106 protein-coding genes and 4 pseudogenes (2 of these 110 running past the window's edge) are annotated in these 113,278 nt (G+C 63.5%); 58 read left to right on the top strand and 52 right to left on the bottom strand.

The window, feature by feature from the left end; all coding sequences use genetic code 11:
* The 4 genes from ACH79_RS03300 to ACH79_RS03315 all read left to right on the top strand — a co-directional run.
* Nucleotides 1–361 carry the 3' end of an aspartate aminotransferase family protein gene (locus ACH79_RS03300; protein ID WP_161849744.1) on the top strand. It extends 986 nt beyond the left edge of the window, so the window shows 361 of its 1,347 coding nt (coding positions 987–1,347); the start codon falls outside the window, past its left edge; the stop codon is at nt 359–361.
* Nucleotides 362–463: 102 nt separating this feature from the next.
* The gene (locus ACH79_RS03305; protein WP_161849745.1) at nt 464–1,045 is read left to right on the top strand and encodes a phage holin family protein; all 582 of its coding nucleotides are present in this window, start codon (nt 464–466) and stop codon (nt 1,043–1,045) included.
* A gap of 188 nt (nt 1,046–1,233) precedes the next feature.
* Nucleotides 1,234–2,697 carry an EAL domain-containing protein gene (locus tag ACH79_RS03310; RefSeq protein ID WP_161849746.1) on the top strand — a complete coding sequence of 488 codons (1,464 nt, stop codon included), beginning with the start codon at nt 1,234–1,236 and terminating at the stop codon, nt 2,695–2,697.
* 15 nt (nt 2,698–2,712) lie between these two features.
* On the top strand, nt 2,713–3,567 hold the full coding sequence (locus tag ACH79_RS03315; protein ID WP_161849747.1) for a TIGR01459 family HAD-type hydrolase: 855 nt from the start codon (nt 2,713–2,715) through the stop codon (nt 3,565–3,567).
* Nucleotides 3,568–3,653: 86 nt separating this feature from the next.
* On the opposite strand, the gene ACH79_RS03320 is transcribed toward ACH79_RS03315, so the two are convergent.
* The gene (locus ACH79_RS03320) at nt 3,654–4,049 is read right to left on the bottom strand and encodes a response regulator (protein ID WP_057835874.1); all 396 of its coding nucleotides are present in this window, start codon (nt 4,047–4,049) and stop codon (nt 3,654–3,656) included.
* A 219-nt stretch (nt 4,050–4,268) separates the two neighbouring features.
* On the opposite strand from ACH79_RS03320, the gene ACH79_RS03325 reads away from it, so the two are divergent.
* Both ACH79_RS03325 and ACH79_RS03330 read left to right on the top strand, forming a co-directional pair.
* Complete coding sequence (locus tag ACH79_RS03325; RefSeq protein ID WP_161849748.1) at nt 4,269–5,237, top strand: bifunctional riboflavin kinase/FAD synthetase; 969 nt, start codon at nt 4,269–4,271, stop codon at nt 5,235–5,237.
* Nucleotides 5,234–5,788 carry a sugar O-acetyltransferase gene (locus tag ACH79_RS03330; RefSeq protein WP_161849749.1) on the top strand — a complete coding sequence of 185 codons (555 nt, stop codon included), beginning with the start codon at nt 5,234–5,236 and terminating at the stop codon, nt 5,786–5,788. The genes ACH79_RS03325 and ACH79_RS03330 overlap by 4 nt, the downstream gene beginning before the upstream one ends.
* A gap of 37 nt (nt 5,789–5,825) precedes the next feature.
* On the opposite strand, the gene ACH79_RS03335 is transcribed toward ACH79_RS03330, so the two are convergent.
* From ACH79_RS03335 to ACH79_RS43670, 3 genes and pseudogenes are all read right to left on the bottom strand, one after another.
* Nucleotides 5,826–6,278 carry an RES family NAD+ phosphorylase gene (locus tag ACH79_RS03335; RefSeq protein ID WP_161849750.1) on the bottom strand — a complete coding sequence of 151 codons (453 nt, stop codon included), beginning with the start codon at nt 6,276–6,278 and terminating at the stop codon, nt 5,826–5,828.
* Nucleotides 6,279–6,287: 9 nt separating this feature from the next.
* Entirely contained in the window at nt 6,288–6,479 is a 192-nt protein-coding gene (locus ACH79_RS03340) for an MbcA/ParS/Xre antitoxin family protein (RefSeq protein WP_246738631.1), read from the bottom strand.
* A 15-nt stretch (nt 6,480–6,494) separates the two neighbouring features.
* Nucleotides 6,495–6,704: pseudogene (locus ACH79_RS43670) on the bottom strand (DNA-binding protein); the annotation flags it as partial.
* Nucleotides 6,705–7,142: 438 nt separating this feature from the next.
* Between ACH79_RS43670 and ileS the strand changes: the two are divergent.
* The 6 genes and pseudogenes from ileS to arfB all read left to right on the top strand — a co-directional run.
* Nucleotides 7,143–10,139: pseudogene (gene ileS, locus ACH79_RS03345) on the top strand (isoleucine--tRNA ligase); the annotation flags it as partial.
* A gap of 525 nt (nt 10,140–10,664) precedes the next feature.
* Complete coding sequence (gene lspA, locus ACH79_RS03350; protein ID WP_161849751.1) at nt 10,665–11,183, top strand: signal peptidase II; 519 nt, start codon at nt 10,665–10,667, stop codon at nt 11,181–11,183.
* Between the two features lie 91 nt (nt 11,184–11,274).
* Nucleotides 11,275–11,988 (top strand): hypothetical protein, encoded by a 714-nt coding sequence (locus ACH79_RS03355; RefSeq protein ID WP_161849752.1) that lies wholly within the window; start codon nt 11,275–11,277, stop codon nt 11,986–11,988.
* 181 nt (nt 11,989–12,169) lie between these two features.
* Nucleotides 12,170–13,561, top strand: coding sequence for a M16 family metallopeptidase (locus ACH79_RS03360; RefSeq protein WP_371419357.1), 1,392 nt, complete (start codon nt 12,170–12,172; stop codon nt 13,559–13,561).
* Nucleotides 13,558–14,925, top strand: coding sequence for a M16 family metallopeptidase (locus ACH79_RS03365; protein ID WP_371419358.1), 1,368 nt, complete (start codon nt 13,558–13,560; stop codon nt 14,923–14,925). The genes ACH79_RS03360 and ACH79_RS03365 overlap by 4 nt, the downstream gene beginning before the upstream one ends.
* A gap of 195 nt (nt 14,926–15,120) precedes the next feature.
* Nucleotides 15,121–15,540 (top strand): alternative ribosome rescue aminoacyl-tRNA hydrolase ArfB, encoded by a 420-nt coding sequence (gene arfB, locus ACH79_RS03370; protein ID WP_161849755.1) that lies wholly within the window; start codon nt 15,121–15,123, stop codon nt 15,538–15,540.
* Between the two features lie 81 nt (nt 15,541–15,621).
* On the opposite strand, the pseudogene ACH79_RS44985 reads toward arfB, so the two are convergent.
* The 3 genes and pseudogenes from ACH79_RS44985 to ACH79_RS03385 all read right to left on the bottom strand — a co-directional run.
* Nucleotides 15,622–16,041, bottom strand: a pseudogene (locus ACH79_RS44985) (RNA polymerase sigma factor); the annotation flags it as partial.
* Nucleotides 16,038–16,244 (bottom strand): DUF2892 domain-containing protein, encoded by a 207-nt coding sequence (locus ACH79_RS03380; protein WP_161849756.1) that lies wholly within the window; start codon nt 16,242–16,244, stop codon nt 16,038–16,040. The pseudogene ACH79_RS44985 and the gene ACH79_RS03380, both read right to left, overlap by 4 nt.
* A gap of 172 nt (nt 16,245–16,416) precedes the next feature.
* Nucleotides 16,417–16,707, bottom strand: a complete 291-nt coding sequence (locus ACH79_RS03385; RefSeq protein ID WP_161849757.1) for a hypothetical protein — start codon at nt 16,705–16,707, stop codon at nt 16,417–16,419.
* Nucleotides 16,708–17,012: 305 nt separating this feature from the next.
* Between ACH79_RS03385 and mutL the strand changes: the two genes are divergently transcribed.
* A complete protein-coding gene (mutL, locus tag ACH79_RS03390; protein ID WP_161849758.1) occupies nt 17,013–18,824 on the top strand; it encodes a DNA mismatch repair endonuclease MutL in 1,812 nt (603 codons plus the stop codon).
* 302 nt (nt 18,825–19,126) lie between these two features.
* The gene (locus tag ACH79_RS03395) at nt 19,127–19,897 is read left to right on the top strand and encodes an IS110 family transposase (protein WP_161849759.1); all 771 of its coding nucleotides are present in this window, start codon (nt 19,127–19,129) and stop codon (nt 19,895–19,897) included.
* Nucleotides 19,898–20,325: 428 nt separating this feature from the next.
* Here the strand turns inward: ACH79_RS03395 and rsmD are convergent, their stop codons facing one another.
* Complete coding sequence (rsmD, locus tag ACH79_RS03400; protein ID WP_161849760.1) at nt 20,326–20,880, bottom strand: 16S rRNA (guanine(966)-N(2))-methyltransferase RsmD; 555 nt, start codon at nt 20,878–20,880, stop codon at nt 20,326–20,328.
* Between the two features lie 7 nt (nt 20,881–20,887).
* On the bottom strand, nt 20,888–22,948 hold the full coding sequence (locus tag ACH79_RS03405; RefSeq protein WP_161849761.1) for a pseudouridine synthase: 2,061 nt from the start codon (nt 22,946–22,948) through the stop codon (nt 20,888–20,890).
* Between the two features lie 153 nt (nt 22,949–23,101).
* Between ACH79_RS03405 and ACH79_RS03410 the strand changes: the two genes are divergently transcribed.
* Nucleotides 23,102–23,560, top strand: coding sequence for a nucleoside deaminase (locus tag ACH79_RS03410; RefSeq protein ID WP_161849762.1), 459 nt, complete (start codon nt 23,102–23,104; stop codon nt 23,558–23,560).
* 105 nt (nt 23,561–23,665) lie between these two features.
* On the opposite strand, the gene ACH79_RS03415 is transcribed toward ACH79_RS03410, so the two are convergent.
* A complete protein-coding gene (locus ACH79_RS03415; RefSeq protein WP_161849763.1) occupies nt 23,666–24,571 on the bottom strand; it encodes an alpha/beta fold hydrolase in 906 nt (301 codons plus the stop codon).
* A gap of 123 nt (nt 24,572–24,694) precedes the next feature.
* Here ACH79_RS03415 and ACH79_RS03420 point away from each other — a divergent pair, with 123 nt between their 5' ends.
* The gene (locus ACH79_RS03420; protein WP_161849764.1) at nt 24,695–25,927 is read left to right on the top strand and encodes an acyl-CoA dehydrogenase family protein; all 1,233 of its coding nucleotides are present in this window, start codon (nt 24,695–24,697) and stop codon (nt 25,925–25,927) included.
* A gap of 123 nt (nt 25,928–26,050) precedes the next feature.
* Here ACH79_RS03420 and purD read toward each other — a convergent pair whose 3' ends face one another.
* On the bottom strand, nt 26,051–27,331 hold the full coding sequence (purD, locus tag ACH79_RS03425; RefSeq protein WP_161849765.1) for a phosphoribosylamine--glycine ligase: 1,281 nt from the start codon (nt 27,329–27,331) through the stop codon (nt 26,051–26,053).
* Nucleotides 27,332–27,495: 164 nt separating this feature from the next.
* Here purD and xseA point away from each other — a divergent pair, with 164 nt between their 5' ends.
* Complete coding sequence (xseA, locus tag ACH79_RS03430) at nt 27,496–29,115, top strand: exodeoxyribonuclease VII large subunit (RefSeq protein WP_161849766.1); 1,620 nt, start codon at nt 27,496–27,498, stop codon at nt 29,113–29,115.
* A 61-nt stretch (nt 29,116–29,176) separates the two neighbouring features.
* Here xseA and ACH79_RS03435 read toward each other — a convergent pair whose 3' ends face one another.
* Nucleotides 29,177–30,013, bottom strand: a complete 837-nt coding sequence (locus ACH79_RS03435) for a dienelactone hydrolase family protein (protein ID WP_161849767.1) — start codon at nt 30,011–30,013, stop codon at nt 29,177–29,179.
* 189 nt (nt 30,014–30,202) lie between these two features.
* Here ACH79_RS03435 and ACH79_RS03440 point away from each other — a divergent pair, with 189 nt between their 5' ends.
* The gene (locus tag ACH79_RS03440) at nt 30,203–30,430 is read left to right on the top strand and encodes a DUF2093 domain-containing protein (RefSeq protein ID WP_057861041.1); all 228 of its coding nucleotides are present in this window, start codon (nt 30,203–30,205) and stop codon (nt 30,428–30,430) included.
* Between the two features lie 350 nt (nt 30,431–30,780).
* On the opposite strand, the gene ACH79_RS03445 is transcribed toward ACH79_RS03440, so the two are convergent.
* The 7 genes from ACH79_RS03445 to ACH79_RS03475 all read right to left on the bottom strand — a co-directional run bounded on the left by ACH79_RS03445 (nt 30,781) and on the right by ACH79_RS03475 (nt 37,528).
* Entirely contained in the window at nt 30,781–31,809 is a 1,029-nt protein-coding gene (locus tag ACH79_RS03445) for an IS110 family transposase (protein ID WP_161849768.1), read from the bottom strand.
* 170 nt (nt 31,810–31,979) lie between these two features.
* Nucleotides 31,980–32,993, bottom strand: a complete 1,014-nt coding sequence (gene lpxK, locus ACH79_RS03450) for a tetraacyldisaccharide 4'-kinase (protein WP_161849769.1) — start codon at nt 32,991–32,993, stop codon at nt 31,980–31,982.
* Nucleotides 32,986–34,272 carry a 3-deoxy-D-manno-octulosonic acid transferase gene (locus ACH79_RS03455; RefSeq protein ID WP_161856192.1) on the bottom strand — a complete coding sequence of 429 codons (1,287 nt, stop codon included), beginning with the start codon at nt 34,270–34,272 and terminating at the stop codon, nt 32,986–32,988. Before ACH79_RS03455 ends, lpxK begins: the two co-directional genes overlap by 8 nt.
* A 10-nt stretch (nt 34,273–34,282) precedes the next feature.
* Entirely contained in the window at nt 34,283–34,996 is a 714-nt protein-coding gene (locus ACH79_RS03460; RefSeq protein WP_161849770.1) for a lysophospholipid acyltransferase family protein, read from the bottom strand.
* A gap of 5 nt (nt 34,997–35,001) precedes the next feature.
* Nucleotides 35,002–35,241 (bottom strand): DUF4170 domain-containing protein, encoded by a 240-nt coding sequence (locus ACH79_RS03465; protein WP_161849771.1) that lies wholly within the window; start codon nt 35,239–35,241, stop codon nt 35,002–35,004.
* A gap of 90 nt (nt 35,242–35,331) precedes the next feature.
* Complete coding sequence (locus ACH79_RS03470; protein WP_161849772.1) at nt 35,332–36,141, bottom strand: 3'(2'),5'-bisphosphate nucleotidase CysQ; 810 nt, start codon at nt 36,139–36,141, stop codon at nt 35,332–35,334.
* Nucleotides 36,128–37,528 carry a TldD/PmbA family protein gene (locus ACH79_RS03475; RefSeq protein ID WP_161849773.1) on the bottom strand — a complete coding sequence of 467 codons (1,401 nt, stop codon included), beginning with the start codon at nt 37,526–37,528 and terminating at the stop codon, nt 36,128–36,130. The genes ACH79_RS03470 and ACH79_RS03475 overlap by 14 nt, the downstream gene beginning before the upstream one ends.
* A gap of 286 nt (nt 37,529–37,814) precedes the next feature.
* Between ACH79_RS03475 and ACH79_RS03480 the strand changes: the two genes are divergently transcribed.
* The gene (locus tag ACH79_RS03480) at nt 37,815–38,342 is read left to right on the top strand and encodes a DUF6101 family protein (RefSeq protein ID WP_161849774.1); all 528 of its coding nucleotides are present in this window, start codon (nt 37,815–37,817) and stop codon (nt 38,340–38,342) included.
* Between the two features lie 752 nt (nt 38,343–39,094).
* On the opposite strand, the gene ubiA is transcribed toward ACH79_RS03480, so the two are convergent.
* Together ubiA and ACH79_RS03490 are read right to left on the bottom strand one after the other, a co-directional pair.
* Nucleotides 39,095–40,024 carry a 4-hydroxybenzoate octaprenyltransferase gene (gene ubiA, locus ACH79_RS03485; protein ID WP_161849775.1) on the bottom strand — a complete coding sequence of 310 codons (930 nt, stop codon included), beginning with the start codon at nt 40,022–40,024 and terminating at the stop codon, nt 39,095–39,097.
* Between the two features lie 10 nt (nt 40,025–40,034).
* Nucleotides 40,035–40,685 carry a hypothetical protein gene (locus ACH79_RS03490; RefSeq protein WP_161849776.1) on the bottom strand — a complete coding sequence of 217 codons (651 nt, stop codon included), beginning with the start codon at nt 40,683–40,685 and terminating at the stop codon, nt 40,035–40,037.
* A gap of 208 nt (nt 40,686–40,893) precedes the next feature.
* Between ACH79_RS03490 and ACH79_RS03495 the strand changes: the two genes are divergently transcribed.
* From ACH79_RS03495 to ACH79_RS03520, 6 genes are all read left to right on the top strand, one after another.
* Nucleotides 40,894–41,652 carry a 16S rRNA (uracil(1498)-N(3))-methyltransferase gene (locus ACH79_RS03495; protein WP_161849777.1) on the top strand — a complete coding sequence of 253 codons (759 nt, stop codon included), beginning with the start codon at nt 40,894–40,896 and terminating at the stop codon, nt 41,650–41,652.
* A gap of 160 nt (nt 41,653–41,812) precedes the next feature.
* A complete protein-coding gene (locus tag ACH79_RS03500) occupies nt 41,813–42,979 on the top strand; it encodes an ATP phosphoribosyltransferase regulatory subunit (RefSeq protein ID WP_161849778.1) in 1,167 nt (388 codons plus the stop codon).
* On the top strand, nt 42,976–43,953 hold the full coding sequence (hisG, locus tag ACH79_RS03505) for an ATP phosphoribosyltransferase (protein ID WP_161849779.1): 978 nt from the start codon (nt 42,976–42,978) through the stop codon (nt 43,951–43,953). Before ACH79_RS03500 ends, hisG begins: the two co-directional genes overlap by 4 nt.
* Before the next feature lie 80 nt (nt 43,954–44,033).
* The gene (locus tag ACH79_RS03510) at nt 44,034–45,080 is read left to right on the top strand and encodes a glycosyltransferase family 2 protein (RefSeq protein WP_161849780.1); all 1,047 of its coding nucleotides are present in this window, start codon (nt 44,034–44,036) and stop codon (nt 45,078–45,080) included.
* On the top strand, nt 45,077–45,922 hold the full coding sequence (locus ACH79_RS03515; protein ID WP_161849781.1) for a ChbG/HpnK family deacetylase: 846 nt from the start codon (nt 45,077–45,079) through the stop codon (nt 45,920–45,922). The genes ACH79_RS03510 and ACH79_RS03515 overlap by 4 nt, the downstream gene beginning before the upstream one ends.
* 133 nt (nt 45,923–46,055) lie before the next feature.
* Nucleotides 46,056–46,895: a DUF2076 domain-containing protein gene (locus tag ACH79_RS03520; protein WP_161849782.1), complete on the top strand. Its 840-nt coding sequence runs from the start codon at nt 46,056–46,058 to the stop codon at nt 46,893–46,895.
* Nucleotides 46,896–47,043: 148 nt separating this feature from the next.
* On the opposite strand, the gene ACH79_RS03525 is transcribed toward ACH79_RS03520, so the two are convergent.
* Nucleotides 47,044–47,820 carry a L,D-transpeptidase gene (locus ACH79_RS03525; protein WP_161849783.1) on the bottom strand — a complete coding sequence of 259 codons (777 nt, stop codon included), beginning with the start codon at nt 47,818–47,820 and terminating at the stop codon, nt 47,044–47,046.
* A 309-nt stretch (nt 47,821–48,129) separates the two neighbouring features.
* Here ACH79_RS03525 and ACH79_RS03530 point away from each other — a divergent pair, with 309 nt between their 5' ends.
* Nucleotides 48,130–48,903, top strand: coding sequence for a protein phosphatase CheZ (locus tag ACH79_RS03530; protein WP_161849784.1), 774 nt, complete (start codon nt 48,130–48,132; stop codon nt 48,901–48,903).
* Nucleotides 48,904–49,106: 203 nt separating this feature from the next.
* Here ACH79_RS03530 and ACH79_RS03535 read toward each other — a convergent pair whose 3' ends face one another.
* Nucleotides 49,107–49,622 (bottom strand): hypothetical protein, encoded by a 516-nt coding sequence (locus tag ACH79_RS03535; RefSeq protein WP_161849785.1) that lies wholly within the window; start codon nt 49,620–49,622, stop codon nt 49,107–49,109.
* Nucleotides 49,623–49,959: 337 nt separating this feature from the next.
* Here ACH79_RS03535 and groES point away from each other — a divergent pair, with 337 nt between their 5' ends.
* The 4 genes from groES to ACH79_RS03555 all read left to right on the top strand — a co-directional run bounded on the left by groES (nt 49,960) and on the right by ACH79_RS03555 (nt 54,364).
* Nucleotides 49,960–50,256, top strand: coding sequence for a co-chaperone GroES (gene groES, locus ACH79_RS03540; RefSeq protein ID WP_161849786.1), 297 nt, complete (start codon nt 49,960–49,962; stop codon nt 50,254–50,256).
* A gap of 171 nt (nt 50,257–50,427) precedes the next feature.
* Nucleotides 50,428–52,074, top strand: a complete 1,647-nt coding sequence (gene groL, locus ACH79_RS03545) for a chaperonin GroEL (RefSeq protein ID WP_161849787.1) — start codon at nt 50,428–50,430, stop codon at nt 52,072–52,074.
* Between the two features lie 225 nt (nt 52,075–52,299).
* Entirely contained in the window at nt 52,300–53,499 is a 1,200-nt protein-coding gene (locus ACH79_RS03550; RefSeq protein ID WP_161849788.1) for a hypothetical protein, read from the top strand.
* Between the two features lie 238 nt (nt 53,500–53,737).
* The gene (locus tag ACH79_RS03555; RefSeq protein ID WP_161849789.1) at nt 53,738–54,364 is read left to right on the top strand and encodes a hypothetical protein; all 627 of its coding nucleotides are present in this window, start codon (nt 53,738–53,740) and stop codon (nt 54,362–54,364) included.
* Between the two features lie 451 nt (nt 54,365–54,815).
* Here ACH79_RS03555 and ACH79_RS03560 read toward each other — a convergent pair whose 3' ends face one another.
* Complete coding sequence (locus tag ACH79_RS03560; protein WP_371419359.1) at nt 54,816–55,232, bottom strand: META domain-containing protein; 417 nt, start codon at nt 55,230–55,232, stop codon at nt 54,816–54,818.
* Nucleotides 55,233–55,455: 223 nt separating this feature from the next.
* On the opposite strand from ACH79_RS03560, the pseudogene ACH79_RS03565 reads away from it, so the two are divergent.
* Nucleotides 55,456–55,773: pseudogene (locus ACH79_RS03565) on the top strand (hypothetical protein); the annotation flags it as partial.
* Between the two features lie 236 nt (nt 55,774–56,009).
* Nucleotides 56,010–57,464: an acetamidase/formamidase family protein gene (locus ACH79_RS03570; protein ID WP_161849790.1), complete on the top strand. Its 1,455-nt coding sequence runs from the start codon at nt 56,010–56,012 to the stop codon at nt 57,462–57,464.
* 171 nt (nt 57,465–57,635) lie between these two features.
* Here the strand turns inward: ACH79_RS03570 and ACH79_RS03575 are convergent, their stop codons facing one another.
* A complete protein-coding gene (locus ACH79_RS03575) occupies nt 57,636–59,300 on the bottom strand; it encodes an L-lactate permease (protein ID WP_161849791.1) in 1,665 nt (554 codons plus the stop codon).
* Between the two features lie 340 nt (nt 59,301–59,640).
* Here ACH79_RS03575 and ACH79_RS03580 point away from each other — a divergent pair, with 340 nt between their 5' ends.
* Nucleotides 59,641–61,383 (top strand): ABC transporter ATP-binding protein/permease, encoded by a 1,743-nt coding sequence (locus ACH79_RS03580; RefSeq protein WP_161849792.1) that lies wholly within the window; start codon nt 59,641–59,643, stop codon nt 61,381–61,383.
* A 12-nt stretch (nt 61,384–61,395) separates the two neighbouring features.
* Here the strand turns inward: ACH79_RS03580 and ACH79_RS03585 are convergent, their stop codons facing one another.
* From ACH79_RS03585 to ACH79_RS03615, 7 genes are all read right to left on the bottom strand, one after another.
* Entirely contained in the window at nt 61,396–61,884 is a 489-nt protein-coding gene (locus ACH79_RS03585) for an HPP family protein (protein ID WP_246738410.1), read from the bottom strand.
* Nucleotides 61,885–61,974: 90 nt separating this feature from the next.
* The gene (locus tag ACH79_RS03590) at nt 61,975–62,991 is read right to left on the bottom strand and encodes a TorF family putative porin (RefSeq protein WP_161849794.1); all 1,017 of its coding nucleotides are present in this window, start codon (nt 62,989–62,991) and stop codon (nt 61,975–61,977) included.
* 399 nt (nt 62,992–63,390) lie between these two features.
* On the bottom strand, nt 63,391–63,741 hold the full coding sequence (locus ACH79_RS03595; RefSeq protein WP_161849795.1) for a histone: 351 nt from the start codon (nt 63,739–63,741) through the stop codon (nt 63,391–63,393).
* 221 nt (nt 63,742–63,962) lie between these two features.
* Nucleotides 63,963–65,288, bottom strand: a complete 1,326-nt coding sequence (gene glcF / locus ACH79_RS03600) for a glycolate oxidase subunit GlcF (RefSeq protein ID WP_161849796.1) — start codon at nt 65,286–65,288, stop codon at nt 63,963–63,965.
* The gene (locus tag ACH79_RS03605; RefSeq protein WP_161849797.1) at nt 65,285–66,523 is read right to left on the bottom strand and encodes an FAD-binding protein; all 1,239 of its coding nucleotides are present in this window, start codon (nt 66,521–66,523) and stop codon (nt 65,285–65,287) included. The genes glcF and ACH79_RS03605 overlap by 4 nt, the downstream gene beginning before the upstream one ends.
* Nucleotides 66,524–66,682: 159 nt before the next feature.
* Nucleotides 66,683–67,849, bottom strand: a complete 1,167-nt coding sequence (locus ACH79_RS03610; protein WP_161849798.1) for a hypothetical protein — start codon at nt 67,847–67,849, stop codon at nt 66,683–66,685.
* 17 nt (nt 67,850–67,866) lie between these two features.
* A complete protein-coding gene (locus ACH79_RS03615; RefSeq protein WP_161849799.1) occupies nt 67,867–69,360 on the bottom strand; it encodes an FAD-linked oxidase C-terminal domain-containing protein in 1,494 nt (497 codons plus the stop codon).
* A gap of 225 nt (nt 69,361–69,585) precedes the next feature.
* On the opposite strand from ACH79_RS03615, the gene cycA reads away from it, so the two are divergent.
* Complete coding sequence (gene cycA, locus ACH79_RS03620) at nt 69,586–69,978, top strand: cytochrome c-550 CycA (RefSeq protein ID WP_161849800.1); 393 nt, start codon at nt 69,586–69,588, stop codon at nt 69,976–69,978.
* A gap of 194 nt (nt 69,979–70,172) precedes the next feature.
* On the opposite strand, the gene ACH79_RS03625 is transcribed toward cycA, so the two are convergent.
* Nucleotides 70,173–70,466 carry an antibiotic biosynthesis monooxygenase gene (locus ACH79_RS03625; protein ID WP_065753517.1) on the bottom strand — a complete coding sequence of 98 codons (294 nt, stop codon included), beginning with the start codon at nt 70,464–70,466 and terminating at the stop codon, nt 70,173–70,175.
* A 166-nt stretch (nt 70,467–70,632) separates the two neighbouring features.
* Nucleotides 70,633–71,595: an alpha/beta fold hydrolase gene (locus tag ACH79_RS03630; protein WP_161849801.1), complete on the bottom strand. Its 963-nt coding sequence runs from the start codon at nt 71,593–71,595 to the stop codon at nt 70,633–70,635.
* 255 nt (nt 71,596–71,850) lie between these two features.
* On the opposite strand from ACH79_RS03630, the gene ACH79_RS03635 reads away from it, so the two are divergent.
* Nucleotides 71,851–72,030 carry a hypothetical protein gene (locus ACH79_RS03635; protein WP_028351545.1) on the top strand — a complete coding sequence of 60 codons (180 nt, stop codon included), beginning with the start codon at nt 71,851–71,853 and terminating at the stop codon, nt 72,028–72,030.
* 45 nt (nt 72,031–72,075) lie between these two features.
* Here ACH79_RS03635 and ACH79_RS03640 read toward each other — a convergent pair whose 3' ends face one another.
* The 5 genes from ACH79_RS03640 to ACH79_RS03660 all read right to left on the bottom strand — a co-directional run bounded on the left by ACH79_RS03640 (nt 72,076) and on the right by ACH79_RS03660 (nt 74,515).
* Nucleotides 72,076–72,357, bottom strand: a complete 282-nt coding sequence (locus ACH79_RS03640) for a hypothetical protein (protein WP_161849802.1) — start codon at nt 72,355–72,357, stop codon at nt 72,076–72,078.
* A gap of 98 nt (nt 72,358–72,455) precedes the next feature.
* Complete coding sequence (locus tag ACH79_RS03645; RefSeq protein WP_246738411.1) at nt 72,456–73,055, bottom strand: tetratricopeptide repeat protein; 600 nt, start codon at nt 73,053–73,055, stop codon at nt 72,456–72,458.
* Nucleotides 73,056–73,225: 170 nt separating this feature from the next.
* Entirely contained in the window at nt 73,226–73,351 is a 126-nt protein-coding gene (ykgO, locus tag ACH79_RS03650; RefSeq protein WP_002718645.1) for a type B 50S ribosomal protein L36, read from the bottom strand.
* Between the two features lie 224 nt (nt 73,352–73,575).
* The gene (locus ACH79_RS03655; RefSeq protein WP_161849804.1) at nt 73,576–74,025 is read right to left on the bottom strand and encodes a MaoC family dehydratase; all 450 of its coding nucleotides are present in this window, start codon (nt 74,023–74,025) and stop codon (nt 73,576–73,578) included.
* A 13-nt stretch (nt 74,026–74,038) separates the two neighbouring features.
* Complete coding sequence (locus ACH79_RS03660; protein WP_161849805.1) at nt 74,039–74,515, bottom strand: MaoC family dehydratase N-terminal domain-containing protein; 477 nt, start codon at nt 74,513–74,515, stop codon at nt 74,039–74,041.
* 115 nt (nt 74,516–74,630) lie between these two features.
* On the opposite strand from ACH79_RS03660, the gene ACH79_RS03665 reads away from it, so the two are divergent.
* From ACH79_RS03665 to ACH79_RS03680, 4 genes are read left to right on the top strand one after another with little or no spacing between them, the layout of a single operon-like run.
* Nucleotides 74,631–75,515 (top strand): amidohydrolase family protein, encoded by an 885-nt coding sequence (locus ACH79_RS03665; RefSeq protein ID WP_057838072.1) that lies wholly within the window; start codon nt 74,631–74,633, stop codon nt 75,513–75,515.
* Between the two features lie 36 nt (nt 75,516–75,551).
* Nucleotides 75,552–76,394: a dienelactone hydrolase family protein gene (locus ACH79_RS03670; RefSeq protein WP_161849806.1), complete on the top strand. Its 843-nt coding sequence runs from the start codon at nt 75,552–75,554 to the stop codon at nt 76,392–76,394.
* Nucleotides 76,391–77,137, top strand: coding sequence for a haloacid dehalogenase type II (locus ACH79_RS03675; RefSeq protein ID WP_161849807.1), 747 nt, complete (start codon nt 76,391–76,393; stop codon nt 77,135–77,137). The genes ACH79_RS03670 and ACH79_RS03675 overlap by 4 nt, the downstream gene beginning before the upstream one ends.
* Nucleotide 77,138: 1 nt before the next feature.
* Nucleotides 77,139–77,627: a YbaK/EbsC family protein gene (locus ACH79_RS03680; protein ID WP_161849808.1), complete on the top strand. Its 489-nt coding sequence runs from the start codon at nt 77,139–77,141 to the stop codon at nt 77,625–77,627.
* 53 nt (nt 77,628–77,680) lie between these two features.
* On the opposite strand, the gene ACH79_RS03685 is transcribed toward ACH79_RS03680, so the two are convergent.
* From ACH79_RS03685 to ACH79_RS03695, 3 genes are all read right to left on the bottom strand, one after another.
* Nucleotides 77,681–78,034: a hypothetical protein gene (locus ACH79_RS03685; RefSeq protein ID WP_161849809.1), complete on the bottom strand. Its 354-nt coding sequence runs from the start codon at nt 78,032–78,034 to the stop codon at nt 77,681–77,683.
* 123 nt (nt 78,035–78,157) lie between these two features.
* Nucleotides 78,158–79,147, bottom strand: a complete 990-nt coding sequence (locus ACH79_RS03690; RefSeq protein ID WP_161849810.1) for a tripartite tricarboxylate transporter substrate binding protein — start codon at nt 79,145–79,147, stop codon at nt 78,158–78,160.
* Nucleotides 79,148–79,264: 117 nt separating this feature from the next.
* Nucleotides 79,265–80,182: a LysR family transcriptional regulator gene (locus tag ACH79_RS03695; RefSeq protein WP_161849811.1), complete on the bottom strand. Its 918-nt coding sequence runs from the start codon at nt 80,180–80,182 to the stop codon at nt 79,265–79,267.
* 117 nt (nt 80,183–80,299) lie between these two features.
* On the opposite strand from ACH79_RS03695, the gene ACH79_RS03700 reads away from it, so the two are divergent.
* The 4 genes from ACH79_RS03700 (at nt 80,300) to ACH79_RS03715 (ending at nt 83,879) form a co-directional block, all read left to right on the top strand.
* On the top strand, nt 80,300–81,052 hold the full coding sequence (locus tag ACH79_RS03700) for an SDR family NAD(P)-dependent oxidoreductase (RefSeq protein WP_161849812.1): 753 nt from the start codon (nt 80,300–80,302) through the stop codon (nt 81,050–81,052).
* A 73-nt stretch (nt 81,053–81,125) separates the two neighbouring features.
* Nucleotides 81,126–81,824 (top strand): pirin family protein, encoded by a 699-nt coding sequence (locus tag ACH79_RS03705; protein WP_161849813.1) that lies wholly within the window; start codon nt 81,126–81,128, stop codon nt 81,822–81,824.
* A 128-nt stretch (nt 81,825–81,952) separates the two neighbouring features.
* Nucleotides 81,953–82,552, top strand: a complete 600-nt coding sequence (gene wrbA / locus ACH79_RS03710; RefSeq protein ID WP_161849814.1) for an NAD(P)H:quinone oxidoreductase — start codon at nt 81,953–81,955, stop codon at nt 82,550–82,552.
* 379 nt (nt 82,553–82,931) lie between these two features.
* Nucleotides 82,932–83,879, top strand: coding sequence for a DUF5996 family protein (locus ACH79_RS03715; protein WP_161849815.1), 948 nt, complete (start codon nt 82,932–82,934; stop codon nt 83,877–83,879).
* A 107-nt stretch (nt 83,880–83,986) separates the two neighbouring features.
* Here ACH79_RS03715 and ACH79_RS03720 read toward each other — a convergent pair whose 3' ends face one another.
* The 3 genes from ACH79_RS03720 to ACH79_RS03730 all read right to left on the bottom strand — a co-directional run bounded on the left by ACH79_RS03720 (nt 83,987) and on the right by ACH79_RS03730 (nt 86,491).
* A complete protein-coding gene (locus ACH79_RS03720) occupies nt 83,987–84,181 on the bottom strand; it encodes a hypothetical protein (protein WP_161849816.1) in 195 nt (64 codons plus the stop codon).
* Nucleotides 84,182–84,359: 178 nt separating this feature from the next.
* Nucleotides 84,360–85,547, bottom strand: a complete 1,188-nt coding sequence (locus ACH79_RS03725; protein WP_161849817.1) for a GNAT family N-acetyltransferase — start codon at nt 85,545–85,547, stop codon at nt 84,360–84,362.
* A gap of 11 nt (nt 85,548–85,558) precedes the next feature.
* A complete protein-coding gene (locus ACH79_RS03730; protein ID WP_161849818.1) occupies nt 85,559–86,491 on the bottom strand; it encodes a cupin-like domain-containing protein in 933 nt (310 codons plus the stop codon).
* A gap of 235 nt (nt 86,492–86,726) precedes the next feature.
* On the opposite strand from ACH79_RS03730, the gene ACH79_RS03735 reads away from it, so the two are divergent.
* Nucleotides 86,727–87,878 carry a glycosyltransferase family 4 protein gene (locus ACH79_RS03735; protein WP_161849819.1) on the top strand — a complete coding sequence of 384 codons (1,152 nt, stop codon included), beginning with the start codon at nt 86,727–86,729 and terminating at the stop codon, nt 87,876–87,878.
* Here ACH79_RS03735 and ACH79_RS03740 read toward each other — a convergent pair.
* The 3 genes from ACH79_RS03740 to ACH79_RS03750 form a co-directional block, all read right to left on the bottom strand.
* Nucleotides 87,817–89,130 (bottom strand): O-antigen ligase, encoded by a 1,314-nt coding sequence (locus ACH79_RS03740; RefSeq protein WP_161849820.1) that lies wholly within the window; start codon nt 89,128–89,130, stop codon nt 87,817–87,819. The two genes, ACH79_RS03735 and ACH79_RS03740, sit on opposite strands and share 62 nt — an antisense overlap.
* Nucleotides 89,127–90,158, bottom strand: coding sequence for a glycosyltransferase family 2 protein (locus ACH79_RS03745; RefSeq protein ID WP_161856194.1), 1,032 nt, complete (start codon nt 90,156–90,158; stop codon nt 89,127–89,129). The genes ACH79_RS03740 and ACH79_RS03745 overlap by 4 nt, the downstream gene beginning before the upstream one ends.
* Before the next feature lie 231 nt (nt 90,159–90,389).
* Nucleotides 90,390–91,376, bottom strand: coding sequence for a glycoside hydrolase family 26 protein (locus ACH79_RS03750; RefSeq protein ID WP_161849821.1), 987 nt, complete (start codon nt 91,374–91,376; stop codon nt 90,390–90,392).
* A 126-nt stretch (nt 91,377–91,502) separates the two neighbouring features.
* Here ACH79_RS03750 and ACH79_RS03755 point away from each other — a divergent pair, with 126 nt between their 5' ends.
* The 7 genes from ACH79_RS03755 to galE all read left to right on the top strand — a co-directional run bounded on the left by ACH79_RS03755 (nt 91,503) and on the right by galE (nt 99,970).
* On the top strand, nt 91,503–91,889 hold the full coding sequence (locus ACH79_RS03755) for a hypothetical protein (protein WP_161849822.1): 387 nt from the start codon (nt 91,503–91,505) through the stop codon (nt 91,887–91,889).
* Nucleotides 91,890–91,925: 36 nt separating this feature from the next.
* The gene (locus tag ACH79_RS03760) at nt 91,926–93,443 is read left to right on the top strand and encodes a polysaccharide biosynthesis C-terminal domain-containing protein (protein ID WP_161849823.1); all 1,518 of its coding nucleotides are present in this window, start codon (nt 91,926–91,928) and stop codon (nt 93,441–93,443) included.
* A complete protein-coding gene (locus tag ACH79_RS03765) occupies nt 93,443–94,651 on the top strand; it encodes a hypothetical protein (protein ID WP_161849824.1) in 1,209 nt (402 codons plus the stop codon). Before ACH79_RS03760 ends, ACH79_RS03765 begins: the two co-directional genes overlap by 1 nt.
* A gap of 1 nt (nt 94,652) precedes the next feature.
* Nucleotides 94,653–95,489 (top strand): bifunctional 2-polyprenyl-6-hydroxyphenol methylase/3-demethylubiquinol 3-O-methyltransferase UbiG, encoded by an 837-nt coding sequence (locus ACH79_RS03770; RefSeq protein ID WP_246738412.1) that lies wholly within the window; start codon nt 94,653–94,655, stop codon nt 95,487–95,489.
* Between the two features lie 374 nt (nt 95,490–95,863).
* Entirely contained in the window at nt 95,864–98,146 is a 2,283-nt protein-coding gene (locus ACH79_RS03775; RefSeq protein ID WP_161849825.1) for an exopolysaccharide transport family protein, read from the top strand.
* The gene (locus ACH79_RS03780) at nt 98,139–98,963 is read left to right on the top strand and encodes a WecB/TagA/CpsF family glycosyltransferase (protein WP_161849826.1); all 825 of its coding nucleotides are present in this window, start codon (nt 98,139–98,141) and stop codon (nt 98,961–98,963) included. Before ACH79_RS03775 ends, ACH79_RS03780 begins: the two co-directional genes overlap by 8 nt.
* The gene (gene galE / locus ACH79_RS03785) at nt 98,960–99,970 is read left to right on the top strand and encodes a UDP-glucose 4-epimerase GalE (protein ID WP_161849827.1); all 1,011 of its coding nucleotides are present in this window, start codon (nt 98,960–98,962) and stop codon (nt 99,968–99,970) included. The genes ACH79_RS03780 and galE overlap by 4 nt, the downstream gene beginning before the upstream one ends.
* Nucleotides 99,971–100,185: 215 nt before the next feature.
* On the opposite strand, the gene ACH79_RS03790 is transcribed toward galE, so the two are convergent.
* Nucleotides 100,186–100,788: a DUF1080 domain-containing protein gene (locus tag ACH79_RS03790; RefSeq protein WP_161849828.1), complete on the bottom strand. Its 603-nt coding sequence runs from the start codon at nt 100,786–100,788 to the stop codon at nt 100,186–100,188.
* A gap of 209 nt (nt 100,789–100,997) precedes the next feature.
* Between ACH79_RS03790 and ACH79_RS03795 the strand changes: the two genes are divergently transcribed.
* From ACH79_RS03795 to ACH79_RS03805, 3 genes are all read left to right on the top strand, one after another.
* On the top strand, nt 100,998–101,465 hold the full coding sequence (locus tag ACH79_RS03795) for a cupin domain-containing protein (RefSeq protein ID WP_246738413.1): 468 nt from the start codon (nt 100,998–101,000) through the stop codon (nt 101,463–101,465).
* A 62-nt stretch (nt 101,466–101,527) separates the two neighbouring features.
* A complete protein-coding gene (locus ACH79_RS03800; protein ID WP_057838047.1) occupies nt 101,528–101,767 on the top strand; it encodes a DUF2171 domain-containing protein in 240 nt (79 codons plus the stop codon).
* A gap of 61 nt (nt 101,768–101,828) precedes the next feature.
* Nucleotides 101,829–102,170: a hypothetical protein gene (locus tag ACH79_RS03805; RefSeq protein ID WP_161849829.1), complete on the top strand. Its 342-nt coding sequence runs from the start codon at nt 101,829–101,831 to the stop codon at nt 102,168–102,170.
* On the opposite strand, the gene ACH79_RS03810 is transcribed toward ACH79_RS03805, so the two are convergent.
* Complete coding sequence (locus tag ACH79_RS03810; RefSeq protein ID WP_161849830.1) at nt 102,144–106,232, bottom strand: GAF domain-containing protein; 4,089 nt, start codon at nt 106,230–106,232, stop codon at nt 102,144–102,146. The genes ACH79_RS03805 and ACH79_RS03810 overlap by 27 nt on opposite strands.
* 351 nt (nt 106,233–106,583) lie before the next feature.
* Between ACH79_RS03810 and ACH79_RS03815 the strand changes: the two genes are divergently transcribed.
* The 4 genes from ACH79_RS03815 (at nt 106,584) to iaaH (ending at nt 111,608) form a co-directional block, all read left to right on the top strand.
* On the top strand, nt 106,584–107,621 hold the full coding sequence (locus tag ACH79_RS03815) for an Ldh family oxidoreductase (protein ID WP_161849831.1): 1,038 nt from the start codon (nt 106,584–106,586) through the stop codon (nt 107,619–107,621).
* A 46-nt stretch (nt 107,622–107,667) separates the two neighbouring features.
* The gene (locus ACH79_RS03820; protein ID WP_161849832.1) at nt 107,668–109,035 is read left to right on the top strand and encodes an LLM class flavin-dependent oxidoreductase; all 1,368 of its coding nucleotides are present in this window, start codon (nt 107,668–107,670) and stop codon (nt 109,033–109,035) included.
* A gap of 14 nt (nt 109,036–109,049) precedes the next feature.
* Nucleotides 109,050–109,835 (top strand): fumarylacetoacetate hydrolase family protein, encoded by a 786-nt coding sequence (locus ACH79_RS03825; RefSeq protein WP_161849833.1) that lies wholly within the window; start codon nt 109,050–109,052, stop codon nt 109,833–109,835.
* A gap of 345 nt (nt 109,836–110,180) precedes the next feature.
* Nucleotides 110,181–111,608, top strand: coding sequence for an indoleacetamide hydrolase (gene iaaH, locus ACH79_RS03830; RefSeq protein ID WP_161856197.1), 1,428 nt, complete (start codon nt 110,181–110,183; stop codon nt 111,606–111,608).
* Nucleotides 111,609–111,681: 73 nt separating this feature from the next.
* On the opposite strand, the gene ACH79_RS03835 is transcribed toward iaaH, so the two are convergent.
* Together ACH79_RS03835 and ACH79_RS03840 are read right to left on the bottom strand one after the other, a co-directional pair.
* Nucleotides 111,682–112,416, bottom strand: coding sequence for a LuxR C-terminal-related transcriptional regulator (locus ACH79_RS03835; RefSeq protein ID WP_161849834.1), 735 nt, complete (start codon nt 112,414–112,416; stop codon nt 111,682–111,684).
* Between the two features lie 52 nt (nt 112,417–112,468).
* Nucleotides 112,469–113,278, bottom strand: the 3' portion of a protein-coding gene (locus tag ACH79_RS03840; RefSeq protein WP_246738414.1) for a tripartite tricarboxylate transporter substrate binding protein. It continues 180 nt past the right edge of the window; only the last 810 of its 990 coding nucleotides appear in the window; its start codon lies off the right edge, out of view; its stop codon occupies nt 112,469–112,471.

Here is a 113,278-nt window from a genome sequence, read left to right on the forward strand (position 1 = left end):
GCATCCACTGGCCTGCGCCGCGGGCCTTGCCACCCTCGACATCTATCGTGACGAGAAGCTGTTTGAGCGTGCTCATGGGCTGGAGCCGAAATTCGCCGACGCCGTGATGTCGCTGCGCAGCGAGCCCGGCGTCGTGGATATCCGCACCATCGGCCTGACCGCTGGCATCGACCTCGCGCCGATGGCCGATGCGCCGGGCAAGCGCGGCTTTGCCGGGCTCAATAGCGCCTTCCACGACAACGATTTGATGGTGCGGGTGGCCGGCGATACCCTGGTGCTGACCCCGCCCCTGATCATCACCGAAGATCAGATCGGCGAGATCATCGACAAGGTCGCCAAGGTGATCCGCGCGACGGCGTAGCGGCTGCATCGGCTCCGACCGGGCAGGAACATTCGAAACTAGCCCGCGTTGATTCCGCCGGCGGGAAAGCGGTCATGCCTCCGCCGGTTGAGGGATGCGGACATGCTCGCGCCTTCGAGCAGCTTGCTGCGTGCCGGGATGGAACTGAAGCTGAACCAGGTCAAGCTGGCGACGCGATCCTATCTGCGAGACCGCACCGATCAGGCGACCTCGACTATCACTTCTTATGCCATCGCCGCCGGTCTGTTCGCCGCGGCCGGCATTTTCATGGTCGCCGCCTGGTTCGTCGGCATCACCGCGCTGTTTCGCTGGATCGAGATCCATTACGGGCAGTTTTGGGCTTTCGGCGCGGTCGGCGCCTTGCTGGCGATGATCGCCGCAATTTGCGCGGGGCTCGCTACCGTTAAACTTAGGCAAAAGATGCCGCACTTCCCCTCGCTCGCCAGCCGCCTGCGCGTGGCGGTCAAGGCCAGTCCGCTCAAACCAGACCAGATCGGAGCCGCGAAGGACACCGCCAGGTCGATTTTACAGACGCCTCCGGCACCGCCAGCGAGCAACCGCGGCAGGCGCCGGTCCCCCTCAAGGGACAACAGGCATTTGCAGGCCGGCCTTATCCTGATCGCGACCTTGCTGGGCTTGGCGGCAACGCGACGGCGACGGCAGGCGCGACGGATGGAGATCTGACAGCGCACAAGGCGCCTCCGACGCGGCGCTCGGTTTCCAGTTCCGGCCGTGTCCAAAGAACACTAGCTCTGCGAATCAACATTGGTGCTAAGGTTGCGGCGCCGGGGACAGCGCAAGTTGGATGACATCTGAAACTTCCGTGTTTTCCCGGGTAAGACCAGTTCGGACCTGAGGGCGCAGCGCGCGACATGATTCGCATTTCGACGATTTTCATCGCCATCTGCATGGTGCTGGTTGCAGCCTCCCTCGGCCTCGTCCTGCATGCGGTGGCGGGTTTCAGCGGCACCGAATCCGCGATCGTCGCGCTTACCGCGTTGACCTTTCTGATCCTCTACAACGCCGTGTCGATGCGGCTGCGCGACCGCTCCGATGTTGGCGGCCAGATCGCCGATTTGTCCCGCGGCACCGCCGACCTTGCCCGCCAAGTCGCCGAATTCGGCCGCCGCCTCGCCGCCGTCGAGGGCCGACTGGTGTCGGCGAACTCCGCAAGCTCCGATCGCATCCAGGCCGTGGTCGGCGAGATCAGCGAACTCGGCGTGCTGGTCAAGCAACTGGCCGTCTCGGTGGCGAGCCATGAAGATCTATTGGCCTCGGGTGCGGCGGCCGCAGCCTCCGCCCCGGCGGCCCGGCCGGATCCCGAACCCCAGCACGAACCGGCGGTCGCCGCCGAGCAACCGGCGCCGCTCGCCAGATCCGCGCCGACCACAGCCGCAAAGCCGGCTGCGGTGGCTGCGGAAGCCGCTTCGCCCTCGCGCAACCAGCCGCAACTGCTTGCCGCGGTGAAGAACGCCATCGAGGAGAGCCGGCTCGACATCTACCTGCAGCCGATGGTGACGCTGCCGCAGCGCAAGGTGCGCTTCTATGAGGCGGTGACGCGGCTGCGCGACGACAAGGACCAGGTCCTCGCCGCCGATGATTTCATCCCCACCGCCGAAGCCGGCGGGCTCATCGGCAAGATCGATCACATGGTGATGCTGCGCTGTGTCCAGGTGTTGCGCCGCCTGATGGTGCGCAACAAGGACGTCGGCGTGTTCTGCAACGTCTCGGCGGCGACGCTCGGCAATCCCGCCAATTTCGCGCAATGCCTCGACTTCCTCGAGGCCAATCGGGCGCTGGCGTCGTCCTTCGTGCTCGAATTCAAGCAGGCGACGTTCCGCCATCTCCGTCCGACCGAAATCGAGAATCTCGCCGCGCTGTCGCAGCGTGGCTACCGCTTCTCGATCGACCATGTCACCGACTTGCGGATCGAGCCGCGCGACCTTGCCGATCGCGGCGTCCGCTTCATCAAGGTACCGGCGGCATTGCTGCTCGATCCCAAGCAGAGCTCGACCTCGGACATCCACCCTTCCGACCTTTCCGACCTGCTCGGCCGTTTCGGCATCGACCTGATCGCCGAGAAGATCGAGGGCGAGCGCGCGGTGGTGGACCTGCTCGACTATGACGTACGGTTTGGACAGGGTTTCCTGTTTGCGCCGCCGCGGCCGTTGCGGCCCGAGGGGGCATCTGCTACCGGCGGGGCGGCAGCAAACAAGGAATCCACCAATCCCAATGGCCCCAGCAACACGGTCCCCATGGCCAGCCCGGCCACAGAGCCCCCGATGCGGGCGACCGGCAATGCCGCACTGGCGCGCCGTGCCGCAGGACCGGCCTAACAGGCTTCCGACATCATGACTTCATTGCGCTTCGTCGAGCGGTTGAGCGACCTCGTGAACGGCGTGGAGGTCATCCTCTCCGACATCTGGGGCGTGGTGCATAACGGGCTAGAATCCTTTCCCGAAGCCTGCGAGGCGCTGCATACCTATCGCCAGCGCGGCGGCACCGTCATCCTGATCACCAACGCGCCGCGGCCGGCCGATTCCGTGCAGCGGCAATTGCGCAAGCTCGGCGTCGCTGACGAAACCTACGACGCCATCGTCTCTTCCGGCGACCTGACCCGAAGCTTCGTCGCCGACCATCCCGGCAAGAAAATATTCTGGATCGGACCGGAGCGCGATTCGTCGATCCACCGCGGGCTCGACGCCGTGATGGCGCCGCTGGAGCAGGCCGACTACATCATCTGCACCGGCCTGTTCGACGACGAAACCGAGTCGGCAGAAGACTATCGCGCGATGCTGCTGCAGGCGCGCGAGCACAAGCTGCCGCTGGTTTGCGCCAACCCCGACATCGTCGTCGAACGCGGCGACCGCCTGATCTATTGCGCGGGCGCCGTCGCCGAACTCTATCGCGAGCTTGGCGGCGAGGCGATCTTCTACGGCAAGCCGCACCGGCCGATCTATGAACGCGCTATGGCGCTCGCCGCCGAACGCCGCGGCCAGCCGACCTCGCTCGACCGTGTGCTGGCGATCGGAGATTCGGTGCGGACCGACCTCACCGGCGCGCTAGGCTTCGGAATCGATTGTCTTTTCCTGACCCGCGGCATCCATTCCGAGGAATTCGAGGGCATCGACCAGCTCGATCCGGCCTCGGTGAAGGAGCTGTTCGGTCATCCGCCCCGCGCGCTGATGCGGGAATTGCGCTGGTAGCATCGCGCGTACATGCCGTCCCAAAAACGCGAATGCCCGGGGACAAGCCCGGGCATGACGAAAAAATCTATGATGTGGTTCAGCGCTTACGCCGTCGCCATATCCGGAAAGACCGCCTCGATCTTGGTCTTCAGCGTCGCCGCGTTGAACGGCTTGACGATGTAATTGTTCACGCCGGCCTTCTTGGCCGCGATCACGTTCTCGGTCTTGGATTCCGCAGTGATCATGATGAAGGGCGTGGTAGCCAGGTTGGGGTCGGCGCGGACTTCCTTGAGCAGGTCGTAGCCGGTCATCGGCTCCATGTTCCAGTCGGAAATCACCAGCCCGTATTTCTTGCCGCGCATCTTGTTGAGGGCAGCCGAGCCATCGCTGGCATCGTCGATATTGTCGAAGCCGAGCTGCTTCAGAAGATTTCGGATGATGCGGATCATGGTGCTGTAGTCATCAACCACCAGAACCGGCATAGACAAATCAACCGCCATCTTTTCCCCCACTCAACGCTTACGCCACAATTATTCGACAGGCCTGCGCGACCCGCAGTCCTCTCCCCACCTCTAGCATCCAGCCCTTAAACAGCCCGTAAACGGCCGGAGCCGGATTGCATCCGTTTTGGTCCAACCCTCCCCGCTTGACTTCAGCAGGCCCCCCGCGTCACGGTCCGGCCGCGTTCACCGAGCCGAAATTTCTGAAGAATCCCTGAAATGACTGGTTTTACCGTTATCCGAGACACCACCCCTGCCGCCGACATCCCCCGCGGGGCGGTGGTCGCCATGGGCAATTTTGACGGCGTCCATCTGGGCCACCGGGCCGTGATCGACGCCGCCCTGCGGATGGGCAGCGCCCACGGCAAGCCGGCCTTTGCCCTTACCTTCGAGCCGCATCCGCGCACCTTTTTCAGCCCGAACAGCCCGCAATTCCGTCTCTCCGACGAGGCCAGCAAGCTGCGGCTGCTGGCCGGAACGGGACTAGACGGCGCGGTCGTGATGACCTTCGACAAGACCCGCGCCGGAACCTCGGCGCAAGATTTCATTCACCATGACCTGATTGAGCGCCTCGGCGTCAGCGGCATTGCAGTCGGCTACGACTTTCATTTCGGCAAGGGCCGTGCCGGTTCGCCGAGCCTGCTGGTCAGCGAGGGGCCGCGGCTCGGCATCGAGGTCGACGTCCAGGCCCATGTCGATATCGAGGAGCGGCCGGTGTCCTCCAGCGCGATCCGCATGGCGTTGGCGGAAGGCCAGATTGACGAAGCCACCGCCATGCTGGGCGGGCCGTGGTTCGTCAGCGGCGAGGTGATCCATGGCGAGAAGCGTGGCCGCGACCTCGGCTACCCCACCGCCAATATCCGCCTCGACAAGAATTGCAGCCTGAAGCACGGCATCTATGCGGTGCGGATCGGCCGCGGTGCAGAGCGGTTCGATGCGGTCGCCAGCTTCGGCCGCCGCCCGACCTTCGACAATGGTGCGCCGCTTCTGGAAGTGTTCCTGTTCGACTTCAAGGGCGACCTCTATGGCACGGTGCTCGACGTCGCCTTCATCGGATTCATCCGCGACGAACTGAAATTCGACAACATCGAAGCGTTGATACGTCAGATGGATGATGACAGCGCCAGGGCGCGCGCGGCCCTTGCTGCAGCGCCGGACGCATTTCCCAGGCTCGGAACGATCGGTTGAACAAGACAGAAAAACAAAAAATGCTGGCCGGCGAGCTCTATCGCCCCGGCGATCCCGAGCTGCAGGCGGATGCCGTCGCCAACAAGGCCTGGCTCGCGCGCTACAATGCGGCGCTTGCAGCGCCTGTGGCTGAGCGGCATGCGCTGCTCTCAGCACATTTCGGCCATGTCGGAACCAGTGCCGTAATCCGTCCGCCGTTCTTTTGCGACTATGGCTACAACATCCGGCTCGGCGACGAGGTGTTTCTCAACTTCAACTGCGTCATCCTCGACGTGGTCGAAGTCGTGATCGGCGACCGCACCCAGATCGGACCGGCGACTCAAATCTATGCTGCCGACCACCCGCGCGACGCCGAAACGCGACGAACGGGGCTCGAATTGGGGCGCCCGGTGCGGATCGGCAGCGATGTCTGGATCGGCGGCGGCGCCATCATCCTGCCCGGTGTCACGATCGGCGACGGCGCTGTCATCGGCGCCGGCAGCGTGGTCACGCGCGATGTCGCCGCAGGCGTGACCGTCGCCGGAAACCCGGCCCGGCCACGCTCGAGCTGAAACCTCCGCCGAGCCTTCGGGCCTTTTCGATTGGCTGCTATGGCGAGCCGGCAACGAGGCGGGAATCGAGGGGCGCGTCCACGACCTCCTCAATATCAACCTTTGCAGCACCCCGATGGCCGGGATTGAGGAGAAAATTCCAACCACGGGGAACGATGACCGATGGCACCTGCAACAATGCCGTTGCGGCGCGATCGAGCCACTCGTCACCGATCCGTCGCGTCACGTCAGGCCGCTCGCGCCAATCGGCGGCCAGCCGATCGACATCGACCTTTTGAATCTCGATCGCCTCGGAAACGCGTATTCGCAGCAATCGGTGTGTTGAGGGGATCAGATCGCGATCCATATGAACCAGTAGCTCGAGCAGCGCGCTTGCCGGATGGTCCGCCAGATAGACGATCCGCTTGCCGCGCGTATGCCACCGGCCGGCTGCCCGCAGCCCGCCCTCGCCGGACAGATCTGCGTAATTCGATATCCGCCAAAGCTCCATCGAACTAGCTCAGGCGAAAATTCCCTGATCGATTTGTTCAAGCGCTTCGCGAACTACCGCAGCGCCGAGTTCGTCCTTCATCAACTCGAGCGGTATTTGGCCCGACATCGAGGCATTCGGACGGCGCAGCCAGGCCTTCGCCTTCTTCCCGTCACCAAAAACACGGTCTGCCAGCGCTTCGATCTCCAGGACGCGGAACAATTCGTGCCGTTGGCTTGATGCCGAGACAGGACGCCGCTGAACGCGATGCCGCACCGGCTTGGCCTCGAACATCATTTCTCCACCGGCAGAGGGATTAATACGCTTGCCGGATTTCGCCGCGGGATTCTTGACCACGACGAATTTCGCAAAACCGGGGACGAGGAATACGCCGTTTTTCTTCAGCTCTTTCTGAGCGGCGGCCGGCAGCTTCTCCAGCGCAGCTTTCCCAACCTGCTGCAGCTCGCCGCGACGGCGCAGATCCTTCAAGTCCTCGTAAACTTGCGCGCGGGTCTTCGGACTCATGAATTTCTCTTCAATAATCAATAGATTAGTATCTCTGGAAGATTCTGCAACCAGCCGTTCCCCAATCCAAAGTGGCCGCATCGAAGTATCCGGCGCCACGGCCCGATGACCGCGGTGACGACCGATGCCGGTCCATGGAGGGAATGTCGACTGACCGCCCACGAAGAATAAGGCTTGAGGCGTCGCCCTTTGCGATTTTCCCGGCCCCCTGCTATGGAAAGCCCCATGTTTGCGCGGCGCACCATCAGCATTAGCGGCCCGGCTTCCGCCTGAGCTTTGGCTCGGCGCAAGACCGGGATTTTCCTGTTCACCCCGCAATATCCGCTTTTCAGCGCCGCCTTCGAGCCAACCAGAGCATTCATGTCCCAACAGCCGCAAAAGTCCGACGTCACAGACTATTCGAAAACCCTGTTCCTGCCGCAGACGGAATTCCCGATGCGCGCCGGCCTGCCGCAGCGCGAGCCGGAGATCCTCAAATATTGGAACGAGATCGACCTCTACGGAAAGCTGCGCGAGAGTGCCGAGGGCCGCGCCAAGTTCGTGCTGCATGACGGGCCGCCCTACGCCAACGGCAACATCCATATCGGCCACGCGCTGAACAAGATCCTCAAGGACGTTGTCACCAAGAGCCAGCAGATGCTCGGCTTCGATTCCAACTACGTGCCCGGCTGGGACTGTCATGGGCTGCCGATCGAGTGGAAGATCGAGGAAGAGAACTACCGCTCCAAGGGCAAGCCGAAGCCGGACTTCCGCGACTCCACGGCGATGGTGGCGTTCCGGAAAGAGTGCCGCGCCTATGCGACGCACTGGCTCAACGTGCAGCGCGAGGAGTTCAAGCGGCTCGGCATCATCGGCGACTGGGACCATCCCTACGCCACCATGAGCTATCCGGCCGAAGCGCAGATCGCGCGCGAATTGATGAAGTTCGCCGCCAACGGCACGCTCTATCGCGGCTCCAAGCCGGTGATGTGGAGCGTGGTGGAGAAGACGGCGCTGGCGGAGGCCGAGGTCGAATACGAGGATTACACCTCCGACATGGTGTGGGTGAAATTTCCGGTCACCTCGCCCGCGCATGGCGTGCTGGCGGAAGCGTCCGTGGTGATCTGGACCACCACGCCGTGGACGCTGCCGGGCAACCGCGCCATCTCGTTCTCGCCGAAGATCGCTTATGGCCTTTACAAGGTCACCGATGCACCCGCTGACAATTGGGCAAAGACCGGCGATCTCCTGATCCTTGCCGACGCGCTTGCTGGAGAAGTATTCAAGCAGGCGCGCGTCACCGCCTACGAGAAGCTGCGCGACCTGCCCGGCGACACGCTCGACGCGGTGGAATGTGCCCATCCGTTGCGAGGCTTCAGCGGCGGATATGAGTTCACCGTGCCGCTGTTGTCCGGTGACCACGTCACCGATGACACCGGCACCGGCTTCGTCCATACCGCACCGGGCCACGGCCGCGAGGACTTCGACGCCTGGATCGCGAACGTGCGCGAGCTGGAGGCCCGAGGCATCCACCCCGTGATCCCCTACACTGTCGACGAGAACGGCGCTTACACCGATCATGCACCGGGCTTCACCGGCAAGCGCGTCATCAACGACAAGGGCGAGAAGGGCGACGCCAACGAGGCCGTCATCAAGGCGCTGGTCGAAGCCGGCAAGCTGCTCGCGCGCGGCCGGCTCAAGCATCAATATCCGCATTCCTGGCGCTCGAAGAAGCCAGTGATCTTCCGCAACACGCCGCAATGGTTCATCGCGATGGACAAGGACATTGCGGTGGATGGCAAGACCAGGCCCGGCGACACGCTGCGCGCCCGCGCGCTGCACGCGATCTCGGTGACGCAGTGGGTGCCGCCCGCCGGCCAGAACCGCATCAACGGCATGATCGCCGGCCGCCCCGACTGGGTGATCTCGCGCCAGCGCGCCTGGGGCGTGCCGATCGCCGTGTTCGTGCGCGAGAGGGGCGACGGCTCGGCTGAAATCCTGCAGGACGAAATCGTCAACCAGCGTATCTGCGAAGCCTTCGCGGAAGAAGGCGCCGATGCGTGGTACATGGAAGGCGCCCGCGAGCGCTTCCTCGGGGACCGCGCGGCTGAGGACTGGAAGAAGGTCGACGACATCTGCGACGTCTGGTTCGATTCCGGCTCGACCCACGCCTTCGTGCTGGAAGACCGACAGAATTTTCCCAGCCTCGGCAACATCGTCCGCAAGGTCGATGGCGGCGAAGATACCGTGATGTATCTCGAAGGCAGCGACCAGCATCGCGGCTGGTTTCATTCCTCGCTGCTGGAAAGCGCCGGCACGCGTGGCCGCGCGCCCTATGATGTCGTGCTCACCCATGGCTTCACGCTGGACGAGAACGGCCGCAAGATGTCGAAATCGCTCGGCAACACCGTCGAGCCGCAGAAGGTGATGAAGGATTCGGGCGCGGATATCCTGCGTCTCTGGGTCTGCGCCACCGACTATGCCGACGACCAGCGCATCGGCCCCGAGATCCTGAAGAACACCATCGAGACCTACCGCAAGCTGCGGAACTCGATCCGCTGGATGCTCGGCACGCTGCGTCATTTCGACCCCAGTGATGCGGTCGCCCATGGCGACATGCCCGAGCTGGAGCGGCTGATGTTGCACGAACTCGCCAAACGCGCGGCAACCGTGCGCCAGGCCTATGCCGAGTTCGACTACAAGACAGTGGTCGCGACACTTGCGGCGTTCATGAACACCGAATTGTCGGCGTTCTATTTCGACATCCGCAAGGACACGCTCTATTGCGATCCGCCGTCATCGGTCGCGCGCAAGGCGGCGCTGACCGCGATCGACATCATCTGTGACGCGATCCTGCGCTGGCTGGCGCCGGTGCTCAGCTTCACGACCGAAGAAGCGTGGCGGATGTACAAGCCGGAGGCGGAAGCCTCGGTGCATCTGACGCTGTTTCCGGAAGGGTTTGACCAGTTCCGCGACGAAGCACTCGCCGCGAAATGGGAGACCATCCGCGATGTCCGCCGCGTCGTCACTGGTGCACTTGAACTGGAACGCGCCGCCAAGAACATCGGCTCCTCGCTGGAGGCGTCGCCCTTGGTCTACGTGTCGGACAAGAACATCTTCAACACGCTGATCGACATCGACCTGGCGGAAGTCTGCATCACCTCGAACGCGATGGTGACCAATGACGACGCGCCGGCAAGCGCATTCACCCTCGCCGACGTGCCTGGCGTTGCCGTCGTGGTCGAAAAGGCCATGGGCACCAAATGCGCGCGCTCCTGGAAGATCCTGCCAACCGTCGGCGAAGACGCCGAATATCCCGACGTCTCCCCGCGCGATGCGCAGGCCTTGCGGGAATGGAAGGCGCTAGCCGAGGGCGTGAAGCCGGTTGCTGCGGTTGAAGCACGCGCCAAGCCCGTCGCGTTGGTCGAGAAGCAAGTTGTCGAACCAGTGCAGCCAACGGAGGAAGTGCCGGAGCAGGCTGATTCAGCAGAGGTGACCGCGGATCAGACCAGCAAGAAGGTCAGAGCCAAGAAGCCTGCGAAAGCCACGGCTGCGGAAACGACCGACAAGGCCACGGCAGCCAACAAGGCTGCCGAAGCCAAGCCTGAAAGCGGTACCGCGGAAGTCAAGAAGGCCCCGGCCAAGAAAGCCAAGACCAAGAAAACTACGGCCAACAAAACGACGATCAAGCCAGCTAGCGCCAAGAAGACCAAGGCAAAGAAAACCAAGGCCAAGAAAGCGAAAGCCAAGAAGTCCGCCAAATCCAAAGCTCCTTCGGCAACGAAGGCGGCCAAGAAGGCGACAAAGAAGGCCGTAAAGCAAGCCAGCAAGAAGACCGCCAAGAAGGCAGGGAAAAAGCCGCCGGCGGCCAAGGCAAAGAAGAAGAAAAAGAAGGCCAGATAAGTGTCTGGCCTCGAACACGCACGCACCCCTCACCTGCGCGCCGGGGTCATTGCCGCGGTTGCGACGCTGGTGCTGGACCAGGCCTCGAAACTCTGGCTGCTCTATGTGTTCGACCTCGCCAATCGCGGCGCGGTCCGCGTCACGCCGTTCTTCGACCTGGTGCTGGCCTGGAATGTCGGGATCAGCTTTGGCTGGTTCCAGACGGACAACCAGCTCGCCCAGATCGCGCTGATGGCGATCAAGGCGGTTGCGGTGATCGTGCTGGGGATCTGGATGGCGCGCTCCAGCACGCTGCTGGCGACGCTGGCGCTGGGTCTGATCATCGGCGGAGCAGTCGGCAACGGCATCGACCGCTTTCTGCACGGCGCGGTGGTCGATTTTGCCCTGTTCCACATCGAGATCGGGGGAAAAACCTTCAATTGGTACGTGTTTAACCTCGCGGATGTGGCCATTGTTGCCGGGGTAGCGGGCCTATTGTATGACTCGTTCCTGGGGGTACCCGCCGCAAAAGCGCCCTGATCCCGGCCGAAAGGACCCTTAGGGTATGAAGCTGGTACGGCCCTCAGGCCGGGCCCCCTATGTTGCAGAAATTGTGAATGGGAACAGCGCGATGCGCGAGACCGAAGCCCGCTTCTGGATGATGCAGATCCCCTCGTTGAGCCGGACGCTGCGCTTGGCCGCTATTTCCCTCGGCATCGGCCTTGTGATGGCCGCCGGCCCGGTGCGCGCGGCCGATGACGAGGACGAGGACGACAAGACCTTCGAGGAAAAGATCATCGAAGGCATCATGCGCGGCATCGGCGGCACCAACATGGAAAACCGCGGCATCGAATACCGCGAGCGCTCGCCGCTGGTGGTTCCGCCCAAGCTCGATCTGCCGCCCCCATCGACCACCGCGGCTGAAGCGAAGGCGCCGAACTGGCCCAAGGATCCCGACGAGCAGCGCCGCAAGGCCGCGATCGCGGCACGCAAGAAAGAGAACAAGGACCCGCGTGAAGCGGCCCGCATCCTCACCCCGGCTGAACTCGCGGTAGGCAAGACCGCGGCGCCCTCGCGCAAGGACAACGATCCGGTGCAGCCCGGCACCTCGAACAACAATCCGATCCTGAGCCCGTCGCAGCTCGGCTATACCGGCGGCTTCAGCGGCCTGTTCGGCGGCAACAAGTCCGAGACGGCCACCTTCAAGAGCGAACCGACGCGCGACTCGCTGACCCAGCCGCCGCCCGGCTACCAGACGCCATCGCCGAACTATGCCTACGGCACCGGGCCGAAGGAATCGCTGAACAAGGAATACAACCCGGCCAAGGGCAAGTATGGCGAATAGTTAAGCATGGCGAAGAGTTAAGCTCATCTCTCGCCTTCGTGACGATTGCCGGCGCCGGCGCGGTGTACGATGCCGCGGCTTCGTTCCGAACCATCTTGTTCGGGTTTCGCTTCAAACATTTGCGCGAATTCCAGTCGCAGGACCGGTAACGCCTTTTGCGGAATTACGCGCCAGATAGGTCATGATGTCATCGCACCGTTTTGCCGCCTCGCTCGTTGCAGCCTTCATCTCGACGTTTGCTTTCTCCGCCGGCAGCGCGACTGCCCAGACCACGGTCACGTCGGAACGTCCCGCCAGCTTCACCCTCGACAACGGCCTGCAAGTGGTGGTGATCCCCGATCACCGCACCCCCGTCGTCACGCAGATGATCTGGTACAAGGTCGGCTCCGCCGACGAGACGCCGGGCAAATCGGGACTGGCGCACTTCCTCGAGCATTTGATGTTCAAGGGCACCGCCAAACATCCCGCCGGTGAATTCTCGCAGACCGTGCTGCGGATCGGCGGCAACGAGAACGCCTTCACCTCGCTCGACTACACTGGCTATTTCCAGCGCGTGCCGCGCGAGCAACTGGCGAAGATGATGGAGTTCGAGGCCGACCGCATGACCGGCCTGATCCTCAAGGATGAGAACGTATTGCCCGAGCGCGACGTCGTGCTCGAAGAGTTCAACATGCGGGTCGCCAACAATCCGGACGCGCGGCTGACCGAGCAGATCATGGCGGCGCTGTATCTCAACCACCCCTATGGCCGCCCGGTGATCGGCTGGCGCCAGGAGATCGAGAAACTCGACCGCGAGGATGCGCTGGCGTTCTACAAGCGCTTCTATGCGCCGAACAACGCGATCCTGGTGATCGCAGGCGATGTCGACGCCAAGGAAATCCGCGCGATGGTGGAGAAGGCCTACGGCGGCATTCCCGCCCAGCCGGCGATATCAGCGCATCGCGTCCGTCCGCAGGAGCCGGTCCCGGCGGCGCCGCGCACGGTGACGCTGTCCGATCCGCGCGTCGAGCAGACCAGCCTGCGGCGCTATTACCTGGTCCCCTCCTCTGCCACAGCGGCGGCTGGCGAAGGCCCGGCGCTCGACGTGCTCGCGCAACTGATGGGCGGCGGCTCCAATTCCTATCTCTATCGGGCGCTGGTGATCGACCGCCAGCTCGCGATCAGCGCCGGTGCCGGTTATCAGGGCACCTCACTGGACCCCACGCAATTCTCGATCTCGGCTTCGCCAAAGCCCGGCGTTGAGTTTTCGCAAGTAGAGCAGGTGATCGACGGCGTGATCGCGGAGGTCATCCAGAATCCCGCCCGCGCCGAAGATCTCGAGCGGGTCAAGACCCAGTTGATTGCGGAAGCGATCTACGCCCAGGACAATCAGGCCACGCTGGCGCGCTGGTATGGCGGCGCGCTGACCACGGGGCTGTCGATCGACGACATCAGGAGCTGGCCGGAACGGATTCGCGCCGTCACCGCCGAACAGGTTCGGGACGCGGCCCAGAAATGGCTCGACAAGAAACGCTCGGTGACCGGCTATCTGATCAAGGATGCTGCGCCGAAACGCGAGGAGAAGCGCTCGTGATCCGTTTTTCGATTGGCGCGCAGCGCCTCGCTTCCACCCTGATCGCCGGCGCCGTGCTGCTGGTGCTGGCGGCGAACCCGTCGCATGCCGCGGCCAAGATTCAGCGGCTGGTCTCGCCCGGCGGCATCGAGGCCTGGTTCGTGCAGGATGCCACCGTGCCCCTGATCGCGATGGAATACGCCTTCGGCGGCGGCGCCGCCCAGGATCCTGCCGGCAAGTCCGGCGTCGGCAACATGGTCGCCGCCCTGCTTGATGAGGGCTCCGGCGAGCTCGATTCCAAGACCTTCCATGAGCGCCTCGAGCGCCGCGCCATCGAGCTGAGCTTCTCGTCGACCCGGGATTATTTCCGCGGCTCGCTCCGCATGCTCAAGGACAACAAGGACGAGGCTTTCGGCCTTCTGCATCTGGCGCTGACCTCGCCGCGTTTCGACACCAGCGACGTCGAGCGCATTCGCGCACAGATCCTCTCGGGGCTGCGCCGTGACACCACCAACCCGACCTCGCTGGCGAGCCGCAAATTCCTCGAAGTCGCCTTCGGCGATCATCCCTATGGCAGGCAGAGCAACGGTACGCTCGACAGCGTGCCGAAGATCGATGTCGCCGACATGAAGGATTACGTCCGCCGCGTGATCGCCAAGGATACGTTGCGGATCGCCGTGGTCGGCGATGTCGATGCCGACACGCTCGGCAAGCTGCTGGACCAGACGTTCGGCGGATTGCCGGCCAAGGCCAGCCTGACGCCGGTGGCCGAGGTCGAGGCCACCAAACCGCCGCAGCGCGCGTTTGTGCCACTCGACGTGCCGCAGACCGTAGTGACGTTCGGCGGCCCCGGTATTCGACGCCACGATCCGAATTTCATGGCCGCCTATGTCGTGAACCACATCCTGGGCGGCGGCTCGTCGTCGCGGCTCTACAAGGAGGTGCGCGAAAAGCGCGGCCTTGCCTATTCGGTCTACGAATCCCTGCTCTGGATGGATCGCTCCGCGCTGTTCATCGGCAATACCGGCACCCGCGCCGACCGCGCCGGCGAGACGGTCGATGCGATCGAGCAGGAAATCCGCCGCATCGCCGAGGAAGGCCCGACCCAGAAGGAACTGGACGAGGCCACGTCCTATCTCAAGGGCTCGCAGATGCTGGCGCTCGATACCTCCTCGAAGCTCGCGCAGGCGCTGCTGCAATACCAGCTCGACAAGCTGCCGATCGACTACATCGAGAAGCGCAACGCCCTCGTCGACGCCGTGACGCTCGATGATGCCAAAAAGACCGCCCAGAAGCTGTGGGGCCAGGGCCTCCTCACCGTCATCGTCGGCCGCGCCCCGCAGGCCGCCGCTCAACCGGTCGCCGCGCCGCCAAAGGCGAATTGAGGCGTTCACCCTTCCACCCTTTGCCGTCATGGCCGGGCATAGCCGTTCGACGGACGGCGTCGCTTCTGCTCGCCTGTCCCCGGCCATCCACGTGTTTTTCTCTTTAGACACTGGTAAGAGGTGGATGCCCGGAACATCTGGCGCGAAGACGCGCTTCGCGGTTTTGCCCGGGCATGACGATTTCCGGTGAACGCCATGCTGCGGGTTTCCCGCGACCTCACGATCGACGAAAACGACATCGAGATTGGGTTTGTCCGCGCCTCCGGCCCCGGCGGACAGAACGTCAACAAGCTTTCGACCGCAGCCCAGCTTCGCTTCGACACGCGCAAGATCACGCTGCCGGAGGATGCCGCGCTGCGGCTGCACCGGATTGCCGGCCAGCGCATGACCAAGGAGGGCGTGATCGTGATCCACGCCCAGCGCTTCCGCACCCAGGAGCGCAACCGGGCCGACGCCATCGACCGCCTGCTCGAAATGCTGCGCGAAGCCTTGATCCGCCCGGTACCGCGCCGCGCGACCAAGCCGACCTTCGGCTCCAAGCAGCGACGGCTGGAAGGCAAGAAGCGGCGCAGCGACATCAAGGCGCGGCGCGGTCCATCGCGCTTCGACGATTGAGGTCGCGCCGCCGCTTCGATGCCTCGCGCGCGGTTTCGAACAGACCGATGCCGCGGCGATCTCGTCGATCGAGAACTCCTCGATATCGCGAAGCAGGATGACTTCACGGTAGTGCCCGGGCAGCGACTGGATCGCACGCGAAAGGTCCATGCGAATGTCTTCGGGTGCGAGACGCGCCCATCGTTCGTCTGCCGTATCGACGGGCACGTCGGGCATTCCGACCGACATTCGCAGCAAGCGATGGCAGGCCCGCCGGGCGACAGCGAACAGCCACGCCGAGAACGAGGTCACCACTCGCAAGGTGCCGATGCGCCGATACAGCAGCAACAGCGTTTCCTGCACCGCATCGTCGATGTCAGACATTCGGCAATTGCGCGCGGCATAGCGCCGGACGTCGGGCTGCGCCGCAGATATCAGCAACGCCAGGGCCCTCTCGTCCCCGCCACGCGCGGCCTCGATCAACGAGGGATCGCAGCGGCTTGCTCTGGCCAATGCCGTCATTGCGACGGCAACCTGCGACCGGCCAGGGCGCACATCGGACAAAATCCGATAAATCCGGTCATAATCGCCACTGCTCCCGTTCCGGCGATCAAATAGCCGATCGGCAATCCCCGCAGGCCGAGAAGCCCGCAAGCTATCATGGCTGCGCCCGCGACCACCCTTGTCGTTCGCTCCCAACCCGGCAAATTCTTGCGATAGAACATAGCAGCTCCCATTGATTGTGCGCGAGAACCTCAAACCGTTCTCTCCCCCTAGAGCCGCCGGGCCGCCTTTTCGGTTCGCGGGAGGCACAAAAAAACTCCGGCCGCCCATGGCGACCGGAGTTCTGTTTGGAGAGCAACCCGACGGAGGAGGCGGGTTTCCTCCAGATGACTGCTACCGGCTGGCCGCAGGAGGGGTAGCCGCCCCGCCCGTGGTCTTCGGCGCTGCGTGAGGCGAGCCGCTGCCGGCTCCGACGGTGCCCTTGCCCGTCTTCGCGCCGGCCCTCTGGCTGGGGGCGCCCGCCGTATCCTCGTCGATGCTGCCTGACGCGCCGCCCTGCATCTGGGTCGTGCCCTTTGCGCCGCCGCGGATCTGCGTGTCGGATGAGGCGCCTTGCGCCAGTACGGGGCCGGCAAGCAGGGCCGAGATTGCAACCGCGATCGCCGAGGTTTTCACTAGCTTCATCCATTTCTCCCAGGTTTGGTTGGCGGCAAACAGTTCGGCTACTTCAATGCGCCGTTCGCGGCCGAACATGCTCGTCGCCGGATCAGTCGCGTGGCGAACGACGCGGGCGCCATGCAAGCCGCGCGATGTGGTGATCGTGCAGGGATTTCAGGGTCATTTTGCGAATCCTTGGCCATCGACTGACCGCATATGCGACGCCCCTGCAGCACCCGAAAAGTTCCGTAAAAATATTTTGATGCATGCATTTGATGCGCTAGCCGCCTAAAATCGCTCACCCGACCTTCGAATCGAGTCCTCGAAAATTCATGCCCGTCCGCCAGCTCCCCGAACAGGTCGTCAACCGCATCGCCGCCGGCGAAGTGGTCGAGCGTCCGGCGAGCGTGGTCAAGGAGGTGGTCGAGAACGCCATCGACGCCGGCGCCAGCCGCGTCGACGTCTTCACCGACGGTGGCGGCAGGCGCCGCATCGGCATCACCGACGACGGCAGCGGCATGACCTCTGCCGATCTCGCGCTCGCGGTCGATCGCCACGCCACTTCCAAGCTCGACGACGAGGATCTCCTGCGCATTCGCACGCTGGGCTTTCGCGGTGAGGCGCTGCCCTCGATCGGCGCGGTGGCAAAGCTCGGCATCACCACGCGCCACGCCAGCGAGCCGCATGCCTGGTCGCTGTCGGTCGAAGGCGGCGCGAAATCGGAGATCATGCCGGCCGCGCTGTCGCAAGGCACTCGAGTCGAGGTCAGCGATCTCTTTTATGCGACACCGGCGCGGCTAAAATTCCTCAAGACCGACCGCACCGAGGCCGAGGCGATCCGCGAAGTGGTCCGGCGGCTCGCGATGGCACGACCCGATATCGCCTTCACGCTGGCCGGCGAGGAGCGCGCGCCGGTGACATGGGCCGCAGCGCTGCCCGGCGCTGCAGGCCGGCTGACGCGGCTCGGTGACATCCTGGGCAGCGACTTTCGCTCTTGCGCCATCGAAGTGCGCGCCGAGCGCGAAGGCGTCGTGGTCGAGGGTTTCGCCGCAGCCCCCTCGCTGACGCGCGCGAATGCGCTCGGGCAGTATCTGTTCGTCAACGGCCGCCCGGTGCGCGACAAGCTCATTCTCGGCGCGGTGCGCGCGGCCTATTCGGATTACCTGCCGCGCGACCGCCATCCCGTCGTGGCGCTGTTCGTGACGCTCGCACCGCAGGAGGTCGACGCCAATGTGCATCCGGCCAAGACCGAGGTTCGGTTTCGCAACGCCGGCCTCGTCCGCGCGCTGATCGTGCATGCGCTGAAAGACGGGCTTGCCCGCGAGGGCCGGCGCACCGCGGCGAATACCGATGGCGCCGCGCTGTCGGCGTTCCGTCCGTCTTTTGCGCCCCGCCCGACCAACTGGGATTGGCGGAGTTCACCGGCCTATCCGGTGCGGCCCGCGACCTCGTTCGAAGGCGCTGCTGCAACGGCCCTCGCCGAAGCGGGACAGGCCGCCTTCGATGTCGGCACGCCAACCGCCGACGTGCGCTTCGAGGCGCAGCCCGCAGCCGACCTGCTCGACCGCCCGCTCGGTGCGGCGCGCACCCAGATTCACGAGACCTACATCGTCTCGCAGACCCGCGACGGCCTGATCGTCGTGGACCAGCACGCCGCGCACGAGCGTATCGTCTACGAGAAGCTGAAGGCTTCGCTGGCGAAGAATGGCGTACAGCGGCAGATTTTGCTGATCCCGGAGATTGTCGAGCTTGATGAGGCCACCGTCGAAAAACTGCTCGATCGCGCCGAAGAGCTGGCATCGTTTGGCCTGGCGATCGAATCCTTTGGCCCCGGCGCGGTCGCGGTGCGCGAGACGCCGTCGCTGCTCGGCAAGGCGAATGCCGCCGGACTATTGCGCGATCTTGCCGAGCACATGGCCGAATGGGACGAGGCGCTGCCGCTGGAGCGCCGCCTGATGCATGTCTCCGCCACCATGGCCTGCCACGGCTCGGTCCGCGCCGGAAGACGCCTCAAGCCCGAAGAGATGAACGCGCTGCTTCGCGAGATGGAAGACACACCGAATTCCGGCCAGTGCAACCACGGCCGCCCGACCTATGTGGAATTGAAGCTGAGCGATATCGAGAAGCTGTTCGGGCGGCGGTAAGGCCTCAATGACAATCATCGAACCCAACGGGCGACCGTACGTGGCGTGCGCAAAGTGCAGACAGAATGTTGTTTGGCCACAATCTCTATCGTTACAAGATAAAGCGGCGCTTGCTGACGAACGTCGATCCAGCGGCCTGAAATGTGCAAAGCTTGCCGTTTCAAGATTTGGTTTTTATCTCCGTGAGGCCAAGGCCCTGTCGTTTCATATCACTCGCGAGCGCGGCAAGTGTCATCGTTGTGACGCAAACGTAGTTGGCGAAATCTCCGTCTGCTCCAACTGTCGCTCCGCAAATCTCGCTGATGGCGTATCTGCGCGGTGAGCCACGGGTGGTGCGGATCGTGCGGGTGCCGGCGCCGGAGCAAGAGGACGCCCGCCGCGCCAGCCGCGAACGCGGCCGGCTGGTCAAGGAACAGACCGCTCACACCAGCCGGATCAAGGCGCTGCTGCGGCTGTTGGGCATGGCGGTCGGGAATCCGCGCCGGCGCGACTGGCTGAGCTGGCTGGCGGTGCAGCGGGATTGGCAGGGCCAGGCGGTGCCGCCACGGATGCTGAGCGAGATCAGGCACGAACACGCGCGACTGATGCTGGTGCGCGAACGGCTTGAGGCACTCGCGCAGCAGGCCTCAGCGGATCCAACCCCTGGGGCGGCGCAGATGACCGAGCGTAGCGAGCTGTTGCTCCGGCTCAAATGCCTCGGCCCTGCGTTCGCGACGACGCTGACCAACGAGGTGTTCTACAAGGACTTCCGTAACCGGCGTGAGGTTGGGAGCTATTTCGGGTTGACGCCCAGTCCGTGGCAGAGCGGCGGGGTCGACCGCGACCAGGGGATCAGCAAGGCGGGCAATCCACGCGCCCGCTGTGCCGCGATCGAACTGGCCTGGCTGTGGCTGCGGCATCAGCCGGACAGCAAACTCACCCAAGAGTACCGGCGACGCACGCTCAATGCCGGCAAGCGCATCAAGCGCGTCGCCATCGTGGCCCTGGCGCGCAAGCTGGTGGTGGCGCTCTGGCGCTATCTCACGACCGGGCTTGTGCCGGATGGCGCAAGACTCAAGACCGCAAAGGCGTAACCGCTTCAACCAACGCCAAGGCGTCGCGGCATCGGCCGCGGTCCGCGCGGAATGGATGATGACCGTGCCACCCTCGGGCCAAATCAACAGGCCGTTTCGTAGATGGGTCTCATCCTCGTGGCTTCCTCGCCGCATGCATGCGGAATGTGGGTACCGGGCTGTACGCCCGACCGGATATGAGGTGATGCAGTGAGACGCTGCATAAATCGTCGGAAGCCAGTTCCTGAGCGCACCGACCGCGGCGGCACGCTGCGCTACGCATGGCTCCGCGCGCCGCCACTCCACCGAATACAAAATTCACATCCAAGCCACCAGTCGGCACGCTTGACTCGAAAGCCCTCATATGAGGGTGGGCAAAGCGAAGCGTGCCCACCATTACGAGCACGTTGCCTGATGGTGGACACGGCGCGAGTGCGCCTTTGCCCACCCTACGGACCTCGCAAAAATACGAACTCCGTATCATCATACGCCCGCCGTTCCAGCTCCTCGAATCCCTCAGGCGCGACGAACGCCGCAGCCTTCGCCTCCTCCACCACCAATAGCGCACCCGGCGTCAGCCAGCCGCCGTCGCGCAGCGAGGCCAGTGCCTTCTCCGCAAGTCCCTTGCCGTAGGGCGGATCGAGAAAGGCCAGCGAGAACGGCTCGACCGGATGCGCCGGTCCCAGATTGGTCGCGTCGCGGCGATAGACTTTTGTGACGCCGCCCAAGCCCAGCGCCTCGACATTGTTGCGCAGCAGCGCGCGTGCCTCGGCGCCATTGTCGACGAACAGCGTGAAGCTTGCCCCCCGCGAGACTGCCTCGATGCCAAGCGCGCCGGTGCCGGCGAACAGGTCGAGCACGCGCGCGCCTTCGATCGGGTCGTCATAGGCGTGGATCAGGATGTTGAACACGGACTCGCGCAGGCGATCCGCCGTCGGACGGATCGCCTGCGAAGAAGGAGAGGCCAGGTTACGGCCCTTCAATCGTCCACCGACGACGCGCATAGCCCAGCTACTCGTCCCGCGGCTTCAGATCGCGCTTGCCGTGATAGCCGCGCTTGGGGCGCCGCGGCGGGCCGTAGCCATTGGCCTCGCCCTCGTTGCGCGCGCGGGCTTCCTCGCTGCCAGTGCGCTGCACCAGCACGCGGCGGCCCTTGCGGTCGGCGATCAGCGCGCTTTTGCCGGCCGGCTTGAACGGTTTCTTGCCGCGCGGCGCGTCAATCTCTTCGTCGTCGGACTTTTCGCCCGGCATCGGCCGGTTGAAATCGGCGCCGGCGAGCGTTGCGATCTTCTCGCCGAGCTGTTCGCGCAGCACGCGGGTCTTGACCTCCTCGACCTGCCCCTCGTCAAGCTCACCAAGCTGGAACGGTCCGTAGGAAACGCGGATCAGCCGGTTCACCTCAAGACCGAGATGCGCCATGACGTTGCGTACCTCGCGGTTCTTGCCCTCGCGGATCGCGAACACCAGCCAGACATTGGCGCCCTGGTCACGCTCAAGCGTTGCGTCGATCGGCCCGTATTTGACGCCATCGACCTCGATGCCTTTCTTGAGTTCATCGAGCTGCGCCTGCGTCACCTCGCCATGGGCGCGCACGCGGTAACGCCTGAGCCAGCCCGTGTCCGGCAATTCGAGCGCGCGCGCGAGCCCGCCGTCGTTGGTCAGCAGCAAGAGCCCCTCGGTGTTGAAATCGAGCCGGCCGATCGAGATCAGCCGCGGCAAGCCTTCCGGCAGGTTGTCGAACACGGTCGGCCGCCCCTCGGGGTCGGCATGCGTGGTCATCAGCCCGCGTGGCTTGTGATACATGAACAGCCGCGTGCGCTCACGCGGCGGCAGTACCTTGCCGTCGAGCGCAATCACGTCATGGGCGGTGACGTCGAGCGCCGGCGAATTGATGACGCGGCCGTTGACGGTGACGCGGCCCTGCGTGACCATTTCCTCGGCATCGCGGCGCGAAGCAAGGCCGGCGCGCGCCAGCACCTTGGCGATGCGTTCACCGGCCTTTTTCGGCTTCGGCTCCGCGCGGGGGGCGCGCTTGTCGAAATCCGGCGTGCGCTCGCGATAGGCGCCGCGGCCGCCAAACGCCGGGCGCTTTGCAAAAACCCTGCTGTCGTCCTCATTGTCGCGGCGCGGCCGGTCGCTGAACCGCCCCTCGCTGCGCGGATGCTCCTGCCACTCGGTGCGGCCTGCAGGCCGCTCACGGTCACCGTCACGCCGCTCACGCGGACGATCGAATTTCGGTCGATCCTCGCGCGAGCGCGCAAACCGCGGACGCTCGTCGCCGCCGCGATCGTCGCGCGATCTATCGAAACGCGGCTTGTCGAAGTTGCGCGCACCCTCGCGCGGGGGACGGGAATCGCGTCCGCCGCGTTCGTCGCGCTTTTGCCACGGCTTGTCTTCACCACGCTCGGGGCGGTCACCAAAATCCTTGCGCGGCCCGCGCGAAAATCGCTTCTCGCCATCGCGGGAAGGCCGATCGCCATACGAGCGATCGCCGCGCGGACGGTCGCCATCCTTCCGGAACCCTTCCCCACGCGGCGTATAAGGCCGCTTGTCGCCGAATTTTTTGTCCTGGGAACGCCCGGCCGGACGCGCGTCGTCGCGGCTACGGCGCGACGGGCGATCGTCGCGATCATAGTTCGGTCGCTCGCCGCGCGGCTTGAACGAGCGCTTCTCGCCGTCGCGATCCTCGCGTGGACGAAAGTCCTTACGCGGACCACGCTCTGGTCGATCGCCGCGTGGCCGGTCGTCCCGGTCAAATCGCGCCCGTGGCCGATCGCCAATATCCCGGCGCGGCGGACGGTCATCGTCGCGGCGGAACGAACCACCTTCCCGTTTGCCGGCGTAGGGCTTCTTGCCGAACGATTTTGCGCCGTCCGACTTCCCGGCATACGGCCGCCGATCGCCGTCCCGCTTGTCACCATCGTCCCTGGCGCCAAACCCGCGCTTGGCGAACTTCTTCTCAGGCCCCCTCGCCGCCCCGGAGCGGCCCTTGCCTCCGCCGGTGCGGTCCTTGCCGCCGGGTCGATCACGCCGGCCGCGGGAATCGTTGTTTTTATCGCTATCGCGGGGCATGAATGGTCTCTCGAATACAGATGAAATGGCTATCAGGCTTATGCGGATGGGCTGTCAAAGCGGTAACGCGCGCGCGCTTCGCTCAAGGCGCATTCTCACGCAAAACCGGCATCCACGTTTGCTGAAGGCGCAGCTAGTAGCAGGTTTCTTCGGATGATACGAGGCATGACTGCCCCTTCTTTCATGGATCTGGCGCTAAAAACGGCCGAAAACGCCGGAAAAGCCGGTGAAGTTCCGATCGGCTGCGTCATCGTCAGGGATTACGAGGTCATCGCCACCGCCGGAAACCGGACCCTGACCGACCGCGATCCGACCGCGCACGCCGAAATCCTGGCGATCCGGCAGGCGGCGGAGGTCATCGGCACCGAGCGACTGGTCGATTGCGACCTCTACGTTACGCTGGAGCCCTGCACCATGTGCGCCGGCGCGATCTCATTTGCCCGGATCCGGCGGCTCTATTACGGCGCGGCGGACCCGAAGGGTGGCGCAGTGGATTCCGGCGTGCGGTTCTTCGCCCAGCCGACCTGCCACCACGTGCCGGAGGTTTATTCGGCGGTGGGCGAGAACCGGGCCGCGACACTGCTGCGGGAATTTTTCAGGGAGCGACGGTAGCACTCAGCCGTCATTGCGAGCGCAGCGAAGCAATCCATTCCTCAACGCGGGGATAGATGGATTGCTTCGCTGCGCTCGCAATGACGTGGAGAGTTCAGCGGCAACTCATGCCGCCGTAAAAAACTCCCGCAACAATTTCGCCGTCGCTTCCGGATTCTCCTCCGTCAGAAAATGTCCGGAATCCACCGGCGCACCCTCCACCTTCGTCGCCCACTTCTTCCACGTGTCGAGCGGCGTCGTTGCAGCGCTCGCGATGCCGGCATCGCCCCACAGCGCCAGCATTGGGATCGTGATCTTCTTGCCGGCGTCGAAATCGGCCTTGTCGATCTCGTAGTCGGCATAGGCACCGGCGCGGTAGTCCTCGCACATCGCATGCACGCGGGCGGGATCGCGAAATGGCGCGAGGTAATGTTCCAGCGCGCGCGGATCGATGGCATCGAGCGTCTTCGATTTTGTCTGGCTCGCCATCTTGTACTTCAGGAAAAATTCTCCGTTGCTTGAGACCAGCGTCTCCGGCAGCGGATAGGGTTGCGCCAAAAACGCCCAATGGTAAATCTTCAGCGCCGAGAGCCGGTTCATCCTCTCCCAATAATCATAGGTCGGCGCGATATCGAGCACCGCGAGTTTCGAAAGCCGGCCCGGATGATCGAGCGCCAGCCGGTACGATACGCGACCACCGCGGTCGTGCCCGGCGAGCGCGAAATGCACATGGCCGAGCTGCTCCATCGCCTCGACCATCGCGTTCGCCATCGCGCGCTTGGTGTAGGGCGTATGGCTCTCGTCGCTGCGGGGCATGTCCGACCAACCGTAGCCTGGTAGGTCCGCGATGATCAGCGTGAACTGGTCCGCAAGCTGCGGCGCGACGGGGTGCCACATCACATGTGTCGATGAAAACCCGTGCAGCAGCAGCAATGGCGGCCCCTTGCCGCCGACGCGGGCAAAGATGCGGCCCGACGAGGTGTTGATCCATTCGGACGCGTAGCCAGGAAACAGATCGGCAAGATCGGGCATGGCCTCTCCTCCATGAGCTGCGGCTCTTGCTTCAAACTTTGTTTGCCGTTGCCGCTTTCAGACCGCAGGTTTATGCCATCCCTCAGGTACGACCAAGAGCAACAAGACCCGAGGAAACCAGCGATGTCGATCGATTTCGAAATTCCGGCCGAAGCCAAGGCGATCCGCGAGAAGGTCCGCAAATGGGTCCATGAGGAATGCATCCCGGCGGAGAAGGAACTCGACACCAAGCCGCTCGCCGAAGTGCTCGGCCCGCTCCGCGCCAAGGCCCGCGCGCGAGGCCTGTGGTGCCCGTGGGTGCCCAAGGAATATGGCGGCATGGGCCTCGGTCCGCTGGCGAATGCGCTGGTGCAGATGGAGCTCGGCGAGAGCATGCTGGGCGCGCTGTCGATGAACACGCAAGGCCCCGATGACGCCTCGATGATGACGATCCTGGCCCACGGAACGGAATATCAGAAGGAAAAGTTCCTTAAACCCCTGCTCAACGGCGACAAGCGCATCTGCTTCTCGATGACGGAAAAAGCCGCCGGCGCCGACGCCACCGGCATGCAGACCACCGCCGTGAAGGACGGCAACGAGAATTACGTCCTGAACGGAGAGAAGTGGTTTTCCTCCTCCGCCAGTGTCGCCGACATGGCGCTCGTCATGGCCAAGACCGATCCGAACGCGCCGCGGCACAAGCAGTATTCCACCTTTCTCGTCGAGCTGCCGAACCCCGGCTACAAGATCAAGCGTAACGTCGCCAACATGGCGATCGAGGGACCGCATGACGACGCCCTGCACGGCGGCCACTCGGAGATCGAGATCAAGGATCTCGTGGTGCCGGCCGACAATCTCGTCGGCGGCGAAGGCAACGGCTTTGCCATGGGCCAGCACCGCCTCGCCTATGGCCGCCTGCGCCACGGCATGCACAACGTCGCCAAGGCGCAGCGCGCGCTCGACATGGCCGTCGCCCATGTCACCAAGCGCTCGACCTTCGGCCAATTGCTCGCGGACCGCCAGGCGGTGCAGTTCATGCTCGCCGACTGCGCCAGCGAGCTTTATATCGGACGCCTGATGCTGCTGCACATCGCCTACAAGGCGGAGAAGGGCCTCGATATCAGGCAGGAAAACTCGATCGCGAAAATCTTTCATGCGCATATGGTGCACAAGGTGATCGACACCGCGATCCAGCTCCACGGCGCGCTCGGCTTCAGCCAGGATACGCCGCTCGCAAAGTGGTACACGCAGGTGCGCTCGCAGCGGCTGGTCGACGGTCCCGACGAAGTGCACAAGTGGAAGATCGGCAAAAACGTCATCAAGGCGTTCCGCGAGCACGGCACCACGGCAAGCGCGGCGGGCGGGGATTTGTTGTAAGGCTTGTTTCGTCATTCCGGGGCGATGCGCCAGCATCGAACCCGGAATCTCGAGATGAGTCGCGCAAGGCAACCTCGAGATTCCGGATCGACGCGCATGCGCGTCGTCCGGAATGACCGGAAACTAGCCGCTCCTCTCCTGCTCCACCGCCTGCGAGGCGATGTCGCGGCGGCAGAAGCCATCCGGCCATTGGATACGATCGACAGCCTGATAGGCACGCTGCTGCGCTTCCAACACCGTCTTCCCCATCGCGCAGACGTTCAGCACGCGCCCGCCATTGGCGAGGATGGCGCCGTCCTTCGCCACCGTACCGGCATGGAAGATTTCCACGCCCTCGATCCTGGCGGCATCATCGAGCCCCTCGATACGCGTGCCCTTCCTGTAATCGCCTGGATAGCCCTTCGCTGCCATCACCACCGTCAGCGCGGGATCCGGAAACCAGCGCAGATCAAAGTGCTTCAACTCCCCGTCGCACGACGCCAGGAACGCCGGCACGATATCCGACATCATCCGCAGCATCAGCACCTGACACTCGGGATCGCCGAAGCGGACATTGTATTCGAACAGTTTTGGCCCCCGCTCCGTCAGCATCACGCCGGCATACAGCACGCCGCGAAACGGCGTACCGCGCTTCTTCATGCCGGCGACCGTCGGCAAAATGATCCGCGCCATGATCTGATCGTGGATTTCCGGAGTCACGAACGGCGTCGGCGAGTACGCGCCCATGCCACCGGTGTTCGGGCCCTCGTCATGATCGAACACGCGCTTATGGTCCTGCGCCGTGGCGAGCGGGATCGCGGTCTCGCCGTCGCACAGCGCGAAGAAGCTGATCTCGCGGCCGGCGAGGAATTCCTCGATCACGACTTCCGTTCCCGCCGCACCGAACGCGCCCTCGAACATCATCGCGATGGCGGCCTCGGCCTCATCAAGGGTTTTCGCGACGACGACGCCCTTGCCGGCGGCCAACCCATCGGCCTTCACGACAATCGGCGCGCCTTGCTTGCGCACATAGGCCAGCGCGTCGTCAGCCGTGGTGAAGCGGCCATAGGCACCGGTCGGAATATTGAACTCGGTGCAGAGCGCCTTGGTAAAACCTTTGGAGCCCTCGAGCTGGGCAGCCTGCTTGCTCGGACCGAACGCCTTAATGCCGGCCGCGGCGAGATCGTCGACGATGCCGGCCGCCAGCGGCGTTTCCGGGCCGACCACGACAAGGTCGACAGCGTTGTCTTTGCAGAACTCGATCACGGCGGGATGATTCGCAACGTCAAGCGCCACGCACTCGGCTTCCCGCGCCATCCCGGCATTACCGGGTGCGCACCACAGCTTGGTGAGCAGCGGGGAAGCGGCAATCTTCCACGCCAGAGCGTGTTCGCGGCCGCCGGAACCGAGCAGGAGAATGTTCATGGGGAGTGCAGCCAAATGGAGGGTTGCCGGCAATTGCGCGACGGTTTAGCACGACAGCGGCCGGCCGCAACAACGGGTCTATTCCTGTGTGGATATGTGCCGTGACGCCCCCGTGATGGCCTCCGTACCTTGCGGAAGCGCTGGAAAAGGCCGATTCTAGGCATATGCCTGCTGAGAACCTCATCAACGCGCCTGAATTCACCGTCTCGGAACTCTCCTCCGCGCTGAAGCGGACGGTGGAGGACCGGTTTGGCCATGTCCGCGTGCGCGGCGAAATCTCCGGCTTCCGGGGTCCGCACTCCTCGGGCCATTGCTATTTCGCGCTGAAGGACGAGAGCGCCAAGATCGAGGCGGTGATCTGGAAGTTCGCCCACGCCCGGATGCGGTTCAAGCCGCAGGAGGGGCTGGAGGTCATTGCGACCGGCAAGCTCACGACCTACCCCAACTCCTCGAAATACCAGATCGTCATCGAGTCCCTCGAGCCCGCCGGGATCGGCGCGCTGATGGCGCTGATGGAGGAGCGCAAGCGGAAGCTCGCCGCCGAGGGCCTGTTCGACGAGGCGCGCAAGCAATTGCTGCCCTGGTTGCCGGAAGTGATCGGCGTCGTCACCTCGCCGACCGGCGCCGTCATCAGGGACATCCTGCACCGGCTGCAGGACCGTTTTCCCCGCCGCGTACTGGTGTGGCCGGTCAAGGTGCAGGGCGAAGGCTCCGCCGAGCAAGTCGCGGCGGCGATCCGCGGCTTCAATGCGCTGCCGGAAGGCGGACGAATTCCGCGCCCCGATCTCCTGATTGTCGCGCGCGGCGGCGGCTCGCTGGAGGACCTGTGGTCGTTCAACGAGGAGATCGTGGTCCGCGCCGCCGCCGACAGCGTGATCCCGCTGATCTCGGCCGTCGGCCACGAGACCGACATCACGCTGATCGATTTCGCCGCCGACAAGCGCGCTCCGACGCCGACCGCGGCGGCCGAAATGGCGGTCCCGGTGCGCAGCGAATTGTTCGCCGAGGTCGAAAGCCTGGCGCGCCGCACCATGGTGTGCTGGCAGCGCGGCCAGGAGAGCCGCCGCAATGAATTGCGCGCCGCCGCCCGCGCCCTGCCCAGCTTGAGCGAACTGCTCGCGATCCCCCGGCAGCGGCTGGATCATCTCGGCGCCGCCCTGCCCCGTGGCTTGAAGGCCAATACGCACGCCCATCACCGCCGCTTTTCGCATCTCAGCGCCGGGCTGACGCTGAAGGTTTTGCGCGGACAGGTCGCGCAGGCCAACCATCGCCTCACGGTGTCTGGCGAGCGCATTCGCCTGTCCGCGCGCGCCCTGCTGCGCAGCCGGCGCGATCGCTTCGCCGGGCTGGAGGTCAGGCTGAAGGCCTCAAAGCTCTCCAACGCCCAGGCCCAGCGCAATACCATCGCGCGCGACCGCGAACGCACGCACCGGCTGGCCGAGCGCGCACGCCGTGCGCTGCTAACCGCCCTGCAGCGTCTCGATGCGCGCGTTGCCCATAGCGGGCAATTGCTGTCGGCGCTATCCTATCGCGGCGTGCTCGCCCGTGGCTTCGCCCTCGTGCGCGACGAGCACGGCCACGCGGTCCGTGCCGCCGCCGCAGTCGGGCCAAGCGCACGCCTCTCCATCGAATTTGCCGACGGCCGCGTCGGCGCCACCGCGGATGCGGACCGGCCTCAGGCGACGGCGCCGAATTCAACCGCGCCGAAGGTGGCACCGCGTGAGCCCAAGCCGGCGGCGCCGAAGCGCGTGGTCAAGCCGGTCGATCAGGGAAGCCTGTTCTAAGCTTACCCATTCTCCATCATGCCCGGGCTTGTCCCGGCCATGACGAACAACACAATCTCAATTAGCGCGCCAGCCACTCCGTGACCTGCTGCTGCGAATCCTTTCGTGCTTCCGCATCGGTGCCGATATGCCCGCGTTCGGGCAACGCGGCGTCGGCCCCCGTGATCGCGCGCAGCGGAAGGTTGGCGCGGTCGAAATCGTGAGCCGCCCCCGGATAGACCACGATCCGCGCCAACGCGCTGCGGCCGCGAGCGCCCTCCACCACCTGGCGGCAGGCCGACGGCGAACTGACGTCGTCCTTGGCGCCGATCAACAGCAGCGTCGGCACGCGCGTGCTCCAGCCGAGGCCGGAGGAGATCCGGCAGTCCGGATAGAAGGCGATGGCCGAACGGAAATCCGGCTCGGCACTGCGCGACAATGATTGCGGGCGCACCGCCCACAGCACCGCGCTGGCGCCGTTCGCCCATCCGATCAGGCTGATCCGGTCACGCGCGGCCCAGGGTTGCTGCAACAGCCATTGCCGCGTCGCATTGATATCGGCGACCCGCTCGCGGCGGGCCAGCACCCGGCGCTCCTTGACTTGGCACTGTGGGCCGAGTTCGCGCGAACCATAGCTGTCCGGCAGCAGCACCGCGTGGCCGGTCTTCAGCAATTGCTCCGCCCAGTCGCGGTAGCGCGCCAGCACCGGCTCCGATTGCCCACCCAATCCGCCGCAGCCGTGCAGCGCAATCACGGTGGGAAAGGGCCCTTCCCCGGCGGGCTTGTAGAGCTGCGCGTGCAGCATCAGGCTGGCCGCCGCCGGGATATCGACCTGCTGCGGCGCCGGCAACGGCGCAGCATTTGCCGTGCAAGCCGTAGCAAGGAGCGTCAGGAATAGCGTTGCTGACAACAGGCGCATCGGTCTCTGTCGTATCGGGATAACGCTGCGGGCCCGGTAAAATTTCACGCTATCATGCACCCGGACACAAAATCATCACAAGTCGGTGGGTTTCGGGGGCGGACAGTACGACCTATCTGTGATAGATCGAATCTTGGAAATTACACTTAAGGCCAGTCCTTCCGGATCGGCCCATCGGAGAGTTTGACGGTGCTTAATAAATTCGGTCCCTCGGGCCACGGCGAAGCGCAGGTGCAGTATCTCGATGGCGATTTCCGCGTCATCTCACCCGGAACCTATGTGCGCTGCGCCATCACCGACGTACGGATTCCGCTCGATGAATTGAAATACTGGAGCGTCGATCTGCAGGAGGCCTATTCGGTGCCGAGTGCGGTGCTGCAGCGGCATTTTCCCGGCGCGCTGAAGTCGCAGGGGTGAGCCGTCGTTCGTAGGGTGGGCAAAGGCGCATCGCGCCGTGCCCACCATGTCTTGCACAGTCATCGTTAATGGTGGGCACGCTTCGCTTTGCCCACCCTTCTGTAACGGGCCTCGATTAGTCAATCCCTTTGCGTTGTCCGCCCGCCGGGGTCTCGCTTCTGTACGGGGTCGGCGCAGGGCCGCCACCTGATGGGGTTGGAAGAGGATAGGTCGACCAATCTACGTTGTGCGTGCTCACGAGGGCGACCTGGTGGGCAACGGCCTGACCTGATCCATCGTCCCGGCGAAGGGACTTCGCTTCGAGAAGGCCTGGTGTTGTGACCCGCCCGAAAACTGTTGTGTCTCTCCTGTTAGGCTGCGGCAGCAGCGGCGTTAAAGGGTGTTCCGTCGGCGAGCATGCGATGCATGATCACCGCGAGCCGGCGCGCCAGCGCCACTTTGGCTTTGTTCGTGCCGGCGCGCCGTTTGATCCGCATGGCCCAGCTCTTCAATTGCGAACAGCCTTTGACCGGCTTGGTCAGCATGACGTTGGCGGCTTCGTAAAGCACCGTGCGCACCGAAGCATCACCGATCTTGCTGATCCGGCCGGTGTAGTCGGTCTCGCCGGATTGATGCTTCTTCGGGGTCAACCCGAAATGGGCTCCTGCCTGCTTCGACGATTTGAACCGGGCTGGATCGTCGATCGCGCTGGCATAGGTTAGCGCCACGATTGGGCCGACCGCCGGGACTGACGTCAGCAGCCGTGCTTGCATGTCGGATCGCACCATCCTGCGGATCTGCTTCTCGAAGGCTGCGAACTCGGCCCGCAGCACTGTTCGCACCGCTAGCAGCGCCTTGGCGATCGTTTGCAGGTGCGGGTGGCCCGCCACGAGCTCCTCGATCCGTCCCGCGAACGTCTGCCCGGTCGTCTTGCCAACCTTCAGGCCAAAACCGCGCAGGATCCCGCGCAGACTGTTCTCCACGTCGTGAAGCTTCGATTGCACCAGCTTGCGCGCCGTCAGCAGCGATCGGGTCTCTTGCGCACTCATCGATTTGCAATGCACTGGCCGGAACCAGCCCAGCCGCATCAGTTGCGCGATGCCGCGGGCATCGTTGCGATCCGACTTGACCGGCATCGCCTCGAACGCCTTCCGCACGTGCCGCGTCTCCAGCAGTTCCACGGCAAGGCCGGCTATCTTCATGGCCGCAAACAGCCATTGCGACAATGGTCCGGCCTCCAGCCCGATCCGCTCCAGGCCGAAGCCCAGCGAACCGAACCAGGCGATTAGGGCTTGCGGCTCGCTCGCCACCTTGGCCTCGCGCACGATCTTGCCATTGGCGTCGACAACGCACACGCTCGAGCATTCCAATGACACGTCGATTCCGGCATAATGCTCCATGGTCGTCTCTCCTTGATGCTTGGAGCGAGGCTCATCCCTCTGACTCCGTAACACCATCAATGTGAGGGACGACCGCCCGCCTTCCAGGCAGGTCGCGCGAAGCGCGCCACCCAACACCGCCGTAGCAAGCGCGGCTTGCCTGGAGGGTGGACCGGGGCCCGTTACCCCATCTACGGTTTCTCTCGGGCTTTGAATAACCGGTCGGCGACGAATTTCCGCAACAGCGCCGCGTCGTCGAATTCGAGCGTCACCGCGAACGGCACGATCTGTTTCGCCCAGTCCGGCAGACCGTCACCGCGTCGCAGCCGGGCCAGATCCTTTTCCGTCGTCACCAGCGTCAGCCCATCGCGTTTGGCCTCGACAATCAAGCCTTCGGTCTCGCCCTGCGAATACGGATGATGATCGGCGAAGGCACGCTGCTGGACGACATCGACGCCGCTGGTCCGCAGCGTATTGAAGAATCGCGCGGGATCCCCGATGCCGGCGAACGCCAGCACGCGCTCGCCGCGAAGCTTTGCCACCGCCGCCGCATCGGGCTTCAGATGCGCTGACAGCACCGGCTTGCCCTGGGCTGCAATCGCTGCCGCCACCGACGCCGCGGCAGTGCCGTCGCCGACGACAATGAGCGCGTCGGTGCGCGCCAGTTGCGGCCGCAGCGGGGCGCGCAGCGGACCGGCAGGAAACACCTGCCCGTTGCCGATGCCGCGGCCGCTGTCGATCACGATCAGCGACGCGTCCTTGACGATCGCCGGGCTCTGGAAGCCGTCGTCCATCACGATCACGGTCGCGCCTTGCGACCGCGCCAACGGCACGCCGTCCGCGCGGTTGCGCGACACCACGATTGGCAAATGGCCCGCCAGCATCAGCGGTTCGTCGCCCACATCGGCCGCTGCATGCCGCTCCGGATCGACCCTGACCGGTCCGCGCAATGCCCCGCCATAGCCGCGGCTGAGCACGACCGGCGTCTCGCCGAGCTCACCCAGCAGCTTCGCCAGCGCCAGCACGGTCGGCGTCTTGCCGGCGCCGCCAACGTGATAATTGCCGACGCAGAGCACCGGAATGCCGGCATTCAATCCCTTGCGCTGAAGGCGCTGGACGGCGATGGCGCCATAGAGCGCGCCGAGCGGTTTCAATAGATGCGAGTTGAGCGAAGCCGGGCCGTGCCAGAAGCCCGGCTCACGCATTGGCGGCTCCCATCTCGATCCGCAATTGCAAGAGATACGGCTCGAGCGCGGAGAGTGTTCGCTCCAGCGCGCCGCCGAGTTGCCCGACCACGCGCTCGGACGCGGTCAGCACGGCCTCGCGCGCCTTGTGATCGGCCAACATCTGCCCGAACTGCTTCACCAGCGCTTCCTGCGTATCGGCACGCCGCGCGCCGCCGGCGGAATCGAGGGCCTCATAGACGTCGGTGAAATTGAAGACGTGGGGGCCATGGACGACGGAGGCACCGAGCTTGATCGCCTCGATCGGATTCTGCCCGCCATGCTCGACCAGCGATCCGCCCATGAACACGATCGGCGCCAGCCGGTAGAACAGCCCCAGTTCGCCCATGGTATCGGCGACATAGATGTCGGTGGTGGCGGTCGGCAAGTCCTCGTGCGAGCGCAGGGTCGGATTGAGACCGGACGCAGCAATCATGCGGGCGATGGCTTCGCCGCGATCGGGATGGCGCGGCACGATCACGGTCAACAGCTTTGGAAAATAGCCGGCGAGCGTCCGGTGGGTTTCGGTCAGGATCTCTTCCTCGCCGGGATGGGTGGAAGCAGCGACCACGACCGGCCGGCCGCGCGTCATCGACATCAGCATGTCCAGCTTGTTGCCGTCGGCCGGCGGCGCGGGAACGTCGAGCTTGAGATTTCCCGTGACGATGACGTTGTGGCTTCCGAGCGCGGTGAATCGATCCGCATCGGTCTGCGACTGCGCCAGGCAGATGTCGAATTTATCGAGCAGCGCCGAGATGGTCCCCTGGACTCGGCGCCAGCGCGGGAACGAGCGCTGCGACATCCGCCCATTGATCAGCACCATCGGCAGCCGCCGCGCGGCGCTCGACAGGATCAGGTTCGGCCACAGGTCGGATTCGATGAACAACGCCAGCGACGGCCGCCAGTGATCGAGAAACCGCGCCACGTAGCGCGGTGAGTCGTAGGGAACATATTGGTGAATGACATCGGGCGGGAACCGCTTGGCGACGATCGCAGCCGACGTCACCGTGCCCGAGGTCAGGAGAATGCGCAGGTTCAAGGCCCGCAGCCGCTCGATCAGCGCCGCTGCTGCCAGCACTTCGCCGACGCTGGCGCCGTGAATCCAGACCAGCGGCCCTGCGGGGCGGACATCGGCGGTCATGCCGCGGCGCTCGCCAACCCGCGCAGGGTCTTCCTTGCCAAGCCTCAACCGCCGGCTGATCAACGCAGGCGACAACGGTACCATGGCGGACGAAAGACTCCGGTAGACGCGCAACGTCATCGGCAGCGAATTAGCCAAGAGCGGCCTCCGGACGCCCGACCGCCTTGTAGGCGCGACGGGTCGCTTCGTTCAGATATTCTTCTACCTGAAGGCGCAGCTTTTCCATAGTCTCGGCATCGGCATCCGGCGGTACATGAACAGCTTCGATGCCGACCACCGCACCGCGCCCGAATGGCAGATTGATGGTGGAAGAATCCCAGTTCTTCAACCGGATGAAGCGGCTCGTCACCATCGCAAAGGGCATGATCGGCCGCCCCGACTCACGCGCCAGCATGATGATGCCGAGCCCCACCACCCGCGCGCGCTTCGGCACGTCGGCGGTGGTGGCGACGTTCCACTTGTCCTCCAGCGCCTGCAGCATCTCCCTGAAGGCGCCGACGCCGCCCTTGCGGTGAAAGGCGCCGCCATGATCGCCGGAACCCCGGATGGTTCCGATGCCGAGCCGCTCGGCGGCGATGGCGTTGAATTCGCCGTCGCGGTGCCGCGAGATCAGCACCTTGGCGCGGTGGCTCTCCTTGGTCTTGATGAACGGCGTCATGAAGTGCTGGCCGTGCCAGAACGCGAAGATCGCCGGCATCTCCGGCTCGACCCGCGCATAGACGTCGGTCGGCTCATAAGTGAAGCGATTGGTCAGCCAGACCAGCCGGAGATATTCGGCCGCAAGCACACCCAGCGCGCGCTGAACGAAGGTGCTGCGCAGCAAGTCGCGAATGAACCGTTTCAACTGGATTACTTCGTGTCTTGACCTGGATCGAGCAGCCGGTGGAGGTGAACCACGAAATAGCGCATGTGGGCGTTGTCCACGGTCTGCTGCGCCTTCGCCTTCCAGGCGGCGTGTGCGGATGCGTAATTGGGATACACGCCGACGATGTCGACCTGGTCGAGGTCCTTGAACGTGACGTGTTCGAGATCGGTCAATTCGCCGCCGATGACGAGATGCAGCAATTGCTGCGGGGCACTATCTGGCATGATGGACTTTCCTAACGAGGTGCCCGGCAAAGGAGCGATACTCTGAATCGCGGTATGAATGGAATGATTTGTGGCACGGATTCGACCGATTCAGGGCAGCCGACGATCCCGGAAATGCTCGACAATGCGCGCATGCCGATCGTTTCCCGCCGCCACCAGCACCCCGTGCACCACTTCCCGGCGATTATACTCAATCGCATCCCCCGAGAGCGCGGTCATTCTACCATTCGCTTCGTGCACGATCAAATTCGCCGCAGCAAGATCCCAGTCGCGGCTCTGGCCACCGGCAAAGGCGGCATCCAGATTGCCGTCGGCGACCCGGCACAGGCGCAGTGCCAGCGACCCGATCCGCGGATGCAGCGTGATCTCATCCGGTGACCCGCTTAGCCGCTGCACCAGCGGCTTCGGGCCGGCCATGCGGGAAAAATCCAGCTCCGTTCCCGCGGTCGCACGCACCGACCTGTCGTTGCAGGTGGTGCCCTGGCCGCGGATTGCGAAGAAGAATTCGTCGCTGACTGGCGCGAACACCGCCGCCAGCACCGGCTCAGCTCCCGCCACCAACGCCACGCTGACGCACCAGTCCTCGCGGCCGGCGAGATAGGCGCGGGTGCCGTCGATCGGATCGACGATCCAGACCAGTTCCTTGCCGAGACGCGCGTCGTCGTCGACGCTCTCCTCCGACAGCCAGCCATAATCCGGCGTCGCCGCGCGCAGCCGCCGCTCGACGAGATCGTTGACGGCGATGTCGGCCTCCGAGACCGGCGAGGAGGCGCCCTTGGTCCAGTTCTTCAATTCGGTGCGGAACAGCGATAGCGCCAGCGCGCCGGCTTCGCGCACGGTGTCCCGCAACAGCGCGGCATCGCGCGCCCAGATTCGGTCGGCGGTATCAGCGTCCGCCAAGCGTCAGGCCCTCGATGCGCAGCGTCGGCGCGTTCACGCCGTAACGGAATTCCAGGTCGTTGGCGGGAACCAGCGACTTGAACATCGCCAGCAGATGACCTGCGATCGTCACCTCACTGACGGGATAGGTGATCTCGCCGTTCTCGATCCAGAATCCGGAGGCGCCGCGGCTGTAATCGCCGGTCACACCGTTGACGCCGGAGCCGATCAGGTCGGTGACGTAAAAGCCCTGCTTGATGTCGGAGATCAGCTCCTTCGGCGTCATCGCGCCGGCCTCGAGATGCAGATTATACGATCCCGGCGATGGTGACGACGAGACGCCGCGATGGGCATGTCCGGTCGTGACCAGCCCGAGTTCGCGCGCGGTGGCGCAGTCGAGCAGCCACGTGGTCAGCACGCCCTCGTCGATCAGCGCGTGCTTTTTCACCGTTACGCCCTCGGCGTCGAAGGTTTGCGAGCGCAGGCCGCGCACGCGCAAGGGATCATCGATGATGCGGATGTTCTTGGCGAATAGTTGCTCGCCCATCCGGTCTTTCAGGAAACTGGTCTTGCGCGCGATCGAGGCGCCGTTGATAGCGCCAACCAGATGGCCGACCAGCGATCCCGACACCCGTGGATCGTACACGACCGGCACCTTGCAGGTCTCGACCTTGCGCGGATTGGCGCGCGCCACGGTGCGCTCGCCTGCCCTGCGGCCGACGCTTTCGGGAGAATCGAGGTCAGAGGCGTGCGGTGCCGAGGTGAAATCGTAATCGCGCTCCATGCTCGTGCCTTCGCCCGAAATCGCGGTCACCGAGATGCCGTGGCTGGAGCGCAAATATGAGCCGTGGAATCCGGTCGAGGTCACCAGCACCATGCCGCCGATGCCGCTCGAGGCGGACGCGCCGCTCGACTTGGTCACGCCCTTGACCGCAAGAGCTGCGGCTTCCGCTTCGCAGGCGCGGCGCTCCAGTTCGCTTGTGGTCGGAATATTGCGGTCGAGCAGATCGAGCTCGGCGAACTCGCGCGCCAACAGCGAGGGATCGGCAAGACCGACATATTTGTCGTCAGGCGCGACGCGGGCCATCGCCACCGCCCGCTCGGCGAGCTTGGCAACGCCGTCGCCGGAAATATCGTTGGTCGAGACCACGGCCTGGCGCTGGCCGACCAGCACGCGCAGGCCGACATCGTCGCCTTCGGATCGCTCGGATTCCTCGACCCGGCCATCGCGCACTTCGACGCCTTGCGAGACGCCCCGCACCGCAACCGCGTCCGCGGCATCCGCGCCGGCGCGCTTGGCGGCCTCGACCAGGCGCTGCGCCAGCGTCGAGAGCGCCGATTGATCGAACAGGTCGGTGGTTGCGGAGGCTTTCGAAAGCTGTGGCGAGCTGGATGGTGAAGAGTTCACAAACAAAATCCCTGAAATGGAGGGGCTTTAGGGCGCCAATCGCCAAGGCCTTCAGATGTGCCGGAATCACGGGCATTTCAAGCATTTTGCGCCGCCAAATACCAAACATTTTCGGCATTGGCGCAAGGTCTCGTCAATCATGCGCGCCAAGGTCTTGTCAATCATGCGGGGAGATCCATGGCAGGTGACCACTCCTTAACCAGGCTTTTTAAGGCGAAACGGAAACGCTTCCGCTAAGGTCTCGCGTATCGACCGGGAACATAATCCCGGCGGGGAGATGAGAGCCGTGAGGCGTCAAACAGCAACAAGCGGGATCAATCCCGCCGGGTCGAGCTGCGTCATGCGGCTCGACCCTCTTTCTCTGCCGCTGAGCTTCCAAGCGCACGACACCCGTGCGGATGGCGGCGTGCGGAAAATCGAACTTCATCGCGAACGCGTCGTGCTGCACCGTGCCGTCAAGGGCATGCGGATGGCGATCAACGTCCGCGTCAGCGACTTTCTCGGCGTCGCATTGCGCGGCCTCGACGACGACGCGCAGATGCTGGTGCTGGCGCATCGCGATCCATCGTTGAACATTCCCTTGTGCGTGAGTTCCGACCACGAGGAGATCGCCTCCGCCTGGCAGATGTGGAGCGACATCTTTGCGCTGCCACTGCTGACGGAAGATGACGATCGCGAACCGGCCGCCCGGCGCCGCCGCCACAACGCCGTCCGCGCCCGCCGCCCGAAATTCCTGGTGCGCCGCCGGCTCGGCAATCCCGACAACACCGAGACTGTTCATCGGGACGAGCGCGAGATCATCGCGCGGGATTGAGGCCAGACCCGTCATTGCGAGCCAACGGGTCGCGCAAATGCGCGACCCGTTGGCTCGCAATGACGGTGGACATAGTTTCGCATTCTCGCGACGCCTTTCGCCCGAGGTTTGCATCTTCGTTTGTCCCTCCAGAACTTAGAGGGCGCAGGGAAGACCGGGTGCTTGCTGCACCCGCGGTCTCGCGTGCGATTTGCGCAAACAAAAATGCACACGAGCATACAGGGCAGCGGGAACACTCCGGCCTTCCCTGCGCAATGGCTTTACGGCTTACTTCGTGCTCTTCCCGGAGAACGGCTCTTTTGCCTCCGTCGCCACGAGAGAAGCTTCGCTTCTCTTTGACTTAGCGCCAGCACCGCGGCGCCCGAACCACACGACTTCGCCGTACGCCTCACGTCACGTACGTCGTCGTGACATCAGCGTCCATCGCATCTCACCGCACGTTCGTGACGTTCGCGAGCGCCCCTCAATCGGGTGAGACGAACGGAGTCATGCCGCTGATTTGGGTGACATGTTAAGCGGAATATTTTTGATTCCCGGGCTTGACACGATTTCTGAAAATCAGAAGTGATTTGCCCGCCGAGCCAATTGGCCGCAAGCCGCGCGTCGAGATTGCGCTTGCGCGCGAAGCAAATCAGCTCGGGACGCCGTAGGGTGGGCAAAGGAGCGCTAGCGACGTGCCCACCATCTATCACCGATCGTGCGGCTTGATGGTGGGCACGCTTGCGCTTTGCCTACCCTACGAGATCGAGGAACTAAGCGCGCAGCACCGCGTCGACCAACAATCCCGCAAACAGCAACAGCCCCGCATCACGGTTGGACTTGAAAAGGCGCAGGCACAGCGCGGGATCGCGGATGTCCAACGTCTTTATCTGCCAGGCAAGATGCGCGGCGAACGTAATCAATCCGATCCAGGCCGGCCAGCGTGCGCCGCCGAGCACCAGCGCTGCGCCGATCAGAACCACGGCGAGCGAATAAAACACCGAAAGCGCGAGATGAGTGCGCTCGCCAAAGAGACGTGCCGTGGACTTGATGCCGATCAGCGCGTCGTCCTCGGTGTCCTGATGGGCGTAGATCGTATCGTAGCCAATCACCCAGGCGATCGAGCCAGCATAGAGCACAAGCGCGGTCAGGTCGATCCGGCCGAGCGTGACCGCAAACCCCATCAGCGCGCCCCAGGAGAACGCCAGCCCCAGCACCACCTGCGGCCACCAGGTGATGCGTTTCATGAAGGGATAGATCGCGACGATGACGAGCGAGGCGATGCCGGTCAGGATCGCGAAGCGGTTGAACTGCAGCAGCACTGCCAAGCCGATCAGCGCCTGCAGCACCAGGAAGGCGAACGCCTGCGTCACGCTGATCTGCCCGGCGGGCAATGGCCGCGAGCGCGTGCGCTCAACGCTGGCGTCGAGGTCGCGGTCGGTAATGTCGTTCCAGGCACAGCCCGCGCCGCGCATGACGAAGGCACCGATGAAGAACAGCACGATCACGAGCGGCAATGACGAGATGTCGCGCGCAACACCGGCGGCGAGCGCCGCCGACCACCAGCACGGCATTAGCAACAGCCACGAGCCGATCGGACGGTCGAAACGGGAAAGCCGCAAATAGGGCCGCAACCAGAGCGGCGCACGCGTATCGACCCAGTTGCCGGTCGCATCGGCAACGCGGGTGGTCGCGTCGCTCATCTGATCGGGGTCATCGCGCGAGAACGTTGCCGTTCAGCGTATCGAAGGTGCTACCGCCCTTCTTCACGGCTTGCGCCTCGGGCAGCGCCGCCGAGCCGAGCACCTCGCTGAGGCTCGGGCCGGCCGGCCGTGCTTGTGCCGCCTGCTGCGCGACGGCGCAGACCTGATTCTGCATCTTCTCGGTGTTCTTGTGGCCGTTCTTGAGCTGCTCGGCGATCTGCGGCGGAATTCCGCATTTGGCCGAGTTGGTCTCGACATATTTGATCATCTTCACTTCGGCCTGGCCGAAATTTTTGATCAGCTTGCAAGCCTCGTCCGGCGGCGCCTTGCGGTCGCTTGCGGCCTTGATCATCTTGCCGCGCTTCTCGGCCTCCTCGCGCAAGGGAACAAACCCTTTCATGCAGGCATCTGCCGAACCGCTGGCCTGCGGCGGCGGCCCGCTGAATCCGCCGGAAACCGGGGCGGCGCCCTGCGAGGGGAAGGGCGACGGCGCGCCGACCGTGGCCGACGGCGCAGCGCCATTGACCGGCGGAAACGGCGAAGCCGCGGGTGCGGCGCTCTGGTTCGGGAGCGGCGCCGGAAAGGCGCCCTGCGCAAAGGCGTGGCCCGCGTGGAACGTCACGACGGCAGCGGTCAGCGGCACAATCAGGCGGCGGATCATCAAGGGTGGTTCTCCGGCGAGGTCAGGCAAGTCCCCAACGTGTCCCGAACGAAGCAGATTTGCGAAACAGCTTTTTACGATTCCTGCCGCCGCTTAACAACCCGTGGATTGGGGCAGCAGCGCGGCGCAGGGCCGCCCCAAAAGTTAAAAATAGCGTCCGGATTCTAGCGCTTTAGGCTAAAAGCGCCCGGAAAACGGAACCTTACCGATGCCTGAACTCGATTTCCGCGCCCCTCGCCTGTTCGTCGATGCCCCGTTGCGCGAGGGCGAGAGAATCGCGCTGGAACGTAACCAGAGCAATTATCTGGGCAATGTGCTGCGGCTCTCCGCCGGCGACACCATCCTGGTGTTCAACGGCCGCGACGGCGAATGGCAGGCGACGATCGAGGGCCGAAAGCGGCCGGACGGTTTGATTATCGCAGCCAGGACGAGGCCGCAGGATCGCCTGCCCGATATCGCCTATGTCTTTGCGCCGCTGAAACACGCCCGTCTCGACTACATGGTGCAGAAGGCGGTCGAGATGGGAGCCTCGAGCCTGCAGCCGGTGTTGACGCGGCACACCCAGGTCTCGCGGGTCAATGGTGAGCGGATGCGCGCCAATGTCATCGAGGCTGCCGAACAATGCGGGATACTCAGTCTGGCCGAGGTCGCCGAGCCCGTTGTGCTCGACCGCTTTCTCGACAAGCGCGACCCGGCGCGGCTCCTGGTGTTTTGCGACGAGGCCAGCAACGTCAAAGCTCCGGTGCAAGCGCTGCAGACGGCGCAGGCCGCAGCTTCCGGCATCGACGTGTTGATCGGCCCCGAGGGCGGCTTTGCCGGGGAGGAACGTGAGCTTCTCCTGCGCCAGCCGACTATCCTCCGGCTCTCCCTGGGACCGCGGATTCTGCGGGCCGATACGGCCGGAGTGGCCGCGCTGACGCTGGTCCAGGCGGCACTGGGGGATTGGCGGGACCCGGATGGTCAGTGACGCGATAACCGGTGAGGCCACCGCCCATTAATTCAGTTGGCCGATCCCTGTCGAAACGTTGCTCCGGCCATGCTAAGGCCTGCGCCAACGAGCGCCCCGGAACCGCCGGGAGCCCCCAAATCAACCCTGAACCCGGGTTTTCCGGGCATTTGGACCTAAGATGACCGCGACCGCTGCCGTCAGAGGTGCTGCCGGGTCCGCCGCTTGGGCGGACGCGCTGCTATTGTCGTTTGCACAAGGCGGCTACGTCCAGGCGCATCCGGCCATCCTGCAGCCGGCCGAGCCGTTTCTCGACCTCTCCGGCGAGGACATCCGCAAGAGCCTTTACCTGACCACCGACGCCTCCGGCGAGGAACTCTGCCTGCGCCCCGACCTGACCATTCCGGTGGCACGCGATTATCTCGCCTCGGGGCGCGCCGGCCAGCCGGCGGGCTTTTCCTATCTCGGGCCGGTGTTCCGTTATCGCGGCGGCCAGCCGAGCGAGTTCCTGCAGGCCGGCATCGAGTCCTTCGGCCGGCAGGACCGCGCCGCGGCGGATGCGGAAATGCTGGCGCTGGCGCTGGACGCGACCTCAGTCTTCGGATTGAAGGATGTCGAAATCCGCACCGGCGACGTCGCGCTGTTCAACGCGCTGATCGATGCGCTCGACCTCTATCCGGTATGGCGGCGGCGGCTGATCAAGGATTTCAACCGCAAGGTCAGCCTCACCGCTGATATCGAGCGGCTGACGCTCGCGACCGCGCCCGGCCGCAACGAGTATGAGGGCGTGCTGGCGGCGCTGGCCGGCTCCGACCGCAAGGCGGCGCTGGCGCTGGTCACCGACCTGATGTCGATAGCCGGCACCACCAATGTCGGCGGACGGACGGTCGACGAAATCGCCGACCGCTTCCTCGAACAATCGACCTTGAAAGGCGGCGCGCTGCCGCGCGATGCACTCGACACCATCAAGCGCTTCCTCGCGATCGCGGGCGACCCGGACGAATCGGTTAAGCAACTGCGTACGCTGGCATCGGACGCCAAGCTCGATCTTGCGGCGGCGATCGACCAGTTCGAAAGCCGCGTCGGCTTCATGGCCGCGCGCGGCATCGACACCAAGCTGACGCGGTTCTCCACCTCGTTCGGCCGCGGGCTCGATTATTACACCGGCTTCGAGTTCGAATTGCACAAGAAGGGCAACGGCGTCGAGCCGCTGGTCGGGGGCGGACGCTATGACGGGCTGATGACGCAGCTCGGCTCGCCGACGCCGATCCCCGCGGTCGGCTTCTCGGTCTGGATCGAAGCCTTGACGCAATACGGCCAGCCCGTATCGCAAGGGAGCGCCGCATGACCGCCCCCTTCGTTCTCGCCGTCCCCTCCAAGGGCCGCCTGCAGGAAAACGCCGAGGCGTTTTTCACCCGCGCCGGGCTTTCGCTGGCGAAGCCGCGCGGCGCGCGCGACTATCGCGGCACTATCGCTGGCCTCGACAATGTCGAGATCGCCTATCTCTCGGCGAGCGAAATTGCCTCGCAACTGGCACGCGGCATGGTGCATCTCGGCGTCACCGGCGAGGATCTGTTGCGCGAAAGCATCCCCGATACCGACAAGCGCGTGCTGTTGATCGACAGCCTCGGCTTCGGCAGCGCCAATGTCGTGGTCGCGGTGCCGCAGGCCTGGATCGACGTCCGCACCATGGCCGATCTCGACGACGTCACCACCGGCTTCCGCGCCCAGCATAACCGGCGGATGCGGGTCGCGACCAAATACATCAATCTGACGCGTAACTTCTTCGCCGCCCATGGCGTGGTCGACTACCGCATCGTCGAAAGCGCCGGCGCCACCGAAGGCGCGCCCGCTGTCGGCACCGCCGAGATGATCGTCGACATCACGACCACAGGCGCCACGCTTGCCGCCAACGGGCTGAAGGTGCTCGACGACGGCGTGATCCTGCGCAGCCAGGCCAATCTCGTGGCGTCCCGCGAAGCCGACTGGTCGGCTGACGCCCGCGAGACCGCGCGCGTCATCCTCGATCACATCGCAGCCCGAGCGCGAGCCAGCAAATATCGTGAAGTCCGCACCCGTTTCGCCGGCTGCAACGATGCGCTGCTCAAGGACGCACATAACCGTTTCGGCGTAGTGGCGCCGTTCGGCGGGCCGACGTCGTCGGGCATGCTGACGCTGCACTGCCCGCCGGTGCATCTTTACGCGCTCGGCAGTTTCCTGCGCGAGCACGGCGCCGATACGGTGTCGATCGCCTCGCTGGACTATGTGCTCGACCGCGAAAACCCCTTGTTCGCCAAGCTAGAGGCGTTCCTGCGGCAATAAGGCTGCCGTTTCGTTCATCGTTGCGACAGGTGGGGCCGAGTAACATATGCTGTTTTGGAGCACTAATTGGGACCTGATCGATGACGCTCGGCTCTGACGTTTCCCGCCTGACGACCACCGCCTCCAGCGCGGCGGCCAAGGGACTGTCGATCGTCGTGCCGCTGTACAACGAAGCGGCGGGGCTCGCTGTGCTGCACGAGCGGCTGGTCGGCCTCGCCCGGACGCTGAAGGCGCGTTACGGGCTGGCCAGCGAGGTCGTCTATGTCGACGACGGCAGCGCCGACAACACGCTTGTCATCGCGCGCACGCTTGCCGCCGATGCGCTCGACGTCCAGGTGGTGTCGCTGTCGCGCAATTTCGGCAAGGAGGCGGCGCTGATGGCGGGCCTCGACCATGCCCGCCTTGGCGCGATCCTGTTCATGGACGGCGACGGCCAGCATCCGCCTGATATGGTCGAAAAGCTGGTCTCGCACTGGATCGATGACGGCTACGACGTCGTCTATACGGCGAAGGCGCATCGCGACAATGAATCGTTCCTGCGCCGCCAGGCGGTGCACGGCTTCTACGCGCTGATCAACTGGGGCGCGCGGCAGAAGATCCCCGAGGACGCCGGCGATTTCCGCCTGCTGTCGCCGCGCGCCGCCGCCGCGCTGCGCCAATTGCCTGAGCGCAACCGCTTCTTCAAGGGCCTGTCGAACTGGATCGGCTTCCGCCAGATCCGCGTCGATTACGAGCCGGCGGCGCGCGCGCATGGCGTCACCACGTTCAGCCCAAGCCGCCTGATCGGCCTGTCGATCGAGGGATTGACGTCGTTCTCGGTGGCGCCGCTGCGCTTTGCCAGCCTGCTCGGCATGCTGCTGGCCATCAGTGCCTTCCTGTTCGGCCTGACCATTCTCTGGGAGGTCTGGACCACCGGCAAACAGGTCCCCGGCTATCCCTCGCTGATGATCGGCATGATGACGATCGGCGGCGTGCAGCTCATCATGATCGGCATCGTCGGCGAATATATCGGCAAGATTCTCTCCGAGTTGAAGGCGCGTCCGATCTACTTCGTCGCCGAGCACTCCGAAAAGCGCGCCGATGGCGAGACGACGGCCAAAGCCAGCGAACGGACCGCTGCCGAATGAACGATGCCGCGCCGCCGCGCCGGATCTGGCTGTGCGCCGACGATTACGGGTTGGCCGAAGGCGTCAACCGCGCCATCCGCGATTTGATCTCGCGCGGCCGTCTCAACGCCACCTCCGTGATGGTGGTGGGACCTGCGATCGGCCGCGCCGAAGTCACCGCGTTGCAGGAGGTTGCGGCGACGAGCGCGCGCTGCGCGATCGGGCTGCACGCGACGCTGACCGCGCCGTTTCGTCCGCTGACGATGCACTTTCGCCCCGTCGACGGCGGCCTGTTTCTGCCGTTTCCAAAACTGCTGCGCGCCGGCCTGTTGCGGCGGATCGATCCAGGCCTGATCGAGGATGAACTGTTGGCTCAGCTTGCGGCCTTCAAGGAGCTGTTCGGCCGCGCGCCGGATTTCGTCGACGGCCATCAGCACGCGCAACTCTTCCCCGGCGTGCGCGACGCCTTTCTGCGCGCGGTCAAGGAGGCGGCGCCGGACGCCTGGGTCCGCCAGGGCGGACGCCTCAAGCCATTTGGCCAACTGCTCGGCGCGCCGAAGGCGTTGGTGCTCGACGTCCTCAGTGCGCAATTCCGCAAGCGTGCGACTAGCGCCAAAATCCCGTTCAACCCCGCCTTTGCCGGCGCCTATGATTTTTCGACGTCGCCCGATTTCGGCGCGCTGATGGGGCAGTTCCTCGAAGGGCTGCCGGAGGGCGGGCTGGTGATGTGCCATCCCGGCTTTGTCGACGAAACGCTGGAGGGCCTCGATCCCCTGACCACGCAGCGCGAGGCGGAACATGCGTTTCTCGCAAGCGATCGATTCGCGGCATTGCTGGCGGCGAATAAAGTTACACTGAGTTGACGCATATCCGGGCAATCCACCCGGCGTTTTGTCGCATACCAAAATTTAATTCGGCCGCCCACTACTTGCGACACAAAGCCCGCCCTACATCTTGCCCGCGCGTCGATCACTACCCGGCGCGAGGGAGAGGGCCATGACACCGCAAGAACGCCAACTGATTGACGATCTTTTCGACCGGCTCGCCAAGCTGGAAAGCGCCAAGCGCGATCCGGAGGCGATGTCGGCGATCATGCAGGGCCTGCGCAATGCGCCCAACGCGGTGTATGCGCTGGTGCAGACCACGCTGGTGCAGGACGAGGCGCTGAAGCGCGCCGACATGCGCATTCAGGAATTGGAAGCGGCGACGTCGGGCCAGCAAGCTCAATCCGGCGGCTTCCTCGATTCGATGCGCGACGCGATCTTCGGGCAGAACCAGCCGCAAGGCTCATCGCAAGGTTCGGTGCCGAACGTTCGCGCGCCCGACATGGCTAACCGCCCGACCTGGAACAGCGGTCAGGTGCTGCAGCAAAACCAGGCGCCCGGACAGTACAATCAGCCGGCCTATGGCCAGCCCTATGGCGGCGCGCAACAGCAGCAACCGCCGTTCGGCGGCGGTGGCGGCTCGTTCCTCGGCACCGCTGCGGCGGCTGCGGCCGGCGTGGTCGGCGGTTCGCTGCTGGCCGGCAGCATCCGCTCGATGATGGGCGGCGGCGGCAACCAGCAGGCGTTCGGCGACACGGCGAACCACAGCGGCGGGATCGAAGACCGCAGGCCGTGGGGCGATCAGTCCGGCGGTGATCTCGCGCGCGAGGCCGGGATCAACGACATCGGTTCGCGCGGCTCGTCTAGCCAGCGCGCCGACAACAACGATAACGATTCCGGTTCGCGGCAGGGATTCTTCGATCAGTCCTCGCACGACGACGATGGCGGCATGGATCACGATTCCGACGACTTCGACGGCGATGATGGCGGCGGAGACGGCGACTACGCGTGACCGTCGCGAGAATTGAAAATGAAAACGGCCGCCCCGATCGGGCGGCCGTTTTTATTTGTAGCCCGGATGGAGCGAAGCGCAATCCGGGAATCGGTAGCCACGCTACGGCCCCGGGTTACGCTGCGCTTCACCCGGGCTACGCAGGAAATCAGATCACCACCACCCTCGCCCCGACGCCGACGCGGCCGTAGAGATCGATCACATCTTCATTGCGCATGCGGATACAGCCGGACGAGACGTTGGTGCCGATGGTCCAGGGCTCGTTGGAGCCATGGATGCGATAGAGCGACGAGCCCAGATACATCGCACGCGCGCCGAGCGGATTTTCCGGGCCGCCCTCCATGTGCCTCGGCAGATCGGGGCGGCGCGCCAGCATCTCCGGCGGCGGCGTCCAGGCCGGCCATTCCTTCTTCGCTGAGATCGTCTTGACGCCCGACCAGGTGAAGCCGGGCCGGCCGACGCCGACGCCGTAACGCAACGCCTTGCCGTCGCCCTGCACCAGGAACAGAAACTTGTTTGGGGTGTCGATCACGATGGTGCCCGGGCTTTCCTTGCCGTGATACTCGACCACCTGCTTTTCATATTTCGGATCGAGCCGGTGCTGCGCGGGATCGACCAGATCCTCCTCGCGCCGCATCGACTGCTGCGGATCCATCGGCGGCAGCAGCGTGCGCCGGCCATAGCCGTAATCGGGCTGCGGCTGGTAGGCCTGCTCCCGCTGGTAGCGCCCGCCCTGTGGCGCATCGCCGAACAGGAATTCGATGAAGCCGCCGCCCATATTGGAGGCCATGCGCACCGGCGCCGGCTGGCGGGCGTAGATCACGGTGGGCTCAGTTGATGCTGAGACATCAATCGCTGCGGCCTCACTGGCAAAGCAAAGGCAAGACACGCTCGCGAGGAGCGCAAAACGGATTTTTCCGGACATCGACGTACTCTGTACTGTTCGTCACTGCGGGTTCGGCGCAATGGCGCGATTGAAGCGCCGCTGCACGCGATCAATACAAATCAAAACCTAATCGGTTTGGTAAACGGATCGGGCGTTTCGATTCACCATTTCGGCAATCGCACCCGGATTTGCCCGGTAGCCTTTATTTTGCGTGAACGCGCGCCCCTCATGGTTAATCGTTGGTGTGCGGCCGCAGGCAAAGCGCCGACACGCAATATTGCGCCGTGAACCTGACGTTAAATCGCCATGGTTTAGAACACCTCGGCAATGAAGGGGTGGGAAAAACTCATGTCGGTCAATCGCAAACGTTTTCGTATCGAACAAGCCATTCTGGGCGACGCGCCAATTGTCCTGCCTGCCGAAGGCGGCGAGATCGGCCCGATGCATCGCGAGATCATGGCCGAGTTGCGCGCGATCCGCTCGCAGATGGCCAGCTTCGGCCACGTCCGCGCCGCCGGTACCGAGGTTGCGGATGTCGCGCGCGAGATTGCCGAGTCCCACGCGCTCCTGGAAACCTATCGCGCGCAGATTGAGCAGTGCGAGAAGCTGAAGGTCGAGCTCGACCTCATTCACGACGCTATCAACCGCACCAAGCGCGAAATCGCCACCCTGCACGGCAAGAGCTTTGACGGCCAGGAAATGGCCAAGGTCAACGGCGAACTCGGCGCCGTCGTCGGCGGCACCGAACAGGCCACCCAGCAGATTCTGGAAGCCACCGAGGCGATCGACCAGGCGGCGACCGCGCTGTCGAAGAACATCTCGCCCGACCAGCAGAAGTTGCTCAGCGAAGAAATTCAGGAACGCGTCGTCTCGATCTTCGAAGCCTGCAACTTCCAGGACCTCACCGGCCAGCGCATCAGCAAGGTGATGACCACGATGAAGTTCATCGAGCAGCACATCTACACGATGATGGACATCTGGGGCGGCGTCGACGCCATCAAGGCGCACGCCCAGCCGATCGTCGACACCCGCGAAGGCGATGCCAAGCTGCTCAACGGCCCGAAGCTCGACGGCGACGCCGGCCACGCCTCGCAGGACGACATCGACGCGCTGTTCGATTGATCGGACGGTTAACGCGGACCAAACAAAACGCTGGCAGCGATGCCGGCGTTTTTTTGTTGTCTCTCGCACCGTCATTCCGGGATGGTGCGTTAGCACCAGACCTCAGATGCGCAATTGCGCATCGGGGAATCTCGAGATTCTCAGGTGCGCAATTGCGCACCATAGTTCGATGCTTCGCATCGCCCCGGAATGACGGCGTCTACTCACGCCCGGGGGGCGCAGCGGACATAGACCATGTTGCCGTAACGGACCGCGGCGTCCTTTTCGATGAAGCGGGTCACCAGCACGCGACCGTCGAACGAGACGATCTCGCGGTCCTGTTCGCCGCCGGCGGGACCGGCCGGTCCGATATAGTTCTTGCCGCTCGGGCTACCCTTGAGGCGCAGTTCCTGCGGCGTGGCCTGGTCGGCCAGATGCATGACGACGCCGCCGGAGGTGCCGGCGCCGATCACATAAGGCTGCTTGCACTGCCCGCGCGCGGCAGCTTCGGTGCGGGCGCGGTCATTGGGATTCTGGAACGAGGCAAGGCCCCAGCGACCGACGATCTCGTCGGACCGGATGGTGGCCGGCATTTCCGGCGCAACGGCGGGTTCGGCATCGGGTGCCGGGCCGGACGACAGCGACGGCAGGCTCATGCTGCTGCACGCCGCCAGCAAGACCGTCAGCGCCGACGCGATCGCCAGATTGGCAACCGTATGCGCATTACGTGAGCTGATCATCGCATTCCCCCGAGCAATTTTTGGCCGCTCCCGTCAAGCAGCCAACCGTAAAAAGCCTGCCGGAGCAATGACGTCGGTTGAGTTTACGCCGCTGCACCGATTTGGTTTCCGTGGAGCATCCTATACTGGCCTCAAGAAGGCCTTAACCCCCTTGTTTGCTTGACAGGAACAGCGCCAAGCCATATTTCCCGGCCCCACGTTTAGCACTCAAACTCAAAGATTGCTAAGGGGCGTGCTGTCCCGCCCGGGGCGGCTTCGAATACCCGGCATATCAGCCATTTTCAATGGCGCAGACCTGAAACCGAGCCTCCCCAGAGGAACTTCAAGAGGAGACGTCATGGCCAAATCCAAATTCCGTCCGCTGCACGACCGCGTTGTGGTCAAGCGCATCGATGCCGAGGAGAAGACCAAGGGCGGCATCATCATTCCCGACAGCGCCAAGGAAAAGCCGTCGCAGGGCGAAGTCGTCGCCGTCGGCCCGGGCGGCCGTGACGAGGCAGGTAAGCTGATCCCGATCGACCTCAAGGCCGGCGATCGCGTGCTGTTCGGCAAATGGTCCGGCACCGAGGTCAAGATCGACAACGAGGAACTCCTGATCATGAAGGAGTCCGACATCATGGGCGTGCTGACGTAAGCAATCCTTGTCATGCCCGGGCGAAAGCGGGAAGCGCGTCTTCGCGCTGGATGACCCGGGCATCCATCCCTTCGGAAGAGTCTCGCGAAGGTGGTGGATTGCCGGGTCAAGCCCGGCAATGACGCATTAGCGCGGCGCACGACCGTATCCAATCATTCAGGAGTCCAAACAATGGCTGCCAAAGACGTTAAATTTTCCGGCGACGCCCGCGACCGTATGCTGCGCGGCGTCGACGTTCTCGCCAACGCGGTGAAGGTGACGCTTGGTCCCAAGGGCCGCAATGTCGTGATCGAGAAGAGCTTCGGCGCTCCCCGCATCACCAAGGACGGCGTCACCGTCGCCAAGGAGATCGAGCTCGAGGACAAATTCGAGAACATGGGCGCGCAGATGCTGCGCGAAGTCGCCTCCAAGACCAACGACACCGCGGGCGACGGCACCACCACCGCCACCGTGCTGGCTCAGGCGATCGTGCGCGAAGGCGGCAAGGCGGTTGCTGCCGGCATGAACCCGATGGATCTCAAGCGCGGCATCGACATCGCCGTCCACGCCGTCGTCAAGGATATCGAGAAGCGCGCCAAGCCGGTCGCGGCTTCCTCGGAAGTTGCCCAGGTCGGCACCATCTCGGCCAACGGCGACACCGCCATCGGCAAGATGATCGCGCAGGCGATGCAGAAGGTCGGCAATGAAGGCGTGATCACGGTCGAGGAAAACAAGTCGCTCGAGACCGAGGTCGACATCGTCGAGGGCATGAAGTTCGACCGCGGCTACCTGTCGCCCTACTTCATCACCAACGCCGAGAAGATGACGGCCGAGCTGGAAGACGTTTTCGTGCTCTTGCACGAGAAGAAGCTGTCCGGCCTGCAGTCGATGCTGCCGGTGCTGGAAGCCGTGGTGCAGTCCGGCCGCCCGTTGCTGATCATCGCCGAGGACGTCGAGGGCGAGGCGCTGGCGACGCTGGTGGTCAACCGCCTGCGCGGCGGCTTGAAGGTCGCCGCCGTCAAGGCGCCGGGTTTTGGCGATCGCCGCAAGGCCATGCTGGAAGACATCGCGATCCTGACCGGCGGTCAGCTGATATCAGATGAACTCGGCATGAAGCTCGAAAGCGTCACCATCAACATGCTGGGACGCGCCGGCAAGGTGGTGATCGACAAGGAGAACACCACGATCGTCAAGGGCGCGGGCAAGAAGAAGGACATCGAATCCCGCGTTACGCAGATCAAGGCGCAGATCGAGGAAACCACCTCGGACTACGACCGCGAGAAGCTGCAGGAGCGCCTTGCAAAACTCGCCGGTGGCGTCGCGGTGATCAAGGTCGGCGGTGCGACCGAAGTCGAGGTCAAGGAGAAGAAGGACCGCGTCGAGGACGCCCTCAACGCGACCCGCGCGGCCGTGCAGGAAGGCATCGTGCCGGGCGGCGGCGTGGCGCTGCTCCGCGCCAAAAAGGCGGTCGGCCGCATCAACAACGACAATTCCGACGTCCAGGCCGGTATCAACATCGTGCTCAAGGCGCTGGAAGCCCCGGTTCGCCAGATCTCGGAGAACGCCGGCGTCGAGGGCTCGATCGTGGTCGGCAAGATCCTCGAGAACAAGTCGGAGACCTTTGGCTTCGACGCCCAGACCGAGGAATATGTCGACATGGTCGACAAGGGCATCATCGACCCGGCCAAGGTGGTGCGCACTGCGCTGCAGGACGCCTCCTCCGTCGCCGGCTTGCTGGTGACCACCGAAGCGATGGTTGCCGAACTGCCGAAGGAAGCAGCGCCGGCAATGCCCGGCGGTGGCGGCGGCATGGGTGGTATGGGCGGCATGGGCTTCTAAGCCCTGCCCTTCTCCCTCAAACAGATCGAAGGCCGCCTCCGGGGCGGCCTTCTTTTTTGGCGAATGACAAGCGCGGTATCGGTTCAGACGGAGAACCGATACCGCGCTTTCTCTTTGTTTTGACTCGTTTTCTTCACGCGAACCGGCATCCACTTCGCTCGAAAATGCTACCGGGATTTGCTAGTTACGACGACGCCAATTCCCTTCCGTCTGAGGAACTTCCATATGCGCGCGCTCTTGCCTTGCCTGCTCGGTCTGATGATGGCTTCCCCGAACCTTGCCTTCGCCCAGATGAAACTGCAGCCCAAGACGGCGCCGGGCACGACCGAGACGCGCTACTTCACCGCGATCGACGGCCTGATGGACGGCAACGCCGACGTCGTGCTGAAGGAAACCCGCCAGGGCAAGACCGTCACCGCGGCTACCCTCGACGTCTGCTATCCCGCCGCCAAGGGCTCCGACCGCAAGGACCGCTTCGTTGCCACCCTCACCGTCAACGGTCAGAACCTGACCGGCACCACGCAGAGCCTCGGTGACAAGTTGCCGGTCACCGTCAAACTGCTGCGCAAGCCTGTCGGCGACACCTTCGAATTCCGCGGCCAGATCACCATTGGCTCAAACGTGACCGAAGTGGCCTCTACGGACAATTCCGATCTCAGCGAGAAGGAGTTTTTGGACAATCAGACCAGTGACGACGGCATCACGCCGGCGCCAAAGGATTTTACCGACGTTTCGCCGGAAGCGATCAGCGTGCGGATAAAACTCGACGCGGCGCTTGATTTCCTTAAGGGTCTGAAGGGCGAGGCCGTCGAGGTCGGGCTGTCAAGCCTTTCGGTCTCCTGCGACGCGCTGCGCGCCGGCGAGCAGACCATCAACCTTACCGCCGATCCGGAACGCGCCACAGCGCTGATTGCAAAAGCCAAGTCGACGCAAGGCGTGGTCGCAGCCGGATGGACCAGCGGCTCCGTCGAGATGGACCGCACCATCCGCTTTGCGGCAGCCGAATGGCGCGACGGCGACAAGATCAACCGGGACAAGATCGCGTCGGCCGTTTCAGGCGTGCTCGCGAAAACGCTGGCCGCCAAGCCGGCGGGCGCCGACTGGAACGCCAACACCGGAAAACTCACGCTAAGCTTCAAGCGGCCAAGCCCGATCTATCCCGCGCTCGCGCTGACCGAAACTGTCGAAATCACCGCGCTGGTTTCGCCGGACAAACCGGGCGCTTCTGACCGGCTGATGCTGTGGATCTCGAGCCCGGTGATCACGACCGCGGATGAAGGCACCGGTCCCAAACTGCATTTGTCGGAAGATTCCACCGGCGACGAGGAAGGCGGCGAACCGAACGACGACAACGGCTCTATCGAGGCGCTGGCGAAGGAGTTCAAGGGCCAGCGCTGGGACGCCGACAAGAGTGTGTGGAAATGATCCGTATGCACGATAGCGGTAGCTGCGCGCTTGACGATGCCTTTGCCGGAGCATGCATCGGCACAGTGATCGGTCGCCCCGCAGCGCGCCCTCAAAGGAAAAATAGCCCCGAGCACATTGCGAGCTTTGATCGTTAAGACTCGATTCAGCTTAAGGGGACATCATCGGCCAGTTGAACCTGGGTAACGCCATGCAAGACCGCGCGCCGAGTACCTTTGAGAGCATGTGGACGGGGAATGTGGCTGACGGCCGGGGGCCGGAACAGCCGGCGAACTCGTGGAATTTCTTCAAGGACGATCGCGACGACGTCCTGGTGGTGCGGGAGTCATCTCGCGACCGGGCGCGCAACGCCTCGCTGGTCATCGTGGCTGTGGTGGCAAGCTTTGGGCTCGGATGGACCGGCGGTCTGAGCTGGCCCGAATTCGCAGGCACGCTCGGCCTTGAAACAGTTGCGCAGACGGAAACGCCCGCGCCGCGAACTGCCGAAGCACGGCCGGGCAAGATCGAAAGCGCCCGGAAGACGGCATCCGCGGCAGACTCGCCCGCCATTGTCGGAAGCATTCCCAAGCCATCCGCGCCATTGTCGGCCGCCGCGCGTCCGGCCTCCCAGGCCAATGCGGCCCCCTCCGCTGCCTTCGCAATGCGGCAGCCTCTGGTCGCGGCGCCGGAAACCAGGCCGGCGACAATTCCCGGGTGGACAGTTGTCGACGTTCGCGACGGCACCGCCGTTCTCGAAGGTCCCGACGGTATCAAGATGGCCGCGCGTGGCGACACCATTCCCGGACTCGGACGCGTCGAGTCCATCGTGCGCTGGGGCAACCGCTGGATCATTGCCACCGCCAGCGGCTTGATTGCGACGCAGTAACCGCCGGCTAGAGCATTATCGGTTCTGATCATATCGGCTCATGCCGATGTTGAATCACTTTCGGCGGGAGGGTGAAAGCCTCCATTCGCTAGGCGGAGGCGCAATGTGCGAACCCATTCGTTTCGCTCATCTTCGAGCAAGTTCCACAGGGGCCAGTCAGGCGACGCCTCGATCCATGCAAAATCGACCAATTAATGCCGAAAGCAGTGTTGCCGTCTTGGCGGTAGCAAGAAAAGAGCGCCTCAATGTCATCCTGACCAAGAGGCTGTGTAAGTTCATCAACGTATTTCTCAGCGGCCTTCAGTTGCTCCGCACTGAGACCATCTGTCAGCTTCGCGCCAATCTCACAAAGCTCTCTGACCGGTTCTTGAACCATGTACCCCCACCCACCTACCCCGGGCACGATGGATCAGGATGCGTGGGTTCTCAATCGCTTTTCTGGGGTCACGACCTAGTTCGTATTGATGCGGAAGCGCAGCGTCAACGTGCCGATGAACGATACGAAATCGCCCTGCCGCTTCCAGGTGCCCACAGCGGCGAGCGCGGCGATCAGCTCGTCGTCCTGCTGGGCGCGGTCTGGTGGACAGGGACGATCTTCCATCGCGCCGGGCACGAAGATCACCGTATTGCCCGCCACCGAAAACTGGCCCTTGCCGCCCTTGCACCAGAGTTCGAGGGCCACCTCGCCGGCATCGCCGATTTCGAGATTGGGAATCCGCTTCGACCCGCGCTGACGATCCACATCGAGCTGCATTTCCGCTCCGAACGGAAAACCGTCATCGGCGCGCGCCGGGCTGAACGGCAAAACCATTGCGGTCACCAGAAGCGAAGCGGCGCCTGCCCGGGCCATACGTACGAATGAAATCATGCACCCTCCCGAAAATACCGGACCCCACCGCGCCGCGCGCCGTTCTATTGGACGGCGACGTGATTGGCTAGGGCCGTGAATGCCACCGCCCGATAAATTGCAGCTATCTTCCCCCGTCTTTGCGTTCCCTCCCCGACGTCCTATCGTTGGTGAAGCGATCCAGCAGTCGCTGAGCGAGGGTCCTGTCGCGGTGCAGCAGCGAACCATAGTCGTGAACGATCGGATGCAGCGGGGTTACCGGTACGTTCTCGTCGCGCCCGTGGGCCGAAGCTTTGATCTGGGCTTCCGTCGCGATCTCACGCCGCCGGAAATGCTGCGCCTCGGCATCTTCGGCGAAAGATACATGACTGATTGCAGGGAGGAGTTTCCGGCAAGCTGGTTCGCGAAGGCCAAACTCTCGTCCGAACGCGCAGACGCCAGGCTGAATTTCTTTGGCGTCGCCGACAGCCAACCTCTTTCGGTGTGGCGCAGGAAAGGCTGGATACATCCGGACGATCCGCGCGGCTGGTTTCAATGGTATTGCCGCTATTATCGGAGCCGCCTCAACAAACGGAATGTCCACCCGTCGGCATGAACAGCGCCCATCATTCGACCACCTCATCGATGCGCATGGCAATGATGTGGAATTTCCCAATAGTTGAGCACGCAAGGCTCAAGCAATAAGCAAAGGAGCTATTTTTCATTCACTTCATGATGCAGCAACGCTTTGACTGTTGCGATGAACTGAGGTGGGATCAGGCGTGCGCCTGGATACGCGTTCAAATCGGGGAGAATACGATGTGCGCGGGTGATGACAAAAACTGTCCGGAATTTGAATTGCACCATCGCGAGTTCAAGGAAACGCTTGATCGCGAACGCCGATCGTTCTTGAGGTCCAGCTTCGCCGCGGCCGGAGGCGCCGCAGCGATGACCGCGGGCGGCATTTCTCTGGTGACGCCGCAGATGGCGGCTGCTGCCGAAAGGAACCAACCCGCCAAGCGGTCTTATCATCATCTGCCGGCAAGTGCCGAAACGGTGCATTGGGGCTATTTCAGCAAGAAACTGAAACCGCAGGTCGAGATCGATTCCGGCGACTTCATTACGATTGAGGCGCTAACGCACCACGCCAATGATGACGCCGAGCGCATGGTGAAGGGCGATCCCGGCGCCGAAAGCGTGTTCCTGTGGACCAAGGAAAAGAAGGGCGTAAACCGGCGCGGCGCCGGACCGATGGATGCCTCGCTATTCGGGCGTGGCGCCGGCGAGGGCCTTGGCGTGCACATCTGCACAGGCCCGGTCTACGTCCGCGGCGCCCAGGAGGGCGACGTGATCGAGTTGCGTATTATCGACGTCACGCCCCGGCCATGCGCCAATCCTCAATATCGTGGAAAAGCTTTCGGTAGCAACGCGGCGGCATGGTGGGGCTTTCACTACAAGGACTTGTTGACCGAGCCTAAACCGCGCGAAGTGATCACGATCTATGAGGTCGACGCATCAGGCGAACGCAACTGGGCGAAAGCCGTGTACAATTTCCAATGGACTCCACAGACCGATCCTTCGGGCGTCGTGCACAAAACCATCGACTATCCCGGCGTTCCGGTCGATCACTCCACAATCAAGGAGAACCACGGCATCCTGAAGAATGTGCGCATTCCGATACGTCCGCATTTCGGCGTCATCGGCCTGGCACCAAAGGAAGCCGATATCGTCGATTCAATTCCGCCGAGCTATACCGGAGGCAACATCGACAATTGGCGGATCGGCAAGGGCGCCACGATGTATTATCCGGTCGCGGTCGAAGGCGGCCTGCTGTCTGTTGGCGACCCACACGCTTCGCAGGGAGACTCCGAGCTTTGCGGCACGGCCATCGAAAGCTCGCTGAACGGCACCTTCCAGATCATTCTGCACAAGAAAGCCGACCTCGTCGGCACGGCTCTCGAAGCCCTCGACTATCCGATGCTGGAAACCAGGGATGAGTGGCTGGTGCACGGCTTCAGCTTCGCCAATTATCTCACCGAACTGGGAGACAAGGCGCAGTCAGACATTTACTCGAAATCGTCGGTTGACCTGGCTTTGCGCGATGCTTTCCGCAAGATGCGCAAATTCCTGATGACAACCAAGAAGCTGACCGAAGATGAGGCAATCTCCTTGATTACGGTTGGCGTCGACTTCGGCATCACCCAGGTGGTCGATGGAAATTGGGGCGTCCATGCGGTCATCAAGAAGGATATCTTCGCCGGTGGCGAGACCTGATCCAAAACACCGCGGTGGTTGGTTCCGGGATGAGCTTGGCCGCGTTTGATTACGCCCGTCGGTCTTGCGAGACCACACGCAAAACGGGGCCTCAGCACGAATCCCGTACCAATAACAAATCCCCGCGGCGTCGGCCGCGGGGATCGTTGGCGGGTCGCTCCATCTGCGGTCCTACTTCAACACCATCAGCGTGAACGGATAGACATAGGCTTGCAGCGTCACCAGTACGCCGACGAGGCAGGCCAGCACGATCGAATGCAGGAAGACGTAACGCAGGATCCTGCCTTCGTGGCCGTACCAGTTGGTGGCGGTCGAGGCGACGACGATTGATTGCGCATCGATCATCTTGCCCATGACGCCGCCGGAAGAATTGGCGGCCGCCATCAAGACCGGCGACAGGCCGAGCTGTTCGGCGGTGATCTTCTGTAGGTTGCCGAACAGCACGTTCGACGATGTATCCGATCCCGTCAGCGCCACGCCGAGCCAGCCGAGCAGCGTGCCGAAGAAGGGATAGAGCACGCCGGTGGCGGCGAAGGCGAGGCCGAGCGTGGCGTCGACGCCGGAGAGCCGCGTCAGCGTGCCGATCGCCAGCATCGCCGAGATCGTGATCAGCGAGATCGCGCATAGTTTGATGGTGCGGCCGTATTCGCCTGTCATCTTCGCCGGCGAATAACCCATCAGCAGGCCGGAGATGATGGCGGCAATCAGCATGCCCGTCCCGGTGAACGACAGATAGGTGAAGTCGAACAGCGCGGCCTCCGGCGTCGGCTTGGCGGCCACCGGCGGCACTTTGTTGATCATATTGTGCAGCTCAGGCACCTCGAATTTCCAGGCGAAGTTCGCGTTCGCCCAGCCCTTGAACGCGCCGGTGCCCCAGATCAGCATCACGATGCAGACGATGATCCACGGCAGCAGCGCGCTCCAGAGCTGGGCCTGGCTGAGCTTCGTTGTATCCAATGGCTTGGCGGGCTTCATTGTCGAAGCCGATTCATCGTGGCTGCGGAGCGCGGGCGACAGCCAGAGTTCGCGCGGTTGCCAAACTTTAAGGAACAGGATCAGGCAGCCCATCGAGATCAGCGACGCGCCGATATCGACGATCCAGGGGTTGATGAAGTTCGAGATCACGAATTGCGGGACCGCAAAGGAGACGCCGGTGACGAGAATGGCCGGCCAGATCGCGATCATGCCGCGCCAGCCGGCGAAGGCCCAGATCAGCCAGAACGGCACGATCAGCGAGAAGAACGGTAACTGCCGGCCGACCATGGCGCCGAGCACATAGGGATCAAGGCCGGTCACCGACGCCAGCCCCTGGATCGGCGTGCCGAGCGCGCCGTAAGCGACCGGCGCGGTGTTGGCGATCAGCGACAGGCCGGAGGCGGCCAGCGGCGAGAAGCCGAGACCGATCAGGACCGCGCCGGTGATCGCAACCGGCGTGCCGAAGCCGGACGCGCCTTCGAAGAACGCGCCGAACGCGAATGCGATCAGGAGAAGCTGCAGCCTGCGATCGGTGGTGACGCCGCCGATCGCTCGCTGCAACAACTCGAAGCGGCCGGTCTCGACGGTGATGCGGTAGAGGAAGATGACGTTGAGCACGATCCAGCCGATCGGGAAGAAGCCGATGACGACGCCGAGCAGCGAGGCGCGGATCGACATGCCGGCGGGCATGGTGAAGATGACGATCGTAATGATGTTGGCGACAACAAGCGCGACGATGGCGGCGAGATGCGCCTTGACCTTGCCGCTCGCAATCAGCACCAACAGGGTGACGACGGGCACGGCGGCGGCGATCGTTGACAGCGCGGCGTTGCCAAGCGGATTATAGTGTTGGTCCCACATTGCGGTTCTCCCCACATTGTTGTTGGCGTGCCGGCGTGGATGGCCGGTCACGTGCTGAATCGATCGGCGGGAACAACCGTGGAAAAGCGGGGTTGGGCTGCCTCGAGCTTTGCCTTGGACTTTGCCTTGGACTTTGCCTTGGACTTGCTTTGGGCTCGCCAACGCTCACAACCTCGCGAAGTTCGATGGCCACCGCCCCTCGCCGCCGCAGCCATGCTAGGGTCTAGCCAAGGGCTGCGACAAGCCGTCGCAGGCGGTAAATTGCCCAGACCTTCGTAGTAGACCCCAATTCTTCCATCCTTTCAGGGCGTTAGGCCCGATTCCCCGGAGACGGTGATCTGTGAACAATATCCGCTCGACGCTCGCCACCGTGTGGCGCATGTCCGCCCCTTATTTCCGTTCCGAGGACAAGTGGGCGGGCCTGACGCTGCTCGCCGCCGTGATCGCCATTGAGCTTGCCGTCGTCGGCATCAACGTCCTGATCACGCTGTGGAACGCCCGCTTCTACAACGCCCTGCAGGACCGAAACTGGGACTCCTTCGTCAGCGAGATCATCTATTTCTGCGTCCTCGCGACAATCTTCATCGTGCTGGCGGTCTACCAGCTCTATCTCAATCAATGGCTGCAGATCCGCTGGCGGCGCTGGATGACAGCGCAATATCTCGGGGACTGGCTGCATCAGGCCAACCACTACCGGATGCAGCTTCAGGGGGATGCGGCCGACAACCCCGACCAGCGCATGACCGACGACGTCAAACTGTTCGTCGATCGCACGCTCAACATCGGCGTCGGCCTCTTGAACTCGATTGTCACGCTGGCGTCCTATGTCGTGATGCTGTGGAGCCTTTCGAACGCCGCACCGCTGCACCTGTTTGGCGAGGAATATGCAATTCCCGGCTACCTCGTCTGGGTCGCGCTGATCTATTCGGTGCTCGGCACCGTGCTGACGCATCTGATCGGCTGGCGGCTGGTCGGCATCGATTTCCGGCAACAGCAATACGAAGCGGATTTTCGTTTCAATCTGGTGCGCGTCCGGGAGAACTCCGAACAGATCGCGCTGTTGCACGGCGAGGCCGCGGAGCGCGAACGCCTGCTGGTTCGATTCGGACGCGTGGTGGAGAACTGGCTCGCCATCATGAGCCGGACCAAGAAGATAACGGCGTTCACGGCGAGCTACAATCAGGCTTCAGTGATCTTTCCCTATGTCCTGGTGGCGCCGGCCTATTTTGCGCAGAAGATCCAGCTCGGCGGCATGATGCAAACCGCGTCGGCATTTTCGAACGTGCAGGGTGCGCTTTCGTTCTTCATCTCCATCTATCGATCGCTGGCGGAGTGGCAGGCGGTGGTCAACCGTCTCGATGGGTTCGAGGCGGGCGTCGTGGCAGCAGAAAAGCTCGCTACCAGCGATGACAGGATTCATGTCACCGCGGGAGGCGGCGGCGCGATCGACCTCAAGGGCGTGGCGCTGCGCCTGCCGAACGGAACGCCGCTGGTGACCGCGGATGGATTCACCTTGCGCAAGGGCGAGCGCACGCTGGTCACCGGCCCGTCCGGCTCCGGCAAATCCACGCTCTTCCGCGCCATCGCCGGCATCTGGCCGTTCGGCGCCGGTACGATCGCGATCCCTGCCGGCGCAACACTGATGATGCTGCCGCAGCGGCCGTATTTCCCGACCGGCTCGCTGCGCAGCGCAGTCGAATATCCGGCCAAGGACGGCACGTTCACCGACAGCCAGATCAGCAGCGCGATCGAAGCGGTGGGACTGCCGAAGCTCGCGTCGCAAATCGGCGAAGAAGGACACTGGAATCGCACGCTCTCGCTCGGCGAGCAGCAGCGCCTCGGACTTGCGCGCGCGTTGTTGCACGCGCCGAACTATCTGTTCCTCGACGAGGCCACCGCCTCGCTCGACGAACCTTCGGAGGCCGCGCTGTACCGCCTGGTCGAGCAGAAATTGCCGCAGAGCACGATCGTCTCGATCGGCCACCGCTCGACGCTCGACGCGTTTCACGGGCGCAATGTCGTTTTCACCCGCGATGGCGACCGCTTTGCGGTTCAGGATGGAACGCGCGCCGCTGCGTCGTAGTCGTGGAGCGCTCTACATCCAACGCTGCGGCCAGGGCTGGCGGCGTACCCAGCGGTGCCAGACATAGGAGAACGCGGTCAACAGCAGCGCGCCGGCCAGCACCGGCGCCAGCAGGAACGTCCACGGCAGGTTGCCTGAAACCACCAGCAGCGGGTTGATGCCCGCGGGCGGGTGAAAGGTGCCGGTCACGTACATCGCCAGAATGGAGAGGCCGACGGCCATGGCCGCGGCCCAGGCTTGCGGCCCCGTCAGTTTCAGCACGGCAAGGCCGACCAGCGCCGACACCAGATGCCCGCCGATCAAAGCGCGCGGCTGCGCCGGCGCCACCTCGGGCGATCCGATCACCAGCACGATCGAGGTGGCGAACGGAATCACCGCGAGCGGATAATGCAAAGCGAGCGAGAACCACTCCATGGCGCCGATGGCAATCGCGCCGCCGAGGCCCGCAACCGCGCCCGCCACAACGCTGCGGTGATCGTTGCGGGCGATCGCTTTCCGCATCACGCGACGCCAATTCCGTTTCATCGCGCCACCCAAAAGAAAAGGGGCGGCAGATCGCTCTGCCGCCCCCTCGTCTTCGACAGGAAGATCTTACTTCAGGTTGGTCATCGCGGTCAGGTCAGCCGAGAGCTTGACGATGCCGGCGGCGCCGCACCAGTTCGAACCGACGCCCGACGGATTGATCGGCGTCACGAAGGTACCAAGGGTGGTTCCGTTGACGTTGCCACGAGCGGCGAAGTCGCTGGTGAAAGCGTTGCAATCACCCTTCGACAGGTTGGTGTCGGAGTAACGGAAGTCCAGCGTGAACACCTTGTAGGTGAAGCCGATGCCGATATTCCAGGTGTTGTAATCGGCATAGTTGATGCCGTTCGGGAACGCAGCGACGCCGTAGAAGGAGTCCGACGTGCCCAGCCACTGGCGGCCGAATTCACCCGACACATACATGCCGATGCCGCTGGCGCCGAACCAAGCGCTCGGCGCGATCGCCTTGCCGACGATCGAGGCGTAGGTGCCTTCGGCGCCGCTGTTGAGGAAGCTCGGCGTATAATAGACGTTGCCGCCCATCGAGAAGTTGTCGTTGAAGGTGTAGTTCACCTTGCCATAGACCTCGAAGAAGCTGAGGTCCTTCTTGATGACGTTGCCGTTGACCAGCTGGTTGATTTGGCACTCGTTGCTGAGCGGGACGCCCGCGAAATCGGTAGTCGCGCCGAAGCCGTAATGGCAGGTGCCGCCCGGATAGAGATAGCCCCAGGCGCCGACGTCGAAGGCGAATTGACCGACCGTCAGGCGGGCGCCGCCGTAGGCGTCGACTTCAGCCGCGGCGCGGTTGGGGAAGGAGATGCTCGCGGCGCCCAGGCCGACATAGAGCTGGAAGTCCTTGGTGACGTTGTAGCGCGGTTCGAAGTAAGCGTTGACCGACGGCTTGTGGTTGGACTGGGTGATGCCGCGGAAGATGTAGTCGTTGGTGATCCCGGCGCCGAAGGCGAAATCCCAGGGATCGAATGCCGGCGGCGGCGGCGCCTTCACGGCCTTCACCCGCAGATCCGCAGCGAGAGCCGAGCCCGATACCATTGCCAGCGCCGTTGCCAACAAAGCCAGTTTCTTCATGACGATCCCCATCCACCTTCTAGACAGTCCCGCTCCGGCCCCCCGGGGCAAACGATAAGCGACTGCGGCCAAATGTCTTAACGCAGTCACACAGTGGGCTGAGGGGCCATTGTCGTGAAGCAAAAAAGTCAAGCAGCCGCCGCCTTTTTAGGCATTCTGCCGATTTCGATAAATCTTGTCGGCGTGTGTTGCATTCCCACAACAATTTTGGGGGTCGCCCGCCCGTCGGCGCGACATTCGGAACGGCAAAAAGCGACGCCGGCGACACACCACAGAGCGCATTTTTGCGAATCAACTTTTCCGGGAAAACACGGTCTCTGGGGCCTCGCAGGGTCCACGAAAAAGGCCGCAGCGCTGACGCTGCGGCCTTTCAAAAATTCAGCCCCTGACAGGGACCGTCTAGTTGTGGTCGCCGCCGTTGGACGAGCCGGCGGCCCATGAGGGATTGGACGGTTCCGGGCTGGCCCAGCTCGCCGCTGGAGCGGGCGCGGGTTCCGGCTCGGGAGCCGGCGCCGGCTCCGTCTTGGGAGCAGCGGGCTTGGCCGCCCTCTTCTTGGCCGCGCTCTTCTTGGCAGCCTTCTTCGGCGCAGCCTTTGATTTCTTGGCGGCCTTCTTGGCCGACTTCTTTGCGGTCTTCTTTGCAGCCTTCTTCGCCGATTTCTTCGCTGCCTTTTTCGCGGATTTCTTCTTCGCCACTACGGCCTTCTTGGCCTTTTTAGACTTCTTGGCCTTCTTACTCTTCTTCGCCATCTGGTCCTCCTGTTGACGCTGTCCATGTCTGTCGAGCGCTTCGAATAGTCCTGGGCCAGACCGGGGCGACACTTCTTCGAAGTGTCCTCCCGCTCCATCCCGTATCCAGGCACGATCTCCAGGCAGACATTTTCGCGTCTATCCCGGTGAAAAGCCGTCCCCCAACCGGCGCCCCCAGTGCAGGGCAGGCTCTCCCAGATCATGCCCTTTAGGCCGATCGATCAGTTCAATCCTGTTAACGATCCAGGCTTTGGACCTCCTGTCGCCCAATCGAGAAGCTCAATCGTGTGCACCACAGGAACTGACGTACCGCTGGCAATCTGAACCATGCATCCAATATTGCCTGCAGCGATCATGTCCGGTTTGACTGTCGCAATGTTGGCGACCTTTCGATCGCGCAACCTGCTCGCAATGTCGGGCTGGAGAATGTTGTAGGTCCCCGCCGAACCGCAACACAAATGGCTCTCGGGCACATCTTTCACCACGAATCCATTCTTGGAAAGCAATTCTTTCGGAAGGCCTGTGATTTTCTGTCCATGCTGTAGCGAACATGCCGAGTGATAGGCGATTGTGACGTCGCCTTTTTGCGTCGTTGGCGCGAGCGCGATGCCACTGAGAAACTCGGTGATATCCTTTGCCAGCGCGGAGATTTGCGCTGCGGGAGCAGCATAATCGCGATCCTCGCGCAGCATGAAGCCATAGTCCTTGATGACCGTGCCGCAGCCCGATGCGGTGATCAGGATGGCATCGAGGCCGCCTTGTTCCGCTTCCTTTTTCCACACGTTGATGTTGGCGCGGGCCCGCGCCAGCGCGTCGCCGTCCTGCCCGAGGTGATGGGTGAGCGCGCCGCAGCATTGCTCGTCCCTGACCAGGACGACCTCGATGCCGTGGCGGGTCAGGAGATTGATGGCGGCCTGGTTGATGCGCGGCGCCAGCACCTGCTGGGCGCAGCCCTGCAACAGCGCCACCCGCCCGCGCTTCTCGCCGATCGCCGGAAAGACGCTGCCGCCCGAGGGTCCTGGCGCCGGAAGGCCTTTCGGCGCGAGCGCCAGCATCGCCTTGATTCGCCGCAACAGGCCGGGTGTCGCGGCTGCGCCTGACGCCGGCAACAGGGCCGCGAACGGCCGGGCCAGCCGCGCCATGACCATGCTGGCGCGAAACAGCTTGGGCCGCGGCAGCACCAGCCCCAGCACCGCGCGCAAGGCCCGCTCGGCCAACGGCCGCGAATAGTCCCTCTCGATCCGCACCCGTGCCTGATCGACCAGATGCATGTAGTGCACGCCCGAGGGACAGGTAGTCATGCAGGCGAGGCAGGAGAGGCAGCGGTCGATATGCTTGACCACCTCCGCCGTCGGCGGCCTGTCCTTTTCCAGCATCTCCTTGATCAGGTAGATGCGCCCGCGCGGGCTATCGAGCTCATCGCCGAGCAGCACATAGGTCGGACAGGTCGCGGTGCAGAAGCCGCAATGCACGCAGGCGCGCAGGATCTTGTCGGCTACGGCGATATCGGGGTCGGCGAGTTGGGCCAGGGAAAATTCGGTTTTCATGTCGCTAATCCCCTCAGCATCCGGCCGCGATTGAGGATGATCCTGGGATCGAAGCTGTGGCGCACGCGCTCGCTCAAGGCGGCAAGGCCCTCCGCTTGTGGATGGAAGACGTCAACATCGCGCCGGGCCTGCTCGGACGCCCGGATCAGCGATGCGTGGCCCCCGGCCGCCTCGACGCGCGCTCGCACCAACGCCGCCTGAGCATCCGGCTTGGGCGGCAAGGCTGCCCAGATCAGGCCGCCGCCCCAATCATAGATCACATCGCCCCCGGTCTCGCGCGCCAGCGCCTGGCCGAGCGCGCCGCCGGAAGCCGGCGGACAGACGATCCGCCACACCGGCCAGACGCCGAGCGCCCCGCTGGCGGCAAAGGGTTCGACGTCGCGGATGGCGCTCCAGACCGATGCCGAGGCTGCATCCTGCAGCGTATCCACGGGCCCGAACGGCGCAAGCGTCTTGGCCAGCGAAGCCGCGCGGTCCGCGACCGAGGCCGCGATGCCTTCGAGCCGCAGCAGCGTGACCGCCCGCCCCTGCGCCGACAGACCTGCAAGTACGCCGGTCGCGGGACGGAACGCCGAATTCGGCAGATGCGCCGCACCCGAGACGTCGTAGGGCGAGCCGAGCGCCGCGGTCATCGCCCGATTCGCGACGACATCGTCGAGCCCGGAGAGCACCAGCGTGCGCTCGCTCTCAGGTCTAGGCATCACCTTGAGCGTGACTTCCGTCATCACCGCCAGCGTACCCCACGATCCCGCCAGGAGCTTGCAGAGATCGTAGCCGGTGACGTTCTTCACCACCCTGCCGCCGGTTTTAAAACTGTCGCCGAAGCCCGACACCGCATGCGCACCGAGGAGATGATCGCGCGCCCCGCCAGCCCTGATGCGGCGGGGACCGGCCAGCCCCGCGCCGATCATGCCGCCGATGGTGCCGTTGCCGGAGACGCCGAGCAGCGCGGACGTGTCGATCGGCTCGAAGGCGAATTGCTGGTTCTTGGAATCGATCAGCGACTGCACGTCGGCGAGCGGGGCGCCTGATTGCACCGTGATGATCAGCTCGTTCGGCTCGTAGGAAGAAACCGCGTTCAGCGCCGACACGTCGAGCACCGCGTTGGTCGCCATCGGATGACCTATAGCGCGCCTGGTGCCATGGCCGATGATCTCCAGCGGCTGCTCGCTGGCGATCGCCGCGCGCACAACCTCTTCGACATCCTTGGCGTCTCGTACTTTCAGGGTGTCCACAAGGTTCCGCCTCTCGTCCCTCTCTCAAGCGGGCCGCCGTCCGGAGGCCGCCCATCCTATCCCTTCTAAAGCGATGGATGGCGGAGACAAGTGCGCCTGCGTCCGCTGCAGGCCAAGCGCGAATGCGGTCACCCTATCCGATGGACGAACCGCATGCGGTCATCGATTACGATAGTTCAAGTCCAGCCAATCGCCATTCTTCACGCGTTGTCGCACAGGAACGATCTCGTGGCCGAACCTCCGACCTAGTTGTTCGCCCAAGACTTCCCCGGAAGCCGCGTCAAGATGGACGACCCAGGACGCGAACGGTTCAACGCCATTCCGATCTCCCGGTGTCAAGACCTCCCAGATGTGCGGATGGTCTATGAAGGATCTCAGTGTCATCGATCCCAGAGATGATGGTGTCAATCCGAAAGGAACGGGTAGGCTCGCCATGATCGCAGCGATGTCGGTGCTGTCGAGCCACGTCTCGGGCAAGCGCATCGCTTTCATCAGATCATCTGTTTCATAAGACGGGGCTGAACTGCCGCGGAACGACAACCTGCCGTCTTCCATGAGTACGGCCTCCACCATGTCGCCACTGTCACCATAGCGCCATCGCGCCTGCCAAATGCCACGACCGTCAGAGAGCCGGAAACCGTAGGTCGACAGCATCGTCAGGCTCCAGGGCGCCTTGAACTGCGCCATGAACGGGACGATGAGATCCAGAGCTTCGCGTGCACTGAGATATGGTTGCGGCAGCGCGATCTGTCGATCTGGCGGAAGCCGAAGCCGCTTCGCTACGCTGGCGGGCTTGGTACCGAGCTTGCGACCACCCTGTTTGAGGAGGTCCTGCGTCCGTTCCTGTGCCAGTTCCGGGGAGAGCCACCTGTAGGCAGGAAGCCCGAGCAGTTCGGCAAACCGATACGCTGGCTCCTCTCGCACCGCTTCCTCTCGATCCAACGAACGAAGCAGCGGCTCCAGCAAGTGCGACGTGACGAGCGGCGCAAGCGCGAGCGGATCGTATTGATCAAGCTCGACAGCCGGGTGCGGGTCCCACCAGCACGCAAACTGGACCAGGGAACGCTCCGTGTGGGCGAGCGCGAAGCTCCAGCCATGGTCCTCGGCATAAAAATAGTAAAGGACCGGACAGCGGGTCAGCTTCGAAAGATAATCGGCGAAACGCGCCTCGCCCCGGTACATCACCGATTTAGGATACGGAACGAAGGTCAGCCATCCGTTCGCCGGTCCAAATACGACGCCGCTGACTTTGGCTTGGCGCAGCACCTTCTGCACATCAGGACCTTCGCCGAGGCGAATATGATAGCTGGTGCTAAACTCGCTCATCGCAGACGTGGGCTCTTCTAGAACCGCGGGATGTCCGGAAACGCCAGTTTGCCGCCGTGCACATGCATGCGGCCGAGTTCGGCGCAGCGGTGCAGGGTCGGAAACACTTTGCCGGGGTTGAGCAGGCCCTGCGCGTCGAAGGCGCATTTCAGGCGCTGCTGCTGGTTGAGGTCTACTTCCGAAAACATCTCCGGCATCAAATCGCGCTTCTCGATGCCGACGCCGTGTTCGCCGGTGAGCACGCCGCCGAATTCGACGCAGGCGCGCAGGATGTCGGCGCCGAAGGCTTCCGCCCGTTCGATCTCGCCGGGCTTGTTGGCGTCGTAGAGGATCAGCGGATGCAGATTGCCGTCGCCGGCATGAAACACGTTGGCGACGCCGAGCTGGTATTTTTCCGAGAGGTCGCGGATGCGCGCCAGCGCCTTCGGCAGCGCGCCGCGCGGGATGGTGCCGTCCATGCAGAGATAGTCGGGCGATATCCGCCCGACCGCCGGGAATGCCGCCTTGCGGCCGGCCCAGAACAGATTGCGCTCGGCCTCGGAGGTGGAGATCTGGCAGGTGGTCGAGCCACAGGCTTGCGCGATCGCCTCGACGCGCTTGATCAGTTCGTCGACCTCGACGCTGGGGCCATCGAGCTCAATGATCAACAGCGCCTCGACATCGAGCGGATAGCCGGCGTGAACAAAAGCCTCCGCAGCATGGATCGCGGGCTTGTCCATCATCTCCATGCCGCCGGGAATGATGCCGGCGCCGATGATCCGCGCCACGCATTCGCCGGCGGCTTCGACCTCGGCGAAGCCGACCATCAGCGCCCGCGCCGTCTCCGGCTTCTGCAGGATGCGCACCGTGATCTCGGTGATGACGCCGAGCAACCCTTCCGAGCCGGTGATGATTCCCATCAGGTCGTAGCCTGAATTCTCGGCGGCCTTGCCGCCGATCCGCAAAATCTCGCCGGACATCAGCACGATCTCGCAGCCCAGCACGTTGTTGGTGGTCATGCCGTATTTCAGGCAATGCACACCGCCGGAATTTTCCGCGACATTGCCGCCGATCGAGCAGGCAATTTGGGACGACGGATCGGGCGCATAGTAGAAGCCGGCATGCGCCACCGCCTGGCTGATGGCGAGGTTGGTGACGCCGGGCTCGGTCACCACCACGCGGTTGTCGAAATCGATCTCGCGGATGCGCTTGAACTTGCCGAGCCCCAGCAGCACGCCGTCGACCAGCGGCAGCGCGCCGCCGGACAGCGACGTGCCTGAACCGCGCGGCACCACCTTGATGCCCTGCTCGAAGCAATATTTCAGGACCTGCGAGACCTGCTCGGTGGTGTCGGGGAGCACCACGACCATCGGGGGTTGCCGATAGGCGGTAAGCCCATCGGATTCATAGACCTGCATTTCGGCCGCACTGTCGATCACGCCCTCGCCGGGCACGATCGCGCGCAGGGCCGCCACGATCTCGCCGCGACGGCCAAGAACCGCCTGATCGGCAGCCGGCATCATGATGGCCATGCGTGTCCCTCCAAGCCTCGCGAACCAACGATTTATGATGGCAAATCAAGCACGTCTACCAAGGTTTGGGTAGGTTATCCGAAGGTTGCATTGCGGCGCGTCAAACGTCAGTTCTCTCTGGGACAAGTCGGCAATGGTGAAACCTGTCAAGGTTTCGTGGCTTGTCCAATCCAAGCGGGCCTGCCACAAGAAATCCGCCTCCTGGGAAGAAACGAAGAGCACCACATGAAAACATCGACTTTGAGCGCGCTGGTTGTCGTTACCTCACTGGCCACGGCGTCGGGCGCGCTGGCGCAGGACGCTGCCGCCGGCAAGACCTCGTTCAACAAATGCCTGGCCTGCCACGCCATCGGCGACGGCGCCAAGAACAAGGTCGGACCGGTGCTGAACGGGCTCGATGGCCGCAAGTCCGGCACCATCGAGGGCTACTCCTATTCGGACGCCAACAAGAATTCCGGCATCACCTGGAACAAGGATGTCTTCCTCGAATACATCAAGGACCCCAAGGCAAAGATACCCGGCACCAAGATGATCTTCGCCGGCATCAAGAACGAGAAAGAGGCCGGCGATCTCTGGGCCTACATCGCGCAGTACGACAAGGACGGCAAGACCAAGTAAGGGCTGGGCCTCACGGTTCTCCCGGCGATGCACGGCGTCGTCCGGAGACGCGTTCGATGTACTTTCCGTCATGGCCGGGCTTGTCCCGGCCATGCACGTCTTTCTTGCCTGCTGAAGCAGAGACGTGGATGCCCGGCACAAGGCCGGGCATGACGAGTGGATGCACTATGCCCTTGCGGCCCGCGCCAGCCCTTTCAAGCCAGCGTGTGCACGATCACGGGTCCGGCCATGGCGGTCGCCGGCCCAGTCAAGAGCGGCGCCAGGTCGTGCTCGATCCATGCCAGCGCGCGCTTGTTGGATTCCTCGGCGGCTGCAAAATTGTTGAACAGGCTGATCGCGATCACCGTGTCGTCGGGCGCATAGACCACGTAGTAGCCCATGAATCCCTCGACCCCACTGATGACGGGGATCGCGCCCTCCTTGATCCGGCGTGTCAGTTCTTCGGCCTTGCCGGCCTTGGCCTTGCCCTGACGAATGGCGGCGTACATGGGGCTCTCCCTCGAAGGTCGGCTGCCCGATATCGCAATTTCTAAAGCTTCATCCCGCGGGACGAGCAGCGGAATCCCGCGCGCACTGATCGTAGCCCACCCGGGGCCGTCAGGCACGCACGGTCTCAGCGTCCCTGATCGCGCAATAATCGGATTCTCGAACGGCTCAATGGGCCGCGGCTGTCGCACTCGGCGCCGCCGCCGAGATCATCGCCTCGACCTCGGCAATGACGAGATCGGGAACCGCTTGCTGGACCATGTGGCCGACATCCGGCAGCACCATCAGTTTCACGTTCGGCGCAGCCGCCGCGAACGGCCGTGAATGTCGGTCGGTCGACACCGTCTTGTCGGCATCGCCGGTGATGATGGTGACGGGTGCCTTGATCTCGCCGTAGCGCGGCGCCTGCTCGGCCACCGCCGCCTTCAGCGTCACCAGATCGCGCGCATTGGCGATGAATTCGCGCGGGCGCAGCAACAGCGGCGTGGCGGTATTGCGGACAAAGCCATCCGGCATGGTCTGCGGCAGGAACACGCCCCGCGCGCCCGGCTCCGCTAGCAGGAGGCCGAGCGGCAGCGTGATGGTGTAGGCGAATAGCGGGCCGATCACCGGCGTGGCGATCAGCCTGTTGTAGCGCCCGACGCCGCCAGGCCACGGATAGGCCACCGGCGCCAGCATCAGAAGGCCGGCGACGGTTTGCGGGTAATCCAGCGCGATCCGCGCCCCCAGCGCGCCGGCCCAGGAATGCACCACAAGGATCGCCTCGCCGACGCCGAGCCTGGCCAGCGCCTCACTGATCATGCGGGCCTGAATTTCGGGCGTGGAGTCCTCAAGCCTGGCGCGAGTGCTCCAGCCATGCCCGGGACGATCGATCAGGAGCACGCGGTGCTTCCTGGCCAGCAGTTCCCCGACCGGCTGCCGCATCACTTCGAGGTTGGAACTCGCGCCATGCAACATCACGACCGGCGGGCCGGCCGCATCCCGCGGACCGATATCGAGGATATGGAGGGCCCCGCCGGTCACCTCGATCATCCTGCCCTGCGGCGGATGGGCCCGCTGCGCGAGAAAGACGCCGATTTGCGTGACCAGCGCCAGCATCAGCAGCGCCGTCACTGCAATCACGACTACCATCTGAAATTTCCGACTGATCTTTTGCACCTGCGAGCTACGGCTCGGGCCGGCGCAGGTTTCGGACGTTGTCCACAGAGCGACGATCCTGTGGATAGCGGGGTCATACTGACGTCATCGGCAGGTTTGTACAGTGCCGTTGCCACTTTCGCCATGTGTGCGCGTGCCTGATTGGGGGGTAGCCGGGCGCCTTACCCAACATCCACAGGAACAGGGCCGCTCACTACAAATTGTTCCAGCGTAAACCGGAGGAATGCCATGATTTCCGACGCAAGCGAAGCCGCCATCGATCAGATCGTAGCGAGTTGCAATGGCGATATCCGCGGCGCACTCAAGGCGCTGTTGCGGGTCAATGAGCAGCTTGAGACGGAATTGGCGCAAATCTACGCGGCAGTCGGTCTCGATGGTCTCGCCCGCGGCAGCAACGCCGTACACTAGAGCTTTGGGCCGCCGCGTTTCCTGACGCGAACGGCTCGAATATGGCTAGTCGGATTTATTCTCGTCGTCCTGCGTGTTCGCGGGCGGTTCTTGCACCGCCGGACATTGGGGGATGGTCGAACGGGCCAGCTTGGCGTCGCTGCGCGACTGGTAGGGTCCGGTTCCGAACCAGATATTCCCGCCGACCTGGGCGTTGATCACGGGATTGCTCGTCACAATCTCGCATTTGCCGGTGGCGTGGTCGCCAACCACCCAATAGCCGCCTTGTGCCAAAGCGCAGGTTTTGGCCGCGACTATCATCGCGCCTGCCAGCAGCAATGATTTCATGGCTCGCTCCTGTACGCAGTCAGCCGACAACAACGCTTCGGCGGAGCTACGTTCCTACCTGAGATAATTCGTCGGGAATCAGGGTTAACCGCGAAACATCAGATATCGCGGCCTTCGACCTTTTCGGTCAGCGTCTTGACCAGTTCCGGCACCTTCTCGAGATGCGGATTGACGGCCAGCGCCTTGCGGAAAGCTTCCAGTGCGCGCCTTTCGTCGCCGATTTCCTGCATGATCATGCCGAGGCCTGCCAGCGCACCGAAATGTCGGGGCTCGCGGATCAGCACCTGCCGGATGTCATCCAGCGAACGGGTGTAATCGTTCTTCAGGTAGTACAGCGTCGCGCGCCGGTTCCACGCCTCGGTATAATCCGGACGGAGCTTGACGACGGAGTCGAGCAGCTTCAGCGCGACGTCGATTTTCTGCGCATCCATCGCGGCCTTGGCGCGCAGCATCAACAGCGCAGCCGTGTCGCTCGGGGTCTGCATCCACAGCGCCCAGATCCGCGCCTCGACGTGCTTGGCGCTGGCCTCATCCGGGGCGGCCTTCAGCGCGCCGAACAGGAAATCCAGCCCGCGGGTGCGATCGGCGCCGACCTTGGGAAGCTTGCTCGGCGCTTCCGGCAATTTCTTCTGGGCTTTCGGCGGGGGAACGACCTGGGTGTTGTTCTGGGCAAAAGCGGCCGCCGGCACGGCTGTCATGACAGCGGCTGTTATCACGATCCGGCAGTTACGGGCGCCTGGGAATCTCAAAGCCATGGCGCAAGTCTAGACGCGCAAAATCGCGCCGCAAAGCGGCACGTCATATCAAAGACATGTGAAACGAAGAAAAAAGCGCCTCGGCGTCCCGGGCTTAGCCTTGCGTTCCAGGCTTAGCCTTGGCGAGCCTTGAAGCGGCGCTGCACCTTGTTGATCACGTACACCCGGCCCTTGCGGCGGACCAGACGGTTGTTGCGGTGGCGACCACGCAGCGATTTCAAGGAGTTACGGACCTTCATGGGACAATCCTGATGCTTTGAAAGGCCGTGCTGGAGGCCCGAACCTGAGCTACCCGAAAGTGGCAAAATGGGATTTACCCCGAAAAGCGGCCATCCGCCCGGGATGGGGCGGGTTCTAAGGAAGGCGGCACCGGATGTCAATTCCGAATGGGGCCGCTTTCGGGTCCATTTACCGTTCCGGACCTAACGTCGGACAGCCCGGCTTCCGGAAGAACTCCCCGGAATCACTGACAAAACAGGTCGCGCGGGAATTCGACCAAGGCTTCACCGGTCGCGACCTTTTCACCCGCCTGGTTCTTCACCACCACGTCGATCAACACCCAGCGGGATTTTTCGGTCGTCTGCTTGGCCTTGATGATTCCAGAGGGCTGGATGGTATCGCCGGGCCGGACCGGCTTGACCCACCGCGTCTCCAGCCGCCGGTGGACCGCGCCGGCGGGGCAGGCCCAATCCGTGATCATGCGCGAGATCAGGCCGAAATTGTTCATGCCGTGCATGATGATGCCGCCGAAATTGGTCTTGCCGAAATTGCCCTTCATGTAGTCGTCGTCGAGATGCAGCGGGTTGTAGTCGAGCGAGGCATCGCAGAACAGACGGATGGACTCGCGCGAGACCGCGAATTTCGGGCCGTCGATGACGTCGCCGGCGGAGAGATTGTCGAATGTAGCGGTCATTGATCGCTCCCTCTCACATCGGCCGAATCGTCCAGCCACGGCCGGAGCAGATTACGTCACCCTTCTGATTGAAGAAGACATTGTCGTGCACCACGAACCGCCTTTCGCGCTTGATGAACTTGTCGAGCGCGCGGGCCTGCAGGGTGATGACATCGTTGGGGCGCGCCGGAATGTTGTAGCTCCAGGACTGGCCGGCATTGACGGTTCCGGGCGAGCGCATCCAGTCGTCCGCCGGGGTGCAGGAAAACATCAAGAGGATGTGGATCGAGGGCGGCGCGATCAGCCCGCCATAGCGGGTGGTCCTGGCGTAGGCCTCGTCGAAATAGATCGGATGGGTTTCGCCGACCGATTTGCAGTACAGCTCGATCGCCTCCTTGGTCAGCGTATAGGGGATGGTCTTGCGCGGCTCGCCGGGAACGATGTCGTCCCAGACCTTGCGCAGATTGGCGTCTTTCCAGAAATCGGTCTCGAAGGCCTCGGCCTGCGCCATGCCACACTCCCTTACTTTCTGTTTTCCGCTGTTTATTTTCTGCCGTCTTGCGGAATTCGTTATATAGTATAATCAATTTTCCAGACCCAAAAATCAAGCCGGCGGGAAACCCCATATGCCCAAGCTCAAGCTGCCCGATATCGAAAAGGTCGTCGCGATCGACATCCATACCCATGCGGAAGAACCGTGCGGGCTGCATGGCGACGACGGCTATGACGACTTCCAGGAGCGCATGGCCGAGTACTTCAAATCGCCGCACAAGCATCCGCCGACCGTGCCGGAGACTGCGGCCTATTACCGCTCGAAGAATATAGCGGCCGTGATCTTCCCTGTTGATGCCGAGCGCGAGACCGGATTCCGCCGCTACAACAATTACGAGATGCTGGAGGTGGCCTCCGACCATCTCGACGTCCTCATCCCCTTCGTGTCGATCGATCCGCACAAGGGCAAGCTCGGCGTGCGGGAAGCGCGCAAGCTGATCGAGGAATACGGCGTCCGCGGCTTCAAATTCCATCCGACCATGCAGGGCTTTTACGCCAACGACCGCATGGCCTATCCGCTCTATGAAGCGATCAACGATGGCGGCGCGATCGCGCTGTTTCACACCGGCCAGACCGGCGTCGGCTCAGGCATGCCCGGCGGCATGGGGATGCGGCTGAAATATTCCAACCCGATGTACATGGACGACGTCGCGGCGGATTTTCCCGATCTGAAGATCATCCTCGCGCATCCCTCCTTCCCCTGGCAGGAAGAGGCGCTGTCGGTCGCGACCCACAAGCCGAACGTCTATATCGATCTCTCCGGCTGGTCGCCGAAATATTTCCCGCCGATCCTGGTGCGCTACATCAATTCGATTTTGCAGGACAAGATGCTGTTCGGCTCGGACTGGCCGGTGATCACGCCGGACCGCTGGCTGGCGGATTTTGCAAAACTCGAGATCCGCGAGGAGATCCGGCCGAAGGTGATGAAGGCCAACGCAAGGAAGATTTTGGGGATCTAAAGGAGTATCATCGGCGGCACACTTGCGAGGTGATCGATGACGAACTTCGCCAGAATTGCCGCCCTGCTCGCCGCGCTCCTGATCTGGGGCGCGGGCGTGAACTCTGCGCTGGCGGCCGACAGGCCGCCGCGCCTTGTCGAATTCCAAAGCCCGCTGGTGGGCGGTCCGCAAGCGTTGCAGGGTTACCTGCGATTGCCCGATGGCCCCGGCCCTTCGCCTGCGGTCGTGCTGTTGCACGGCTGCGGCGGCGGCTGGCGGGGACTCGACGAGCGCTGGGGCAAGCTGCTTGCGGCGTGGGGCTATGTCACGCTGACTGTGGACTCCTTCGGAACACGCGGCATCACGAGCGCCTGTACGGGACCGCCGCCACCGACCCTGTATGATGCCTACCGCGCGCTGAATTTCATCGTCGGACAGTCATCGGTCGACCCGGACCGCGTGGCCGTGGTGGGATTTTCACAAGGCGCAATGCTGGCGTTGCATGCTGTCGAGCACGGCGCGATCGAACGCAGTTCGAAAGAAAAATTCCGCGCGGCGATCGGCTTCTATCCGCCTTGCCTCGGCCTCAAAGGCAACATGACGGTGCCGACCCTGATTCTGGTCGGCGAGCTCGACGACTGGTCGCCGGCGAACGAGTGCCGCAACCTCGCCGAAGGCCGTGACGACTGGGGTATCTCGCGCGAAAAGGGCCAGGGGATTCCGATCGAGCTGGTTGTCTATCCCGGCGCCTATCATGATTTCGACGTGCCGCATTTCCGCACGCCCCAAAAGCTCCTGGGCCATCACCTTGAATTCAACGAGGAGGCGCGGGATCGATCGGTCGACGCCGTACGGAAATTCCTGCATGTGACCATCGGCGAAAAAGAGAAGCAACCGTGACCATCAAAGCCATTGTCTTCGACGCCTATGGCACGCTTTACGACGTTCAGTCGGTGGCCGACGTCACCGAGGACGCGTTTCCCGGCTATGGCGAGATCATCACCCAGGTCTGGCGCATCAAGCAGCTCGAATATACCTGGCTGCGCTCGCTGATGCGGCGCTACCAGGATTTCTCCGACGTGACACGCGACTCGCTGGCCTACACGCTTGCGAGCCTCGGGCTCGAATATGACGACGAGACTTTCGCGCGCATCATCGACAAATATCTGCATCTCGATCTCTATCCGGATGCGCTAGCGGCGCTATCGGCGATGAAGGATCGCAAGCTCGCGATCCTGTCCAACGGCAGCCCCGATATGCTCAACGCGCTGGTGCAGAGCAGCGGGCTCGACCAACTGCTCGATGCAGTCATCAGCGTCGACGCCAAAAAGATTTTCAAGCCCAGCCCCGAAGCCTACATGCTGATCGAGGAAGTGCTGCAGGTGCCGCCTGCCGAGGTGCTGTTTATCTCGGCCAATCCCTGGGACGCCTGCGGCGCCAAGGCGTTCGGGCTCAACGTCGCCTGGATCGAGCGGGTGACGCCGGAAGCGATGGCGCTCGCCTGCCTCGAAAGCGAGACACTGCCGCCATTGACGATGTTCAAAGCGCTGCGTACCCAGATGGATGAGCTTGGCGTGACGCCGGATCATCGTATCCACGGTCTCGCCGAACTCCCCGCCCTGGTGTCTGTCCAAAGGTCCTGAAATGAGCCTTGAGTCCGTCCGCGCCTTCTTCGCAGAAAAGGCGCCCGATATCTCCGTGATCGAATCCCAAATGAGTTCGGCGACCGTTGCGCTGGCGGCGGAAGCTTACGGCGTCGAGCCGGCGCGCATTGCGAAGACGCTGTCCTTAAGGATCGGCGAGCGCGTGGTGCTGATCGTGGCGGCAGGCACGTCGCGGATGGACAACAAGAAAGTGAAGGCGCTGTTCGGTGGAAAGCCGAAGATGCTCGGCCTCGACGAGGTCGCCGAGATCACCGGGCATGAGGTCGGCGGCGTCTGTCCGTTCGGATTGAAAACGCCGCTGCCGATCTATTGCGATGTTTCGCTGAAGGCGTTCGACATCGTGGTGCCGGCCGCGGGCTCAACCCACAGCGCGGTGAAAATTACCCCCGAGCGCATGGCGGAACTGACGGCGGCCGAATGGGTCGACGTCTGCGAGACCAGGCCAGTCGAGGCCGCGTCGGCGGTCTAGAGTCTGACGCGTTTTCTTGACGCGACCCGGTCTCCACTTCGCTTGAAAACGCTTTAATCGTATTCGTCGAAGTACGGCCTCGGCGGGGGCAACGCTTCTCGCTGCATTTGCTGCGGCGCGCGGCCGCGCGGCACCTGCTGCGGCACACGCTGCCCTGGCGCACGATTGACCTGCTGCTGGGCGCTCGATTCGAACACCGCGCGGCAATTGCTGGAGAGCTGCGGCGTGTTCTGCCGCAAGCAAGCCACGATCCGGCTGACATCCGGAATCTGGTCGCCGCAGAGCCGCCACACATCGGGCGTGCAGGCCATCTGCTGTTCCCAGGTTCCGCGATATTCCTGCGAGAATGCTGGTGCGATGCCGCCGATCGCTATGGCAAGGCCGAGGACAATCCGCTGCGTTCGCATGCACGGGTCCTTTCTTTGTGTTTTCAGTTAAGCGCAGAAGTTCCGCGCAGTGATGCATCAAGCCTGCTGGATGAATGCGGCCACGCGACGTTGGTGCGAACAAAAAAATGTGAAGCGGGTTCCCTACTCCACCTTGCCGATTTTCTTCACGGCTGCGACCAGCCGCGCGCTGTCTTCCGCGACGAATTTTGCAAACTCCGGCGCGTCGAGATAGGCCACCGGGCTACCGGCGGTTTCATATGTCTTCACCACCTCGGGCGCCTTCACCGCTTCCGCCATCGCTTCGCGCAGCCGGGTCATGATCGGCGCCGGCAGCGCGCTTTGCGCGAACAGTCCGGCCCAGATGTAGAACTCGACATCCTTGTAACCGAGTTCCTCGAAGGTTGGCAGGTCGGGAAAACTCTTGATGCGCTCGGCGCCCCAATTGGCGAGCACGCGCATCTTGCCGTCATCGACCTGCTGCTTCAGCGTGCCCGGCGCTGACGCCACCGCTTGAATGGTGCCGCTCAAGAGCGCGGTCAGCGCCGGACCGGCGCCGCGGAACGGCACGTGCAGCAGCTTGATGCCGGCGCTCGCTGCAAACATCTCCATCGCCACATGCAGCGTGCCGTAGGGCCCGGACGAGCCGTAGGGAATTTGTCCCGGACGCTTTTTGGCGTCGTCGACGAACTCCTGCAGCGTCTTCCACGGCGCCGAGGCCGGTACCGCGAGCAGCGTCGGATCGGCGAGCACGCGCGCGATCGGCGCGAATTGCGAGACTTCATACGCCACCGGCCGGTCGAACAGCCGGTCGGCCTCGGGCAGCACGGCAAGCGAAGACAGCGTCATCAATAGCGTATGCCCGTCGGCCTCGGCGCGTGCCGCCGCCGCGTTGCCGACCGATCCGCCGCCGCCACCGGCGCGGTTGTCGACGATGACGGGCTTGCCGAGGATCCGCTCCAGCGCCTGCGCCACCGGCCGCGCCGCGAGATCAGCCTGGCCGCCCGGCGGGAACGGCACGATCATGGTGATGTTGCGGGAAGGGTATGGGGCTTGGGCTGACGCGGCTCTGGAGAGCGCGGTCTGCGCCAGCGGCAGCGCGGCTGCGGCCTTGAGAAGTTCGCGGCGGTTCATTGGTGAGGGCCTCCCGATCTATTTTCGTTATTGGGGGCAGCCTAGCCGATACAAGGCATCTGGCGATAGTGCGCGTCGTCTCACCCTCCCCTGGAGGGGGAGGATGAAGATCAACGCCTAGCCGTTCCTCCGCTTCTTCGCCTTCGCAAAATGCTTCGCGAGAAAATCCGCCAGCACCTCCACCCGCGCGGGTCGCGGGCCGCCGGGTGGCGTCACCAGATGCACCGCGCCTTCGGGCTGGTGCCAGCCTTTCAGGATCACCTCGACTTCGCCGGACGCGATGGCGTCGCCGATGATGAAGTCGGGAAGATCGGCGATGCCGAGGCCGGCGATGACGGACGGCAACAGTGCCTCGCCATTGTTGACGCGGAGCTGGCCTGCCGGGCGCACGCTGGCCTGCTCGCCTGAGGCGTTGGTGTAATGCCAGACATTTGCAGTCGAGAGATAGGCGTAGCCGAAGCATCTGTGCTGGGCGAGGTGCATCGGATGCGTCGGCCTGCCGTGGCGCTCTAAATAAGATGGCGCGGCCACGGTGTAGCGCGGCATGGCGCAGAGCCGCCGCGCGATCAGCGAAGAATCCGGCAGGCGCGCGATGCGCAGACCGGCATCGAAGCCCTCGCCGATCAGGTCGACGGTTGCATCGCTCAAGTGAAGGTCGATCGAGACTTCCGGGTAAGCGGCGAGAAATTCCGGCAGGATCGGCGCTATCGCCTTGACGCCGAACGTCATCGGCACCGCGAGCCGCACCAGCCCGCGCGGCGCCATCGATTGCGACAAGGCCTCGTTCTCGGCGTCCTCGCCATCGGCCAGGAGGCGCGCCGCGCGCTCGGCCAGCCTCTGCCCGGCATCGGTCAGCGCCAGCCGCCGCGAAGTGCGGTTGAACAGCCGCGCGCCGAGCCGCTGCTCCAGACGGCTGACCGCCTTGGACACGGTGGCCTTGGACAGCGCGAGCTCGCTCGCGGCCGATGCAAACGACCGCAATTCCACGACTTTTGCGAAGATCGCGAGCGCCTCGAAATCCGGAAGCTTCGACATTCGGATCGCCCCCAAGGCTCATTTTTGGAAACAATGAGTTTCAATAGTTTCTATTTCTATACCACGGTCGGCGGCATATCCAAGGGACATCGGGAATTCAAGCAATGGAGAAATCCAATGACCAAGAAGCTCTCAGGCAAGGTAGCCCTCGTCACCGGCGGTTCGCGCGGCATCGGCGCGGCCAGCGCCCGCGCCCTCGCGGAACAAGGTGCCAACGTCGCCATCAGCTATGTCGCCTCTCCCGACAAGGCCGAGGCTGTCGTAACGGAGCTGAAGGCCAAGGGCGTCAATGCCCGCGCCTACAAGGCCGACCAGGCCTCCTCCGTCGACGTCGATCAACTCGTGAAAAACGTCGCCAAGGATTTCGGCCGCCTCGACATCCTCGTCAACAATGCCGGCGTTGCCGTCGGCGGCGCGGTCGATGATCCCAATGCGGATACCGCGGCATTGGCCCGGCAGAGCGCGGTGAATGTCGACGGCGTCATTACTGCGATCCGCGCGGCGGCAAAGCTGATGGGCGAAGGCGGCCGCATCGTGACGATCGGCTCCGATATCGCTACCCGCGCCTCGTTCCCCGGCCTCGCCGACTACGCCGCCACCAAGGCGGCCGTCGTTGGCTACACCAAGGGCGCGGCGCGCGACCTCGGACCGCGCGGCATCACCGTCAACGTGCTGCAGCCAGGCTCGATCGACACCGACTTGAACCCGGACGACGACCGCGATTTTGCCGACCTGCAGCGCAAGCAGCACGCGCTGCAACGCTTCGGCAAGCCGGAAGAGATCGCCGCCGGCGTCGTTTTCCTCGCGAGTCCCGAAGCCTCCTTCGTGACCGGCACCGTGCTCAACGTCGACGGCGGCTTCGGCGCGTAATTCAAACCCAGCGAGGCCGGGCGCATGCCGCCCGGCTTCCTAATTCAAAGAACTTTCAACGAAGGAATATCCCATGATCGAACTTAGACCTTTTGCAAAGCTCGGCAGCGCCGATCACGGCTGGCTGAAAGCAAAACATCACTTCTCGTTCGGCAGCCACTATGATCCCGACAATATGGGCCATGGGTCCTTGCGGGTGTGGAACGATGACGAGATTGCGCCGAACACCGGCTTTCCTGCCCATCCGCACGCCAACATGGAAATCATCACCTATGTTCGCGAAGGCGCGATCACGCATCAGGACTCGCTCGGCAACAAGGGCCGCACTGAAGCCGGCGACGTGCAGGTGATGAGCGCCGGCAGCGGCATTCGTCACTCCGAGTACAATCTGGAGCCTTCGAAGACCAAGATCTTCCAGATCTGGATCGAGCCAACGACGACCGGCGGCCAGCCGACCTGGGGCGCGAAACCGTTTCCGAAGTCGGATCGCTCCGGCAAGCTCGTCACCATCGCCAGCGGCATTGAGGGCGACAAGGACGCGCTGCCGATCCGCGCCGATGCGCGGGTGCTCGCCACAACGCTGAAGGCCGGCGAGAGCGCGGAATATTCCGCGGAGAAGGCGCGGCATCTCTATCTGGTGCCGGCGGCCGGCAGCGTCGAAGTCAACGGCGTGCGCGTCAACGCCCGCGATGGCGCCGCGATCAGCGACGAGGCGAAGCTGACGATTACCGCGCTGGAAGATTCCGAACTGGTGCTGGTCGACGCGGCGTAACTCCACTCGTCATGCCCGGGCTTGACCCGGGCATCCATCCCTCTTCGCAAGACTCAAGGCGAGGGATTGCCGGGCCAAGCCCGGCAATAACCAACAACACCTCTTGCAAACTCAAAGGAAAAGCCATCATGGCCAAAGTTCTCGTGCTCTATTATTCCGCCTACGGTCACATCGAGGCGATGGCGAATGCCGTCGCCGAAGGCGCTCGCAAGGCCGGCGCCACTGTCGATATCAAGCGTGTACCGGAGCTGGTACCCGAAGCCGTTGCCAAGGCCTCGCATTACAAGCTCGACCAGGCCGCGCCGATCGCCAAGATCGAGGACCTCGTCAATTACGACGCGATCGTCATCGGCACCGGCACGCGTTTCGGCCGGATGGCGTCGCAGATGGCGAACTTCCTCGATCAGGCCGGCGGTCTCTGGGCCAAGGGCGCACTGCACGGAAAGGTCGGCGGCGCCTTTACGTCAACGGCGACCCAGCATGGCGGGCAGGAAACCACGCTGTTCTCGATCATCACCAATTTGCTGCACTTCGGCATGACGGTGGTCGGCCTGAACTACGGCTTTGCCGGCCAGATGAAGCTCGACGAAGTCACCGGCGGCGCGCCTTACGGCGCCACCACGATCACCGGCGGCGACGGCAGCCGCCAGCCGAGCGAAAACGAACTCGCCGGCGCGCGCTATCAAGGACGCGTGATCGCCGAGACCGCGAGCAAACTGCATGGCTGATGCGATACGGGCGGCATTCTCATTCGGGAATGCCGCCCTATCTCGTCCCTCAGGGGACGACGGAAAGAACGATGGTCGAAATTCTCTTTCTCGCTCAACTGGCGCGCCGGCCGCTGCAGGCCATGGCAAGGCGCTGGTGGTGCAGAAGCCTGTACAGCGCCTCGCGCGGACAGCGGCGCTGCCGGGAGTGCACGAAATCGTGAGCCGCGGCTTTTAGAGCTTCGGTTCTGATTGAATCAGAACCGAAGCTCTAGATTCTTTTTTTGACGCGTTTTCTTCACGCGAACCGGTTCCCACTTCGCTCGAAAACGCTATTAGAGGCCGCGTGAATTCGTGATACGCCTTCTGCCTTCACGGCAGACACGCGCAGGGTTGTGGCATGAGTAACGATTCGCAAGTCCCGTGGCCGGAGTTGCCGACCGCGGCGTGGCGTGACACCTGTGCGACGCTGCACCTCTGGACCCAGATCGTCGGCAAGATCCGGCTGACCAAATCGCCCTGGCTCAATCATTCCTGGCATGTGACGCTCTACGTCACGCCGCGTGGATTGACGACGTCGCCGGTCCCCGACGGCCCGCGAACGTTCCAGATCGATTTCGATTTCATTGACCACACGCTGCGCTTCTCGACCAGCGACGGCTCGCTGGAGCAATTTGCGCTGGCAGGACATTCGGTCGCCAGCTTCTACGCCGCCACGATGGCAGCGCTTGCCGAATTCGGCATTGCCGTTGTCATCGATGAGATGCCGAACGAATTGCCGGAGCCGGTGCGCTTTTCAGAGGACACCAAGCACGCTTCCTACGATCCCGATGCTGTCGGGTACTTCCTGCAAATTCTCGTCAACTGCGACCGCGTCTTCAAGCAATTCCGAACCGGCTTCCTCGGCAAGGCCAGTCCGGTGCATTTCTTCTGGGGCAGTTTCGATCTCGCGGTGACGCGCTTCTCGGGCCGCCGCGCCCCGCGCCATCCCGGCGGCGTGCCGAACCTGCCCGATGCGGTCGCACATGAAGCCTATTCACACGAAGTCAGCAGCGCCGGATTTTGGCCAGGCAGCGGCGCGATCGATTATGCCGCGTTCTATTCCTATGCCTATCCCGAGCCAAAAGGCTTCCGCTCGGCGAAGCTGCGGCCAGAGGCGGCCTTCTTCAGCGAAGCACTCGGCGAGTTCATCCTGCCGTACGATGCCGTGCGCACGGCTGCCGATCCCGACAAGGCGCTGCTCGATTTCCTGCAAAGCACCTATGAGGCCGCGGCAATATCAGCAAAGTGGGATCGCGACGCGCTGGAGTGCGATCCTGGCCGGCCGGCCGTGGTGCGGCGGGTTTGAAGCTAGCGTGTAGGGTGGGCGCAAAGCGCGTGCCCACCATCCCCGTCGATTGCCAAGGAAGGTGGGCACGGCGCGATGCGCCCATGCCCCCCTACGGATTCCCCAAGCTAATGCCGCAATTCCGGCTTCACGATGGTCTGGCGAACCTCGGTCCCGCAATCGGCGCACTCATAGGTGAAATCGATCTTCGCCATGCTCCAATGCGGTTCGACGTCGCGCACATACATTTCGAGCCCCACACAGCTCGGACAAATAACGAAGCCCGGCTCGAACTCGTCGTGATGATGGATGTAGGCTGGCATGTCGGCTCTCCCCAAGAAAACGCCCAAGAAAGCATTTACCAGTGTCCCCGACCCGCAGCGCAGCATACGCCTCTGACGTGCAGGCGATCATGAACTCTCGCGAACACAGAGAGAACATCCCCACAATCCCGGCATGTGTGACAGATTTGCACCGCTGTGGAACTCCAGCCCCGGCGTGTCATTTCTCTTCGTATGACAACGGCTTACCGAACGCGCGTCTCAGCCTCGCATCGAGCTGCGGATGGTTTCGCAGCGCGCCCACGGCGCGATCGCGCAAGGCAAAGGGCCATCCGCGCCAGCTCAAAGCGGTGCTGACGTTGATCAGCGGCAGCCGCCTTACGCCGAAGCGGCGCTTGTAGGCGTAATTGCCGACGGAGAAATCGAACTCGCGCACGCCGTCTTTGTGCAGGGCCGCCATGGTGCGCTCGATGATCAACCGGCCCGGCGAACAGTTCGACCATTTTTCGCCGGCATTGCTGATGCGGAGCATCACGTAGCGTGCGCCAGTCCTGATGCCGAGCAGCGTCGCCACGATCTCGTCGCCGACCCTGAGTACTGAGACCACCGCATAGCCATTGCCGACGCCATCGCGCACCAGGTTGCGGTAGAACGCTGCGCAGGTTTCGTCATTGAGAATGTAGTTCCGCCCGAGGCTCTGCATTCGTGTGCTCTGCTGAACTTCGGTGGTCGCGAGAATCCGCAATGCTTCATTGCTATCGGTGACGATCGCAAAGGATGCGGCAGGATCGCGTGTGAAGACGCGCCAGCTTCGTTGCAGCTCCGTGCGCACGACTTTTTGCAGCGTGTACCGCCAGGCGTCGTAATCCTCGCCTGTCGTGACGAGATTGCCGTTGAGCGCGCAGGCGCCGCCGTCGCCAAGCAAGGCGAGCGGATTGGGTTTGCCGTCGAGATCGACTGGCACCTTGCGAAGGCGGACGAGATCGGCCGCATCCGGCATCCGGCGCAGCGCCGACAACAGGCTTCGCCACAACACACGCGCGGCCTTGGCATCGCGCGGCGCCGTGGGCCCGAGAATCGGCGCGTTGTAGTCGGTCAGATTGAGATCGGCGAATTCGATCGTTGCGATTCTGCCTTGCTGGCAGCGGATCAGCGGCAGCAGCACCGCCGGCTCGCCGGTCGACGCATCCGTGACAACAGCGATCAGCGGCGCCACGCCCTCGGCGCCGGCGAAGGCGCGGTACCAGGCGTCATACCATTGCGGATGCTGGAACGGCGTCGACGGGTTGATGTCGTGCCAACGCGCGATGGCCTGTTGCCAGTCGCGCACCAGCTCGACGCGGAATTGCGCCGCGCGGCTTATTGCGCGCGCCGCCGGTTGTCCCGCACTGGTGGTCAATACCGTCATCGGCGCTGCGATTATGCCGCCTTCGGCAGATCGACGATCTTGCCGGGTTCGTTCGCATCGAGACGGAAGTCGATCGCACGTCGAGCCTTGCGCTCGCGCTTGACCCACTTGCTGTCGCGCACGAGCTTCTGCAGCACCTTCTTGGCAAAGAAAGACGGGCCGCGCAGATTGCTGGTCTTCGGCGTATAGCCGAAGCGATGACGCAGCAGGCCGTTGGCGAGGTGGACGATCTGGGCGCGGCGAATATCGTCATTGCCATAGGAGACCGTCATCGAGACGTTGACGGTGCCGAGATTCTCGACGCGGTGCGGCGCGTTCAGCGGCCAGTTCAGCATCTGGCCGGGTTCGAGGTCGAACACCTGCGCATGCCCGTCGTACCAGGGCGCGTAGGGCAGATCGACCTCGACATCGAACAGCGCGATGTCCTCGAGGTGTTGCGGCTTGATGAACGGCGCGGTGTTTGGATAGACGTACACCCGCTTGCGGCCGGCGATCTGGATCAGGCCCTGCCCCGGCAGGTCGGCATGATAGTAGACCTGCGCGTCCGGTGACGAGACGAGAATGCCAGCCTGGTGGTTCGGCATCACAAAGCCCGGAACCTTGGCAACGATCTCCTCGAACATCCGGTCGATCAGCTTGCGGAAGCGGCTGTCGACCGCGCCGACGTCGCGCATGTTAAGCCAGAGCCCGCCGCGGGAAATGGCTTCGATGACCTGCCGTCCCGAGAGGTTTCCGATATCGCCCTCGCGCCAGACGCGGCTGGAGCCCTTGGCGCCGGTCTTCACCAGGCTGTAGTGCTCGCGCGGATAGCTCTCGATCAGCTGCGCGAGTTCGTCCATCGAGAACGCCGGGGATTTGTGCATCTCGTGCTGGAGCCGGATCGGCTGATGGCTCCAAAGCTCGGAATGCGTGTCATCCCATGTGCTGAAGATCTTGCCCGTCATCGCCGCCGCTCCTGCTGACTTCCGTTGCCTCAGTGGCCGCCTATTCCGGTTGTCCCGAAATCGCCGCCTGCCGCCATTGCCGTAGCCGCCCGATGTGCCGTTATGAGACGGCCGGACGATTTTCATGGTCGGATTGGCAAGAACGGTGCCGGGCAGACGCGCCCGCTTACCTGAAGCTAATGTCTGCGCTGTATGGCTAACGCCTGACCATTCCTGGAACCCCCGCCGCCGCACGATGACTGGAGAAACCCGATATCGGGCGCTGTTTCTCGGCGCGGGACCGCAGATGCATTGCGGCGTCGGCCAGTTTACCCGGCTGCTGCAGGAGACGATCGAAAAGCTCGAGCCGGGAATCAGCGCGACGTTAACCCTGACGCGCAAGGAAGGCGCATTCGCCGAGATCTGGCGTGCAGTCGGTTCGGCGCAAAGCGTGGTCTGCAATTTTCCGATCGTGGCCTGGAAGCGCGTGATGTTCGCGCCGCTGGTGGCGATGGCGATTGCCCGGCTGCGCCGGCGCAAGGTCATCCTGATTCAGCATGAGTGGCGCGGGCTGCATTGGCTGCGCCGCATCACCTATATGCCCGCGCTGGTCCTTGCTGATGTCATCGTCATGTTCTCGCCGCTGGTGCGGCAGGAACTGGCAGACGATCCCTTGCTCGGCTGGACGACAAAGAAAAGCATGCTGGCACCGCTGCCGCCGAACATCGAGGCACCAGCGGGAATCGAGGATTCGAAATTGCGGCATCGCCTGACCGCCGCGAAGGGCGACGGGCGGCTCCTGATCGGTCATTTCGGATCGATCTATCCGGGCAAGCAGCCCAACGCGCTGCTCGAGATCGGCGCCATCCTGAAGCAACGCGGCCTGAAACCGCTGATCGTCTATGTCGGCTCTTTCATTCGCGGCGTCGACAAGGTCGAGGAGGAGTTTCATGCCCGCGCGAGAGAACTCGACGTCGCCGACGACGTGATCGTCTCCGGCTTCGTCGCGTCCGATCACGAGGTGTTCGGCCTGTTCAGCGAGATCGACGTCTTCTGCTATCCGCTCGACGAGGGGCTCACCGCGCGGCGCTCCAGTATTCTCACCTGCGTGCAATCAGGCCGTCCGCTGATCGTCGCCGGCCCTACGCGGCCAGATGAATTCGACCACCACCCGCGCTTCAAGGAATTGATCGACCGCGGCGCCATCGTGCTGGTCGCGCGCGGTTCGGACAACGAGGCGTTTGCCTACCGGATCGCCGCGGTGGTCAAGCGCCCGCCGATACCGCTGCCGTTCGATTTCGACGGCTGGTGGAAAGATGTGGCTGACGCTGTGCGGGCGCAGCTCTCTATGCCTGCGCCCGAAACCGCGCGAGATAGTGCAGCCCGAACACCGCCATCAGGAACGTGAACCACAGCGGATCGGAACGGTCGAGGAAGAAGCTTTCCATCGCCGATAGATAGAGCCCGAACAGCCAGATCCGCAGCAGCACCATGGCCAGCGGACCATTGTTGCCGCCCTCGTCGGCGCGCTGAAAATTCCGCAAGGGCAGGATCACCAGCACCAGGATGAGTAGCGCCAGCCCGGGCACGCCCATGCCCAGCGCGGTGTCGAGATAGCCATTGTGGCTGTGCGCGGCGAAGCCGGCCCACTCCCTGCCTTCAGGGAGATTTTGAATGGCGCTGGAACCCCAGAAGGACGCAAAGCCGTAGCCGGTGAGCATTCTCGCATGCAGCGACTGCAGCGCAAATGCCCAGATGTCGGTGCGGCCGGTAAATGTTGAGTCGAACGGCAGCAATTTTGAAATTCCAGCGAGGCTCTCGAGCATCACGGTGCCGATGCTCAAAAGATTCAGCAACAGCAGCGGCGTGAGCAGGATGATCGCACGAAGCCAGAACGAGCGGATGAAGGAGGTGACCGACGTCAGCAGCAGCACCGCAAAGCACAGCGTCAGCGAGCTCTTTCCGGCCGAGTACAACAGAAACAGCGAGGCGAGCGCGATGATGGCCGCGCCGGATAGCCAGAGGCCGGAGCGGATGATGTAGACGCCGAGAAACAGCACCATCACCATGATGGCTGCGGCCTGGTTCTTGTGGCCGAACGCGCCGCGCCAGTTGCCGGCAAGGCCCGGCTCCTGCGGATCGCTCGCCAGGTGGATCGAAAGATCAGGGGCGAGCAATATTCCGAGATAGCAGACCGCGAGCAGTGCGAACGCCGCAATGGTGAACCAATGCATCAATTCCTGCTGCGACTTCGGCAGCAGCATCAGCGCCGCCGTCAGCGCGACGACGCAGACCGTCAGCGAAAGACGCCTGATCGACGTGCCTGGATCGAACGACAGCACCACTGTCACCAGCACCCAGGCGCCGAACAGGACAAATGCCGGCGACAACAACGTCGCCAATCCGCGCCCATCGTTTCGCATCGCCAGCGCGACCGTCAGCACGCTCAGCGCGCCGAATAACGCGTAAGTCGCAAGCTCATTGCCGGTGCCGACGTTGCCGATCTGCAGATCGCCGAGGCTTTCAAACGGATGCAGCGATATCCACCCCAGCAGCAGTGTTCCGACGAACGTCGCGCCGCGCACGATATCCATCACCTGCTGCTGCTTGACGCCGGCAGCCACAATGCGGATCTCGGATGCGTCGACGAGCTGTCTCATGAGGCGATCTTCGACGCCTTGTAGGGCTGCGGTTCGAGGCCGAACGCGGCCAGCGCGCTGCCGATCGCCACCGTTATCGGGTGCATGGCAATGGAACCCTTGCGTTCGGTCAGAATGGCGTACGCGGCATAGACGAGCGACAACGGCAAGGCCGCCAGCAGTTTGATGGTCAGCTTCGCCTGCAGCCAGACCGTCGGCGTAGCCTTGCGCTGGATGTGATAATTGATGGCGCCAATCCGCAGGCCCCGCGTCACCAGCCATTTCAGGCTGGTCCGGCTTTGCGGCACGGTCTCGCTGATCGTGGCTTCGGCCACCCAGTGAAATCGCATGCCGAGCCGCATGCAGCGATAGAAGAAATCAGTGTCCCCGCCGCCGAGGAAATTGAAACGGAGATCAAACGCGGGCGTACCCAGCCGGTCGAACACCGAGCGCCGGATCAGGCAGTTGCCGCAGCCATAGATCACCGGCACCGGTCCCGAGGCGTCGTAGGCCGGCGCAAAAGCCGGGTGACGCCGAAGTCCGTGCTTCCGTTCATCATCGAACTCAGGGAATACCGGTCCGCCGACGATCTCGGCGCCGGTCGCTTCCGCAGTGGTGAGCATCAGCTCCAGCCAGTCCGGCGAGGCGATTTCGTCGTCGTCGATCATCAGAAAGCTGGTCGCCAGTGGAAACATCTGCAGCGCTGTCTCGAAGGCGGCATTGATCGCATGGCAATTGCCTTGTCGCGGCTCGATCACGCAAAGACCTGATAATTTTCCCAACGCGAGGTACTCGGCCGCCACCGGTACGCTTTCGCTCTTCGACACATCGTTCTCGACCAGGACAACGGCGAAGCGACGGCCAGTGCGCTGACCGGCAAGCGATTCCAGCGTGCGGCGCAGGTAATCCGGACGACGGAAACAGGGAAGGCAAACTACGGTTTCGATGGTGGGATCGAGGCCTGCCGAAAGCGCCACCAGCGCGCGCAGCGCCCTGACCGACGGATCTGATACGTCCATCCGGTGATCGCTGGTCGATATCCCTGCCATGACACTCAGGTCGTTCACGAATATGTCTCATCGTCCCGAAACGGGATCGCCGGCTTGGATCCCGGGACACTTCCGTCTCGATAAGGCCGTTCGTTCCGGGATGACCCGGCGTTTGCGAACGTAACGCTGGCGATGGTGCAAATTTCGGTCCGCCGGCACCGCGCGACGTGCCGAACTCCGAGGACGGTTAATGGACGGAGTTAATCCGCGCTGAACAGCCCCGACCGCAGATCAACGACTGAACAGCTTTCGGAACAGGAGCTGCGACTTCGGAAACGCGCCGTTGTCGATCTGTGTCGGCCACGCCCCGTCGACATCGAAGTACGCAGCGTAAGCAATCCTGTCCTCATTCTTCATGAACCAGTCATGCATCTGCTGAATGAAGAACGGATTGTCGCCGGCATTGCCGACGCCCCATTCGGGATAGCTCATGCGCTTGCCGTGCAGACGCGCAAACTCGCGATGCCATTCCAGGCCGAACGGCGCCTTGACGTAAAAGTTGTTCCAGCGCTCCTCAGGCGTGCCGTCATGCTTGAAGTCGTAAACGTCGAGGCCGATGTAGTCGACGACATCGTCGCCGGGATAGCTCGCGTCCGCCGGCATTTCCTGCGGTCCCCATCCCGGACACCAGTCGAACTTGAAGCCTGAGGAGTGACGGCGGAATATTTCCACGACGCGGCGGAACGCTTTGATGTAATCCGCCTCATGCCCTTTCGCGAACCATGCCATCTCAGCCAGGTTCATTTCCCAGCCGAGCCGGATGATCGCTTTCGGATGCGCTTCCGAAATCGCCCGGGCCGCCACTTCGAATTCGATATCGTGGAGCCCTTCGGCAACGTCGGCGAGCGGCGTGCCTTTCATGGTCAGCGGGATCGACCAGACCACGTTGCGCGACGGATTGAGCTTCTTCCAGACGCCGGGAACCCAGTTCAATTTGGAGAAATCCTCCCACGTCGTCTGACCGTAGAAGTCGACGCCCAACACCGAGGACGGTTTTTGCTTCAGCCATTTTTCCCACGTCTGCAGCGTATGCTCGCGCCCGACTGGCCCCCAATTGACGAAGGCGCCGGCAAATTTCGCCGGGTTGGAAACGCCGCGTGAGGCCGCATTGCTGTCGACGCGAGCCAGCAGCAGCACGGTCAGCACGAAGACCGCCAGCAACAGCAGCAGCCGCTTCAGGCCGTGCCCCCTGCGTCGCCTGGGATCAGTTCGAAACATCGGCTGCCCTCGCGTCGCGCACGGCGTTAACGCACCTTGCGCGATGAGTAGTTCGCGCCGTCGCAAAAGGACACAGGCCGGACAAGGCGGCTGTCCCAAAAAGAACAGCAGCCTCACGGCCCCTGCTTGCAGAAAGAGATTCTCGAAAAAAAATCAAACAAAAGCTCATCGGCAATCCATTTGCCGACAAGGCCGGCGATCTCGGCAACCGGCTTTGCAATATCCGGTCCAGCGCGGACCACACGCACGATCAGCGCTGCCCCTATGGTTACTGTGGAACTGCAGCGGCGACCGGATGTCGCAAATGCGGACATCGTGGAAGGACCGGATGTGCCGAAAATTCCTGGCTTCGTCGCCTATCTGCAGCAGACGGCGGAAAACCGCCGGATTAACCACGCTGACGCGCCGCAGCACGTTCAGCGCGGGTTCGGCACCGATCTTGCTCCAATGGGCAGCGCGGGAGGTTTGCGCCTGTTAACGGCGGGCCTCCCGCCGATTTGTCGAGATGAATAGTGTCGTGTTGTTAACCCTGGACCCATTGCCGAACTAATGCTCAGCCAGACGTTCCATTATTCGGTTGCAAGCGTCGTGTCGGCCGCCATCGGCCTGCTGAGCGCGGTCGTATTCACGCGCCTGCTCTCACCGGACGAATATGGCGTCTATGTCGTCGGGCTCAGCACCGCGGGTATCGTCTCGGCGCTGCTGTTCACCTGGGTCCGCGTCGCCGCGCTGCGTTTTCAGTCGGAGGGCGGCGCGGTCGACGTCAGGAAGACCATTTTCCTCGCCTATCTCATCTCCGCGCTCGCCGCGCCGATCGCACTCCTTGTTGCCACGCTGACGACGTCGGTATCGCTGGAGCGAAATATCGCTGCCATCTTCTTCGCGCTCGGGCTCGGCCTGTTCGAGCTCGGGCAGGAGCTACTGAAAGCGCGGCTACAATCGCTTGCGTTCATGACGGCGTCGATCATCCGCGCCTGCCTGGCGTTCACGCTGTGCCTGGCCGCAGCACTTCTCGGCGGCGGCGGACTGTGCCAGCTCGCGATGGTGGCCATCACCTATTTCGTCACGACGACGCTGTTTGCGAGCACGATCCTGCGATCCCCCGTCGCAGGACCGAAGATTTCCGATCTGCGGACATTCGCGTCCTTTGGCATTCCGATCACGCTGTCCGGCATCGTCTTCGCGATCCATGCGGCGCTCGACCGCATGCTGGTGTTCCATTTCATGGGCGACCATGCGGCCGGTCAGTACGGCGCATCCGCCGATCTCGTCCGGCAGATCATCCTCATTCCCGCGGTGAGCATCGCGTCCGCCACGATCCCGCTGGCGGTGCGCGCCTACGCAACCGGCGGCGACCGTGAAGCACGGCCGCATCTGGAATTCAGCCTCGAAATTCTCCTGGCCGCCGTGCTGCCGGCGGTCGTCGGCGTGGCGCTGACGAGCAGCTATATCGCCGGCGTGATCCTCGGCATCGAGTTCCGCGAGACCGCGGCGCAGATCATGCCGATCCTGGCCTTTGCCTGGCTGTTCCAGTCATTCTCCCAGTCCTACATTCACGCGAGCTTTCACCTCGCCAAGACGCCGTTCATGATGACGACGCAGAGCATCGCGATGTTGGTCGCGAACCTCGCCGTCATGCCGGTCCTGCTTGCCCGATTTGGCCTGGTCGGCGCCGCATCGAGCCTCGTCATCGTCGAAGCCTTCGGCGCAGCGTTCGGGTGGTTCCTGACGCGGAAGGCGTTTCCGCTGCCTTTCAACGCGCCCCACATCATGCGCATCGTCGCGGCGACGGCGATCATGGCTTTGGTGCTGACGTTCCTGAAACCGCTGCTTCCGATCGGCGTGGTCTCGTTTGCCGTGCTGGCCACGACCGGCTGCATCGTATACGCCCTCGCCGCCTTCGCGTTCGACATCGCGGGCCTGCGCCAGGCCGTGATCGCTTACGGCGCGCGGCGCAATCTCTGGCCGGCCGCAGGCCAATCAAATCTTGAAGGACACGTCCTCCCGTCCGCGTCCGTCACCGCCCCGTCCACGGGACTATCCGGCATATCGGCAAGAGAACCATGATGCGGCTCGCCAGCAGAAATGCGGCCGTGGCGGCCGACAATCGACATGTGATCTGCCGAACCAACCCGGTGTCGCTGTCGGACTTCACCGACAAGCGCCGCGAGGCGACGCGCCCGCTCGCGTGTCGGGGCGAGAACTTCGACCGCGACTTCGACAGCAACACGCTGTTCTACGACGCGGTGCAGGTGAGCAAATCACAGATCGCCCTGTTCGCGCCGCCGTTCTTCAACCTGGCGCGCGACGTCGCGACGACCACCTTCATCAGCGGCGCCGGGACGCGCAAGGCGCGGACAAGGCACCTCGACCGCCACGCCCAATTGTGGCTGGATATTCCCGAGAATACAGCCCCGGTCCAGGCATTGGGTGAACTCGGCAGCTTCGCGTTCTCGGCCTCGCCGAACTGTTCGGAGGTGTTCCGGGATCGCCGCGTCATCTTCACGATGTCGAAGGACAATCCGATCGAATGGATCCTCGACTGGGTGAGGTTCAACCGCGACATTCACGGGGCCGATGCGGTTCTCATCTACGATAACGGCTCCAGCGCCTACGACAGCGCCACCTTGAGCGCGGCGCTTCGGTCGGTCCCGGGCATCCGCTGCTCCGTCGTGATGGAGTGGCCGTTCAAATACGGCCCGCAGGGAGCCAATAGCTGGGACCACTGGGATTCCGATTTCTGCCAGTTGGGCGCCTGGGAGCACGCCAGATGGCGCTTCCTGCAGCATGCGCGGAGCGCCATGAACTCCGATATCGACGAGTTGGTGCTGTCGAAGACGGGACAATCGGTGTTCGAAGCCGCCGAACAGTCATGGACCGGCCTCGTCCGATATCGCGGGCGATGGATCATCGGCATCGACGACGGCGTCCACGACGACATGCGCGCTCCGCTTCGCCATACCGACTTCTCGATCTTCATGCCGCCGCAATATGAACGTTCGAGGTTCGTGATCCGGCGCGACGCCAACGCGTGCCTGCCGAAATGGACGGTGGTCCCCGGCCGATGCCCCACCCATGCGCAATGGCACGTCCATTCGATCTTCTCCTGGTGGGCCTCATATTTCTGCACTGGGGATTTTTCGTTCCGCCACTTCCGCGAAATCGGCAGCAACTGGAAATATCAGCGCACCAACCGCGTGCCGTTCGATCCGTCGCTTCACAGGTCGGATCAAGCATTGATGGACGCTTTCAAGCGCGTCGATTGGGAAAACTGAAATGAACAAGGCAACCTCCACGTCGGAATGGACGAAGTCGATGAACGAGGCGGTCACCATCGGACACGCGCAGACGGCAGCCGCCAATCCCGAAACCGTGCAGCATCCGCAGGCGCTGCTCGAACTGGCGCATGGCGAGGCGCGGCAGAGCCTCTTGACCGTTCACCGCATTCTCGAAGCGACCTTGCCTGAAGGCGAACTCTCGATTTACGAGGCCGGCGGCGGTTCGACCAGCTTCCTGCCGCTCAAGGTGCTGCATCGCGCCCACGTCACCGTGGTCGATATCGACGAGGACCAGATCCGCAACAACGACTATGCGCACAAGGCGATCCTCGGCGACATCCAGGCCTATCGCTTCAAGCCCAACAGCTTCGATCTCGTGATCTGCTACAACGTGATCGAGCACGTGCCCGATGTCGAAGCGGCGCTACTGAATTTCTGCGAAGCGCTGAAGCCGAGCGGCATGATCCTGATCGGCGCACCGAACCCGCGCTCGCTGTCCGGCGTCGTCACCAAATACTCGCCGCACTGGTTCCACGTCTGGTTCTATCGCCATGTCCGTGGCGACAAGAAAGCCGGCCTGCCCGGCCACGCGCCGTTCCCGACGCTGTTCCATCCGCTGGTCCCGCTTCCTAATCTGGAAGCGTTCGCCGAACAGCATGGCCTGCAGATGATCTACCGCAAGCAGTATGAGAGCCCGCGCTATCCCGAGATGCGGCTGCGCATGCCCGTCTTCGCGGCGCTGGTGGATGCGGCCGCGCGCGTAATGAACTTATTCCTGCCCGGCCGCACCGACGTGCGGCACGGCGACTACCACGTCATCCTGCGAAAGCGCTGACCATGAACGCGATGTTGTCAGAGACACGGGCGAAGGTCAGCCACCGACTGGCGCAAAGCAATAATAGATGGTTAATTTTCTACGGCCACGACGTCACGGAACGGCCGAGCCGCTATGGTTGCTCGCCCGCTTTGCTCGAGCATGCGCTTCGAGCGGCATCCCGGCGGAACATTCCGGCCCTGACCATGGCGGAGGCGATGCGATGCGCCCGCGCTTAAACGCTTTGTTTGCCAATTCGGTGAATAGTCCCTTGGTGAGTATGGTTAATTTTCCCTGTTGCGTTTGTTCAGCGCTTTTTTCCAGCGCACCCGGCGTAGCCCGAAGAGTAACCCCTCAGCCGATGCGTGCGGCAGTTCGAATGGAAGCTGGGGTCGATGCTTATCTATGACCAGCCGATAAAGCCTGAGGTCAGGCCCGCCGCGATGGCCGCGCCAGTCGGCTTCAGCGTGCTCGACCTGGCCCAGCTCCTCTGGCAACGGAAGGTCGCGATCGCATCAGCGGCGCTGATCTCCGCCGGCGTCGCGGTTGCGGTCGGCAAGAGTCTGACGCCGAAATATACCGCCTCCGCCCAGCTCTACGTCGATCCCCGCGAATTGCAGCTGGTCGATCGCGAATTGACGCCTCGCGCCCAGGATATGTCCGGCCTTGCGATGGTGGTAGAGAGCCAGGCGCGCGTCATCACCTCGAACAACGTACTCCTGCAGGTGATCCGCGATACCAACCTGGAAAAGGATCCGGAGTTCGGCGGCGACGCCAAAGGCTTGTTCGGATCGTTGCTCGGCCTGGTCGGGATCGAGCTGCGGCCGACCGCAGAGCAGCAGAAGCAGATACAAATGAGCGCGCTGGAAGCGCTCAATCGGCACATCAACGTCAAGAAGACCGATCGCACCTTCATCGTCGATATCGACGTCTGGTCGTATGAGCCGGCCAAGGCGGCGATGCTCGCCAACGCGATCTCGAAGGCCTATCTCGCCGAATCCAAGCAGTCGCAGGCTGCCGCCGCGCGGCGCGCGACCAGCGACCTTTCCGGCCGGCTGAAGGAATTGCAGGAGCGGCTTCGCAATGCCGAGAACACGCTCGCGGTCTACAAGGCGCAGAACAATTTCGTCGGCACCCAGGACACGCTGATCAGCGACCAGCAGCTTTCGGCCAGCAACCAGCGGCTCGCCGCGGCGCGCGCGCTGACGCTCGACGCAAAGGCCAAACTCGACCAGATCGAAGCCAGCCGCAAGGCGTCGAGCGACGCCGGCGCGATTCCCGAGGCGCTGCAGTCGCCCACAATCGCCAATCTGCGCGCGCAACAAGCCGAAGCGCGCAAGCGCCAGGCCGAATTGCAAGCCGAACTCGGACCGCGTCATCCCGCGCTGCGCCAGGTGGAGCAGCAGGTGCAGGATCTGCGCCGCACCATCAATGAGGAAGTCGAGCGCTTTGCACAGGCCGCCAGGAACGATCTGGTCCGCGCCCGCGACTATGAGAACTCGCTCAACAAGGCGCTGGAAACCCAGAAGCGCCAGAGCGTCCAGATGAGCCAGGCCTCGGTGCGCCTGCGCGAACTCGAACGCGACGTCGAGGCGAGCCGCGACGTCTATCAGTCGTTCCTGAAGCGCTCGCGCGAGACCGAGGAGCAGGAGAGCCTCAACACCTCGAACGCCCGCATCATCGGCGAAGCCACCGTGCCGCAGCGGCGCACCTTCCCGCCGGCCATGAGCCTGCTGGCGATGATCGGCTTCGCCCTGGGCGGGCTAGCCGCCGCCGGCTGGTTCGTCGCCGTCAACCAGTTGATGCCGCGCACGACTGCGTTTCAGCCCCGGGGCAAGGCGCCGTCGGAAGCTTCGGAGCAGCCCGCCGCACCCGAGGCCGCGAGCGAGCCGCCCGCCGCCGAACGCCAGCCGCAGCCCGCGGTCAGCCTGATCGAAAAGCCGCCGATCGCGCGGCTACAAGAAGTCGACGTGATGCGCACGCTCGGCAGTATCCTGGCGACCGGCGGCACTACGGACGTCACGCGTCTGGGCTGGCCGACGCTGCGCCCGGGCTTTCCGCTGATGACCGTCCTCACTGCCTTGCGCGAGATGCGCGCGGCGCTGGCCAGGCGTACCGAAAGAACGCCTGTCATGGCCGTGATCGGCGCCAGCCCGGATCAGGCCCGCAGCATCGCCGCGCTGAACATCGCGCTCGCCGCCGCGCGTGACGGCGCCAAGGTGCTGTTGATCGATGCCGATTTCAGGGAACGCGCGCTGTCGAACAAGGTGAGCCACCTGGACAAGACCGAGCCCAGCCGGTTCGGCTGGCTTAACATCGGAACCAAGCCGCCCCGTGCGATCGCGACCGCGAACGGAATTTCGATCCTCCCGGTTATCGAGGCCACGGACGCCAAAGCGAGCAACGCTATCCGCAAGGCGATTGCTCAGGCGCGTTCATCCGGCGGTCATGACCTCGTGATCCTCGACGGGCCGGCCATGCCGTGGAGCCCGTCCGATCGCAAACTGCTCGACATGGCCGAGGGCCTGGTAGCGATCCTGCCGGTGCAGTTCGATATCAACGACAGCATGGAAGACATCATCGCTGCCCTCGGCGGGACCGAGCACAGGCTCGTGGGTGTCGTCCTCAGCGAAGTCAACCCAACGGTCAGCCAGCAGCGAGACAAGCAATATGCTTGAGCGCCGCGTAAATACCGTCGGGCGGGCGGCCACGGCCGGCATACCCCGCATCACGCTGGGCGGGCTGCGGCTTGCCGTGCTGGATCTCGAGCAGACCGCGAACTTCATGATCGACATGGTGTTCCCGCAGCGCCGCGCCGATCGTCCGCTCTACCTGACCTCGGCCAATGGCGAGGTGCTGGCGCGCTGCTCGACCGAGCCGATGACCGACCGGCTGTTCCGGGCCGCCGATCTGATCAACGCCGACGGCCAGCCGCTGGTGACGGTGTCGCGCTTCAAATCGACGACACCGCTACCCGAGCGCGTCGCGACCACCGACCTGTTCCACGTCGTCGCCCGCAAGGCGCAGGCGGCCGGCCTGACCTTCTACCTGCTCGGCGCGGACGAGGCGGAGAACGCCGCCGCAGTCGCCAGCGTCCGCAAACAATATCCCGAACTCAAGATCATCGGCCGCTGCCACGGCTATCTTCGCGGCGGGGCGCTGCGGGCCAAGGTCGCCGAGATCAACGCGCTGGCGCCGGACTATCTCTGGGTTTCGCTCGGCGTGCCCTATGAACAGGCCTTTGTCGAGGAGTTCACGCCGGCCCTCTCCAATGTCGGCGTCATCAAGACGTCGGGCGGGCTGTTTAATTTCCTGTCGGGCAGCCGCGTCCGCGCGCCGCTATGGATGCAGAATGCCGGCCTCGAATGGGTCTGGCGCATCTGGCTGGAGCCACGCCGCCTGTTCTGGCGTTATCTGACCACCAACCCGCGCGCGCTCTATTTGTTGCTGAACAGGAGCCGATCGGCGGACATCGACGGGACACGCAATCGATGAGCAACCGTCCAGCCATTCTCGTCACCGGCGGCGCCGGCTATATCGGCTCGCATTGCTGCAGGGCATTGGATACGGCAGGCTACCTGCCCGTCACCTATGACAATCTTTCGACTGGCCATCGCAGCTTCGCCGCGAGCACGCTCGTCGTCGGCGATATCGCCGACAAGGCGACGCTGGCGCGGAGCTTTGCCGAGCACGACATCGTGGCCGTCATGCACTTTGCCGCGTCGAGCCTGGTCGGCGAGTCCGTTGCCGATCCGCAGAAATACTACGCCAATAATCTCGCCGGCACGCTGTCGCTGCTCGCGGCCATGCGCGACGCCGGCTGCAATCGCCTGGTGTTTTCATCGACCGGCGCGGTCTACGGCAATGCCGACAGCAAGGCGCTGCGCGAGGATTATCCCTGTCTGCCGATCAACCCCTATGGCGCCTCGAAATGGATGATCGAGCGTGTGCTGGCGGATTATCGCGCAGCCTACGGCCTCGGCTCGTTCGCGCTGCGCTACTTCAATGCCGCGGGCGCCGATCCTGCCGGCGGCATCGGCGAGTTGCGCGACGTGGAGACACATCTGATCCCCCGCGCGATGATGGCGCTGCAGGGGCACGTGCCTGATTTCGCCGTATTCGGCGACGATTACGACACGCCGGACGGAACGGCGATCCGCGACTACATCCACGTAACCGATCTGGCGGCCGCCCATGTGCTGGCGCTAAAGCTGCTGCTCGAGGGACATTCCGGCGGCGCTTTCAATCTCGGTACCGGCAACGGTTTTTCGGTGCGCGAGATCCTCGCGGCGATTGCGGCCGAGACCGGTCGCGAAGTCCCGCATGTCGTCAAACCGCGCCGCGCCGGTGACCCGACCTATCTGGTCGCCGATCCCTCCGCTGCACGCGCGACGCTGAACTTCAATCCCGTTCATTCGGATCTTGCGACGATCATTCGCACCGCCTGGGCGTGGCACAAGACGGCGCATCCGTTGAAGACAATCGGTCCTGGTCGCGATTGAGGCGAGGCAGCCGTCGTCGCCTGAGCGTCGGCGGTCCGATGCAGCGCGTCCCCAATAAGGACGGTTGATCCACAAGCTTGTCATGCCCGGACTTGTCCCGGGCATCCATGTCTTCCTATGTTGTAGCAACAAAGACGTGGATGGCCGGGACAAGCCCGGCCATGACGAAGCGGAAACTTGTGCGCTCGCGCCGCGCAGACTGAGCGAGCGGCGGCTTACAACGACTTGATCTGGACCTTGCGGAACTTGATCACGCCAGAACCGTATTGCAGCGCGAACGGGCCGCTGGCGTGTTTTGAGTCCTGGACATCAACGGTCTTCTGGCCGTTGAACACGACGACGAGCTGAGGGCCCTTGGCCGTGATTTCGTAAGTGTTCCATTTGCCGCCCGCCTTCGGCATCGGGTCGACCTTGGCGACATCGACGATCGCGCCGGTGCCGTAGGTCGGATCGGGCCGTTTGTCAAAGATGTTGACCTCGTAGCAGATCTTGGCGTCGATCTTGGCCGACTGGTCGCAGCGAATGAAGATTCCGCTGTTGGCGTCATCGTCGGCCCAGAACTCGACCTTCATCTCGAAGTCTTTGTAAGATTGCTTGCTGACGAGATAGGACGGATCCTTGCCCTCGGTGATCTTGTCCGCGACCAGCGCGCCGTCCTTCATCGCCCAATTGGCTTTGCCGACCTCGGTCCAGTCACCCATCTTGGTGCCGTCGAGGAGCGTCACCCAGCCGTCGCTCTGGCCGGACGCCACGCTGGAAAATTGGATAGCGGCGGCGCCGACCAACAGACCGGCCGCAAGTACCGACAAACGCTTCATGAACGTAACCCTCCCATGGCTGCTCTTGGTTGGGCGGCAACCTAGCATCACAATTTCGGGCGTAAATCCGTTTTTCATGCTGCAGCTGCGTTGTGCGTACCGTGCGTATCGCAGCCGCCGGTCACGCATGCAGAAGCACGCCTTGTGTCCCAAGAACAGGACCGGCTAGCGTGGACGGACAGCTAAAAAGCCGATCGAGGGAGGAATCCATGAAGCTGGCAAGGCGACCTGGGCGATACCTCGCGACGCTGCTGATGGTGACCGCGATGACGGGCATCGCCGCCGCTGCGGAACTCAATCCGGCCGCGGTCATCTACAAGCTGCCGGACCAGATCCCCTGGGGTCCGGTCAATGCGGCCGGCGCGCAAAGCGCCGTCGTGGTCGGCGATCCCTCGAAACCCGGCTTCTACATGGTCTACAATAAGTGGACCAAGGGCAATCATTTCAGCCGCCCGCATTTCCATCCCAACGATCGCTACATCGTCGTGCTGCAGGGTACGTGGTGGGTCGGCTCGGGACCGAAATTCGATCCGGCCAATACGACGCCGATGCCGGCCGGCAGTTTCGTTACGCATTTCGGCAAGCAGGTGCACTGGGACGGCGCCAAGGATGAGGACGCCGTGCTGCTGATCATGGGCGAAGGTCCGGCGACCTCGACGGCGGCGGAAGAGAAATAGCCGCAGCAACCATTTCGACGACGGCGCGTTTCATGTTCCCAACCATTCTACGGATATGAAACATGGCTGTTACCGAACAGATCAAGGAACACATGGACGTCATCTCGTCGGACAAGAAGACGGTCGGCAAGGTCGACCACATGGAAGGGACCGACAAGATCAAGTTGACCAAGCAGAGTTCGCCCGACGGACAGCACCACCACTTCATTCCGGTGTCATGGGTCGACCATGTCGATCAGCATGTCCACCTCAACAAGTCAGGCGCGGACGTGACTTCGCACTGGCAGCATGGCCGGCAGTAGCCGGCTGACACGCATTTGCGCGGCGCAAGGATGCGGCTATCATCCGGTTTCAGGAGATGAAATGCATCCAGCGGCGCGACTGCAATTCGAGCGCATAATCGGCGAATATGCGCGCTGGCGGGCCGTTCCCGAAGCGGAACGGTCGCCCGCTCCGGCGTGGTGGTGGGGACCCGCGATACAGTTGCGCCACGCGCCGATATCCCTGCCGGCCGAATGGTGCACCGAGCTCGGCCTGCCCGATCAGGCGACGTATGCGGCGGCGGCAGAAATCTTCCTGCAGGCCTTTGCGGGACAGACGTCGCTGCCCTGGCCGTACGACTTTCCCCGCAAGAACGACATCCCGGACCCGACGGTCCGTGAGCTGCACCCGCAGCCGTCAGACGACAGCGCTTTTCAGCCCTGACCCGGCTTCTGGCTGCAACGGCGGCGAGGCAAGCCGCGGTTCGGCTCGGAGCAGATCAGCCATCTGCTTTGCCGGCAGCGGCTTGGAGAACAGATAACCCTGCATTTCGTCGCAGGCATGGTTGCGCAGGAAAGTCTCCTGTTCCACGGTCTCGACACCCTCGGCAATAACGGTCATGCCCAGCGCCTTGCCCATGCTGATGATCGCCTGCGCAATGGCCTGGTCTTCGGAATCGACCGGCAGGTCGCGCACGAAGGAGCGGTCGATCTTGATGGTGTCGATCGGGAATTGCTTCATCAGCGACATCGACGAATAGCCGGTGCCGAAATCGTCGATGGCCAGGCGAATGCCGCGGCTCTGGATCGCGTCAAGCACCTTGATCGCGCGCGAGACGTTCCGCATCACCATGCTTTCGGTGACTTCGAGCTGCAGCAGCACCGGCGACATGCCGCTTGCCAGAAGCGCCTCGTCGACGTCGTGCAACAGATGGGAATCGGCGAATTGCCGCGGCGACAGGTTGACCGCCATCGTCACCGGCCGCAAGCCGCGGCGCTGCCAGGCCATGTTCTGCGCGCAGGCTTCCTTGAGCACCCAGCGGCCGATCGGGACGATCAGCCCGATTTCCTCGGCCAGCGGGATGAATTGGCCCGGGGAGACGGTGCCGAGCTCGGGATGGATCCACCGCAGCAGCGCCTCGACGCCGGTGATCTGGCCGCTCGCCATGTCGACCTTGGGCTGATAGTGCAGCGAGAACTGTTTGCGTTCCAGCGCGCGGCGCAGGGCGCTTTCCAGCGTCAGGCGCTCGATCGACTGTGTCTTGAATTCCTTGGTGAAGAAGCGGAAGCCGTTCTTACCGTCCTCCTTGGCGAGGTACATCGCCATGTCGGCATTCTTGGTCAGCGTCTGGATGTCGGTGCCGTCGGACGGATACATCGCGATCCCGATCGAGGCGGTGGTGTGGCATTCATGGCCGCTGAGCTGCAGTGGCTGGCTGAGCACGGAAAGCAATTCGCCGGCAATGCGCTCGACCTCGTTTCGCTCGGCCGATTCCTCCAGAATGACCACGAACTCATCGCCGCCGAGCCGCGCCACCACATCGCTCGAACGCAGCGCGCGGCGCAGCCTGCCGCCGATCTCCACCAGCAGCATGTCGCCGGCGTCATGGCCCAGCGAGTCGTTGATGACCTTGAACCTGTCGAGGTCGATGAACAGCAGCGCGAACTGCCGCTGATAGCGCGCGGCCGCATCGATCGCGCGGCGGAGCATGCCGTTGAACATTTCGCGGTTCGGCAGGTTGGTCAGGCTGTCATGCGACGCCAGATACTCGATCCGCTCGTCGGCGCGGGTCTTTTCATCGGCGCGATCGAAATTCTCCAGCGCGAACGACACGTTGTCGACCAGCCGCTGCAGCAGCTCCGCAAACTCGGGCGTGAACGTATCCTTTTCGCGCGACATGAAAGACATCACGCCGACTACTTGGCCCTGCACCAACAAGGGGAACGACGCACCTGAATTCGTACCGTCCGTGCGCGCTGTACCGTGAAACACCGCGGCGCGCGCATCAGCGAGGTAATCGTTCATGATGCAGGCGCGCTGCGATCGTATCGCCTGGCCGCACAGCCCACGTCCCTCCGGTCGCGTCTCGCTGGTCGAAAGCGTTGCCTGGCGGGCGCTAGTGGCGGTCGGACCGGCGGCAGCCACGACATCGAGAAGATCGCTGTCAGGCTTTACCAACGCGATGGAGGTCAAGGTAAACTTGCCACCCGTCGCCGCCGCTTCGCATACCAGTTCGAACAGTTCCGGCCGCGACGAGGCACGGATGATCGCCTCGTTGGTCGCACTGAGCGCCGCAAGCATGCGCGTCAGGCGCTCCTTCTGGACCTCGGTCCTCGCCTTGTCGTCGGCGCGGTCGAAATTGTCCAGCGCGAACGACACGTTGTCGGCCAGCCGCTGCAGCAGCTCGGCGAATTCGGGGGTGAAGGTGTCCTTGTCCAGCGACATATAAATCATGACGCCGACCGGCTCGCCGCGAACCAGCAGGGGAAAGGCGGCGCCTGACTGAGCGCCATAGGAACCAACGATCGCCTGGAAAGCGGCGACGCGCCGATCGGTCACATAATCATTGGTGATGCATGGCCGCCTGGTTCGGAACGCCGTTCCGCTGAGCCCGCGGCCCTCGGGACGGCTTTCATCCACCGACAACCTGACATGCCGTGTCGTCTCGGCCGCCGGGCCCGAGGCAGCGACGATTCTGAGAAGGTCGCTGCCGGAATCGGCCAATGCGATGGTGGTGGAGGTAAACCTGCCGCCACCTGCCGCGGCTTCACACACCAGATCGAACAGCTCCTCGCGGGATTTGGCCCGCATGATGGCTTCGTTGGTTGCGCTCAGCGAAGCGAACATCCGCGTCAGGCGCTCTTTCTGACTTTCGGTCCTCGCCTTTTCATCGGCGTGATCGAAATTTCCGATCGCGAACGACACGTTGTCGGTGAGACGCTGCAAAAGTTCGGCGAATTCGGGCGTAAACGTATTCTTTTCGGAGGAGATGAAAAACATCACTCCGACCGGCTGGCCGGAAACCATGAGCGGGAACGCCGCGCCCGACATTGCGCCGTCGCTGTGAATGAATTGGTGAAAGGCCGACCCGCGAGGATCGGCACGCAAATCGTTGGCGATGCAGGCCTGGCGGGAACGGAAGGCGTTGCCGCACAGCCCGCGCCCTTCCGGATGATCCGCGTTGGTCGAAACCTTCACCCGGCGCATGTTGGCGGCGGTCGGTCCCGCCACCGCAACCATGTCGGTATAGTCGCTGTCCGAACGGGCCAGGAGAATGCTGGTCGAGTTGAAGCGGCCGCCTTTCGCGGCGGCTTCGCATACCAGCTCGAACAGCTCCGTCCGCGACGTTGCACGAACGATCGCTTCGTTGGTTGCGCTGAGCGCCGCCAGCATGCGCGCCAGCCGTTCCTTTTGCGCGTCGGCCCTCGCCTTCTCGTTGCTCCGCTCGAAATTGTCCAGCGCGAACGAGACGTTTTCCGCGATGCGCGCCATCAGCGCGACGATCTCTTCGTCCTCCGCCCACAGCTTTCCGACAAAGAACATCAATACGCCGATGCTCTCGTCGGCCTTGATCAGGGGAACGGCGACGCAGGCGGTGACGCCCGTCTCGCGCGCGGCCTGATGCCAGGGCTGCCCCTGCGTCGAGCTGAGGATATCGTTGTTGACGGACGGCTGCTGTGTCCGGAAGGCCTTGCCGCAGACGCCGGTTCCATACGGGTTGCCCGCATCGATCGAGAACGGCGCGCGCATGATCTGCTCGGCGATGGCGCCGGTACCTGCGGCCGGCTTCAACCAGATTGAGTCCGGCTGTGCCAGCAGGACCACTGTGGCTGCGGACTTTCCGCTGTGAACCGCGGCGTCGCAAACGCGCTGGTAGAGTTCCTGTTCGGTCTTGGCGCGAAGAATGGCTTCGTTGGTCGCGCTGATGGCGCCGAACATCCGGTTCAGGCGCCGCGTGGTGCGCTCGCCGTTCTTGCGCGCGGCTTCATGGTCAAAATTGTCGAGCGCAAACGAAATGTTGGCCGACACACGCTCCAACATGGCGACGAGTTGATCGTCGATCGAGTACGCCTCGCGCCGCGAAACCAGCAGCACGCCGACGCTCTGGCCGTTGCAGATCAGCGGCAGCGCAGCTGCCGCGCCGACCTGGTTAGCCTTGGCGCCGTCGCGCCAGGGCAGTGAGCGCGTGTCGTTCAGGAAATCATTGCTGACGCATACGCGCTGGTTGCGGAATGCATGCCCTGAAACTCCGGATCCTTCGGGCGTATCGGCCACGACGGAAATGTCGATGCTGCGCAGACGGGGCACATCATCGCCGCAACCGGCGGCGAAACGCAGAAGATTGGTTTCGGGTTCCAGCAGGAAAACTGCCACGGCCAGGAAGTCGCCAACCGAGAACGCGGCTTCGCAGACCTTGGCGTACAATTCTTCGGGCGATTTGGCGTACAGAATCGCTTCGTTGGTCGCATTCAACGCCGCGAGCGTGCGCGCGATATCGGTCTTCACCGTCCCCAAGCTCCTGCCGGCAGCGCCGGGCTGCCCCCGCGGATTTTATGCGTGTAGCAGGCCTAAATGCTCGTTATCGGCGACTTGCCGTTGCCAATCAGAGTAAATGTCGGACCAACGGCAATTGGCGCCGCTCAGGAGAACTACGGTACTTTCACGATTTGTCAGCCATACCGCCGGCCGGCATGGATCGAATTTTCCTGGAATGGAAATCCCCGCACGCCAGAGCCGTGTCCGCAGCATGGCTAACAGGATATTTCCACGCTTGCCCTACCGCCGCCGCTTTGAGAGCATGCCGGCACCAAACAAGACCCGCCATCCGCGCGGGCGTTAAAGGGTGAGGAAATTGCCATGCCGATGGTCCAGGCCGACCGTCTCACGCGCATCGGCGCGGCGCTGCTCAGGGCCGCCGGGGCGTCGGAGGAGGAAGCCGATGCGGTAGCTGTCGGCTGCGTCAACGCCAATCTCGCCGGCCACGACTCGCACGGCGTGATCGCGATCCCGACCTATATCGACCGCATCAAGACCGGCCATATCGTGCCCGGCGCCAAATGGACCATCGTGCAGGAATCGCCGACTACGACCGTGATCGACGGCCATTGGGGCTTCGGCTTTCACGTCAACGCCAAGGCGATGGCGCTGACGATCGAAAAGGCCAAGACCGCCAATGTCGCCGCCTGCACCGTGTTCCGGCAGAGCCATGTCGGGCGGCTCGCCGCCTATCCCCTGATGGCGATGCGGGCCGGCATGATCGGCATTGCGGCCGCCGATTCCGGCCGCTCGCCAAAACATGTCGCGCCGTTCGGCGGACGTGAGGCACGGCTCGGCACCAATCCGATCTCGATTGCGGTGCCGTCCGATCTCGAGGCGCCGTTCTATTTGGACATGGCGACCTCGGCGGTGGCGGCGGGAAAGATCGCGCTGTCGGTCGCGCGTGGCGAACCAATCCCGCAAGGCTGGATCATCGACGCCGAGGGACGGCATACCACCGATCCCTCGCAGTATCGCAAGGGCGGCGCGCTGCTGCCGCTCGGCGGCAGCGAGGGCTACAAGGGAAGCGGGCTGGCCGCGATGGTGGAAGTGCTGTGTGGCCTGCTCACGGGCCTAGGCTTTGGCGTCGAGCCGACCGGCCGGCACAATGACGGATGTTTCATGGCGGTGTTCAATGTCGCGGCGTTCCGTCCCCTGAAGGATTTCGAGAAAGAAGTCGGCGAGTTCGCCCGCTATCTGAAATCGACCCCGCCGTCGGAAGGCTCTCCCGGCGTGTTCTATCCCGGCGAGATCGAGCATATCCGTGAGCAGCAGCGCCGGCGCGACGGCATCGAGGTCGAGGATGCCACTTGGGACAGGCTGAAGGCGCTCGCCACCGACTACAAGCTCGCCGCCTAACTCGACCTGAAATGAAATCCACACCGGCCCGCGCAAGGAGAACGGCATGACACGGCAAATGGCGCTGGTGGGATTCTTGCAAGCGCAGAACTGCACCAACCTGCCGAGTTCGTGGCGGCACCCGGAATCGCGCGACGATTCGATGTCGGCCGATTACTACCAGGAGATCGCCCGGATTCTCGAAGCCGGCAAATTCCACATGGCGTTCTTCGACGACCGCCTCGCGATGCCGGACCGCTACGGCAACGACCATGCCCACACCGTCGAATACGGCATTCGCTGCGTGAAGATGGATCCGCTGATCGTGCTGACCACGATGGGCATGGTCACCGAGAAGCTCGGGCTGGGATCGACCTGCTCCACTACCTATTACGAGCCGTTCGACGTTGCGCGCCGCTTCGCAACTCTCGACCTGATGTCGGGCGGACGCGCGGGCTGGAATGTCGTCACCTCGCTCAATGACGGCGAGGCCCAGAACATGGGCAAGGACGCCCATCTCGAACATGACTTCCGCTACGACCGGGCCGACGAGTTCATGGAAGTCGTGCTCGGCCATTGGGACACCTGGGAAGACGACTCCTTGATCATGGACAAGAAGAGCGGTCGCTTCGCCGAGCCGGCCAAGGTGAAGCGGCTCGATCACAACGGCGCGTTCTTCAAGTCGCGCGGGCCGTTCACGGTGCCGCGCTCGGCGCAGGGCCATCCCGTCATCATCCAGGCCGGTGCGTCCGGCCGCGGCCAGCGCTTTGCGGGACGATGGGGCGAGGTGATCTTCACGGCAGCGCGCAACGTCACCGCCGCCAAGGAAGGCTATGCGGCCGTGCGCAACGAAGCGGCAAAGGCCGGCCGCGACCCCGACCAGATGTTCCTCTGCAACCTCACCACGCCGGTCTGCGGCGCGACCAAGGCCGAGGCCGAGGACAAGATGGCTGTCATCAATAAGCTGCCGCTGCAGATCGATGCGCTGTCGCTGCTGGCGGAAGCGCTGAACTACGATTTTGCGTCAAAACCGCTCGGCGAGCCGCTGACCACGGAAGAGCTCAAGAGCATGCAGGGCATTTTGGGCATTCGCGACGGCGTGCTCAAGGCATCGGGCAAGACCAATCCCAGCGCGCGCGACTTCGTCACCTTCTCCGGCCGCGGCCAGGTGCAGGATGCCATCGTCGGCGGCCCGAAGGAGATCGCGGACAAGCTGGAGGAGATGTTCGTCGAGCGCGGCTGCGACGGCTTTGTCATCGCGGCCACCATCGTGCCCGGCTCCTACGCCGATTTCGTCAAGCATGTCGTGCCGGAACTGCAGCGCCGCGGGCTGTTTCACCGGGATTACGCCGGCAAGACCCTGCGCGAGAATCTCGGCTTGAAGCGGCCTGCGGCTGGTGCCTGGAAAACCAGTCCGCGGGTCGCCGCCGAATAAGAAAAGGAAGAGCGATGCGTTGGCTGAAATTCACCGCCGCCGGCAAGACATCCTGGGGCATCCTGGAGAACGGCAAGGTGATCGCTGTCAACGGAGATCCGTTCGGCGAGTGGCAGCGCGGGACGCAATCTCATGCGCTGAAAGACGTGAAGATCGAGTTGCCGCTGATCCCCCGCACCTTCTATTGCGTCGGGCTGAACTACCTCAAGCACCTGAAGGAAGCCGCCGACAAGGCCGGCACGGTGCCGAACGTTCCTGATCGGCCCGAGATCGGCTATCGCGCGCAGAATGCGCTGATCGCGCATGACGAGGAGGTGGTGATCCCGGCGAGAGCGACCGAGAAGATTCACTACGAGGGCGAACTGGTGGTCGTCATCGGCAAGAAAGCAAAGCACCTCACCGAAGCCAATGCGATGGATTGCGTGTTCGGCTACACCATCGGCAACGATGTCAGCGAGCGCACCTGGCAGAAGGCCGACCGCAGCCTGTGGCGTTCCAAGAACGCCGACACTTTCAAGCCGATGGGCCCGTGGATCGAGACCGATGTCGACCTCGACAAAATGGAGACGGCGATCCGCGTCAACGGCAAGGAGACCGGCCGCTTCCGCACCAACGACATGATTTTTGGGGTCGTGCCGTTCCTGGTCGAACTCTCCAAATATTTCACGCTGTCGGCGGGCGACGTGATCTGGATGGGAACCGACGGTACCTCGCCCGACCTCAGGGACGGCGACGTGGTCGAGATCGACATCACCGGGATCGGGACATTGCGAAACAGGTTTGTGAAGGAGAAGATTTGAGGTCTCCCACCCTCATCCCGCGAGACTGTGAAACTATGTCCATCCGTCATTGCGAGCGCCGCGAAGCAATCCATCTATCCCCGCGCCGAGACGTGGATTGCTTCGCTTCGCTCGCAATGACGTGAAGAGAACCGGCGTTCGCTCTTCTCTCCCCCTAAGGAGCTATGGGAGCGACCGGCGTCCTCAGAAATGAGGACAGGCGCCGGAACCAGCAGAAGATAAGGTTCGTCCGGACGAGTATCTATCTTACGGAGGATCATCATGGCTCGCAGCTCCACCCTGCTCGGCTCGGCCCTTACGAGCCTTGTCCTCGCCGCGGCGTCCCCAGCGGCAGCCCAACAGGCGATCGATCTGGATCAACTCACCGCCACCCAGGCCGCAGCCGATCTCTGCGCCGGCAAGATCACCAGCAAGGCGCTGACCGCGGCGGCACTGGCTCGCGCCAAGACAAACGCCGATCTCAACGCCTTCATCACGCTCGACGAGGCCGGCGCGATGAAAGCGGCGGAGGCCTTCGACGCCGGCCGCAAGAAAGGTTCATGCAAGCCGCTCGGCGGCGTGCCCATCGTCATCAAGGACAATATCGAGGTGGCCGGTCTTCCGAGCACGGCCGGAACGCCGGCGCTGAAAAAGTTCGTGCCGAAGAAAGATGCGCCGGTGGCCGCAAAACTGCGCGCGGCAGGCGCTATCATCATCGGCAAGACCAACATGCATGAGCTCGCCTTCGGCATCTCCGGCTACAATGGAGGCTTTAAGACCGGCCCGGAGCCCGGCGTGCGCAATGCCTATGACGCGACAAAGATTGCTGGCGGCTCGTCCTCGGGAACGGGCGCCGCGGTCGGCGCGCGGATCGTCACGGCCGGTCTCGGCACCGACACCGGCGGGTCGGTCAGGGTTCCCTGCGCGCTGAACGGTTGCGCCTCGCTGCGTCCGACGGTCGGCCGCTATCCGCAAGCCGGCATCGCGCCGATTTCACATACCCGCGACACCGCCGGCCCGATGGCTTCGACGCTGACCGACGTGGCGATTCTCGATCGCGTCATCGCCGGCGGCGGCGCGATCGCGCCCGCCGAGCTGAAGCAGGTGCGCCTCGGCGTCGACAAATCAATGCTGGCCAATCTGGATGGCGACACCGAGGCCGCATTCAAGGCCGCGCTGGAAAAACTCAAGGCGAGCGGCGTGACGGTGGTCGATATCGAAATGCCGAAACTTGCGGAGCTCAACGGCCAGGTCGGATTTCCGCTTGCGCTGTACGAGGCCTATGACGACATGGTCGCCTATCTCAAGAAGAGCGGCTCTGGCGTCAGCATCGAGAACCTCGCCAAGGAGATCGCAAGCCCCGACGTGAAGGGCACCTATGACGGGCTGGTGATTCCGCGCAAGCTGCCGGGACCGAACAATACGGTCACTGAGGCCAAACCCGCTTATGACGCCGCCATGAAAACCGCCCGGCCTGCGCTGCAGGCGCTCTATCGCGATACGTTTGCGAAGAACAAGCTCGATGCCATTGCCTTCCCGACGGTGCCGAAGGTGGCGATTGCTTCAAATCCTGACTCGTCGAGCCTCGCCAATTTCCTGCTGTTCATCCAGAACACCGATCCCGGCAGCAATGCCGGCATTCCCGGCATCCAGCTTCCGATCGCGCTGGGTGCATCGAGCAGGCTGCCGATCGGTCTCGAACTCGATGGTCCCGCGGGGAGCGATCGCAAGTTGCTGGCGGTCGGCATGGCGATGGAGAAGCTGTTCGGCCGGCTACCGCCGCCGTCGCGCTAGCTGGGCACGGCACCACGGGGCCCAGACTCAAAATCTCGAAAACAACCCCATGCAAAGTAGGATGGGCCCTGCCCTAATGCCGTGCAAACAGGCTGGCGACGCCGCTGCGGCGGCGGACGCCGAGCTTGGCGAAGATGCGCTCGATATGGGTACGTATCGTCGATACCTCGACCTGCAGGCGGTGCGCGATTTCCTTGTCACTGAGATCGTCTGATATCATTCGCGCGATCTCGAATTCGCGCACTGAGAGTTTCAGGATCGGCGAGCCGTTCACCGCAATGGCAGCAGCCCCGCCTGCGGCGCGGACCAGCGCACCGGTGAAGGCCGGCTCGATCAATCGCAACAGCTCCAGCGTATGGCCGTCGAAATTGTCGCGCCGCCGGCCGCGCCAGATCCTGACGTCGCCGATGTTGCGGCCGCCAACGAAACTATAGGCGTTGACACCCCAATGCAGCCCATCGCGGGCGAGAAAGTCGTTGAAAAACTCGGTCCGCATCAGGTCGCGCTGCGGCATCACCTGCGTGACCAGCGTCGCCTCGCGGCGTGCCTGCAGCTTTAACGTGATCGGGTCGTGATGCTGGTAGTAGCGGTCGTAGGCGGCGATGTTGGCCGGGTCCATGTTCAGGTACACGGCCTTCTCGAAACGGCCGGTCGCATCCTGCCAGACGAAGGAGGCGTAGTGATCGGCTTCCAGCAAATCCACTAGGTGATGGCCGACGGCCTCGCGCACGTCGCGCTCGCTGAGGTCCTCGGACAACAGCCCGAAGATGCGCGCCAGCACCCGGCTCTCGGAAGCGCTCACATACATGAAGGCCATCCTAGCCGGGAACCGCGGCCGGGGGAACCGGCTTCGCGCAGCCCTACTCGGCCTTGATGCCGGCTTGCTCGATCACCTTGCGCCAGCGCTCCACCTCGCTGCGGTAATAGCGGCCGAACTCCTCCGGCGGCGCAGCGATCATAACGAGACCCTCGTTGACGCTGAGTTTTTTAAAAGCGTCGGGCTGAACGGCTTTCGCCGCCGACCTGTTGAGACGGTCGATGATATCAGGCGGCGTTTTCGCCGGCGCAAACAGGCCGTACCAGGTTTCCGCTTCAAAGCCGGCAAGACCGGTCTCGGCGATCGTCGGCAATTGCGGGAAGGCGGGCGAGCGTTCTGCAGTCGTCACCGCCAGCGCGCGCAACTGGCCGCCCTCGATCAGGGACGCGGCGCTTGCCACCGTCGTGAACATCACCTGGGTCTGCCCGCCGATCAGATCGGTGATCGCCGGCGCGGAGCCCTTGTAGGGCACCATCGTCATGTTGACACCGGCCATACGCTTGAACATTTCGCCCGCGAGGTGCGCCGAGGTACCGGTGCCGAACGTGCCGTAGGAGATCTTGTCGGGCTCGGCTTTCGCCGCCGCGATCAGATCGGCGATGGAACGAAACGACGACTTCGGGTTGACGACGACGATGTTGGGCGAACGCGCGATGAACGCGACCGGCGCAAAGTCCTTGTCCGGATCGAAGGGCAGTTTGGCGTACAGGCTCGGGTTGACCGCATGGGCAAATGATCCCATCAGCAGCGTGTAGCCGTCGGCTTCGGCGGAACCGACCGCCTGCGCCCCGATGATGGTGCCAGCGCCCGGCTTGTTCTCGATGATGATGCTGCCGCCGAGATCCTTTGCCAT

Source organism: Bradyrhizobium sp. CCBAU 051011 (assembly GCF_009930815.1).
Classification (GTDB): Bacteria; Pseudomonadota; Alphaproteobacteria; order Rhizobiales; family Xanthobacteraceae; genus Bradyrhizobium.

Excerpts from the sequence above, each read along its gene's own strand:
- ACH79_RS03815 (WP_161849831.1), top strand. The coding sequence starts at position 106,584 with ATGCCGATGGTCCAGGCCGACCGTCTCACGCGCATCGGCGCGGCGCTG.
- ACH79_RS03725 (WP_161849817.1), bottom strand. The coding sequence starts at position 85,547 with ATGACGGTATTGACCACCAGTGCGGGACAACCGGCGGCGCGCGCAATA.
- ACH79_RS03825 (WP_161849833.1), top strand. The coding sequence starts at position 109,050 with ATGCGTTGGCTGAAATTCACCGCCGCCGGCAAGACATCCTGGGGCATC.
- ACH79_RS03535 (WP_161849785.1), bottom strand. The coding sequence starts at position 49,622 with ATGATCAGCTCACGTAATGCGCATACGGTTGCCAATCTGGCGATCGCG.
- ACH79_RS03775 (WP_161849825.1), top strand. The coding sequence starts at position 95,864 with ATGCTTATCTATGACCAGCCGATAAAGCCTGAGGTCAGGCCCGCCGCG.
- ACH79_RS03700 (WP_161849812.1), top strand. The coding sequence starts at position 80,300 with ATGACCAAGAAGCTCTCAGGCAAGGTAGCCCTCGTCACCGGCGGTTCG.
- ACH79_RS03835 (WP_161849834.1), bottom strand. The coding sequence starts at position 112,416 with ATGTATGTGAGCGCTTCCGAGAGCCGGGTGCTGGCGCGCATCTTCGGG.
- ACH79_RS03355 (WP_161849752.1), top strand. The coding sequence starts at position 11,275 with ATGCGCGAGACCGAAGCCCGCTTCTGGATGATGCAGATCCCCTCGTTG.
- ACH79_RS03640 (WP_161849802.1), bottom strand. The coding sequence starts at position 72,357 with ATGAAATCATTGCTGCTGGCAGGCGCGATGATAGTCGCGGCCAAAACC.
- ACH79_RS03795 (WP_246738413.1), top strand. The coding sequence starts at position 100,998 with ATGAAGCTGGCAAGGCGACCTGGGCGATACCTCGCGACGCTGCTGATG.
- ACH79_RS03305 (WP_161849745.1), top strand. The coding sequence starts at position 464 with ATGCTCGCGCCTTCGAGCAGCTTGCTGCGTGCCGGGATGGAACTGAAG.
- ACH79_RS03630 (WP_161849801.1), bottom strand. The coding sequence starts at position 71,595 with ATGGTAGTCGTGATTGCAGTGACGGCGCTGCTGATGCTGGCGCTGGTC.
- ACH79_RS03705 (WP_161849813.1), top strand. The coding sequence starts at position 81,126 with ATGATCGAACTTAGACCTTTTGCAAAGCTCGGCAGCGCCGATCACGGC.
- ACH79_RS03560 (WP_371419359.1), bottom strand. The coding sequence starts at position 55,232 with ATGATTTCATTCGTACGTATGGCCCGGGCAGGCGCCGCTTCGCTTCTG.
- ACH79_RS03465 (WP_161849771.1), bottom strand. The coding sequence starts at position 35,241 with ATGCCAGATAGTGCCCCGCAGCAATTGCTGCATCTCGTCATCGGCGGC.
- groL (WP_161849787.1), top strand. The coding sequence starts at position 50,428 with ATGGCTGCCAAAGACGTTAAATTTTCCGGCGACGCCCGCGACCGTATG.
- ACH79_RS03380 (WP_161849756.1), bottom strand. The coding sequence starts at position 16,244 with ATGTTCTATCGCAAGAATTTGCCGGGTTGGGAGCGAACGACAAGGGTG.
- ACH79_RS03760 (WP_161849823.1), top strand. The coding sequence starts at position 91,926 with ATGCTCAGCCAGACGTTCCATTATTCGGTTGCAAGCGTCGTGTCGGCC.
- ACH79_RS03655 (WP_161849804.1), bottom strand. The coding sequence starts at position 74,025 with ATGACCGCTACATTCGACAATCTCTCCGCCGGCGACGTCATCGACGGC.
- ACH79_RS03530 (WP_161849784.1), top strand. The coding sequence starts at position 48,130 with ATGTCGGTCAATCGCAAACGTTTTCGTATCGAACAAGCCATTCTGGGC.
- ACH79_RS03570 (WP_161849790.1), top strand. The coding sequence starts at position 56,010 with ATGTGCGCGGGTGATGACAAAAACTGTCCGGAATTTGAATTGCACCAT.
- xseA (WP_161849766.1), top strand. The coding sequence starts at position 27,496 with ATGCCTGCTGAGAACCTCATCAACGCGCCTGAATTCACCGTCTCGGAA.
- lpxK (WP_161849769.1), bottom strand. The coding sequence starts at position 32,993 with ATGCGTGAGCCGGGCTTCTGGCACGGCCCGGCTTCGCTCAACTCGCAT.
- ACH79_RS03495 (WP_161849777.1), top strand. The coding sequence starts at position 40,894 with ATGCCTGAACTCGATTTCCGCGCCCCTCGCCTGTTCGTCGATGCCCCG.
- ACH79_RS03310 (WP_161849746.1), top strand. The coding sequence starts at position 1,234 with ATGATTCGCATTTCGACGATTTTCATCGCCATCTGCATGGTGCTGGTT.
- ACH79_RS03615 (WP_161849799.1), bottom strand. The coding sequence starts at position 69,360 with ATGGCCATCATGATGCCGGCTGCCGATCAGGCGGTTCTTGGCCGTCGC.
- ACH79_RS03720 (WP_161849816.1), bottom strand. The coding sequence starts at position 84,181 with ATGCCAGCCTACATCCATCATCACGACGAGTTCGAGCCGGGCTTCGTT.
- ACH79_RS03625 (WP_065753517.1), bottom strand. The coding sequence starts at position 70,466 with ATGTACGCCGCCATTCGTCAGGGCAAGGCCAAGGCCGGCAAGGCCGAA.
- cycA (WP_161849800.1), top strand. The coding sequence starts at position 69,586 with ATGAAAACATCGACTTTGAGCGCGCTGGTTGTCGTTACCTCACTGGCC.
- ACH79_RS03500 (WP_161849778.1), top strand. The coding sequence starts at position 41,813 with ATGACCGCGACCGCTGCCGTCAGAGGTGCTGCCGGGTCCGCCGCTTGG.
- ACH79_RS03690 (WP_161849810.1), bottom strand. The coding sequence starts at position 79,147 with ATGAACCGCCGCGAACTTCTCAAGGCCGCAGCCGCGCTGCCGCTGGCG.
- ACH79_RS03405 (WP_161849761.1), bottom strand. The coding sequence starts at position 22,948 with ATGCCCCGCGATAGCGATAAAAACAACGATTCCCGCGGCCGGCGTGAT.
- ACH79_RS03695 (WP_161849811.1), bottom strand. The coding sequence starts at position 80,182 with ATGTCGAAGCTTCCGGATTTCGAGGCGCTCGCGATCTTCGCAAAAGTC.
- ACH79_RS03780 (WP_161849826.1), top strand. The coding sequence starts at position 98,139 with ATGCTTGAGCGCCGCGTAAATACCGTCGGGCGGGCGGCCACGGCCGGC.
- ykgO (WP_002718645.1), bottom strand. The coding sequence starts at position 73,351 with ATGAAGGTCCGTAACTCCTTGAAATCGCTGCGTGGTCGCCACCGCAAC.
- ACH79_RS03590 (WP_161849794.1), bottom strand. The coding sequence starts at position 62,991 with ATGAAGAAACTGGCTTTGTTGGCAACGGCGCTGGCAATGGTATCGGGC.
- ACH79_RS03665 (WP_057838072.1), top strand. The coding sequence starts at position 74,631 with ATGCCCAAGCTCAAGCTGCCCGATATCGAAAAGGTCGTCGCGATCGAC.
- ACH79_RS03800 (WP_057838047.1), top strand. The coding sequence starts at position 101,528 with ATGGCTGTTACCGAACAGATCAAGGAACACATGGACGTCATCTCGTCG.
- ACH79_RS03490 (WP_161849776.1), bottom strand. The coding sequence starts at position 40,685 with ATGATCCGCCGCCTGATTGTGCCGCTGACCGCTGCCGTCGTGACGTTC.
- ACH79_RS03360 (WP_371419357.1), top strand. The coding sequence starts at position 12,170 with ATGATGTCATCGCACCGTTTTGCCGCCTCGCTCGTTGCAGCCTTCATC.
- groES (WP_161849786.1), top strand. The coding sequence starts at position 49,960 with ATGGCCAAATCCAAATTCCGTCCGCTGCACGACCGCGTTGTGGTCAAG.
- ACH79_RS03765 (WP_161849824.1), top strand. The coding sequence starts at position 93,443 with ATGCGGCTCGCCAGCAGAAATGCGGCCGTGGCGGCCGACAATCGACAT.
- ACH79_RS03315 (WP_161849747.1), top strand. The coding sequence starts at position 2,713 with ATGACTTCATTGCGCTTCGTCGAGCGGTTGAGCGACCTCGTGAACGGC.
- ACH79_RS03515 (WP_161849781.1), top strand. The coding sequence starts at position 45,077 with ATGAACGATGCCGCGCCGCCGCGCCGGATCTGGCTGTGCGCCGACGAT.
- ACH79_RS03550 (WP_161849788.1), top strand. The coding sequence starts at position 52,300 with ATGCGCGCGCTCTTGCCTTGCCTGCTCGGTCTGATGATGGCTTCCCCG.
- ACH79_RS03415 (WP_161849763.1), bottom strand. The coding sequence starts at position 24,571 with ATGCCCGATCTTGCCGATCTGTTTCCTGGCTACGCGTCCGAATGGATC.
- glcF (WP_161849796.1), bottom strand. The coding sequence starts at position 65,288 with ATGAAAACCGAATTTTCCCTGGCCCAACTCGCCGACCCCGATATCGCC.
- wrbA (WP_161849814.1), top strand. The coding sequence starts at position 81,953 with ATGGCCAAAGTTCTCGTGCTCTATTATTCCGCCTACGGTCACATCGAG.
- ACH79_RS03660 (WP_161849805.1), bottom strand. The coding sequence starts at position 74,515 with ATGGCGCAGGCCGAGGCCTTCGAGACCGATTTCTGGAAAGACGCCAAT.
- ACH79_RS03420 (WP_161849764.1), top strand. The coding sequence starts at position 24,695 with ATGTCGATCGATTTCGAAATTCCGGCCGAAGCCAAGGCGATCCGCGAG.
- ACH79_RS03740 (WP_161849820.1), bottom strand. The coding sequence starts at position 89,130 with ATGAGACAGCTCGTCGACGCATCCGAGATCCGCATTGTGGCTGCCGGC.
- ACH79_RS03635 (WP_028351545.1), top strand. The coding sequence starts at position 71,851 with ATGATTTCCGACGCAAGCGAAGCCGCCATCGATCAGATCGTAGCGAGT.
- ACH79_RS03730 (WP_161849818.1), bottom strand. The coding sequence starts at position 86,491 with ATGACGGGCAAGATCTTCAGCACATGGGATGACACGCATTCCGAGCTT.
- mutL (WP_161849758.1), top strand. The coding sequence starts at position 17,013 with ATGCCCGTCCGCCAGCTCCCCGAACAGGTCGTCAACCGCATCGCCGCC.
- ACH79_RS03410 (WP_161849762.1), top strand. The coding sequence starts at position 23,102 with ATGATACGAGGCATGACTGCCCCTTCTTTCATGGATCTGGCGCTAAAA.
- arfB (WP_161849755.1), top strand. The coding sequence starts at position 15,121 with ATGCTGCGGGTTTCCCGCGACCTCACGATCGACGAAAACGACATCGAG.
- ACH79_RS03435 (WP_161849767.1), bottom strand. The coding sequence starts at position 30,013 with ATGCGCCTGTTGTCAGCAACGCTATTCCTGACGCTCCTTGCTACGGCT.
- ACH79_RS03750 (WP_161849821.1), bottom strand. The coding sequence starts at position 91,376 with ATGTTTCGAACTGATCCCAGGCGACGCAGGGGGCACGGCCTGAAGCGG.
- ACH79_RS03680 (WP_161849808.1), top strand. The coding sequence starts at position 77,139 with ATGAGCCTTGAGTCCGTCCGCGCCTTCTTCGCAGAAAAGGCGCCCGAT.
- ACH79_RS03335 (WP_161849750.1), bottom strand. The coding sequence starts at position 6,278 with ATGGAGCTTTGGCGGATATCGAATTACGCAGATCTGTCCGGCGAGGGC.
- ACH79_RS03395 (WP_161849759.1), top strand. The coding sequence starts at position 19,127 with ATGGCGTATCTGCGCGGTGAGCCACGGGTGGTGCGGATCGTGCGGGTG.
- galE (WP_161849827.1), top strand. The coding sequence starts at position 98,960 with ATGAGCAACCGTCCAGCCATTCTCGTCACCGGCGGCGCCGGCTATATC.
- ACH79_RS03805 (WP_161849829.1), top strand. The coding sequence starts at position 101,829 with ATGCATCCAGCGGCGCGACTGCAATTCGAGCGCATAATCGGCGAATAT.
- ACH79_RS03455 (WP_161856192.1), bottom strand. The coding sequence starts at position 34,272 with ATGACGTTGCGCGTCTACCGGAGTCTTTCGTCCGCCATGGTACCGTTG.
- ACH79_RS03320 (WP_057835874.1), bottom strand. The coding sequence starts at position 4,049 with ATGGCGGTTGATTTGTCTATGCCGGTTCTGGTGGTTGATGACTACAGC.
- ACH79_RS03520 (WP_161849782.1), top strand. The coding sequence starts at position 46,056 with ATGACACCGCAAGAACGCCAACTGATTGACGATCTTTTCGACCGGCTC.
- ACH79_RS03385 (WP_161849757.1), bottom strand. The coding sequence starts at position 16,707 with ATGAAGCTAGTGAAAACCTCGGCGATCGCGGTTGCAATCTCGGCCCTG.
- ACH79_RS03575 (WP_161849791.1), bottom strand. The coding sequence starts at position 59,300 with ATGTGGGACCAACACTATAATCCGCTTGGCAACGCCGCGCTGTCAACG.
- purD (WP_161849765.1), bottom strand. The coding sequence starts at position 27,331 with ATGAACATTCTCCTGCTCGGTTCCGGCGGCCGCGAACACGCTCTGGCG.
- ACH79_RS03790 (WP_161849828.1), bottom strand. The coding sequence starts at position 100,788 with ATGAAGCGTTTGTCGGTACTTGCGGCCGGTCTGTTGGTCGGCGCCGCC.
- ACH79_RS03735 (WP_161849819.1), top strand. The coding sequence starts at position 86,727 with ATGACTGGAGAAACCCGATATCGGGCGCTGTTTCTCGGCGCGGGACCG.
- rsmD (WP_161849760.1), bottom strand. The coding sequence starts at position 20,880 with ATGCGCGTCGTCGGTGGACGATTGAAGGGCCGTAACCTGGCCTCTCCT.
- hisG (WP_161849779.1), top strand. The coding sequence starts at position 42,976 with ATGACCGCCCCCTTCGTTCTCGCCGTCCCCTCCAAGGGCCGCCTGCAG.
- ACH79_RS03645 (WP_246738411.1), bottom strand. The coding sequence starts at position 73,055 with ATGACAGCCGTGCCGGCGGCCGCTTTTGCCCAGAACAACACCCAGGTC.
- ACH79_RS03715 (WP_161849815.1), top strand. The coding sequence starts at position 82,932 with ATGAGTAACGATTCGCAAGTCCCGTGGCCGGAGTTGCCGACCGCGGCG.
- ACH79_RS03445 (WP_161849768.1), bottom strand. The coding sequence starts at position 31,809 with ATGGAGCATTATGCCGGAATCGACGTGTCATTGGAATGCTCGAGCGTG.
- ACH79_RS03820 (WP_161849832.1), top strand. The coding sequence starts at position 107,668 with ATGACACGGCAAATGGCGCTGGTGGGATTCTTGCAAGCGCAGAACTGC.
- ACH79_RS03610 (WP_161849798.1), bottom strand. The coding sequence starts at position 67,849 with ATGAGCGAGTTTAGCACCAGCTATCATATTCGCCTCGGCGAAGGTCCT.
- ACH79_RS03745 (WP_161856194.1), bottom strand. The coding sequence starts at position 90,158 with ATGGCAGGGATATCGACCAGCGATCACCGGATGGACGTATCAGATCCG.
- ACH79_RS03595 (WP_161849795.1), bottom strand. The coding sequence starts at position 63,741 with ATGGCGAAGAAGAGTAAGAAGGCCAAGAAGTCTAAAAAGGCCAAGAAG.
- ACH79_RS03670 (WP_161849806.1), top strand. The coding sequence starts at position 75,552 with ATGACGAACTTCGCCAGAATTGCCGCCCTGCTCGCCGCGCTCCTGATC.
- ACH79_RS03510 (WP_161849780.1), top strand. The coding sequence starts at position 44,034 with ATGACGCTCGGCTCTGACGTTTCCCGCCTGACGACCACCGCCTCCAGC.
- ACH79_RS03585 (WP_246738410.1), bottom strand. The coding sequence starts at position 61,884 with ATGCGGAAAGCGATCGCCCGCAACGATCACCGCAGCGTTGTGGCGGGC.
- ACH79_RS03525 (WP_161849783.1), bottom strand. The coding sequence starts at position 47,820 with ATGTCCGGAAAAATCCGTTTTGCGCTCCTCGCGAGCGTGTCTTGCCTT.
- ACH79_RS03325 (WP_161849748.1), top strand. The coding sequence starts at position 4,269 with ATGACTGGTTTTACCGTTATCCGAGACACCACCCCTGCCGCCGACATC.
- ACH79_RS03685 (WP_161849809.1), bottom strand. The coding sequence starts at position 78,034 with ATGCGAACGCAGCGGATTGTCCTCGGCCTTGCCATAGCGATCGGCGGC.
- ubiA (WP_161849775.1), bottom strand. The coding sequence starts at position 40,024 with ATGAGCGACGCGACCACCCGCGTTGCCGATGCGACCGGCAACTGGGTC.
- ACH79_RS03770 (WP_246738412.1), top strand. The coding sequence starts at position 94,653 with ATGAACAAGGCAACCTCCACGTCGGAATGGACGAAGTCGATGAACGAG.